The organism is Streptococcus pasteurianus, from assembly GCF_004843545.1.
GTDB classification, from domain to species: Bacteria; Bacillota; Bacilli; order Lactobacillales; family Streptococcaceae; genus Streptococcus; species Streptococcus pasteurianus.
This window is the reverse complement of sequence record NZ_CP039457.1, coordinates 1385245-1500587: the sequence shown is the minus strand read 5'-3', so window position 1 is coordinate 1500587 and position 115343 is coordinate 1385245. Positions and strand designations below refer to the sequence as shown.

General features: G+C 37.6%; 106 protein-coding genes, 1 tRNA gene, 3 pseudogenes and 2 CRISPR repeat arrays (2 of these 112 only partly in view). Of the genes and pseudogenes, 82 read left to right on the top strand and 28 right to left on the bottom strand.

Annotated elements, in window-relative coordinates; translation table 11 throughout:
- From rnc to E8M05_RS07795, 3 genes are all read left to right on the top strand, one after another.
- On the top strand, positions 1-568 hold the 3' portion of the coding sequence (gene rnc, locus E8M05_RS07805; RefSeq protein ID WP_003065764.1) for a ribonuclease III. Its footprint begins 119 nt before the window's first position; the window shows 568 of its 687 coding nt (coding positions 120-687); its start codon lies beyond the left edge, outside the window; its stop codon occupies positions 566-568.
- Positions 569-699: 131 nt separating this feature from the next.
- Positions 700-4239, top strand: a complete 3540-nt coding sequence (gene smc / locus E8M05_RS07800) for a chromosome segregation protein SMC (protein ID WP_003065762.1) — start codon at positions 700-702, stop codon at positions 4237-4239.
- 16 nt (positions 4240-4255) lie between these two features.
- On the top strand, positions 4256-4666 hold the full coding sequence (locus tag E8M05_RS07795; RefSeq protein ID WP_003065760.1) for an NUDIX hydrolase: 411 nt from the start codon (positions 4256-4258) through the stop codon (positions 4664-4666).
- Positions 4667-4731: 65 nt separating this feature from the next.
- On the opposite strand, the gene E8M05_RS07790 is transcribed toward E8M05_RS07795, so the two are convergent.
- Positions 4732-5544, bottom strand: a complete 813-nt coding sequence (locus tag E8M05_RS07790) for a DUF6287 domain-containing protein (RefSeq protein ID WP_136596458.1) — start codon at positions 5542-5544, stop codon at positions 4732-4734.
- Positions 5545-5711: 167 nt separating this feature from the next.
- Between E8M05_RS07790 and E8M05_RS07785 the strand changes: the two genes are divergently transcribed.
- From E8M05_RS07785 to E8M05_RS07770, 4 genes are read left to right on the top strand one after another with little or no spacing between them, the layout of a single operon-like run.
- A complete protein-coding gene (locus E8M05_RS07785; RefSeq protein ID WP_013852107.1) occupies positions 5712-6509 on the top strand; it encodes a Cof-type HAD-IIB family hydrolase in 798 nt (265 codons plus the stop codon).
- The gene (locus E8M05_RS07780) at positions 6509-7327 is read left to right on the top strand and encodes a Cof-type HAD-IIB family hydrolase (RefSeq protein ID WP_003065757.1); all 819 of its coding nucleotides are present in this window, start codon (positions 6509-6511) and stop codon (positions 7325-7327) included. Before E8M05_RS07785 ends, E8M05_RS07780 begins: the two co-directional genes overlap by 1 nt.
- Positions 7328-7375: 48 nt before the next feature.
- A complete protein-coding gene (gene ftsY / locus E8M05_RS07775) occupies positions 7376-8797 on the top strand; it encodes a signal recognition particle-docking protein FtsY (protein WP_041972844.1) in 1422 nt (473 codons plus the stop codon).
- Between the two features lie 6 nt (positions 8798-8803).
- Positions 8804-8974: a hypothetical protein gene (locus E8M05_RS07770; protein WP_003065755.1), complete on the top strand. Its 171-nt coding sequence runs from the start codon at positions 8804-8806 to the stop codon at positions 8972-8974.
- Between the two features lie 37 nt (positions 8975-9011).
- On the opposite strand, the gene E8M05_RS07765 is transcribed toward E8M05_RS07770, so the two are convergent.
- Positions 9012-9392, bottom strand: a complete 381-nt coding sequence (locus tag E8M05_RS07765) for a MerR family transcriptional regulator (RefSeq protein ID WP_013852104.1) — start codon at positions 9390-9392, stop codon at positions 9012-9014.
- Positions 9393-9498: 106 nt separating this feature from the next.
- On the opposite strand from E8M05_RS07765, the gene E8M05_RS07760 reads away from it, so the two are divergent.
- The gene (locus tag E8M05_RS07760; protein WP_231557386.1) at positions 9499-10491 is read left to right on the top strand and encodes a zinc-binding dehydrogenase; all 993 of its coding nucleotides are present in this window, start codon (positions 9499-9501) and stop codon (positions 10489-10491) included.
- A 66-nt stretch (positions 10492-10557) separates the two neighbouring features.
- Here E8M05_RS07760 and E8M05_RS07755 read toward each other — a convergent pair whose 3' ends face one another.
- The 3 genes from E8M05_RS07755 to E8M05_RS07745 are packed head-to-tail and all read right to left on the bottom strand — an operon-like array spanning position 10558 to position 12412.
- Complete coding sequence (locus tag E8M05_RS07755) at positions 10558-11370, bottom strand: TIGR03943 family putative permease subunit (RefSeq protein WP_003065752.1); 813 nt, start codon at positions 11368-11370, stop codon at positions 10558-10560.
- Positions 11370-12272 (bottom strand): permease, encoded by a 903-nt coding sequence (locus tag E8M05_RS07750; RefSeq protein WP_003065751.1) that lies wholly within the window; start codon positions 12270-12272, stop codon positions 11370-11372. The genes E8M05_RS07755 and E8M05_RS07750 overlap by 1 nt, the downstream gene beginning before the upstream one ends.
- Before the next feature lie 5 nt (positions 12273-12277).
- Positions 12278-12412, bottom strand: a complete 135-nt coding sequence (locus E8M05_RS07745; RefSeq protein WP_003065749.1) for an SPJ_0845 family protein — start codon at positions 12410-12412, stop codon at positions 12278-12280.
- A gap of 216 nt (positions 12413-12628) precedes the next feature.
- On the opposite strand from E8M05_RS07745, the gene E8M05_RS07740 reads away from it, so the two are divergent.
- From E8M05_RS07740 to E8M05_RS07710, 7 genes are all read left to right on the top strand, one after another.
- Complete coding sequence (locus tag E8M05_RS07740) at positions 12629-14755, top strand: Tex family protein (protein WP_003065746.1); 2127 nt, start codon at positions 12629-12631, stop codon at positions 14753-14755.
- A complete protein-coding gene (locus tag E8M05_RS07735) occupies positions 14742-15185 on the top strand; it encodes a SprT family protein (protein ID WP_003065744.1) in 444 nt (147 codons plus the stop codon). The genes E8M05_RS07740 and E8M05_RS07735 overlap by 14 nt, the downstream gene beginning before the upstream one ends.
- 116 nt (positions 15186-15301) lie before the next feature.
- Complete coding sequence (locus tag E8M05_RS07730) at positions 15302-15580, top strand: PspC domain-containing protein (RefSeq protein ID WP_003065742.1); 279 nt, start codon at positions 15302-15304, stop codon at positions 15578-15580.
- 348 nt (positions 15581-15928) lie between these two features.
- Positions 15929-16858, top strand: coding sequence for an HPr(Ser) kinase/phosphatase (gene hprK / locus E8M05_RS07725; protein ID WP_280521830.1), 930 nt, complete (start codon positions 15929-15931; stop codon positions 16856-16858).
- A complete protein-coding gene (gene lgt / locus E8M05_RS07720; RefSeq protein WP_136596457.1) occupies positions 16858-17640 on the top strand; it encodes a prolipoprotein diacylglyceryl transferase in 783 nt (260 codons plus the stop codon). The genes hprK and lgt overlap by 1 nt, the downstream gene beginning before the upstream one ends.
- A 23-nt stretch (positions 17641-17663) precedes the next feature.
- Positions 17664-18083 (top strand): DUF948 domain-containing protein, encoded by a 420-nt coding sequence (locus E8M05_RS07715; protein ID WP_013852098.1) that lies wholly within the window; start codon positions 17664-17666, stop codon positions 18081-18083.
- Positions 18080-18553 carry a YtxH domain-containing protein gene (locus E8M05_RS07710; protein WP_003065733.1) on the top strand — a complete coding sequence of 158 codons (474 nt, stop codon included), beginning with the start codon at positions 18080-18082 and terminating at the stop codon, positions 18551-18553. Before E8M05_RS07715 ends, E8M05_RS07710 begins: the two co-directional genes overlap by 4 nt.
- A 465-nt stretch (positions 18554-19018) precedes the next feature.
- Here E8M05_RS07710 and E8M05_RS07705 read toward each other — a convergent pair whose 3' ends face one another.
- On the bottom strand, positions 19019-19303 hold the full coding sequence (locus E8M05_RS07705) for a DUF3270 domain-containing protein (protein WP_003065730.1): 285 nt from the start codon (positions 19301-19303) through the stop codon (positions 19019-19021).
- Positions 19304-19572: 269 nt separating this feature from the next.
- On the opposite strand from E8M05_RS07705, the gene E8M05_RS07700 reads away from it, so the two are divergent.
- Together E8M05_RS07700 and E8M05_RS07695 are read left to right on the top strand one after the other, a co-directional pair.
- Entirely contained in the window at positions 19573-20499 is a 927-nt protein-coding gene (locus tag E8M05_RS07700) for a peptidase U32 family protein (RefSeq protein ID WP_003065727.1), read from the top strand.
- A 131-nt stretch (positions 20500-20630) separates the two neighbouring features.
- Positions 20631-21920, top strand: coding sequence for a peptidase U32 family protein (locus E8M05_RS07695; protein WP_003065724.1), 1290 nt, complete (start codon positions 20631-20633; stop codon positions 21918-21920).
- A gap of 59 nt (positions 21921-21979) precedes the next feature.
- Here E8M05_RS07695 and E8M05_RS07690 read toward each other — a convergent pair whose 3' ends face one another.
- Complete coding sequence (locus E8M05_RS07690) at positions 21980-22303, bottom strand: hypothetical protein (RefSeq protein ID WP_041972853.1); 324 nt, start codon at positions 22301-22303, stop codon at positions 21980-21982.
- Positions 22304-22418: 115 nt separating this feature from the next.
- Here E8M05_RS07690 and E8M05_RS07685 point away from each other — a divergent pair, with 115 nt between their 5' ends.
- On the top strand, positions 22419-22631 hold the full coding sequence (locus E8M05_RS07685) for a YdbC family protein (protein ID WP_003065722.1): 213 nt from the start codon (positions 22419-22421) through the stop codon (positions 22629-22631).
- Positions 22632-22676: 45 nt separating this feature from the next.
- Here the strand turns inward: E8M05_RS07685 and E8M05_RS07680 are convergent.
- Positions 22677-23206 (bottom strand): annotated as a pseudogene (locus E8M05_RS07680) (biotin transporter BioY).
- A 106-nt stretch (positions 23207-23312) separates the two neighbouring features.
- Entirely contained in the window at positions 23313-23456 is a 144-nt protein-coding gene (locus E8M05_RS11220; RefSeq protein ID WP_003065719.1) for a hypothetical protein, read from the bottom strand.
- Between the two features lie 143 nt (positions 23457-23599).
- Between E8M05_RS11220 and E8M05_RS07675 the strand changes: the two genes are divergently transcribed.
- On the top strand, positions 23600-24355 hold the full coding sequence (locus tag E8M05_RS07675) for an HAD family hydrolase (protein ID WP_003065718.1): 756 nt from the start codon (positions 23600-23602) through the stop codon (positions 24353-24355).
- A 40-nt stretch (positions 24356-24395) separates the two neighbouring features.
- On the opposite strand, the gene E8M05_RS07670 is transcribed toward E8M05_RS07675, so the two are convergent.
- Both E8M05_RS07670 and lysS read right to left on the bottom strand, forming a co-directional pair.
- Entirely contained in the window at positions 24396-24806 is a 411-nt protein-coding gene (locus E8M05_RS07670; protein ID WP_003065717.1) for a hypothetical protein, read from the bottom strand.
- A 297-nt stretch (positions 24807-25103) separates the two neighbouring features.
- Complete coding sequence (gene lysS / locus E8M05_RS07665) at positions 25104-26594, bottom strand: lysine--tRNA ligase (protein ID WP_003065715.1); 1491 nt, start codon at positions 26592-26594, stop codon at positions 25104-25106.
- Between the two features lie 329 nt (positions 26595-26923).
- Here lysS and E8M05_RS07655 point away from each other — a divergent pair, with 329 nt between their 5' ends.
- Entirely contained in the window at positions 26924-27832 is a 909-nt protein-coding gene (locus tag E8M05_RS07655; RefSeq protein WP_003065710.1) for an HAD family hydrolase, read from the top strand.
- A gap of 43 nt (positions 27833-27875) precedes the next feature.
- Here the strand turns inward: E8M05_RS07655 and E8M05_RS07650 are convergent, their stop codons facing one another.
- The 6 genes from E8M05_RS07650 to pepF form a co-directional block, all read right to left on the bottom strand.
- Positions 27876-28505: a histidine phosphatase family protein gene (locus E8M05_RS07650; protein WP_003065708.1), complete on the bottom strand. Its 630-nt coding sequence runs from the start codon at positions 28503-28505 to the stop codon at positions 27876-27878.
- A 22-nt stretch (positions 28506-28527) separates the two neighbouring features.
- Positions 28528-29010 (bottom strand): aminoacyl-tRNA deacylase, encoded by a 483-nt coding sequence (locus E8M05_RS07645; RefSeq protein WP_003065706.1) that lies wholly within the window; start codon positions 29008-29010, stop codon positions 28528-28530.
- 76 nt (positions 29011-29086) lie between these two features.
- Complete coding sequence (locus E8M05_RS07640; RefSeq protein WP_003065704.1) at positions 29087-30073, bottom strand: peptidoglycan recognition protein family protein; 987 nt, start codon at positions 30071-30073, stop codon at positions 29087-29089.
- A gap of 458 nt (positions 30074-30531) precedes the next feature.
- On the bottom strand, positions 30532-31395 hold the full coding sequence (locus E8M05_RS07630; RefSeq protein ID WP_003065700.1) for a glycoside hydrolase family 25 protein: 864 nt from the start codon (positions 31393-31395) through the stop codon (positions 30532-30534).
- 141 nt (positions 31396-31536) lie between these two features.
- Entirely contained in the window at positions 31537-32022 is a 486-nt protein-coding gene (locus tag E8M05_RS07625) for a glutathione peroxidase (RefSeq protein ID WP_003065696.1), read from the bottom strand.
- Positions 32015-33814, bottom strand: coding sequence for an oligoendopeptidase F (gene pepF / locus E8M05_RS07620; RefSeq protein ID WP_003065694.1), 1800 nt, complete (start codon positions 33812-33814; stop codon positions 32015-32017). The genes E8M05_RS07625 and pepF overlap by 8 nt, the downstream gene beginning before the upstream one ends.
- Before the next feature lie 335 nt (positions 33815-34149).
- Between pepF and ppc the strand changes: the two genes are divergently transcribed.
- From ppc to tpiA, 4 genes are all read left to right on the top strand, one after another.
- A complete protein-coding gene (ppc, locus tag E8M05_RS07615; protein ID WP_013852088.1) occupies positions 34150-36975 on the top strand; it encodes a phosphoenolpyruvate carboxylase in 2826 nt (941 codons plus the stop codon).
- Between the two features lie 111 nt (positions 36976-37086).
- Positions 37087-38367 (top strand): cell division peptidoglycan polymerase FtsW, encoded by a 1281-nt coding sequence (gene ftsW, locus E8M05_RS07610; protein ID WP_041972840.1) that lies wholly within the window; start codon positions 37087-37089, stop codon positions 38365-38367.
- A gap of 603 nt (positions 38368-38970) precedes the next feature.
- On the top strand, positions 38971-40167 hold the full coding sequence (gene tuf / locus E8M05_RS07600) for an elongation factor Tu (RefSeq protein WP_003065688.1): 1197 nt from the start codon (positions 38971-38973) through the stop codon (positions 40165-40167).
- Positions 40168-40353: 186 nt separating this feature from the next.
- A complete protein-coding gene (tpiA, locus tag E8M05_RS07595) occupies positions 40354-41112 on the top strand; it encodes a triose-phosphate isomerase (RefSeq protein ID WP_003065686.1) in 759 nt (252 codons plus the stop codon).
- Positions 41113-41294: 182 nt separating this feature from the next.
- Here tpiA and E8M05_RS07590 read toward each other — a convergent pair whose 3' ends face one another.
- The 4 genes from E8M05_RS07590 to E8M05_RS07575 all read right to left on the bottom strand — a co-directional run bounded on the left by E8M05_RS07590 (position 41295) and on the right by E8M05_RS07575 (position 45993).
- The gene (locus E8M05_RS07590; RefSeq protein WP_003065684.1) at positions 41295-42533 is read right to left on the bottom strand and encodes an aminoacyltransferase; all 1239 of its coding nucleotides are present in this window, start codon (positions 42531-42533) and stop codon (positions 41295-41297) included.
- Complete coding sequence (locus tag E8M05_RS07585; protein ID WP_003065683.1) at positions 42533-43747, bottom strand: aminoacyltransferase; 1215 nt, start codon at positions 43745-43747, stop codon at positions 42533-42535. Before E8M05_RS07585 ends, E8M05_RS07590 begins: the two co-directional genes overlap by 1 nt.
- On the bottom strand, positions 43747-44556 hold the full coding sequence (gene yidA, locus E8M05_RS07580; protein WP_003065682.1) for a sugar-phosphatase: 810 nt from the start codon (positions 44554-44556) through the stop codon (positions 43747-43749). The genes E8M05_RS07585 and yidA overlap by 1 nt, the downstream gene beginning before the upstream one ends.
- Positions 44557-44691: 135 nt before the next feature.
- Complete coding sequence (locus tag E8M05_RS07575; protein ID WP_003065681.1) at positions 44692-45993, bottom strand: HD domain-containing protein; 1302 nt, start codon at positions 45991-45993, stop codon at positions 44692-44694.
- Between the two features lie 855 nt (positions 45994-46848).
- On the opposite strand from E8M05_RS07575, the gene E8M05_RS07565 reads away from it, so the two are divergent.
- Both E8M05_RS07565 and E8M05_RS07560 read left to right on the top strand, forming a co-directional pair.
- Positions 46849-47235, top strand: a complete 387-nt coding sequence (locus E8M05_RS07565) for a YwiB family protein (RefSeq protein WP_003065678.1) — start codon at positions 46849-46851, stop codon at positions 47233-47235.
- A gap of 360 nt (positions 47236-47595) precedes the next feature.
- Complete coding sequence (locus tag E8M05_RS07560) at positions 47596-50277, top strand: cation-translocating P-type ATPase (protein ID WP_013852084.1); 2682 nt, start codon at positions 47596-47598, stop codon at positions 50275-50277.
- 67 nt (positions 50278-50344) lie between these two features.
- Here the strand turns inward: E8M05_RS07560 and E8M05_RS07555 are convergent, their stop codons facing one another.
- Positions 50345-51202, bottom strand: coding sequence for a metallophosphoesterase (locus E8M05_RS07555; RefSeq protein WP_003065674.1), 858 nt, complete (start codon positions 51200-51202; stop codon positions 50345-50347).
- Between the two features lie 92 nt (positions 51203-51294).
- Here E8M05_RS07555 and E8M05_RS07550 point away from each other — a divergent pair, with 92 nt between their 5' ends.
- The 4 genes from E8M05_RS07550 (at position 51295) to ftsX (ending at position 55123) form a co-directional block, all read left to right on the top strand.
- Complete coding sequence (locus tag E8M05_RS07550; protein ID WP_041972834.1) at positions 51295-51957, top strand: HAD family hydrolase; 663 nt, start codon at positions 51295-51297, stop codon at positions 51955-51957.
- Positions 51958-52365: 408 nt separating this feature from the next.
- Positions 52366-53461 (top strand): peptide chain release factor 2 gene (prfB, locus tag E8M05_RS07545; RefSeq protein ID WP_101774304.1). Its coding sequence is split into 2 segments (ribosomal slippage): positions 52366-52437 and positions 52439-53461, totalling 1095 coding nucleotides; the frame shifts between segments, so codons are not numbered across the junction.
- Positions 53462-53508: 47 nt separating this feature from the next.
- Positions 53509-54201, top strand: coding sequence for a cell division ATP-binding protein FtsE (gene ftsE / locus E8M05_RS07540; protein WP_003065669.1), 693 nt, complete (start codon positions 53509-53511; stop codon positions 54199-54201).
- Positions 54194-55123 (top strand): permease-like cell division protein FtsX, encoded by a 930-nt coding sequence (gene ftsX / locus E8M05_RS07535; RefSeq protein ID WP_003065667.1) that lies wholly within the window; start codon positions 54194-54196, stop codon positions 55121-55123. Before ftsE ends, ftsX begins: the two co-directional genes overlap by 8 nt.
- A gap of 40 nt (positions 55124-55163) precedes the next feature.
- On the opposite strand, the gene E8M05_RS07530 is transcribed toward ftsX, so the two are convergent.
- The gene (locus E8M05_RS07530) at positions 55164-55880 is read right to left on the bottom strand and encodes an alpha/beta hydrolase (RefSeq protein ID WP_003065665.1); all 717 of its coding nucleotides are present in this window, start codon (positions 55878-55880) and stop codon (positions 55164-55166) included.
- A 2-nt stretch (positions 55881-55882) separates the two neighbouring features.
- Positions 55883-56518, bottom strand: coding sequence for an MBL fold metallo-hydrolase (locus tag E8M05_RS07525; RefSeq protein WP_003065664.1), 636 nt, complete (start codon positions 56516-56518; stop codon positions 55883-55885).
- Positions 56519-56640: 122 nt separating this feature from the next.
- On the opposite strand from E8M05_RS07525, the gene E8M05_RS07520 reads away from it, so the two are divergent.
- The 32 genes and pseudogenes from E8M05_RS07520 to E8M05_RS07370 all read left to right on the top strand — a co-directional run.
- Positions 56641-59124, top strand: coding sequence for a bifunctional DnaQ family exonuclease/ATP-dependent helicase (locus tag E8M05_RS07520; protein WP_003065662.1), 2484 nt, complete (start codon positions 56641-56643; stop codon positions 59122-59124).
- A 30-nt stretch (positions 59125-59154) separates the two neighbouring features.
- A complete protein-coding gene (locus E8M05_RS07515) occupies positions 59155-59625 on the top strand; it encodes a cell wall elongation regulator TseB-like domain-containing protein (RefSeq protein WP_003065660.1) in 471 nt (156 codons plus the stop codon).
- Positions 59622-60803: a pyridoxal phosphate-dependent aminotransferase gene (locus tag E8M05_RS07510; protein WP_003065658.1), complete on the top strand. Its 1182-nt coding sequence runs from the start codon at positions 59622-59624 to the stop codon at positions 60801-60803. Before E8M05_RS07515 ends, E8M05_RS07510 begins: the two co-directional genes overlap by 4 nt.
- Positions 60804-60806: 3 nt before the next feature.
- Positions 60807-61250, top strand: a complete 444-nt coding sequence (locus E8M05_RS07505) for a protease inhibitor I42 family protein (RefSeq protein WP_003065657.1) — start codon at positions 60807-60809, stop codon at positions 61248-61250.
- 18 nt (positions 61251-61268) lie between these two features.
- Positions 61269-62615, top strand: a complete 1347-nt coding sequence (gene asnS, locus E8M05_RS07500) for an asparagine--tRNA ligase (RefSeq protein ID WP_003065655.1) — start codon at positions 61269-61271, stop codon at positions 62613-62615.
- Positions 62616-62744: 129 nt separating this feature from the next.
- A complete protein-coding gene (locus tag E8M05_RS07495; protein WP_013852077.1) occupies positions 62745-63026 on the top strand; it encodes a hypothetical protein in 282 nt (93 codons plus the stop codon).
- A 140-nt stretch (positions 63027-63166) separates the two neighbouring features.
- The gene (gene add, locus E8M05_RS07490) at positions 63167-64201 is read left to right on the top strand and encodes an adenosine deaminase (protein ID WP_003065649.1); all 1035 of its coding nucleotides are present in this window, start codon (positions 63167-63169) and stop codon (positions 64199-64201) included.
- Positions 64202-64226: 25 nt separating this feature from the next.
- Positions 64227-64670, top strand: coding sequence for a flavodoxin (locus tag E8M05_RS07485; protein WP_003065648.1), 444 nt, complete (start codon positions 64227-64229; stop codon positions 64668-64670).
- Between the two features lie 258 nt (positions 64671-64928).
- Positions 64929-66314, top strand: a complete 1386-nt coding sequence (gene sufB, locus E8M05_RS07480; protein ID WP_041972829.1) for a Fe-S cluster assembly protein SufB — start codon at positions 64929-64931, stop codon at positions 66312-66314.
- A gap of 98 nt (positions 66315-66412) precedes the next feature.
- Positions 66413-67105: a VTT domain-containing protein gene (locus E8M05_RS07475; protein ID WP_003065646.1), complete on the top strand. Its 693-nt coding sequence runs from the start codon at positions 66413-66415 to the stop codon at positions 67103-67105.
- A 37-nt stretch (positions 67106-67142) separates the two neighbouring features.
- The gene (locus E8M05_RS07470; protein ID WP_013852072.1) at positions 67143-67418 is read left to right on the top strand and encodes a chorismate mutase; all 276 of its coding nucleotides are present in this window, start codon (positions 67143-67145) and stop codon (positions 67416-67418) included.
- 19 nt (positions 67419-67437) lie between these two features.
- Positions 67438-68658: a voltage-gated chloride channel family protein gene (locus tag E8M05_RS07465; RefSeq protein ID WP_041972827.1), complete on the top strand. Its 1221-nt coding sequence runs from the start codon at positions 67438-67440 to the stop codon at positions 68656-68658.
- Positions 68659-68868: 210 nt separating this feature from the next.
- Positions 68869-69216, top strand: coding sequence for a 50S ribosomal protein L19 (gene rplS / locus E8M05_RS07460; protein ID WP_013852070.1), 348 nt, complete (start codon positions 68869-68871; stop codon positions 69214-69216).
- Positions 69217-69273: 57 nt separating this feature from the next.
- A tRNA-Arg gene (locus tag E8M05_RS07455) sits at positions 69274-69345 on the top strand.
- Between the two features lie 242 nt (positions 69346-69587).
- Positions 69588-70799 carry an FtsW/RodA/SpoVE family cell cycle protein gene (locus tag E8M05_RS07450; RefSeq protein WP_003065642.1) on the top strand — a complete coding sequence of 404 codons (1212 nt, stop codon included), beginning with the start codon at positions 69588-69590 and terminating at the stop codon, positions 70797-70799.
- Between the two features lie 101 nt (positions 70800-70900).
- A complete protein-coding gene (locus E8M05_RS07445) occupies positions 70901-71461 on the top strand; it encodes an HAD-IA family hydrolase (RefSeq protein WP_003065640.1) in 561 nt (186 codons plus the stop codon).
- The gene (gene gyrB / locus E8M05_RS07440) at positions 71462-73414 is read left to right on the top strand and encodes a DNA topoisomerase (ATP-hydrolyzing) subunit B (protein ID WP_003065638.1); all 1953 of its coding nucleotides are present in this window, start codon (positions 71462-71464) and stop codon (positions 73412-73414) included.
- A gap of 105 nt (positions 73415-73519) precedes the next feature.
- Positions 73520-75244 (top strand): septation ring formation regulator EzrA, encoded by a 1725-nt coding sequence (gene ezrA, locus E8M05_RS07435; RefSeq protein ID WP_003065636.1) that lies wholly within the window; start codon positions 73520-73522, stop codon positions 75242-75244.
- A 161-nt stretch (positions 75245-75405) separates the two neighbouring features.
- Positions 75406-76002, top strand: a complete 597-nt coding sequence (locus E8M05_RS07430; RefSeq protein WP_260844500.1) for a 5'-methylthioadenosine/S-adenosylhomocysteine nucleosidase — start codon at positions 75406-75408, stop codon at positions 76000-76002.
- Between the two features lie 492 nt (positions 76003-76494).
- The gene (gene hisC, locus E8M05_RS07425; RefSeq protein ID WP_003065629.1) at positions 76495-77553 is read left to right on the top strand and encodes a histidinol-phosphate transaminase; all 1059 of its coding nucleotides are present in this window, start codon (positions 76495-76497) and stop codon (positions 77551-77553) included.
- Positions 77554-77579: 26 nt separating this feature from the next.
- On the top strand, positions 77580-78548 hold the full coding sequence (locus tag E8M05_RS07420; protein ID WP_041972824.1) for an ATP phosphoribosyltransferase regulatory subunit: 969 nt from the start codon (positions 77580-77582) through the stop codon (positions 78546-78548).
- Entirely contained in the window at positions 78548-79195 is a 648-nt protein-coding gene (gene hisG, locus E8M05_RS07415) for an ATP phosphoribosyltransferase (protein ID WP_003065624.1), read from the top strand. Before E8M05_RS07420 ends, hisG begins: the two co-directional genes overlap by 1 nt.
- Positions 79192-80469 (top strand): histidinol dehydrogenase, encoded by a 1278-nt coding sequence (gene hisD / locus E8M05_RS07410; protein WP_003065619.1) that lies wholly within the window; start codon positions 79192-79194, stop codon positions 80467-80469. Before hisG ends, hisD begins: the two co-directional genes overlap by 4 nt.
- Complete coding sequence (gene serB / locus E8M05_RS07405) at positions 80462-81106, top strand: phosphoserine phosphatase SerB (RefSeq protein ID WP_003065617.1); 645 nt, start codon at positions 80462-80464, stop codon at positions 81104-81106. The genes hisD and serB overlap by 8 nt, the downstream gene beginning before the upstream one ends.
- Before the next feature lie 34 nt (positions 81107-81140).
- On the top strand, positions 81141-81725 hold the full coding sequence (hisB, locus tag E8M05_RS07400) for an imidazoleglycerol-phosphate dehydratase HisB (RefSeq protein WP_041972821.1): 585 nt from the start codon (positions 81141-81143) through the stop codon (positions 81723-81725).
- Positions 81726-81795: 70 nt separating this feature from the next.
- Positions 81796-82404, top strand: coding sequence for an imidazole glycerol phosphate synthase subunit HisH (hisH, locus tag E8M05_RS07395; RefSeq protein WP_003065613.1), 609 nt, complete (start codon positions 81796-81798; stop codon positions 82402-82404).
- A gap of 51 nt (positions 82405-82455) precedes the next feature.
- Positions 82456-83175 carry a 1-(5-phosphoribosyl)-5-[(5-phosphoribosylamino)methylideneamino]imidazole-4-carboxamide isomerase gene (gene hisA, locus E8M05_RS07390; protein WP_003065609.1) on the top strand — a complete coding sequence of 240 codons (720 nt, stop codon included), beginning with the start codon at positions 82456-82458 and terminating at the stop codon, positions 83173-83175.
- A gap of 3 nt (positions 83176-83178) precedes the next feature.
- Positions 83179-83937, top strand: coding sequence for an imidazole glycerol phosphate synthase subunit HisF (gene hisF / locus E8M05_RS07385; protein ID WP_003065606.1), 759 nt, complete (start codon positions 83179-83181; stop codon positions 83935-83937).
- Between the two features lie 2 nt (positions 83938-83939).
- Complete coding sequence (gene hisI, locus E8M05_RS07380) at positions 83940-84260, top strand: phosphoribosyl-AMP cyclohydrolase (RefSeq protein WP_041972851.1); 321 nt, start codon at positions 83940-83942, stop codon at positions 84258-84260.
- 19 nt (positions 84261-84279) lie between these two features.
- On the top strand, positions 84280-84594 hold the full coding sequence (hisE, locus tag E8M05_RS07375) for a phosphoribosyl-ATP diphosphatase (protein WP_041972819.1): 315 nt from the start codon (positions 84280-84282) through the stop codon (positions 84592-84594).
- Positions 84595-84898: 304 nt separating this feature from the next.
- A complete protein-coding gene (locus tag E8M05_RS11730) occupies positions 84899-85027 on the top strand; it encodes a hypothetical protein (protein ID WP_003065597.1) in 129 nt (42 codons plus the stop codon).
- Positions 85028-85048: 21 nt separating this feature from the next.
- Positions 85049-88264 (top strand): annotated as a pseudogene (locus E8M05_RS07370) (pullulanase); the annotation flags it as partial.
- 47 nt (positions 88265-88311) lie between these two features.
- Here E8M05_RS07370 and E8M05_RS07365 read toward each other — a convergent pair.
- Positions 88312-88806: an NUDIX hydrolase gene (locus E8M05_RS07365; RefSeq protein ID WP_003065590.1), complete on the bottom strand. Its 495-nt coding sequence runs from the start codon at positions 88804-88806 to the stop codon at positions 88312-88314.
- A 73-nt stretch (positions 88807-88879) separates the two neighbouring features.
- On the opposite strand from E8M05_RS07365, the gene E8M05_RS07360 reads away from it, so the two are divergent.
- Positions 88880-89995, top strand: a complete 1116-nt coding sequence (locus E8M05_RS07360; protein ID WP_003065586.1) for a glycerate kinase — start codon at positions 88880-88882, stop codon at positions 89993-89995.
- Here E8M05_RS07360 and E8M05_RS07355 read toward each other — a convergent pair.
- Positions 89992-90441: a YueI family protein gene (locus E8M05_RS07355; protein ID WP_003065583.1), complete on the bottom strand. Its 450-nt coding sequence runs from the start codon at positions 90439-90441 to the stop codon at positions 89992-89994. The two genes, E8M05_RS07360 and E8M05_RS07355, sit on opposite strands and share 4 nt — an antisense overlap.
- 209 nt (positions 90442-90650) lie before the next feature.
- Between E8M05_RS07355 and eno the strand changes: the two genes are divergently transcribed.
- Positions 90651-91949, top strand: coding sequence for a surface-displayed alpha-enolase (eno, locus tag E8M05_RS07350; protein ID WP_136596456.1), 1299 nt, complete (start codon positions 90651-90653; stop codon positions 91947-91949).
- Positions 91950-92215: 266 nt separating this feature from the next.
- Positions 92216-93564 (top strand): IS3 family transposase gene (locus tag E8M05_RS07345; protein ID WP_111718201.1). Its coding sequence is split into 2 segments (ribosomal slippage): positions 92216-92657 and positions 92657-93564, totalling 1350 coding nucleotides; the frame shifts between segments, so codons are not numbered across the junction.
- Between the two features lie 53 nt (positions 93565-93617).
- Here the strand turns inward: E8M05_RS07345 and gatD are convergent.
- Positions 93618-94406 (bottom strand): lipid II isoglutaminyl synthase subunit GatD, encoded by a 789-nt coding sequence (gene gatD, locus E8M05_RS07340; protein WP_003065575.1) that lies wholly within the window; start codon positions 94404-94406, stop codon positions 93618-93620.
- 1 nt (position 94407) lies between these two features.
- Positions 94408-95751 carry a lipid II isoglutaminyl synthase subunit MurT gene (murT, locus tag E8M05_RS07335; RefSeq protein WP_003065573.1) on the bottom strand — a complete coding sequence of 448 codons (1344 nt, stop codon included), beginning with the start codon at positions 95749-95751 and terminating at the stop codon, positions 94408-94410.
- 105 nt (positions 95752-95856) lie between these two features.
- Here murT and cdaA point away from each other — a divergent pair, with 105 nt between their 5' ends.
- The 17 genes and pseudogenes from cdaA to lepA form a co-directional block, all read left to right on the top strand.
- Positions 95857-96705, top strand: coding sequence for a diadenylate cyclase CdaA (gene cdaA / locus E8M05_RS07330; protein WP_003065571.1), 849 nt, complete (start codon positions 95857-95859; stop codon positions 96703-96705).
- Positions 96702-97658: a CdaR family protein gene (locus E8M05_RS07325; RefSeq protein ID WP_003065568.1), complete on the top strand. Its 957-nt coding sequence runs from the start codon at positions 96702-96704 to the stop codon at positions 97656-97658. The genes cdaA and E8M05_RS07325 overlap by 4 nt, the downstream gene beginning before the upstream one ends.
- 141 nt (positions 97659-97799) lie before the next feature.
- Entirely contained in the window at positions 97800-99152 is a 1353-nt protein-coding gene (glmM, locus tag E8M05_RS07320; protein ID WP_003065567.1) for a phosphoglucosamine mutase, read from the top strand.
- Positions 99153-99257: 105 nt separating this feature from the next.
- Positions 99258-100388: a radical SAM family heme chaperone HemW gene (gene hemW / locus E8M05_RS07315; RefSeq protein WP_003065565.1), complete on the top strand. Its 1131-nt coding sequence runs from the start codon at positions 99258-99260 to the stop codon at positions 100386-100388.
- A 4-nt stretch (positions 100389-100392) separates the two neighbouring features.
- Entirely contained in the window at positions 100393-101121 is a 729-nt protein-coding gene (locus E8M05_RS07310) for an acyl-ACP thioesterase domain-containing protein (RefSeq protein WP_003065563.1), read from the top strand.
- Positions 101121-101744, top strand: a complete 624-nt coding sequence (locus E8M05_RS07305; RefSeq protein WP_013852053.1) for an NUDIX hydrolase N-terminal domain-containing protein — start codon at positions 101121-101123, stop codon at positions 101742-101744. The genes E8M05_RS07310 and E8M05_RS07305 overlap by 1 nt, the downstream gene beginning before the upstream one ends.
- Before the next feature lie 60 nt (positions 101745-101804).
- Complete coding sequence (locus tag E8M05_RS07300; protein WP_013852052.1) at positions 101805-102578, top strand: TIGR01457 family HAD-type hydrolase; 774 nt, start codon at positions 101805-101807, stop codon at positions 102576-102578.
- On the top strand, positions 102568-103248 hold the full coding sequence (locus E8M05_RS07295) for a TIGR01906 family membrane protein (protein ID WP_043881189.1): 681 nt from the start codon (positions 102568-102570) through the stop codon (positions 103246-103248). The genes E8M05_RS07300 and E8M05_RS07295 overlap by 11 nt, the downstream gene beginning before the upstream one ends.
- A gap of 1 nt (position 103249) precedes the next feature.
- Complete coding sequence (locus tag E8M05_RS07290; RefSeq protein ID WP_003065554.1) at positions 103250-103420, top strand: hypothetical protein; 171 nt, start codon at positions 103250-103252, stop codon at positions 103418-103420.
- A 552-nt stretch (positions 103421-103972) separates the two neighbouring features.
- Positions 103973-108094, top strand: a complete 4122-nt coding sequence (gene cas9, locus E8M05_RS07285) for a type II CRISPR RNA-guided endonuclease Cas9 (protein ID WP_136596455.1) — start codon at positions 103973-103975, stop codon at positions 108092-108094.
- Positions 108094-108960 (top strand): type II CRISPR-associated endonuclease Cas1, encoded by an 867-nt coding sequence (gene cas1, locus E8M05_RS07280; RefSeq protein WP_003065550.1) that lies wholly within the window; start codon positions 108094-108096, stop codon positions 108958-108960. The genes cas9 and cas1 overlap by 1 nt, the downstream gene beginning before the upstream one ends.
- Positions 108957-109301: a CRISPR-associated endonuclease Cas2 gene (gene cas2, locus E8M05_RS07275; RefSeq protein ID WP_003065548.1), complete on the top strand. Its 345-nt coding sequence runs from the start codon at positions 108957-108959 to the stop codon at positions 109299-109301. Before cas1 ends, cas2 begins: the two co-directional genes overlap by 4 nt.
- Complete coding sequence (gene csn2 / locus E8M05_RS07270; RefSeq protein WP_003065546.1) at positions 109291-109953, top strand: type II-A CRISPR-associated protein Csn2; 663 nt, start codon at positions 109291-109293, stop codon at positions 109951-109953. Before cas2 ends, csn2 begins: the two co-directional genes overlap by 11 nt.
- Positions 109954-110047: 94 nt before the next feature.
- Positions 110048-110235, top strand: a pseudogene (locus E8M05_RS11540) (type II toxin-antitoxin system HicA family toxin).
- Between the two features lie 11 nt (positions 110236-110246).
- On the top strand, positions 110247-110627 hold the full coding sequence (locus tag E8M05_RS07260) for a type II toxin-antitoxin system HicB family antitoxin (RefSeq protein WP_041973114.1): 381 nt from the start codon (positions 110247-110249) through the stop codon (positions 110625-110627).
- Between the two features lie 132 nt (positions 110628-110759).
- Positions 110760-112644: a CRISPR direct-repeat array (repeat unit 36 nt; unit sequence GTTTTAGAGCTGTGCTGTTTCGAATGGTTCCAAAAC).
- A gap of 141 nt (positions 112645-112785) precedes the next feature.
- A complete protein-coding gene (ndk, locus tag E8M05_RS07255; protein ID WP_003065538.1) occupies positions 112786-113202 on the top strand; it encodes a nucleoside-diphosphate kinase in 417 nt (138 codons plus the stop codon).
- 82 nt (positions 113203-113284) lie between these two features.
- Positions 113285-114246: a CRISPR direct-repeat array (repeat unit 36 nt).
- Positions 114247-114410: 164 nt separating this feature from the next.
- Positions 114411-115343 carry the 5' portion of a translation elongation factor 4 gene (gene lepA / locus E8M05_RS07250; protein WP_003065532.1) on the top strand. The gene runs 903 nt beyond the window's last position, so the window shows 933 of its 1836 coding nt (coding positions 1-933); the start codon lies at positions 114411-114413; its stop codon lies off the right edge, out of view.

Genomic DNA, 115343 nt, shown 5'->3' with positions numbered 1-115343 from the left:
TTCACACAATGAACGCTTGGAATTTTTAGGAGACGCGGTTCTTCAACTTTTGATTTCGCAATATTTGTTTAAAAAGTATCCGAAAAAACCAGAGGGAGACTTGTCAAAAATGCGTTCCGTCATTGTACGTGAAGAGTCTCTAGCAGGTTTTTCACGTTACTGTGGATTTGATGAATTTATCAAATTAGGAAATGGTGAAGAAAAATCTGGTGGTCGTAATCGTGATACAATTTTAGGTGACTTATTTGAGGCATTTCTTGGAGCTTTGTTGATGGATCAAGGTGTTGAAGCGGTCAATAAATTCTTAAACCAAGTGATGATTCCACAAGTTGAAAAAGGTAATTTTGAGCGCGTGAAAGATTACAAAACAACACTTCAAGAGTTGTTACAAGGTCATGGTGATGTGACGATTGATTATCGTGTTTCAAACGAATCAGGACCTGCACATGCTAAAGTCTTTGAAGTGACTGTGTACGTTAATGATAAAGCCAAAAGTCAAGGAATCGGAAAATCTAAGAAATTGGCTGAGCAAGATGCTGCTAAAAATGCTCTAGTCTTGCTTCAATAAGACATTTGAAAGGAAATTGATGAGGCAAATGTCCAACCTGTCCTAGGTGATATGTGATAAACCTAGGAAAAAGAATGCTAGTTAGATAGCTTCTTTTCGGGAAGGTGATTTGCCTTTTTATCTCTTATTTTATGTATTTAAAAGAAATCGAGATGCAGGGCTTTAAGTCCTTTGCAGACAAGACAACCATTGAATTTGACAAGGGAGTTACAGCTGTTGTAGGTCCTAATGGCTCTGGTAAGTCCAATATTACAGAAAGTTTGCGTTGGGCGCTTGGGGAATCTTCTGCCAAGAATTTGCGTGGTGGCAAGATGCCAGATGTCATTTTTGCAGGAACTGAGAATCGTAAACCATTAAATTATGCTCAGGTTATTGTGACCTTGGATAATTTTGATGGCTTCATTAAAGATGCCAAAGAAACGATTCGTGTAGAACGCCATATTTATCGTAATGGCGACAGCGAGTATTTGATTGACGGACGTAAGGTGCGCTTGCGTGATATTCATGATTTATTTATGGATACAGGCTTGGGACGTGATTCGTTTTCTGTAATTTCACAAGGACGTGTCGAAGAAATTTTCAACAGTAAACCGGAGGAACGTCGTGCTATTTTTGAAGAAGCTGCAGGTGTTTTAAAATACAAGACACGTAAGAAAGAAACCCAAACCAAGCTTAATCAAACACAGGATAATTTGGACCGTCTGGACGATATTATCTATGAACTGGAAACACAAGTGAAGCCATTGGAGCGTCAAGCACAAGTGGCTAAAGAATTCCTTGGCTTGGAAGATGAGCGTAAGCAACTTCATTTGAATATTCTGGTTGAAGATATTCAGGCTGATAAGGAGCGTTTAGCAGAATTAAATCAGTCTTTAACAGCTATTACAGCTGATTTGGCAGCTTATTATGAACAGCGCCAGCAATTTGAAAGACAAAATCAAAACTTGAAAGAAAAACGTCATCAATTGTCTGAAGAAATATCAAGAAGACAAGAAGGATTGCTTGATATTACCAGAGCAATTTCTGACCTCGAGCGCCAAATGGATTTGATTGCCTTAGAATCAAGTCAAAAAGAAGAGAAAAAACAAGCTGCAAGCTCGCAATTGGCTGATTTGAAGGAAAATCAAGCGAGATTAACAGAAGAATTGACACAAAAAGAGCAGCAACTCTCACAATTAGATGCCAAATTAGCCCAGACAACAGCTGATATTCAAGCGTTGCAGGCTGAATTAGACCGTTTTTCAACCGACCCAGACCAAGTTATCGAAAAACTTCGCGAAGAGTTTGTTGGGTTAATGCAAAAAGAAGCTGATTTATCGAATAAATTGACAGCAACGATTGCTGATATTGACAATCAAAAGCAATTGTTAGAATCAAAATCAGAAGAATTGGCACAAACACAAGAGACGCTAGCAGAAGTAAAATTAACGGCAAAAGAAGCTTTAGAAAACTTTGAAGTAGCTCGTGAAAAAGTCAAAGTCTTGCTTGATGACTACCAAGCATTACACGTGCAAATTGTTCAAGCCGAAAAAGATTACCAACTAGAGCAAACTAAAATGTTTGACAAACTGGATGTTATCAAATCAAAAGAGGCTCGCAAGGCTAGTTTGGAATCTATTCTTAAAAATCACAGCAATTTCTATGCTGGGGTTAAGTCGGTTCTACAGGCGTCAAGTCAGCTAGGTGGTATTATTGGTGCGGTTAGTGAGCATTTGACATTTGAGCGAGATTATCAGACTGCTCTTGAGATTGCACTTGGTGGGTCAAGCCAGCACGTTATTGTCGAAGATGAGGGAGCGGCTAAACGTTCGATTGCCTTTCTAAAGAAAAATCGTCAAGGACGTGCGACATTCTTGCCTTTAACGACTATAAAACCACGTCACTTATCGCAACAAAATCATTCGATTTTGGCTTCAAGTCAAGGTTTTCTTGGTGTTGCAAGTGATTTAGTTTCATTTGATAATCGTTTGGAAAATATCTTCCAAAATCTTCTTGGGGTAACTGCGGTTTTTGACACGGTTGACAATGCTAATAAAGCTGCGCGTGCGCTTCGTTATCAAGTGCGTATTGTAACACTTGATGGTACAGAAATTCGCCCTGGTGGTTCTTTCTCAGGTGGAGCAAATCGTCAAAATAATACCACATTTATAAAACCTGAACTAGATAATCTTATGGTTGAATTACAAGACTTGCAAGCTCAGCAAATCAAACAAGAAAAGCGTGTGCAAGAACTCCAAGATGCTTTGAGAGCTAATAAGGAAACTTTAGCTAGTTTCAAAGCACAAGGAGAGGAAGCGCGTTTTGCTGAACAAAAAGCAGAGCTTGAATACCAACAATTGGCTGAACGCTTGAACGACATTAACCAGCTTTGCGAACGCCTGCAAGAATCAGAAACAGATGGTGGTTCACATGATTTGGAATCACAAAAAACAACACTTGAAGCAGAATTAGCAGAAATAGCTGCGCGTAAACAAACTTTAACAGTTGAAATTGAGCAAATTAAAGAAAACAAAAATACCATTACGCAAAAAGTTGAAGCTTTGCGTCAACAAGTGTCACAAGCAAAATTAACTGAACGTGAGTTGTTGAGTGAGCGTAAATTTGAATCGGCTAACAAAACACGCTTAGAAGTTAGTTTAGCTGAAAATAAAGCTGAAATTGCAAAATGCGAGGATTTGTTAGCTTACCATGCTAGCGATAATCAGACTGAAAGTCTGCCAACCTTGCAAAAACAATATGATGTGGGTGTTACTAGAAAAGCTAGTGAAGAAGAGTGCTTAGTTAGCCTCCGTTTTGAATTGGAAGATTGCGAAGCTAATTTAGAAGAGCTTGAAGAACAAGTTGCAAAAGAAAATCAGAAAAACGAAGAATTAATTCGTCAGCAAGCGCAATTAGAAGCTCAAATCAATCAAGTTTCTGACCGCTTGCGTGCCTTCTCACATGATTTGACAGAAGATTATCACTTGACCTTGGACGAAGCCAAGGAAGCTAGTGAACCAATTGATAATATGGAAAGTGCATGTCAACGTTTGCAAGAATTGCGCCGTCGTATCAAGGCATTGGGTCCAATTAACTTAGACGCCATTTCACAATACGATGAAGTGAACGAGCGTTTGACATTCCTTAACGCCCAAAAAGAGGACTTGGTTCATTCTAAGAATCTTTTGCTTGATACGATTAATAATATGGATGATGAAGTGAAAACACGTTTCCAAGTGACTTTCAATGCTATTCGTGATTCATTTAAGCAAACCTTTACTCAAATGTTTGGTGGTGGTTCAGCTGATTTATCACTAACAGAAGGAGACTTGTTAACAGCTGGGGTTGAGATTTCCGTGCAACCGCCAGGGAAGAAAATCCAATCACTTAACCTCATGTCCGGTGGGGAAAAAGCCCTCTCGGCTTTAGCTCTGCTATTTGCTATTATCCGCATCAAAACCATTCCATTCGTCATTTTGGACGAAGTGGAAGCTGCGCTTGACGAAGCTAATGTGAAACGTTTTGGAGACTACCTCAATCGCTTTGATAAATCAAGTCAGTTCATCGTCGTTACTCACCGTAAGGGAACAATGGCTGCCGCTGATAGCATTTACGGAGTAACCATGCAAGAATCAGGTATTTCTCGTATCGTTTCTGTTAAATTAAAAGAAGCCGAAAATCTAGTGGAATGACATTAAAGGGTAAAAAATGGTAAATAAACTAATTGTGCACAGTTTAATAAAATATCACGAAAAATACTTAGTGATAAAACGCGTTGCCACAAGCAATGGTAGAAGTAATGTTTATCCGTTTTATTGGGATATTCCTGGTGGTAGTGTTGATAGTGAGGAGTTGCCGAAAGCTACTGCTATCAGAGAGTGTCTTGAAGAAGTAGGACTTCAGATCAAAATAGATGATATTATTCATGAAGATAGTAATTTAGATAATGGTATTGTATACACTAGATTAGTTTATGATGCTCATCTTCCTAAGAATAAGGAAATAATTGTTACATTAAATCCCGAAGAACATACTGACTATCGTTGGATAAGTGATTTGAATGATTTGGATGGAGAAAAAATTGTTCCTTATCTGGTAGAAATTTTGGGAAGTAAATAGTTTTTGTGATATTAAACAACCTCCCAACTAGAATCAGTTGGGAGGTTTTGTTGTATTCAAAAGTTTTAGTTTGTTACCGCAGTTTCTGTTTGTGATTCTGTTGTTTCGTCAGCTTGGTTGTCTAATGAAGAAGTTGTGAGTGTGTCATCACTTTCTTCTTGACTATCTGAGAGTTCTACTGTGTCAGATTCGGTTTGTGTGTTCTGGCTGTATTGGTCTGAAACTTTGTAAAAGACATTGCTGACAAATTGGTTAGTTGATTCATAATCAAAACGGCTACCTTGTGTTGCAAATAGGCGGTCACGACCGTAATCAGACGGGTCAGTCTCTGTTATGCCAAAATGCCAGCTAGGAATTTGGCTACCAGCAGCGTAATAATGTAAAATGAAACCACCTCCACTTTCAGTATAAACGTTAGAAATAGCTTCACCGTTTTCATTATAAACAAGAGCAGACAAGATTAATTTGTCGTCAATAATACCTTGTGGTGAAAATTCAAAAGTGTAACCATTAGCGTCCATCCATGTGCCAGCAAGACTTGAGAAATCTGATTGCGCTAGCGCATTGAAATCAAATTGACTAGTCTGTTGACTGACTTGACGGGTGCTAATAAGATTTTCTCCATCTTTTATCAGTTGCTCTGTGACTTGTTTTTCAGTAGGTGCTTTCAGTAAATCCGCGCGTTTGCTAGCAACGTGGTTCTGTGTTTTTGTTGAAGAACTTGTTGATTTTGAAAGTTTTTTCTGAGCGTGATGATGTTGGCTAGAAACCGTAGAAGCGTGGTTGTGATTTGAATGGTATTTTAGAGTAATGACACCGCCACCAACCGCAAGCAGTACCAAACCAGACACTAGGAAGTATGATGTTCCTTTTTTCATTGTAATCCCCTTTATTTTTAACTTCACTATATATATTCGAAAAAGAATTTTAAAAACTGGAAAAAATTTCAGCTTTATTTAGAAGATTGAAAAGAATGTGTTATTAGCAAGAAAATTGCTGTGTTTTTTGCTAAAATAGAGTTATGTAATTCTTTAGGAGTATAATAATGGTAAAATTAGTTGCAGCAGATATGGATGGTACATTTTTAACAAGTAATGGCTATTTTGATAGTAAGCGCCTCCATGATGTTCTAGAAAAATTTAAAAAAAACAATATACTATTTGTCGCAGCGAGCGGACGTTCACTTATGGCTTTGGAAAAAATGTTTGCTGAGCATGCTGATAAAATGGCATTTATTGCTGAAAATGGGACTTTGGTAAAAGTTGGTAAAGATATTGTTTTTGAATCTGGTTTGAGTAAAAAACAATATTTGGAGGTCATTGATACCCTTCTTGAAAGTCCATATATGTTAGGTTATGATTTCCTGTTATCAGGTGAAAGTGGGGCTTATTTACATCCAAAAGCTAGTGATGATTACCTAAATTTTATTAGCAATTATTATGAAAATGTTCAACGTGTGGCTGATTTGGCGCAGGTTGAAGATAATATTTTAAAAGTCACTGCAAACTTTTCAGAAGATACTGTACGTCAAGGCGAAGCATGGTTTAATGAACGCATTAGCTACGCACAAGCGGTGACGACAGGCTTTAAATCTGTCGATATTGTTATCCGTGACGTCAATAAACGAACAGGACTAGAAGCACTTTGCCAAACCTTTAATATGGATAAATCAGAAATTGTAGCGTTTGGCGATAATCTCAATGATTTTGAAATGCTTGATTTTGCTGGGAATGCAGTTGCGACAGAAAATGCTCGACAAGAAATCAAAGACATCTCAAATGAAATCATTGGGCATTGTGATGAGGAGTCTGTCATGGCTTATATGGAAGGATTGGTAGAATAATGGAAGATATTAAATTATTAGCTTTGGATTTAGATGGCACACTTTTTAACAGTCAAAAGGTTGTTTCACCAGAAAATAAAAAAGCTTTGCGAGCAGCACGTGATAAGGGAATTAAAGTTGTTATCACGACTGGACGTCCTTTAAAGGCGATTAGCGGTTTGCTTGAAGAGCTAGATTTGATTTCTGATGAGGACTATATCATCACTTTCAATGGTGGTTTGGTTCAAAAGACAAATGGCGATATTTTAGATAAAAGTGAGCTAACACGTGCGCAGCTCAAGCGTTTACACAGCACGCTTGATCCACTTGCTCTTCCATTTGATGTGCTTAGTGATGGAATTGTTTATAGTCTTGCCAGTCAAGGCAATCAGTCCCTTTACCCACAAGCCAACCCCAAACTTAAATTTGTAGAATTAACTTCTTTTGATGATATTCCTGAAAATATTATTTATAACAAAGTCGTTAGCGTGACAAATCCTGAATTTTTGGACAAGCAGATTTTGCAATTTCCGAAAGAATTATACAATGAGTTTGAAATTTTCAAATCACGTGATATTATATTGGAAATGATGCCTAAAGGCGTCCATAAAGCAGCAGGGTTAAACCAGTTGATTCAGCATTTGAACTTACTCCCTGAAAATGTTATGGCTATGGGAGATGAAGAAAACGACCTCTCAATGCTTAAATGGGCTGGTTTAGGTGTTGCAATGGCAAATGGTGTTGCTATTGCGAAAGAAACAGCTGATGCGGTAACAACACGTACCAATGACGAATCAGGTGTTGCAGAAGCTGTTGAAAAATACATTTTAAATGCGTAATAGAAAGGAAAAGTGGATAAGGTAACCTTATCGATTTTGGTACTTAGTATGGGATTATTTGACCGTTTATTTGGAAATAAGAAAAAAGAAGTTGGGGAGACGGTTGACAGCCAAAGCCAAGAAGAAACACTTCAAGAGGTTGTCGAAACATCAGAACAAACTGAAGCCTCTTCTGATACAGTAAAAGAAAGTGTTGAGGTTTCAGAACAAGCAGAAATCGTCAACGATACTGTGGAAGAAGTTCAAGACGTTGTTAATGTCGATAGCGAAGCTGAATCTGTTGAAACAGAAACGTTTGTTCAGTCTAAAAACAGCGAAACTGTGGTTAAAAATACGGCTAATCAAGCTGAAGAAATTTCAGAAGCAACCGCAGTAGCTAATGAGGTTGAGCCAGACCAACATTTTTCAGATATCATAGCGGATTATTATGCGAAAAAAGCAGCCGCTCAAGAGGCTATTGAACGTGGTGAAGCAGTTACTTTTGAAGCTGTCAAAACACGTCAAAAAACTGAACCAGAAGAAGTAGTTGTGCAAGAAGCAACCGAAACCGAAGAAGAAAAATACAATCGCAGTCTGAAAAAGACCCGTACTGGTTTCAGTGCACGTTTGAACGCCTTCTTGGCTAATTTCCGTCGTGTTGATGAAGAATTCTTCGAAGAACTAGAAGAAATGCTCATTCTTTCAGACGTTGGGGTGAATGTCGCAACACAATTAACAGAAGATTTACGTTATGAAGCCAAACTTGAAAATGCTAAGAGAGCTGACGATTTAAAACGTGTTATCATTGAAAAATTAGTTGACATTTACGAAAAAGACGGTGTTTTCAACGAAAAAATTAATTTCCAAGATGATTTAACCGTTATGCTTTTTGTTGGGGTTAATGGTGTCGGAAAAACGACATCAATCGGCAAATTAGCCTACAAATATAAAAACGAAGGTAAGAAAGTCATGCTTGTTGCTGCTGATACATTCCGCGCTGGTGCGGTTGCGCAGCTTGTTGAATGGGGACGTCGTGTCGGTGTGCCAGTTGTAACAGGACCAGAAAAAGCTGACCCAGCTTCTGTTGTTTTTGACGGTATGGAAAAAGCTGTCGCTGAAAATGTTGATATTCTTCTCATTGATACAGCAGGACGTCTGCAAAATAAAGATAATTTGATGGCAGAGCTTGAAAAAATTGGTCGTATCATTAAGCGTGTCGTACCAGATGCACCGCATGAAACACTCCTTGCGCTCGATGCTTCAACAGGTCAAAATGCGCTTAGCCAAGCTAAAGAATTCTCAAAAATTACACCGTTAACTGGGCTTATCCTAACTAAAATTGACGGAACGGCTAAAGGTGGTGTTGTTCTTGCCATTCGCCAAGAACTTGATATTCCTGTCAAATTTATTGGGTTTGGTGAAAAAATTGATGACATCGGTAAATTTGATTCTGAAGACTTTATGCGTGGTCTCCTAGAAGGGATTGTTTAAAAGCTAATGTTAGAATTTGTCAAAGAGCATTTATCAACAATTCTCTTAACGTCGTCTACTCTTATTTTAACAGCCATTTATGCCTTTGAGGCAAACTGGGTTATCATGCTTATTTGGGCATTCGTGTCACTCATAAACATTGGACGGCTAGTTTATGCTTATAAACATACTAGCTAACTATTTCATAGTCAAGAATAGAAATCTGAGCTTTGCCTCAGATTTCTTTATTTTTTTCACAATCAACATTGTCAAGGTAAGTTTTCAACTCATGTTTTAATTGGTCATGTTCTTGAATGGCTTGTTGTAATTTTTTATCAGAAACTTGAATGGCTTTTTGTAACAACTTTTTACGGTCGCTAGACTTGGTTGGGTCATATTGGTATTTTTCAAAAAATTGGCGAATTTCTTTGAGAGACATTTGACTTTGTCTAAGAAATTTTATGGCGTACAACCAATGAATAGAAGCTTCATCAAAAATACGGTTGTTATTCTCATCACGTTGTAAACTTGGGATTAAGTCAAGGTCACAGTAGTGGCGAATAGTGTGTAAGGTTAGCCCAGTTCGTTTGCTAGTTTCTTTAATTGTATATGACATAATGAAATCCTCTAAAAAATAATAGTAAATAGTTGACTTCGGGTTACCCGAGGGGTCTATAATCATGGTATCAAAAAAAGATTACAAAAGTAAAGGAGAAACTTTTATGGCAACATTAGTTCGTGTTCACGGTCAAGGGATTGACCAGTTACAGTTGGATGAGGTTGAACTTCGTGAATTAGCCTCAAATGAAGTGAGAATGACTGTCAAAGCGAGTCGAATTACTGGCGATCAGCTAAACTACATCAAGGGATTACGTTTGCCAGGAGAAGCTATTCATGAAATTAGCTCTCTTGGGTATGAGGCTGCTGGAATTGTGACTGCTATTGGAAAAGCGGTTGATGAAAAATGGCTTGGTAAGCGAGTTATGCCTGTTGGACCATATGATTTTGAACGTTATCCAAGTTTGGGAGATGATATTATTATTCCAGCCAGTCGTCTGGTTGAGATTCCAGATAATATAGATTTTGCAGCAGCTGCTAGTACCTGGGTACCATACCTAACAGCTTACCCTGTTTATAGTCAGAGTAATCTAAAATCTGGTGATTACGTGTTGATTATTGCAGGGACTTCTGCTGTTGGTCAAGCGGCGATTGATTTGGCACGTGAATTAGGAGCAATTCCAATTGTGACAACCCGCTCACGCCGTAAAGCAGCGCAACTGCGGCAGCTAAAACAATTGAACCATGTCATTATTAGTAATGAAGAAGATTTGGTTACTAGAATTTCTGAAATTACTGTTGGAAAAGGTGTTCAATTCATTTTTGATCCTATTGGTGGTAATGCATTGCCTGATTTGCTTCAAGTGGCTAGCGTAGGGGCAAAAATTTATGAATATGGCATTCTTGGTGGCAGTGAGTGCCAATTTTCGGCAGGACTTTTGCTTGGTAAAGGTTTAATGCTTAAGGGATGGACAGTAAGTGAACTTGTTGAGGATGACTTGGCAAGAAGCCAAGCGGTGACTCACATTTGTGAAAAATTATCACTTGGTGATTTTAATCCTACTATTGCTAAAACTTACCCTTTAAGTCAGATTTGGGAAGCTTATCGTAAACTTGAAAAGAATGACTTTTTAGGAACGATTATTATTGAACCATGACATAGTAGCATAAGATTCTAATCACCAAGCAAAACCCCCCTTCCAGTTTTGGAGGGGGGCTTGTGTTTAAAAGACACGATAAACATAAGGATTATCAGGTTCACTAGTCTCTTTCATTTCTGTAATATGAAGAACTGGGAGTGTTTGTTCAAGGGTTTGGTTGTATTCGAGGCTGATTGTGCCTGTTGCGGTAATCCAAGTGTTATCAGCGTAGTTTGTATTGTTTCCAGTTGTCAATAAGCCATAAACACCAGAATCCGCAATACAGTGAATGATACCAAAACGGAAAAGGAATTGATAGCCTTCGTGGCCAGGCTCGTTATAAACAAATCCAGTATAAGTAATCTCACGTCCCATAAATTCGTCAGGATAGAGATAGATGAGTTCCATGACTTCCATATAATTTTCGGTTGTGATTTTAAGTTCGCCTGAACCTTTATATTTTTTGAGTTCTTTCTGCATTTCTTTTTCGTAAGCAGAAGATGTAAAATACAAACTTGTGTCAGGTTTCAGGTATTGGACTGTTGTTCCATCATCACTAACCGTACCAGCAGAACCAGCAGCAAGTGGGAAATTATAGCCTTTGGCAGCCACTGTCGTTGAATCCAGCGTTACCGTAGGAACTAAGAGTCCTACCAAAACTGGAATGACCAAAATCATCGGACTAGTCAGCTTCGCTATTTTTCCATGTAAATGGCTGTGCAATTTCAGGTTTTTCATCCAAATAACCAGTTGAATAACTGCTAAAAGGAATGATAAAACCATGGAAATGTAGGCTAAATAAGCATAGTGAGTATTGATGTATTGATCCAATTTCCCAGAGATTTGAAGATACATGGTTAATTCAAAGTAACCCGCTAAAATTAAAAATCGAATCATCAAATCACCCCCACAAGTAAACAGTAAATAATAATCATCCCAACAGATACTGTGATAAATTGAACGATAAAGCGAGGTTTAAAGGAATTTACCATCATCATTAGGTTTTTAATATCTACCATTGGTCCAATCAAAAGAAAGGCTAGAACAGGTGCTGTACCAAAACTTGATAGCAAGGAAGCTCCGATAAAGGCATCTGCTTCACTACAAAGAGAAAGAATGAATGCCAGTAACATCATGACTAAAATGGCTGTAAGGGCATTACCACCAATTCTGGTCAAAATGCGTGTTGGCAGGTAAATCTGCATTCCTGAAGCTACCAGGGTACCAAAAACCAAATAACGTCCAGTATCAAAAAATTCATCAATTGCGTGCGCAAGAGCTAAGAAAATTTTGCGATACCATGTTTCACCAGAATAATCATGAAAATGTGTTGGTTTAGCATTTTCTTTGAGGATATTTTCATCAACCACAAATCCCAGCATGATACCCAACGTAATAGCAACAATGATGGCACCAAGCAGTCGTAAGCCTAAGAAGCGCCAGCTATTTCCAAAAGCTGAATAGGTGGCAAAAAGGACGATTGGGTTGATAATCGGAGCTGTTGCCAAGAAAGGAACAGCGGTGTAACTAGGAACTTTTTTCTCCAAAAAGCGCGTGATAATGGGAACAATACCACATTCGCAGGACGGAAAGACAAAACCGATAAAAGTTCCAAAAAGGATTCGTAAAAAACGATTTCGAGGTAGAAAACGTTGTACCAAATCAGGCGTAACATAAACCTCAATGAAGCCAGAAAGAATAGTTCCTAGCAAAACAAAAGGCAGTGCCTCGATAATGATTGAAATAAAAATCGCAAACCATTGTAAGACACTAGCAGGTAAATTATTAAAAATTTCCATAAAAATTAATCAGTCGCTTTCTCAGCTTTTTTGTCCTTAACTTTCTTTTCTTTTTCAGGGTCGCTAGAGATTTTAGGAATACTTGCAAAGCTTGCAAACATTGACTCTAAATCATCTTGACGTTTATGTGTGATAGCCATAAGGCACCTCTTTTCTATATGTAATCACCTCTTATTATACTATCAATCCTCAAATAGTACAAAAACTAAGCAGACAAGTTAGCTATTTTAATGCGAAATAGTGTGTCATTTAGATATTTATCTGCCTAAGAAATTGGCGTGAATTTCTCATTATTGCATTTAAAAATCTAAGAGAAAACCTTAGATTCAGCTGATTTATGATATAATAGAAGCACTATGGAAAATGTAACAAAAATTGCTCAAGATTTAAACCTCAAAGAGAGCCAAATTGCCAAAGTTCTAGACTTGACTTCACAAGGAAATACCATTCCTTTCATTGCTCGTTACCGTAAGGAAATGACAGATAATTTGGATGAAGTACAAATTAAGGCTATCATTGACTTGGATAAAAGCATGACAGCTTTAACTGACCGTAAGGCGACTGTTCTTGCTAAAATTGAAGAACAAGGTAAGCTTACTGCGGAACTCAAAAAAGCTATTGAGAACGCTGAAAAGTTGGCCGACGTTGAGGAACTTTATCTTCCTTACAAGGAAAAACGTCGTACCAAAGCCACTATCGCCAGAGAAGCAGGGCTATTTCCACTAGCTCGTTTAATTTTGCAAAATAAACCTTCGCTTGAAGTAGAAGCAGCGAATTTTATAACAGAAGGATTTGAAACAGCTGACAAGACACTTGCTGGCGCTTGTGAAATTCTCATTGAAGCTTTTTCAGAGGACAACCAGCTCCGCTCATGGGTTTACAATGAAATCTGGTCTTACAGCTCAATCATATCAACAGTTAAAGACGAAGCTGCCGATGATAATAAAACCTTCCAAATTTACTACGATTTTTCAGAGAAAGTTTCTAAAATTCAAGGTTATCGTATTTTGGCGCTTAATCGTGGTGAAAAACTCGGCATTTTAAAAGTTGGTTTCGAGCATAACATTGATAAAATGGTGCGCTTCATGGGAGCTCGTTTTAAAAATAAAAATGCTTATATTGATGATGTCATCGCCAAAACGATTAAGAAAAAAATCGTTCCTGCTATGGAACGCCGTGTTCACAGTGAGTTAACAGAAAGTGCAGAGGATGGTGCAATCGAACTGTTCTCCGAAAATCTTCGCAATCTCCTTTTGGTGTCTCCTTTGAAAGGAAAAATGGTGTTAGGATTTGACCCAGCCTTTCGTACAGGAGCTAAGTTAGCTGTTGTTGACCAAACAGGAAAATTGATGACTACCCAAGTTATCTATCCTGTTCCACCAGCTAGTCAGGCTAAAATCGAGCAATCGAAAAAAGATTTAGCAGAGCTCATTCGCACATATGGTGTTGAGATTATTGCTATCGGAAATGGGACTGCTAGCCGTGAAAGTGAAGCCTTTGTGGCACAAGCTTTGAAAGATTTTCCTGATGTTTCTTATGTGATTGTCAATGAAAGCGGAGCTTCTGTCTATTCAGCATCTGAATTGGCACGTCATGAGTTTCCAGATTTGACTGTTGAAAAACGCTCTGCTATTTCCATTGCGCGTCGTTTGCAAGACCCACTTGCAGAATTGGTTAAAATCGATCCAAAATCAATTGGTGTCGGACAATATCAGCACGATGTTAGTCAGAAAAAACTTGCCGAAAACCTTGATTTTGTTGTAGATACTGTTGTTAACCAAGTCGGCGTTAATATTAATACAGCAAGCCCTGCGCTATTAGCCCACGTTTCAGGATTAAATAAAACAATTTCTGAAAATATTGTCAAATACCGTGATGAAAATGGACGAATTGCTTCGCGTGAAGACATCAAAAAAGTTCCACGTCTGGGAGCTAAGGCTTTTGAACAAGCAGCAGGTTTCTTGCGTATTCCAGGGGCAGAAAATATCCTTGACAATACAGGCGTTCACCCAGAGTCGTATAAAGCCGTTGAACATTTATTGAAAGAATTAAATATCACAGATTTAGATGATTCAGCAAAAATAAAACTGCAATCTGTTTCAATTGAAACGATGGCTGAAACCATTAATATAGGGCAAGAAACACTTAAAGATATTATTGCTGACCTCTTAAAACCAGGACGTGATTTGCGTGATGATTTTGAAGCACCTGTGCTCCGCCAAGATGTTTTGGATATTTCAGATCTTGAAATTGGGCAAAAATTAGAAGGAACTGTCCGTAATGTCGTTGATTTTGGTGCCTTTGTTGATATTGGTTTGCATGATGACGGCTTGATTCACATTTCACAAATGAGCAAGTCCTTTGTCAAACACCCAAGTCAAGTGGTTTCTGTCGGAGACGTTGTGACGGTTTGGGTTTCAAAAATCGATAAAGAACGTGGAAAAATCAATCTTTCCTTGGTAGATTTACGTGAACTTAACTAATTTTGTCAAAACAGTTTCACGAGAAGATTTCGGAAAAGAATTTCGCCATACGGCACTTTGGAATCCACGTTTGCGGACAACGGGTGGTCGTTTTTTCCCAGCTGATGGGCATTTGGATTTTAATCCCAAAATTTATGAAACATTTGGTGTTGACGTTTTTCGAAAAATTGTTCGCCATGAGCTTTGCCATTACCATTTGTATTTTGAGGGAAAAGGCTACAAGCACGCTGATGCAGACTTTAAAGCATTATTGCAAGCAGTTGATGGTTTGCGTTATGCGCCAGCCATGCCCCAAAAGACGGAAAAATACTTATACCGTTGCCAAAAATGTGGACAAGACTATCACCGAAAATGCCATGTCAATACTCAAAAATATCGTTGTGGACATTGCCATGGCAAGCTCTTAGAAATCAAAACTCGAGAAACGTAAGGTAAACTTCAAAAAAGATTTTTTCTTCAGTATAAAATCAGTCGTAGGACTGATTTTATTTTAAAGGCGATGAGATATAATAACTATAGTGAGATAAAAAGAAGGAAGGGACTAAAATGAAATCAGCTCTTTATAAACAGCGAAAAAATAAACTGGTTTGTGGTGTCTGTGCCGGAATTGCTGATAAGTTTGGTTGGGACTTGCCTTTGACGCGTGTCCTGACAGCATTGCTGATGTATTTTTATGGCTTTGGCATTGTCATTTATATTCTTTTAGCAATTTTTCTTCCTTACAAAGAAGATATCACTCGCGACCATTACGGAACGGGGCCACGCCGACGTAAGGATGCTGAAGTCGTTGATGAAGATGACGACAACGACGGTTGGTTTTGGTAAGAATTGACAGTTCAACTTCAATGTAGCAAAAACTTGACACTTGTAAGGATAACAGGAACTTATAATGGTCTTTCAAAACAGGAGGAACTCAGAGCAACATAGTTGTTCTGGGTTTTTAATTTAGTGGCTCTTTATCAACATGAAACTGACAATATTTTTGAATAAGTCTGCGTGAGCGCTTACTTTTATAGGTTAATGTGATATAATAATGAAAAAAGAGGAAAAGGATTGAACAAAAATTGATGAGAAACTGAAAATAGTTTGTGGTTTAGACAATCTTATTTTCTAAGATTTTCAATTTATTTACATAGTCACGAGGTGATTGGTAAATGGTTCATGGTACATCAAATGTCGGTTACTGTAAAAATGTTGGTGGACAAGGTCAAGCTAGATGTTATATATGGTGATGATAACTTATTAGCTAAAGAAATTACAACATCAGATATTTCACGGCCTGGGCTTGAGATGACAGGGTATTTTGATTATTATTCGCCAGAACGTCTGCAATTGTTAGGGATGAAAGAGTGGTCTTATCTTACTAAGATGTCATCGCATAATCGTCATCAAGTCTTGGCAGAAATGATTAAGCCAGAGACACCTGCTATTATTGTGGCGCGTAATCTAGCCATCCCAGATGAAATGTTGGCAGCCGCTAAAGAAAAAGGTATTGCTGTTTTACAAAGTCATGTGCCAACAAGTCGTTTATCTGGTGAGATGTCATGGTATCTGGATTCTTGCCTTGCCGAACGTACTAGTGTTCATGGTGTTCTTATGGACATTTACGGTATGGGAGTTTTAATTCAAGGTGATTCAGGAATTGGTAAAAGTGAAACAGGTCTTGAGTTAGTCAAACGTGGTCACCGTTTGGTAGCTGACGACCGTGTCGATGTATTTGCCAAAGACGAAGAAACACTTTGGGGTGAACCCGCAGAAATTCTCCGCCATTTGCTTGAAATTCGAGGTGTTGGTATCATTGACGTGATGAGCTTGTATGGTGCTAGCGCTGTTAAAGACTCATCACAAGTTCAATTGGCAATATACTTAGAGAATTTTGAATCCGATAAAATCTTTGACCGTTTAGGAAATAGCAACGAAGAAATCGAGTTATCTGGTGTAAAAATTCCACGTGTGCGTATCCCAGTAAAAACCGGACGTAACGTGTCAGTCGTTATTGAAGCAGCAGCCATGAACTACCGTGCTAAACAAATGGGATTTGATGCAACTAAGACATTTGAGGACCGCCTCACTCAGCTTATTAGTCAAAACGAGGAGAACTAATGATTGATCCAGTTGCTATCCAGTTAGTTTCTATTAGCATTCGTTGGTATGCGATTTTCATTGTTTCGGGATTACTTCTTGCTGTTTATTTAGCAATGAAAGAAGTACCGCGTCGGAAGATAATTCCTGATGATATTTTAGATTTTATTTTAATTGCATTTCCGCTTGCGATTATTGGTGCTCGTGTTTATTATGTCATTTTTGATTGGTCTTATTATGCTAATCAGCCATTGAGCGAAATAGTTGCCATTTGGAACGGTGGCCTTGCTATTTACGGTGGCTTGATTACAGGAGCAATCGTATTATTTGTTTTTTCTTATTACCGAGCAATCAATCCACTCGATTTTTTGGACATTGCAGCACCTGGTGTCATGATTGCGCAAGCTATTGGACGATGGGGAAATTTCATAAATCAAGAAGCTTATGGTAAAATAGTAGATAATCTGAATTACCTACCAGATTTTATCAAGAACCAGATGTATATTGATGGTTCGTATCGTGTTCCGACATTTTTATATGAATCATTGTGGAATTTATTAGGATTTGTGATTGTCATGAGCCTGAGACACCGAGCACGTTTCTTCAAACGAGGCGAAATTGCCTTCTTTTACCTTATTTGGTATGGCTGTGGACGCTTTGTTATCGAAGGAATGCGGACAGATAGTCTAATGTTACTCGGAATTCGAGTATCACAATGGCTTTCTGCTCTACTCGTTTTGATTGGTGTGGTCTTGGTTATCTGGAGAAGAAAACAGAAAGATGTTCCGTATTATCAGGAATAAAAAATAGGTAGATGGGAGAAAAAATGTTTGAAGTAGCACTATTAATTATTGCCATTGCTTTTGCTGTTTTGGTTGGCGTTTTTATACCACTGGGTGTTAAACTATATAAAACAGTTGATGTTGTAAATGAGACAATTGATGAAACAAAGCAGACCATAAAAGTGTTGACCAGTGATGTTAACGTCACTCTTCATCAGACCAATGAAATCCTGGCTAAAGCTAATGTTTTAGTTGAGGATGTTAATGGTAAGGTGGCAACAATTGATCCACTTTTTGTGGCAGTTGCAGAGTTGTCTGAGACTGTTTCGGACTTGAATACACAAGCTCGTAACATCACTCAAAAAGCTACTCAAGCCTCATCAAATGTTAGCAAAGCTGGTGCAGCATTTGCTGTTGGCAAAGTTGCCTCAAAAATATTTCGTAAAAAAGGAGAAGAAGCATGAGTAAACTATTGAAAAACGTAATTATTGGTGTTGCCTCTGGTGCAGCCGCAGCTTATTTCCTATCTACTGAAAAAGGTAAGGAATTCCAAAAGAAAGCTGCTAAAGCTTATGAGGCCTATAAAGAAAATCCTGCTGAGTATCATCAGAAAGCAAAAGATAAAGCAACAGAATATACAGATTTAGCTGTTGATACTTTTAACGATTACCGCCAAAAATTTGAATCTGGTGAATTAACAACCGATGAATTTTTGGATACTGTAAAAGAAAAAGGGAAAGCCGCAGCCGACTTTGCTTCTGAAAAAGTCTCAGGATTCACTTCTAAAGTATCTGAAGCGGTTAACGAAGCAGAAGAAATTAAAGAAGAGACAAAAGCAGAAGTTGATGACATTATCATTGACTACACACAAGACGAAGAAGCACCAGCAATTAAAATGCCTGAGACTACTACCGAAGAAGCTGATGAAGAATAATAAAAAGGTCCAGTGGACCTTTTTATGTTCGAGCCCTAAAACAGGAAAGCGAGAAGGTCCAGTGGACCTTTTTATGTTCGAGCCTGAAATAGGAAAGCAAATTTGTGTTTAGCGGACTTTTCAGAATGTAGCTAAATCTACTTTTAACCAAAAATAAGTTACAATTCAATTTTAGAATTATTTGCGAGCGAACCAAACATAAAAGCGATAATTACCGCTGTGATAAAAGTGGCTGAAACAGCGATAAAAGCAGCCACACGGAAATTTTGAGGGAGTGGTACTGAACACAAAAAGTTCTGTATTCGTTGTACCATCCCCGCATAGTTGATTAGTTTAAATAGTTCAGTGAGCTATTGAGGTTACAGATAAAGCTGACAAGGTTAGTATCATTTGTAAGAAATTTTTGTGAAGCTAAAATAAGAAAAATATAAAAACAACCCCAAAGTGGAGTTGTAGTGGTTCATTTCAATGTCTTAAAGACCAAATAATACTTGAAACAGCTGACGTAATAGCTAGGCTAATAAGAGAGGCAAATAAGAAAGCCCAGATTGGAGCTAGATTCAAGACCAGCAAAAAGAATGAAATGACGACAGTCGAAATTCCAAATAATGCAATACGAGCAAAAAACATTAACTCTTTTAATTTAGCATTTCTGTGGTCAATTTCTTGAAATTCTTGAAATTTTGGTGCATTATCTTCTTGATAATGCCGTTCTTCAAACTCTTTGTGTTGCTTTAATGGTGTTGGCATAATCCTCTCTCCTCTGATACTTAGATATCATACCATAAATTAACAAATTTGTCACCTTTTAAAAAAATCCCTTGACTGATGTTAAAAAATATGTTTAAAATAGTTGTTCCTCTTTTTTGTTTCAAAATGAGGATTTCTTTTTGAGCCTCTCCTCTCATAAAGTTTTTCTCATTTTGAGATGACACTAAAACTTTTTAGAAAGCTATAACAATAAGATTTTAGAGGATATCTGTGACTAATTGTTATAGGAGTGGTATAATTAAAACGTTATGGAAAAAATAATTATTACTGCGACAGCTGAATCTATTGAGCAGGTCAAAGAGCTTTTAGATGCCGGCGTTGATCGTATTTATGTGGGTGAGGAAAACTATGGTTTACGTTTGCCTCATAATTTTACTTATGATGAACTTTCTGAAATCGCTAAGCTAGTTCATGATGCTGGAAAAGAACTAAGTATTGCTTGTAATGCGTTGTTGCACCAAGATATGATTAATGCAGTTCGCCCGTATCTTGATTTTTTGAAAGACATTAAAGCCGATTATTTAGTAGCAGGAGATGCAGGTGTTTTTCACATCAATAAAAATGAAGGCTACGATTTCAAGATGATTTATGATGTTTCTGTTTTTGTAACATCAAGTCGTCAAGTGAATTTCTGGGGAGACCATGGCGCTAGTGAAGTCGTTCTTGCTCGTGAAATCCCGTCGGTCGAATTGTTCAAAATGTCAGAAAATCTTCGCTACCCAGCTGAAGTGCTTGTTTACGGAGCTACTGTCATTCATCATTCAAAACGTCCATTATTGCAAAATTATTACAATTTTACGCACATTGATGATGAAAAAACACGTGAACGTGGTCTTTTCCTTGCTGAACCAAGCAATAAAGACTCTCATTACTCAATTTTTGAGGATAAACATGGCACACATATTTTTGATACTGATGATCTTGATATGATGCCAAAATTGACAGAGTTAACTGACCATAATTTCACTCATTGGAAATTGGACGGTATTTATTGTCCAGGACATGATTTTGTTGAGATTGTTAAATGCTTTGTCAAAGCTAAAGAATTGATTGAAGCAGCTGAATTTACACAAGACCAAGCTTTCTTATTGGATGAAGAAATTCGTAAATTACATCCAAAAGGTCGCACACTTGGAACTGGATTCTATGAATTTGACCCAGAGGAAGTGAAGTAAAACTACCCCAAAATGAACTCTTGTCATGATTGAGTTACTATTTCAGGGCATGACAAGTTAGCTAATTAACTGAAATTGTTGTAAAGATATTTATCTTTAAATTTTACTATCTTGGAAATAGGAATATAATAATGTCAGAAAAAACTTTAAAACGTCCAGAGGTTTTAGCACCTGCTGGTACTCTTGAGAAATTAAAAGTCGCTGTTGATTATGGAGCTGATGCAGTCTTTGTCGGTGGACAAGCTTACGGTCTTCGTAGCCGTGCTGGTAACTTCACGATGGAAGAATTGCAAGAAGGAATTAATTATGCCCATGCGCATGGTGCTAAGGTCCACGTCGCAGCAAATATGGTTACCCACGAAGGAAACGAAACTGGTGCAGGAGAGTGGTTCCGTGAACTTCGTGATCTGGGCTTGGATGCCATTATCGTATCTGACCCAGCACTTATGGTAATTTGTTTAACAGAAGCACCAGGTTTAGAAGTCCATGTGTCAACACAAGCTTCGACAACCAACTATGAAGCCTTTGCTTTCTGGGAAGAAATCGGTGTGTCTCGTGTTGTTTTGGCGCGTGAAGTCGGAATTGCTGAAATTGAAGAAATTCGTAAACACACCTCACTTGAAATTGAAGCTTTCGTTCACGGCGCAATGTGTATCAGTTATTCAGGGCGTTGTGTCCTTTCTAATCATATGAGTCACCGTGATGCTAACCGTGGCGGTTGTTCACAATCTTGTCGTTGGAAATATGACCTTTACGATATGCCGTTTGGTCAAGAACGTAAAAGTCTTGAAGGTGAAATTCCAGAGCCCTTTTCTATGTCATCAGTTGATATGTGTATGATTGAACACTTGCCTGATTTGATTGAAAATGGTGTCGATAGCTTTAAGATTGAAGGTCGTATGAAATCAATTCACTACGTATCAACGGTCACAAACTGCTACCGTGCAGCCGTCGATGCTTACCTAGAAAGCCCAGCAAAATTCGAAGCTATCAAAGGTGAATTACTTGATGAGCTTTGGAAAGTTGCCCAACGTGAATTAGCAACTGGTTTCTACTATCAAACACCAACAGAAAACGAACAACTCTTTGGCGCTCGTCGTAAAATACCACAATATAAATTTGTCGGTGAAGTTGTTGCCTTTGATGAAGAAACAATGACAGCAACAATCCGTCAACGTAACGTTATTCTCGAAGGAGATGCTGTCGAATTCTATGGACCAGGATTCCGTCATTTTGAAACTTACATCAAAGATTTGCATGATGCTGATGGCAATAAAATTGATCGTGCTCCAAATCCAATGGAATTATTGACAATCACTGTCCCTCAAGCCGTTCAAGCAGGAGATATGATTCGTGCTCGTAAAGAAGGACTTGTGAACCTTTATAAAAGCGACGGTTCTAGCAAAACTGTTAGAGCATAATCAGTAATAATTATTAAAAAATGAACGACTCTTAAACGTAATGGCGTAGGTAGGGTCGTTCATTTTTTGTCTAGTTCTTGAGATTTACGGACAGTTGGTGGTACCAATGTCAAACGATTGATATCACTGATAGCGATGATTGTTGAGATATTCTTTTGGAAGTTTTTGAGGATTAATTTGTTATTTTTGGGGTCGTATTTGACCAAATCACCTGTAAAACTGCCGTCTTTGTAAATAGCATGGAGCGCTAATTGCTTTTCTTGCGCTTCTTTGATGGTTGTGATGATTTTGTGAGTTTTCAGATTAATATCTGCGGCTGGTTGAGCACGAAAGTCAACATAAGCCTGTGCTTGCCTTTTTAAACGTTTGATAAGATTTTTCATAGTCATTTACCTAAAAAATTGATAAAATGATTATACACCTTTTGAAGAAAAAAATAAATAATCAAAAGTTTAGAAAGTTTTTTTACGAATATATATATTAGGAGGAAGATTTATTATGTCAGAATTTAAATTTGAAATTGTCGAACACTTACTTACCCTATCTGAAAGCGATAAAGGTTGGACAAAAGAATTGAACCGTGTTAGTTTTAACGGAGCAGAGCCAAAATTTGATATTCGTTCATGGAGCCCAGACCACAGCAAAATGGGTAAAGGTGTGACACTCACAAATGATGAATTTAAAATCATCTTGGACGCTTTCCGCGGCTAAGTTAGAGATAAAAAGTTGGCAGATTTTTCATCTGTCAACTCTTTTTTATGCAAAATAAGCAGTATTTTTCAGAGAGAGAAATAAAGGTTTACTGATAGCTGTAGTAGCTATAAGTTTTCCAATTTCAGGAATGATGAAGGGGACAACGCCAGCCAAGAAAGTAGCTTGCCAGTTCATATTTGCTAAAAATTGTAAGCCAATCAATGCTTAAACAATTACCGAGTAGATTGCTAACAAAAAATCTTAGCCAAAGAGCTTTCGATATTGGTTAGGTAAGAAGTTAAGGCAGCGTAGAAAAGAAATCCCCAGAGAAAACCAGATGTTGGACCTGATAATGCTGCAATGCCGCCGCTACCGCCTGCGAAAACAGGAAGTCCAATAGCGCCAAGTATCAGATAAAGCGCCACACTGAACGTGGCTTCACGTGAACGGAAGATCGAAGCAATAAGCCCAACAGCAAGCGTTTGAAGTGTAAATGGAATCGTTCCAATAAGAATCACAATCTGTGAAAGTATCGTAATTAAAGCAGCACCAAATGCTGGGAAGATGAGTGTTAAAAGCTTATTTCTAGACATAACATCTCCTTAGTTATTTTAGTTAATCTCAAACTTTATTTTGGTTGACTAAATTTCATTCAAAACTAATCAGAATGTCAAGAAAAAAATCGCTTTTTTAGCGATTTCATTTTCCTTTATGTTTGAGATAGTCTGCTACCCCAATCACTCCAAAAACAATTCCCAGAATGATAAAGATTGTTTTATGTGTTAACAAACCATAAGTTAAAAAAATGATAGCAGAAATGAAATAGATGATATTTTTAGACATAGCAATTCCTTTTCAATATAATACTTATCTACATTGTAGCATAAAGTGGCTTTCTTTGACATTCTAAGGCTAGTCAAATCATGTATTTTTCTTTATAATGAAATTTGGAAACGTAATCATAATCACTAAAAAAGGCGAGAAAAATGGCAGATTTGCAATATAAGAATTACATTTTTGACTTTTATGGAACACTTGTGGATATTTGGACAGACGAGGAAAACGAGAAGCTTTGGGAACAAATGGCTGCGCTTTATGCTGCTTATGGCGCTGATTATTCTGCTGCGGAGCTTAAAGCAAATTATAATGAACATATTAAACGTCAAGAAAATCAATTACGCAAACGTTATCAGTTAGAACATGTTGAGGTTGATTTGGTGGTTGTTTTTATTGAATTGCTGTTAGAAGCACCGCACAAGCATGCCACAGATAGCATTATTTTAGACCTTGAAACATGGGGAAATCTAATTGCCCAAACTTTTAGAATGTTGTCACGCAAGAAATTGCAAACGTACGAAAATACCTTAGCGACTTTGAAAACACTCAAAGAAGTAGGAGCAACAGTTATTTTATTGTCAAATGCACAGCGAGCTTTCACTCAAGCTGAAATTGAAATGACAGGGTGCAGAGAATTTCTTGATAAGATTTATATCTCGTCTGATTACAAAATGAAAAAACCACAAGTTGAACTCATGAATCTGGTCTTGAACGACAATCAACTCAATCCAGAAGAAACCGTTATGGTTGGCAATGATTTTACGAGCGACATGGCAATCGCACAAGCAGCAGGCATCGACGGTATCCTGCTTAACACATTCCCATACAACCAATCAGAAATCGAAACCCTCAATACTATGAACGCCAAAGTAATTGAGGATATCAGTGAGTTGGTGGTGGAGTGAAAAATCATATCTAACTTTATATTAGGGAGATTTTAGGTATTTAATCAGAGACGGTAACAGCTGTATGATTGATATATTCATAAATAGGTGTTCTGATAAGCCTCAGAAATTCTCCCTTAAAATGCTTAGGTGGAGAGGGATTATCTTGAGTAATCCAATTTTTAATAACAACTACAGTAAGTGATGTAACGAGTTGAACCACTTCTTCATTTGAGAGATTGAATTGTCCTTCTTTTGGGACAATATTTGAAGCACCCCGCTTAGTGTAAGTAGAGACAATAAAATCTTCAAAATTAGGATCGATATTTGTAGTATAGAGACACCTTATCCACTGTCTCTCCTTCCAAATTGCTGGTAAAACATTTTCAGCTATGTAATCTAAAGGGTTGATTACTGAAGAGATTGTAATTAAATACTTGGAAAATCTCTTTATTGATGAGATTATGATCATATAATTTCATTGAAATTTTTAAAATATTTTTGATAAAAGGCCTATCTTGAACTGCCTGCTTTGGAAGCAATCTTGGAAATTGTAATATTTGATTTCTCTGGATTTTCTGAAGCCAATGCAAAGAAGGCATCGATAATTTTTTCATGTGTATATTTTGCATAGTGTCAATTCCCAGTAAATTGATAGGTATTTTAGCACAAGCAGAAGAATTTCAGCTGTCAGTTTTCTTTTATTTTAAGCTAAAAAATATCCCTTGAATTATTCAAGGGAAGGTTTTAAATGATTATATAATCTAATTTACTTCATCGTTGGGAACAATAAGACGTCGCGGATTGTTGTTGTGTCTGTGAGGAGCATGACAAGGCGGTCGATACCGATACCAAGTCCACCTGTTGGTGGCATACCGTATTCAAGGGCTTCGACGTAGTCGTAGTCAATTCCAGTTGCTTCGTCATCACCAAGTTCTTTAGCTTTTGCTTGGGCTTCAAAACGTGACAATTGATCGATTGGATCGTTAAGTTCGGTAAAGGCATTACCGTATTCTTTAGTCATGATGAAGAGTTCGAAGCGGTCAGTGAAGCGAGGATCTTCTGCGTTTTTCTTAGCAAGAGGAGAAACTTCAACTGGGTGTCCATAAACGAATGTTGGTTGAATCAATGTTTCTTCGACAAATTCTTCAAAGAAAGCGTTGATGATGTGACCAACTGAAGTGAAGTGTTTTTCAACTGGTACATTTTTCTCTTTGGCAATAGCTTGCGCTTCTTCGAGAGTCATTTCTTTCCAAAAATCAACGCCAGTGACTTCTTTGATAGCATCAACCATGTGAACACGCTTAAATGGTTTGTCAATGGCAATTTCAGTTCCTTGGTATGAAATAGGACCGTCACCTTTAACAGCTTTTGAAGCGTGTTGGATAATGCCTTCTGTCAAATCCATGATATCTTTGAAGTCAGCATAGGCTTGGTAAACTTCAATAGATGTGAATTCAGGATTGTGTGTGGCATCCATACCTTCGTTACGGAAGATACGTCCGATTTCGTACACTCGTTCCATACCACCAACGATAAGACGTTTCAAGTGAAGTTCAGTTGCGATACGAAGAACCATGTCCATATCTTGTGCGTTGTGGTGAGTGATAAATGGGCGAGCAGCAGCACCACCAGCTTCGTTGTGAAGGACTGGAGTTTCAACTTCTAAGAAACCAAGTCCGTCAAGGTAACGACGGATTTCTGAGATGATTTTTGAACGAGTAACGAAGCGTTCAAAGCTTTCACGGTTTGAAACCAAGTCAAGGTAACGTTTACGATATTTAGTTTCAACGTCTGTAAGTCCATGGAATTTTTCTGGGAGTGGACGAAGTGCTTTAGACAAGTGAGTAAGGTGAGTGGCTTTGATTGTCAATTCCCCCATATCTGTACGCATGATTTCACCTTCGATACCGAGGAAGTCACCGAGGTCTGCTTTTTTGAAAATTTGATAGTTTTCGTCACCGACAGCATCTTTGCGGACATAGACTTGGATTTGACCGTCGCGGTCTTGAATGTGTGCAAAACCAACTTTACCTTTACCACGCTTAGTCATTAGACGACCAGCGATAGTAGCTGTTTTGTTAATTTCATGCAATTCTTCTTTAGTTTTGTCAGCGTATTTTTCTTTTAATTGACCAGAAGTAGCTGTGCGTTCAAATCGAGTTCCGAAAGGATCGATGCCTTGTTCAGCCAAAGCTGCCATTTTTTCACGACGCACGATTTGTTGGTCGTTTAATTCTTCAATGTGTTCGTTTGACATGTTTTCCTCCAATAAGTATTCTTTCCTATTGTATCATAAAAGAAGTTAGAATACACCTTATTTTTGCGTGCTTTGCTTGAGAGTGAGACAAAAATTGGTAATTTCAAAAGAAATTCGATTTTTCAGCAAGTTTTTTCTTGTTGCTGACTTGAAACGGGGCTATTTTCAGATTGTCAAAGTTCAAAACACCATGTCTTGTAAATATAACGACACGGACAAGGAGATTAATCACTTTTGTATTAGCTTTGTTTTCTTGTCTTTGATTGAAAAGAAGGGTAAAAAATAGTATAATATGTGACGGTAAAATTTATTAGAGAGAAAAGAGATTCATGATTACTTCAATTGTTTTTGATGTTGATGATACGATTTATGACCAACAAGCACCTTATCGTATTGCCGTTGAGAAATGTTTCCCTGATTTTGATATGAGTAAAATCAATCAGGCTTATATTCGTTTCCGTCATTATTCAGATGTCGGATTTCCGCGTGTAATGGCAGGTGAGTGGACAACTGAGTATTTCCGTTTTTGGCGTTGCAAGGAAACTTTATTAGAATTTGGTTACCGTGAAATTGATGAAGCAACTGGCGTGCATTTCCAAGAAATTTATGAAGAGGAATTGGAAAATATCACAATGCTTGATGAGATGCGCATGACGCTTGATTTTCTTAAAGAAAAAGGCGTTCCAATGGGGATTATAACGAATGGACCAACGGAACACCAACTGAAAAAAGTTAAAAAACTTGGTCTTTATGATTATATTGACCCAAAATGTGTCCTTGTCAGCCAAGCGACTGGTTTCCAAAAACCAGAAAAAGAGATTTTCAATCTTGCTGCGGAGCAATTTGACATGAACCCTGCAACAACACTTTACGTTGGTGATTCATATGACAATGACGTTGTTGGTGCTTTCAATGGTGGCTGGCATTCAATGTGGTTTAACCACCGTGGCCGTAGCTTGAAGCCTGGTATTAAACCAGTTTATGATGTTGCTATTGATAACTTTGAACAGCTGTTCGGAGCTGTGAAAGTTCTCTTTGACCTTCCTGATAATAAATTTATCTTTGATGTTAATGACAAGAACAATCCAATTCTTGAAATGGGTATCAACAACGGATTGATGATGGCAGCAGAACGTCTGCTTGAAAGTAACATGAGTATTGATAAGGTTGTTATCCTGCTTCGTTTGGATAAACAACAAGAAAAAGTTTTGCGTCTAAAATACGCAAGAAATAACTAATAAATGAACCCTCCTAAGCGCTATTTAGGAGGGTTTTTCGTCTTTAAGATTTCTTTTGTTTATAAGATGTGTCATTCCATTTTAGACAAGTAAAAGTTTTAAAATCCTTGGTCTCTAAAACCGTCACACTACCGTTATCAAGTCCGCCTTGGGCACGGAGAACGGCTGGTTCATATCCTAATAAAGTACGGATAGAGGCGGTAAAATTAGCACCATGCCCAACTAACAAGACATTCTGATAAGGTTGATTTTTCATTGATTTAATGAATGACTCAACGCGTTTAGTGGTTTGATAAACAGATTCAGCGTCAAATACATCATTATCGAATTTAGCTAAATTATGTCGAAAAGCTTGCATTTGTTGAGGATAAATAGATGTTATCGTTGCAATTTTGCTGCCTTCCAATCTTCCAAGATGCCATTCACGCAGCGAGGGTTGAAAGCTGATTGGCTTTGGATAGTGGCTGCGTGACATGATAATCTTGCAAGTATCGCTGGCACGTTTTAAATCGCTTGAAAAAACGGCATCAAATTTAACATCTTGGAGATAATCACCTAATTTTTCCAAATCATGAACGGATTCCTCCAAGAGAGGTGAGTCACCATTTGCTCCTTGGAAACGTCCTTCTAAGTTCCATTGTGTTTTACCATGACGTACAAAATAAAATTTCATCAGTTACTTTCCAATCTAAAAATTAATGTGAATCGTCAATCAAGTCAGCAAAGCTGGCACCAACAAAATCTGCCAAGGTTTGACTGTCAATGCGGATAGAACGTCCGATTTCACCGGCAGAAACAATCATCGTTCCCATTTCTAAAGCACGGTTATCAATGAAAATCGGAAAATTGTGTTTCTGATGAATACCGACAGGATTATTTGCTCCGTGAATGTAGCCAGTCGTTTTTTGAAGATTTTTTTGTGGAATCATGCTGACTTTTTTGTTGCCAGAAACTTTGGCTAATTTTTTCTCAGAAAGATGTTCGGTGATTTGAACAATTCCGATTAGAGGACCTGTTTTGTCACCTGTTAAAGCAAGGGTTTTGAAAATATCAGATTTTTCAATCTCATCTGGTAAGTCTCCCTCAAGTGCATTGATTGCTAAACTGTCGTGTTCGACTTTTGCTTTGTCCAGAATTTGATCAACAAGTGTCTTTTTTAATTTAGCTTTTTTTGCCATTTTCTTTCTCAATCTTTCTATTCGTTAGTCAATTACTATTTTACTAAAAAAATAAAAAGGTACAAGTTTGCACCTTTTAGAGAGCATTATAATAAGCTTGGACAAGTTCGACAAAATCTTCGATATCATAGTCCGTACCGAAATAATCATTAGCGGTTTCTGTCCAGTAATCAGTTGGATCAACGTGGTCAGTACCACCAAGGTAAAGGCTGACCATTTCATGTGTCCAAATGGTTCCTTCGCCATCTTCTTGACCAAGTGTTACAGGAAGGTCATATTTTTTGAGCATGTAGGCAGTATAATAAGCTGCATTTGCTAGTTGCTCGGCGAAGCCTTTTTGCGAATCCTCATGTGTTAATTCAAATTGAATGTAATAAGGATTGGCATTGGCACCTGCGCCTTGAGCTTTGTAACCTTCATCAGCAATACGAAGAATGGTATCACTATCAATGAAAGAATGGACAAAGACACCTTCTTTATCATAATTTTGCACCATATAATTCACTTCGCTTTCAATCGTTGAATTGTCAACGCCAGTATCATGAATAATTACCCCAAGAGGCTTGCCATCATCTGTCTTATAAGCGGCTTGTTCAAAACTACTTTTAATGTCATCAGTAATATCAGCATGCGAATAACCGAGTGTTTCAGCGATATAAGCATTAATTGTATTATCCTGCTCAAGCGAAATATCATTCGTGTCGATATAGTAAGTATCGCCGTTCATGCTAAATTGGGCTAATGTGGTATCTTCGTCATTGAGCATAGCATCATAGTAATAGGCACTAATTGTGATTGCAGTATTTTCACTAATTTTGCTGCTAGAACCATCGTCGGTGTATATAATAGCGTCAGAAGTAGATACCGTAGCTGTTTCAGAAACGTCATAAGAATTGGCATCTGATAAATCCAAGCTTCCGTCTGAAGCTAAAGTTGTGACTCCTGAAAAAATCAGTTTAGCGAGAATTAGGACAAGTGCGACTGCTGCCGTGACAAGCCCAGTTAGTGCTATTATCTGAGATTTTTGTTGTCGTTTTCTACGTGAATAATTTCTTGTTGGCATAGTTTTACTATAAGTTTTAACCCTTAAATTAATATTAATTTGAGGGTTAAAATTGTTGATTTTGACATTAAAAATCACAGGATTTTTCAGAACTTTTTTATAAAAATTGAGTTAGCAAAAAAGGGAGTGGGACAAATAAAATCTCCAGTGGAGATTTTATTCATGAGCCTAGAAATTAAAAAGCGAATCAGTAATTTCGGAGAAATTCGATTTCTCAGCAAGTCTTAATTTCTTGTTGCTGACCTAAAACAGTTCAGTGAACTGTTTTACTCCCACCCCCGCATGGCTCGAAAGGTTTGGGGAATCTTTCGAGGTGGGAAATAGAGTCAAGTGAAGCTTGATGTCAAAAAGGGTTGTAAAAGCTGATTTATCAGCGTATTAGAACCCAGTCAGCTACTGCGTCTTGCAAATAATAACTATAGAAACAAAGAAGCTGGGTACTTTTGTCCCAGCCTCTTTTATTTGCTACTACTTGATGTACTTGTTGTACCGAAAAGTTTTTCGTACGTTGTTTTCGTATCTTTCGTGACGGCGATTTGGTTTAAGTCGAGCGGTGAACTAAAACCATTGATGTAACCTTGTGAGGTGTATTGATGAAGGTCATAGTCCAAATCAGTTTGTGGCGCAGCATCGTAATAACCAGTGTCAGAACCATAAGCAGGAATCCACACTGCATCGAAACCATCCACGGAAATTTCTTGTTCATCCATGAAATAAGTTCCAATGTAGATACCGACATTTTCCGCACCGAGTTTTTTGAGCTCTTTTAAGAAAGCCTGTACACCTTTATTCATGTCAGACATAGTCGCCTCTTCAACGTCAATCCAATAGAAAGTTGGACTGTAAGGTGAAGCATTCTCATAGAAAGTTTTTGCTTCCTCCTTCATCTCCTTGACGGTTGTACCGAGAGCGTAGCTATAAACGGCTACAGGAACATTTCGTTTCTGTAATTCTTTGATATGTGTCTTAAATGATTTATCAATACCAGTTGTATAAGCGGCATTGCTATCTTTACTGATTTGTGACCCTCCATAAACACGAACGATAGCACCAGAAATATTTTGAGATAAAGTATCATAGTCAATTTCGCTTGGAAGTTGCCAACCTGAGATATCAATAATCGGCTTAAGAACAAAATTTTCATCAGTTTCAGAAGTTGATGTAGTGGTAGTACTCGTGCTACTCACAGTTGGAATAGAATCCTTAGCTGAGGCTAGTTGTTGCTTTTGTAAACTGTCTGAGTGAGCTTTACCAATCACGAGAAATAGCCCACAGAGGGCAAAGAAAACTACAACAACGATGGGTTTTATTCGTCTTCTCATTAGTCATATTTTAGCGTAAAAAGGCTTAAAAATCAAAGCAATGCTCATTTTGTAATCATTTTGTCATATTTTTTAATATTTTATCTATGGACTGTTACAAAAGAAGTAATGCTAGTAAAGGCGCTGCAAATAGTCTGACAGCTATTTGTCATTGATAAGGCTTTCAATTTCTGTAACAATTGTTTCAGGTTCTGTTTTTGATGAAAAACGTTTGATGACATTGCCATTTTGGTCGATAAGAAATTTTGCAAAGTTCCATTCAATACGTTTGCCAAGCGGTCCCTTTTGTTCACTTTTTAGCCAATCATAGAGTGGGGCGGCTTCTTTACCGTTGACTTTAATTTTCGCAAAGCGAGGAAAAGTTGTCTGGTAATTCAAGGTGCAAAAGGTATTGATTTCGTCGGTGTTTCCTGGCGCTTGATTTAAAAATTGATTACAAGGAAAATCTAAAATTTCAAATCCTTTGTCATGGTAAGTGTCGTAAAGCTTTTGTAGTCCTTCGTATTGTGGGGTTAAGCCACAACCTGTTGCCGTATTGACAATGAGTAGGATTTTGCCTTGGTATTTTGACAATTGGACATCGGAGCTGTCTTGGGCTTTGACAGTAAAGTCATAAAGATTAGTCATGATTAAGCTCCTTTGTATAAGCAATAATTTGGTCAACGGTATCACTTAAAAATTGAATGGTATCACGGAGTGGTTGCGCGGTGGAAATATCGGCACCAATTAATTTAGCAGTGTCAAGTGGCGTACGTGAACCACCTGATTTTAAGAAATTCAACCAGTCGTTAGCACCATTTGGATTATTTTTTAGATTAAGATACCCAGCAGTTGAAATAACCATACCTGCAGAATAAGTGTAGCTATACAACCCAGCATAATAATGACTTTGGCGCATCCAAGTTAAAGCAGCATCGTCGTCAATATCAATGGCATCACCCCAAAATTGGCTAAGAACATCTTTCATTATCTTGTTAAGTTGTGTAGCACCGAAGGTTTTTCCGTCTTCAATGAGATTGTAAACCTGGCGTTGAAAAGCAGCTTCGAGTAAGTGAGTGATAAAATTATGGAAATAAGTATCTGTCAAACGATGAGCGAGTGCAAAGCGTTTCTGACGTGGATTGTCAAATTGTTTTTCGAGGTAATCACTGAGCAGAAGTTCGTTGAAAGTAGAAGGAGCTTCGACGTAATAAGTTGACATATGGGTATTAAAGTAACTTTGATTGTTGTCTGAAAAGATAAATTGTCCAGAGTGACCAATTTCATGAATAAGTGTGTAAACATCAGACATACGACCAGTCCAACTCATTAAAACGTAGGGATGAACTTTGTAAGGGTCAGTAGCGTAGCCACCAGAATCTTTATTGGCATTAGCAGCAAAGTCAACCCAACGTTCTTCTTGATAACGTGAGACTTCTTGAGCATATTCGTTACCAAGTGGGGCAACGGATTTCATCACCAAATCATAAGCATCATCAATCGTAACCTCTGGATTAAGCTCGCTATCCAAGTCAAGCTTCCAGTCTGCAAAAGTCATTTTTTTAAGACCATTAACTTGAGCAACGTGTTTGAGGTATTTTTGCGCAACAGGAGCAAATTCTGTCATGATAAGGTCAATTTGACGGTCAAACATGTCACGGTTAACTTCTTGTTCGGCTAAGAGGTAATCAAAAACAGAGTCGTAACCTCGCATGTCAGCAATGATTTTTTCTGATTTAACTTGTGCTAGATAAGCACTTGCTGCGGCATTTTGATGTTTACGCAGTCCTGCAGAGAAAGAACGAAAGGCTTTTTCACGGACTTGAGCATTTTCATGATTTTGATAAAAATTTTCATAGGTGACAAAAGAGTTTTGATAGACCTTGCCATCAACTTCAAAATCTTCCATTTCAAAGTCACCTGCACGCATTTTGGTGTAGATATCTTCTGGCGCTTTAAAAACTTCACCAAGGTTCGTCAACGCTTTTTCAACTTCTGGGGATATAAAATGACTTTTTTGAATTTTCGCTTGGCGAATAGCTGCGCTAAAATGCGGATTTTCTTCTAAAGTATCAAGGATTTCTAAGTCGGCAGTCGCTAGCGCAGTATCAAAGAAGCTTAACGCAACATTGGCTCTCGTGAAAAAATCAGCACCAGCTTGTGCAATCTGAGCAAATTCTTCATTGCTAAAGTCGCTGGTTTGCGGCATGAAAGAATAATTATCGATATGGCTCATCTCGATATAAATTTGTTCAATTTCATAAAGCGCTCTGGTAAAATCTTCCAAAGTAGCCAATTTCCCCTCGTAATTTCGTTTAAAAAGATTAATATCTTCTAGCGTTTTTTCGATACTTCGCAAAAAATCCTCAGGATCTTGATAAAGGGCACTTAAATCCCATAACTCATTTTCAGGAAATTCCGAACGTTTTTTTAATTCCATCTAGTATTACTCCTTTGCAAAACTTTTGTCATGGACCAGTATATCAGAAAATAACACCTAAACCAAAAAGAAAGTGTCCATTTTCTCAGAAAATCCTTGATGAATCGTTCAACATTTCTTTCAAAATTAAAAACGCTAACATCCTAATTGTTAATGTGTTTTGTTAGTTTTGTAGACATTTTGTCTCAAGATAAACGTCATTTAAAAAATCAGAAAATTTATAAAATAATGGACAATTTGACATAAATTGGGTTACTTTTGATGTAAAAAGTGGTATGATAGAGTAGTACGATTGTAATAAAGGATTAAAATCCGAACAAAAAGGAGTGAAGAGTGTGACAATCAAAAAACTGGAGAACAATAGCACCCAGTCGATTATTACCGAGGAAGTCAAAGTATTAAAAGACTTGCTTGATGAGGCAACTCATCAAATGGTTGGTGATGAGGTGTTTGCCAAAATTCAAAACATTGTTGAATTGTCGGCAAGTGATGAATACGTCAAACTTGAAAAATTAGTAGCTCAATTAACCAATGATGAAATGGTTGTAGTGTCTCGCTATTTTTCAATTTTGCCACTTTTAATCAACATTTCAGAAGACGTTGATTTTGCTTATGAAATCAATTACCAAAATAATACTAATCAAGATTATCTTGGAAAACTTTCTCTAACCGTAGATATGGTTTCAGAAAGCGAAAACTCTAAAGAAATCCTTGAGAATGTCAATGTTGTGCCTGTATTAACAGCTCACCCTACACAAGTTCAACGTAAGACAGTCCTCGAATTGACAAACCACATTCATGACCTTTTACGTAAATACCGCGATGTCAGAGCGGGTGTTGTGAACCGTGACAAATGGTACACTGATTTGCGCCGTTATATTGAAATCATCATGCAAACGGACATTATTCGTGAGAAAAAACTGAAGGTAAAGAATGAAATTACCAACGTTATGGAGTATTACAATACATCCTTAATTCAAGCGATTACCAAGTTGACTTCAGAGTACAAACGCTTAGCAGCTGAAAAAGGCATCGACTTAGAAGATCCAAAACCTATTACGATGGGAATGTGGATTGGTGGTGACCGTGACGGCAACCCATACGTAACAGCTGAAACACTTCGTTTATCAGCAACGGTTCAAAGTGAAGTCATCATTAATTACTACATTGAAAAATTAACAGGTCTTTATCGCACATTCTCACTTTCAACAACCTTGACTAATATTAGCCCAGAAGTTGAAAAATTAGCAGAGTTATCAAGCGATAAATCTATCTACCGTGAAAATGAACCTTATCGTAAGGCATTTAACTATATTCAATCAAAATTAATTCAAACCTTAATCGAATTAAAAGCTAGTCCAGCTATTTCTCAACGTGTTTTGGAAAGTAGCAACAGCATTAGTTCAGATGTTTACACAAGCACTAACAACGCTAGTGTCATTACAAAATACTTGCAAACAAAATTCTCTAAAGTTTCATCAGAACTTCAAGAAGAAATTCCAAGCTATAAAACAGCCAAAGAATTTAAAGATGATTTGCTTATCATCAAGCAGTCATTGCTTGACAATGGTGATGATGCGCTCTTGATAGGTGATTTCAGCGAATTGCTTCAAGCAGTTGAAGTCTTTGGTTTCTATCTTGCAATGATTGATATGCGTCAAGATTCAAGTGTTAACGAAGCCTGTGTCGCAGAATTGTTGAAATCAGCAAATATCGTTGAGGATTACAGCGCACTTTCAGAAGAAGAAAAAGTGAAAGTTCTTCTCAAAGAATTGCAAGAAGACCCACGTACATTGTCATCAACAAATGCTGAAAAGTCAGAACAACTTCAAAAAGAATTAGCAATCTTCCAAACAGCTCGTTACCTCAAAGATAAATTAGGTGATGAAGTCATTAAACAACACATCATTTCACATACTGAAAGTGTTTCTGATATGTTTGAGTTGGCTATCATGCTTAAAGAAGTCGGACTTCTTGATAATCAAAAAGCACGTGTTCAAATTGTACCACTCTTTGAAACAATCGAGGACCTTGAAAATTCACGTGCTATCATGGAAGAATATCTTGATTATGATATTGTTCGTCGTTGGGTTTCAGCAAACAAAGGTTACCAAGAAATCATGCTTGGTTATTCAGACAGTAACAAAGACGGTGGTTACTTATCATCTGTTTGGACACTTTATAAAGCTCAAAATGAATTGACTCGTATTGGTTCAGAACGCGGTATTAAAGTGACATTCATTCACGGTCGTGGTGGTACTGTTGGTCGTGGTGGTGGTCCATCATATGAAGCTATCACATCACAGCCATTCGGTTCAATCAAAGATCGTATTCGTCTCACTGAGCAAGGTGAAATCATTGAAAATAAATACGGCAATAAAGACGTTGCTTATTACAACCTTGAAATGTTGGTTTCAGCAACTATCGATCGTATCGTGACACGTATGATTACAAATCCAGATGAAATTGATGATTTCCGTGCTACAATGGACGGTATTGTTACTTACTCAAATAGCGTTTATCGTGATTTAGTATTTGGTAATCCACATTTCTACGATTACTTCTTCGAAGCAACACCAATCAAGGAAGTGTCAAGTTTGAACATTGGTTCACGTCCAGCTGCTCGTAAAACAATCACAGAAATTTCGGGTCTCCGTGCAATTCCTTGGGTATTCTCATGGTCACAAAGCCGTATCATGTTCCCAGGTTGGTATGGTGTTGGTTCAGCATTCAAAAACTTTATTGACGCTGAAGAAGGAAACTTGGCAAAACTTCAACATATGTATGAAAAATGGCCATTCTTCCACTCACTTCTTTCAAACGTTGACATGGTCTTGTCTAAATCAAATATGAACATTGCTTTCCAATATGCTCAGTTGGCAGAAAGCGAAGAAGTACGCGATGTCTTTAACACTATCCTTGACGAATGGCAATTGACTAAAAATGTTATTTTGGCAATCGAGAAACACGAAGATTTGTTGGAAGAAAATCCTTCGCTTCAAGCAAGCTTAGATTACCGTTTGCCATACTTCAACGTTTTGAACTACATTCAAATTGAATTGATTAAACGTTTACGTCATGAAGAATTGGATGAGGATTACGAAAAACTTATTCACACAACTATCAACGGTATTGCTACAGGATTGCGTAATTCTGGCTGATATCAAAACATTCTGAAAGTCTGAGATTAACTTCTCAGACTTTTACTTTTTTTTAGAATCGAAAGATGATATAATGGCATATGATAAACTCGAATGTATGTAGGGGAATCTATGAAAATCGATAAAAGGCATTTATTAAATTATTCTATCCTTGTGCCATATTTAATTCTGTCTGTTATTGGGTTGATTGTTGTCTATTCAACAACGAGTGCGACACTTGTCCAATACGGTCTTAATCCATTTGCGTCAGTATTAAACCAAGGTTTTTTTTGGATAGTCAGTTTAATTGCCATTCTTTTTATTTATAAACTAAAATTAAACTTCTTAAAAAATTCACGAACGCTGACTATGACAATGATGGTCGAAATCATTTTGTTGCTCATTGCGCGTTTCTTCACTAAAACCGTTAATGGTGCTCATGGTTGGATTGTCATTGGACCACTTAGTTTCCAACCAGCCGAATATTTGAAAATTATCATTGTTTGGTTTTTGGCATTTACCTTTGCAAGGCGTCAAGAATTGATTGAAACCTATGATTACCAAGCACTTACCAAGCGGAAATGGCTTCCTAGAAAATGGGGCGATTTGAAAGATTGGCGTGTTTATTCGTTAGTCATGATATTGCTAGTTGCTGCCCAACCTGACCTTGGAAATGCGGCAATTATCGTTTTGACAGCTTTAATCATGTATTCTGTTAGTGGGGTTGGTTATCGTTGGTTTTCAGCCATTTTAGCTATCGTAACAGCTTTGTCAGCTGCTTTCTTAGGTTTGATTGCGGTTGTCGGGGTTAAAACCATGGAAAAAGTACCAGTATTTGGTTATGTTGCCAAACGTTTCAGTGCCTTTTTCAATCCATTTGATGATTTGACGGACTCAGGACACCAGTTAGCACATTCATATTATGCTATGAGTAATGGTGGCTGGTTTGGGCGTGGTTTGGGAAATTCGATTGAAAAAGCTGGTTACTTACCCGAAGCAACGACAGACTTTGTCTTTTCAATTGTCATTGAAGAACTTGGTTTAATTGGTGCGGGTCTTATTTTAGCATTGCTATTCTTTTTGATTTTACGTATTATGCACGTGGGGATTAAAGCTAAAAATCCTTTCAACTCTATGATTGCTCTTGGCATCGGCGGAATGATGCTCATGCAAACTTTTGTGAACATCGGAGGCATTTCAGGGCTTATTCCGTCAACTGGTGTTACCTTCCCATTCTTATCCCAAGGGGGGAATAGCTTGCTGGTTTTATCAGTTGCTATCGGCTTTGTGCTAAATATTGATGCTAATGAAAAAAGAGAAGAAATTATCCGCGAAGCAGAAGAAGAGTTAAAAAACAAAGAAATAACACAAGAATACAACGATAACGTTATCGACTTAGACAGTTTTTATTAGAAAACCTCCCCTTTGCGGGAGTTTTTTTGTAACCAATTATTCACACCGTTTTAAAAATATTGATGGTATCAGTTCCCTTTTGAAGAGTATTAGGGAAATTATTCAATAATTCGTCCCATGTCAGTTAGTCAAATTGAAAGATTAGAAGAAAGAGATATTCTGATAGCTCCAATTATACACATGAATCTCTATAAAGTCCCAACCTTTTTACTGCTTCAGCTAAGACAGTAAGTATGAAAGTAACATAAGAGATTAGTAAGATTACAGAAATGACTGGACAAGCTGTAGAAGTAGCTATTACATTTGATAAACCGTACGTTTATTAAAGAATTACAGAAATGGTACTTGATAACTTTTTCTGGAGTTATTTTGACTGGGTGTGCATTTTATCCAACTTGAAGATAAGGATTAGATGTACCCTTCGAATATCGGATAGAGCATCACAATTCAGCCATATCACACACTTACGAAATAAAGAAATCATAAATAAAATAGTAAAATACTTGCAATTCCCGCATAATTTGTTAAAATAGTAGGGTAAAGTTAGACTGTATTGCCTACTGTCTATCTATAAAATATATTTTATTGGAGGCTTTTACCCAAATGGCAAAAGAAAAATACGATCGTAGTAAACCACACGTTAACATTGGTACAATTGGACACGTTGACCATGGTAAAACTACTTTGACAGCTGCAATTACAACAGTTCTTGCTCGTCGTCTTCCAAGCGCAGTTAACCAACCAAAAGACTACGCTTCTATCGATGCTGCTCCTGAAGAACGCGAACGCGGTATCACAATCAACACTGCACACGTTGAATACGAAACTGCTAAACGTCACTATGCTCACATCGACGCTCCAGGACACGCGGACTACGTTAAAAACATGATCACTGGTGCTGCCCAAATGGATGGTGCTATCCTTGTAGTAGCTTCAACAGATGGTCCAATGCCACAAACTCGTGAACACATCCTTCTTTCACGTCAAGTTGGTGTTAAATACCTTATCGTCTTCATGAACAAAATTGACCTTGTTGATGACGAAGAATTGCTTGAATTGGTTGAAATGGAAATCCGTGACCTTCTTTCAGAATACGATTTCCCAGGTGATGATCTTCCAGTTATCCAAGGTTCAGCTCTTAAAGCTCTTGAAGGTGACACTCAGTACGAAGATATCATCATGGAATTGATGGACACTGTAGATGAGTACATTCCAGAACCAGAACGTGATACTGATAAACCATTGCTTCTTCCAGTCGAAGATGTATTCTCAATCACTGGACGTGGTACTGTAGCATCAGGACGTATCGACCGTGGTACTGTTAAGGTCAACGACGAAGTTGAAATCGTTGGTATCCGTGAAGACATCCAAAAAGCTGTTGTTACTGGTGTTGAAATGTTCCGTAAACAACTTGATGAAGGTCTTGCAGGGGATAACGTTGGTGTTCTTCTTCGTGGTATCCAACGTGATGAAATCGAACGTGGTCAAGTTCTTGCTAAACCAGGTTCAATTCACCCACACACTAAATTCAAAGGTGAAGTTTACATCCTTACTAAAGATGAAGGTGGACGTCATACTCCATTCTTCAACAACTACCGTCCACAATTCTACTTCCGTACAACTGACGTTACAGGTTCAATCGAACTTCCAGCAGGTACTGAAATGGTAATGCCTGGTGATAACGTAACTATCGACGTTGAATTGATTCACCCAATCGCCGTTGAACAAGGTACTACATTCTCAATCCGTGAAGGTGGACGTACTGTTGGTTCAGGTATCGTTTCAGAAATCGAAGCTTAATTTTAGTTAATTAATTAAGTTCCCAGATAACAATTATTAGTCAGATAGTAATTGTGGAAGAGTCCCGTAAGGGGCTCTTTTTGTGATTTCTTTGAGGTTTGTCGCTAAAAATCCCGTCGAACCTTTAAAACCTGCTAAAAATATGATAAAATAGGGGAGTAAATAAAAAAAGAAGAGGTATGTGAAATGTCACGTAAACCATTTATCGCTGGTAACTGGAAAATGAACAAAAATCCAGAAGAAGCTAAAGCATTCGTTGAAGCAGTAGCTTCTAAATTGCCTTCATCAGAACTTGTTGAAGCTGGTATTGCAGCTCCTGCACTTGACCTTTCAACAGTTCTTGCTGCAGCTAAAGGTTCAAACCTTAAAGTTGCTGCTGAAAACTGTTACTTTGAAAACGCTGGTGCTTTTACTGGTGAAAACAGTCCTCAAGTATTGTCTGAAATGGGAACTGACTACGTTGTAATCGGTCACTCAGAACGTCGTGAATACTTCCACGAAACTGACGAAGATATCAACAAAAAAGCTAAAGCAATCTTTGCTAACGGTATGCTTCCAATCATCTGTTGTGGTGAAACTCTTGAAACTTACGAAGCTGGTAAAGCTGCTGAATTCGTAGGTGGACAAGTTTCAGCTGCTCTTGCTGGATTGTCAGAAGAACAAGTTTCTTCACTTGTTATCGCGTACGAACCAATCTGGGCTATTGGTACTGGTAAATCAGCTAGTCAAGATGATGCACAAAAAATGTGTAAAGTTGTTCGTGACACAGTTGCAGCAGACTTCGGTCAAGTAGTAGCTGATAAAGTTCGCGTTCAATACGGTGGTTCAGTTAAACCTGAAAATGTTGCAGCTTATATGGCTTGCCCAGACGTTGATGGTGCCCTTGTTGGTGGTGCATCACTTCAACCAGAAAGCTTCCTTGCTCTTCTTGACTTTGTAAAATAATCAAGAAACATTGAAGTCATTTAAACCTACTTGCCTTAGGACAGGTAGGTTTTTTTGTGCTTTCTTTCTTGGTTATAGGTTTGAGTGATAAAAAATATAGTTTGTAAAGTAAAGAACAACAAATTTGGAAGTTTAGTTCCAAATAAAAAACCTTGAAACGTTTGGGTTCCAAGGTGTCATTTTTAATGACGTCTCAATATTTTTTTGAGATTATGAATTAATTTGTATTTGAGTGGATGAGGATAGTAACGGAAAGTTCCCATTTTTCGGGTAATGTAGCCATTGTAGTTTTGTTTAAAGCGTAGAACGCCGTCTGAACCGTCAAATTCTCCTGTGATGCCAAGAAGATTATAAGTTGTAATGCCACGTTTTATGGCTTCTAACATGACGTATTCTTGAAGCAGGGCAGGTGCGTAGAATTTACTGAACTCAGGGTAAGAACCTGAGAAGAGATAGACAGCTTCCTGTTTGGTATAAACAAATAGGCTTCCTGCAAGGACAACGTTTTGTGAACCGTACTTGCCAATGAATTCTTTAGCTTCTGCCATGCGTGTGTCAAATGTCGCAGATTGACTGGATAATTCGCGAAGCTGATTTTGTTTCTTTTCAGAAACATTGTTATTTTCAATGGCAGTTCGGAGTTTTTCGATTCGTTGGTCAAGTTTGGCTTTATCAGTTTCAAGGTGTGCTAAATAATCTTGAAAATTCAAACTTGCAACCATGAATTCACAAGAATCTCCAAAGCTATCATAGAAATCTTGGTAATAATCAAGAGATTTATCATCGTAATCTCTGCGATCTGATGTAGCAGAAGTGATTTCCTTGAAAAGCGGCAATTCATCACGGTTAAGTTTTCGTAAGGTGATGCCGAAGGTCTTAGCTTTTTTGACCAATGGACGCCCTTTTTTGCTAAATGATTTTAGTAACGTTTTTTCATCTAAGTCAGTCAAATCTTTGACATAATGCCAGTCAGGCTCACCACCTGGGTAACCAGTCAAAAGCCCATCGTGTTGATAACCGAGTGATAGAAAATCGTCTAATAGTGCCGTGTTTTCTTGGTCGGTTGGCTGACCAGTAGTGTCAAAATGCTGATAGGTATCATAAGGTTTGACCAGTAATTCAAGAGCTCCATTTTCTTTAGCATAGCTTTGAAGTTCTTGGTAGAATTGTTTCAGATAGTGTTTATCGCGTGAAACAGGGCCAGAATTGATTTCCATGTGGAGCCCACCTGTCATTGGCAAGCTAAAGAGAACAGCAGCAACTTGTAGTGTCTCTTCAGCTTTTAGTCCAAGATAGTCTACTTGGTACCCACGTTTTTTTAATAAATCCGCCATCTCTACAGATTGCATAAACGATTTGTAAGAGACGGTGTTACAAAAAGTCTCAAAAACTTTTTTTTCGATAATCTCAAGAGAGGTCATTAATGGCTATTTCTCCTTTGTTTGCGAATATTGTAAGCCAAGTTTGAAAGTTTGTAAAGGAATGGATTGACTGGGATGTTAAATTCTCCAATAAATTCTTCAATAGTTGGGTTGAAGTTTGATTTAAATTTAGTTAAACCGTCATCAAGTGTTCCTTCAACACCACCCATATTTGCCCAAATAATATCGTCAGCGTAAGCATCTTCAAATACTTTTGGATAAAGGGAATATTGTGGGTAGAATTTCTTGAATTCATCATTCATACCAGCATAAAGCATTTCCATGACATTACCAAATGATACAGATAAAATACCTGCAATGATGAGTTCATCTGGATATTTTTCAACAAATTCTTCAAACTCAGTAATGTATTTTGTAACAGAATTTTTTTGTTGTGTTAACTTAGTCAAACGTTTTTTCTGATGTTCAGCAGTTTCAGACAAATCTTTTTCGATTTGAGCGAGTTGTTCTTTGTATTCAGCTAGACGTTTTGGCAAGTTAACTTTGGCAAGGTGTAGATAAGCATCATCACCATATGTTTCCATCATTTTATGGAAATAATCTTCATTACGAAGGGCAACGCCTTTGCGATTTTCAGTAAGAGCGACGACATCAGCGAAAGCTTTAACATCATCGATTGTACCACGGCTAGTGATGACACCACGGTGAATAGCATCTTTCATTAAACGTTTTGTGTGTTTAGGAAAAGTTGCTGTCATGTCTTCTTGGGTATAGACATTTGCTTGGAAACGAGGTTGGATACTTTCAGCAATTGTTGTTGTGCGTCCAGTCCATTCGCAACCCGCTGCTTTCAAGTTGTCAATAGCAGTAAGTGTGTCTTTGTTTTCATCAACTTCTTCACCGATTTTGTATTGTTTAAGCAGTAAAGCAGGGTCCATTTTGATGAAGAGGGAGCGTTTTGTTTTACCATACTTTTTAAGTGAGCTTATGACAAAAGCAACGAGCTCTTTGTCACTGTAATCCATGATTGGTCCACGAGGGATATAAAGCATGGTAAAGCCAAGTGGCAAAGCTTTGATAAGGATAGAAGCAGAAGCAACTAAGGCATCATCTTTGTAGAAACCAATGCGTTCGTTATCCCAATTATCTTTAATTTTTGCCCAATTTGATGATTGTAAAAGGTTTGTTTGGTTACTTGATTTTGCAAAATTATCGTGTTCTTCCGCAGAAATACCGATTTTATAGCTATACATTATTTTAAGACCCACTCTCTAAGGGCGTATGCAACGCCACTTTCTTCATTTGATTTTGTAATATATTTAGCGATTTCTTTGAGTTCTGGTGTACCATTTTCCATGACAACAGGGTTACCAACGGCTTCAAGCATGGCACGGTCGTTTTCAGCATCGCCAATAGCCATGGTTTGGTCTTTGCTAAGTCCCATTTTTTCGGCAAGGTGTGTAATGGCATTGCCTTTGCTAGCAGTTTTGTTCATGAATTCTAGGTAGAATGGGGTTGATTTGACAATGGTGTATTTGTCATAAAATTCTTGTGGAATTTTAGCGATTGCAGCATCAAGAATTTCAGGTTCATCGATAAACATCATTTTAATAATTTCTTTATCGCCCATTTCTTCTGGAGTACGGTAAAAAATTGGCATGTTAACCAAGGTTGATTCGTGAACAGTGTATTTACCAATGTTGCGGTTTGCAGTGAAGATACCTTCTTTGGTAATAGCGTGCATATGAACATCTAACTTACGGCTAAGGAATTCAATATCAAGATAATCATCGTAAGTCATGGTTTCAGTGATAATGTTCTCACCAGTAGCGGTATCTTGGACTAAACCACCATTGAAAGTGATGACATAATCGCCTGATTCTTTCAGGTTTAATTCATCGAGAAGTGTTTGAACGCCTGGAATTGGACGTCCAGTAGCAATGATGACTTTAACACCTTGTTTTTTAGCATCTTGAACGGCTTCAAAAACTTCAGGTGTGACTTTGCGGTCATTGGTCAAAAGTGTGCCGTCGATATCGACAGCGACTAATTTAATAGACATAAGGTTATTTTACCCTTCCTAAAGAATCTCTACCTATCTATCTTACTAAAAAGTGGCTTATTTGTCATGGGGAACACAAGGAAATCTGAAGTGGAACGTTTTCAATGCTAAATAAGTCATGATACGCTCTTAAACTTAATTATGATAAACAAAATGTTCGTTTGAAATATAGCTCATAAAGGCTTTCTTATCAATGGCAAATAGGTCGTTATCAACTAGCATTTCTTTTGGAAAATAGAATCGTTGGTCGCCATAAATAGTACCAGTTAAGGCTTTGACGATTGGTGAAATTGTTGATAATTCTACAACAGAACCGTCTTTTTGAATCATGTTAATCTCGGTTCTGGGTTCTTCTTTTTCAGGACGGTAAATGTCATAAGGCAAGTCAAAATTGACATGGATACCTGTGTAATAATCAGGATCAAAACCAACAGATTGGACAAGGTCAACAAGGTGACTGAGTTCTTTGCGTGACGATTCTTCGAAAGTCACCGATTTAAAGACTTTACGATTAACAAAACGGCTTGCCAAATCAGCCAAAATCTCATCTTCAGCAGTCATCCAAGTTTGAAAATAGGTATTCATCACCCCATCATCTAAAGCAAGATAATCAGCTAAGTTAGCATGATTTTCTAAAAATGGAATCAGATTTGGTGATGTTCTTTCAAAGAAATCGGTATCAGTCTGGTAAAGGTATTTTGCACGTTTTAAAAGATTTTGTAACAATACTTCCATTCCGCGACTAGCAGGGTGAAAATACACTTGCATATACATTTGGAAACGACTGACAATATAGTCCTCAACGGCGTGCATGCCATTGTATTCAAAAACAATACCGTCTTCAGTTGGGCGAATCACACGTAAAATGCGATTCAAGTCAAATTGACCATAATTAGCGCCGCTATAGTAAGAATCGCGCAAAAGGTAGTCCATGCGGTCACAGTCAATTTGGCTAGAAATGAGTTGGACAACTTGTTTATTATGATAAGTGTGGTTGATAACACTAGCGACTTTTTCTGGAAAATCAGGAGAGACGCGACGCAAGATAGTATTGACTTCAGTATCTGGACTGGTGATAATCTTTTGTGTAACGGCTTCGTGGTCGGTATCAAAGAGTTTTTCGAAAGTGTGTGAATACGCACCATGCCCGACATCATGTAAAAGCCCAGCCACCATCGTTAAGAGATTGTCATCAGAATTCCAAATATCAGGAAATTTGTCATCAAAAATTTCAGTCACACGTCTTGCAATCTCGTAAACACCTAAACAGTGTGAGAAGCGGCTGTGTTCTGCACCATGAAAGGTAAAAACAGTTGTCGAAACTTGTTTGACTCGTCGTAGGCGCTGAAACTCTTTACTATTGATAAGGTCGTAAATAATCTGATGATTGACAGTTATATAGTTGTGAACAGGGTCACGAAATACTTTTTCATTCATACTTTCATTATAACAAAAAACTGTGTAAAGCTGATTTTGGAAGGTCTGGGATATTTACGAATACTTGGATTTGATTTATAATGTTGACTATGACGAATGAACTTATTCTTCGTGTGATTTAACTTTTTTGATTTTTCTCATCTTCTGGACAATGGGAAATATTTTGGTAAATGTTAAAAAGCATGGCTTTAATTTAGAGGAAGAATTATGGATTGGGCTATGGGTTGGTTACGTGACAGAGTTATTAGATACGCCATGGAGTGGATGCTTTGCAACGAGTACAGCATTTTTTAAAACGAAAAACTGGTTGAAGATAATAAAAAATCTCTGCAACGTTATCGACAGCGCATATTATTCCTATTTTGATTGAGGCGCTTTGCTTTATTACCGTTGTTGAGGTTGACTTGACCACTTTTGCTATGGGAATGGCACCCTTTTAGGAGCAGTTGTAGGAACACAAAGAACTAAAAGGTTGGAGCACACGCTCAGTCCAACGTGTCTTGGGAATTTTGTTAATTTGTTGCCATATTCATTATGGTTTACCGACTGATTGCCAATCCTTTGGGGAGTATTTCTGAAAGTGCTCATGGTTTACATGGGATTTGAATTCTTGTCGAAGTGATGTTTAATTTGACGGTTAGCATTTTGAGGACAACGGGCTAGGAAATTATGCGCCAGAGTTAATCTTTTTCTCAATGTTGGGTATTAATCCGTTAAAATTTTAATTATCTTTATTGCTCTTTTCACAGGAACAAGTTTACTTCGCTCATCTGCTATTAAATGTTAGACTTATAGTGGCTTTAACACGTCAGAATTGTTATAATTTTAGGGAAAGGAAAGACATTTTAACATTACATGAAACTTCACATTAAGAATAAAATTGATTTGGATGGACAGGTTGAGCTGGTTGAACAATCTTATCCTGTCAAATTAACGGAAAAAAATGGGCATATTTACCTTGCTTATACCAATGAGGAAGAAGAAACCGTGATGCTCAAATGCAACGAGCAAGAGTTGGTCATGACACGTTATTCAACGCCGAAATCAATTATGCGTTTTCACCGTGACAATCCTGCTCTGGTTGCTATTCCGACGCCAGTAGGCTTACAGCATTTACAAACGCAAACAAGTATTTATGAGTTGGATGTTGAACAACAACATCTTAAAATTCATTATCAACTCAAACAAGTTGATGGAGAGAGTGTTTTTGCAAATTATCAGCTAGAAATTCATTGGGTATAAGCATAATATAAATACGATATTATCGGTGTTCGAGTGGGGATGTGTTCAGTTGACAAAAAAGATAAAAGTTGATATGATTACTTTGTATTCAAGGGAGTAGCAGGCGATTTTTGTCTTTATTTTTGCATCCTCTTTCGGTACCTTGCTTTGCTGGATTCAATTCTAATCTGTAGCTATGGTGCCTAGGATGAACACAAAACTAAATGATAAACCTTCAGTACGCAATTTGCGACTGAAAAATCGCGTTTATGTCGTCATTACGAAATCGTTGATTTCCGGCATAATCTTAAACAGCGAGACTTGTTTTTTTAAAAAAACAGGTCTCTTTTTCTATTTTTGAGACCAGAGGAGGAAGCTATTTTGTTTAAAGAACAAAGTAAAGCCTTGTTTTACACACAAGGAAAAGATGAAACGTTAGATGAGTTACAATCATCACGTGAAGGTTTATCTACTGCGGAAGCACAAAAGCGCTTGGATGAATATGGTCATAATGAACTTGAAGAAAGTCAAAAACGAAGTTTACTAGCAAAATTTCTTGACCAATTCAAGGATTTAATGATTATTATTTTGCTAGTTGCAGCAGCGCTTTCGGTAGTTACAGAGGGAAGCGAAGGGCTAACAGATGCGCTTATTATTTTGGCAGTTGTTATTCTTAACGCAGCGTTTGGTGTTTACCAAGAGGGGCAGGCAGAGGCTGCAATTGAAGCGCTGAAAGATATGTCGAGTCAGATTGCACGTGTGCGTCGTAATGGTCATATTGTTGAAATTGATTCAAGAGAATTGGTTCCTGGTGACATTGTTATGCTTGAAGCTGGTGATGTCGTACCTGCTGATATGCGCTTGTTGGAAGCTGCGTCATTAAAAATTGAAGAAGCAGCATTGACTGGTGAATCTGTTCCTGTTGAAAAAGATTTATCGGTAGAAGTTGCAGCTGATGCTGGTATCGGTGACCGTGTTAACATGGCTTACCAAAACTCAAATGTCACTTATGGACGTGGTTCTGGTGTTGTTGTTAATACTGGAATGTATACAGAAGTTGGTAAAATTGCTGATATGTTAGCTAATGCTGATGAAACAGATACTCCACTTAAACAAAACCTTAACCAATTATCTAAAGTTTTGACTTATTTGGTTGTAGCTATTGCCATTGTTACTTTTATTGTAGGGGTCTTTGTTCGTGGAGAATCTCCAATTGAAGGCTTAATGACATCTGTTGCATTAGCTGTAGCTGCTATACCTGAAGGTTTACCTGCTATTGTTACGATTGTATTATCAATGGGAACAACAACATTAGCAAAACGCAACTCAATCGTACGTAAACTTCCTGCCGTTGAAACACTTGGTTCAACTGAAATTATTGCCTCTGATAAAACTGGAACGTTGACCATGAACCAGATGACTGTTGAAAAAGTCTATACAAACGGTGAGCTACAAAGTGCTGCTAGTGACATTGCCTCTGATAATAATACTCTTCGTATTATGAATTTTGCTAATGACACGAAGATTGATCCAAATGGAAAACTCATTGGCGATCCTACAGAAACAGCTCTTGTTCAATTTGGACTGGATCACAGTTTTGATATACGTGAAGCTCTTGTTGAAGAGCCACGTGTTGCAGAATTACCATTTGATTCTGAACGTAAGCTGATGTCAACCATTCATAAGGAAGCAGATGGCAAATATTTTGTTGCGGTAAAAGGTGCTCCAGACCAATTGCTTAAGCGTGTTACTCGTATCGAAGAAAATGGTCAAGTACGTGATATTACCGCTGAAGAAAAAGAAGGCATTCTTGCTGTTAATAAAGATTTGGCCCGAAAAGCGCTACGTGTCTTGATGATGGCTTACAAATATGTCTCTGAGGTCCCAGCCCTTGAATCAGATATTATTGAGTCTGATTTGATTTTCTCTGGATTGGTCGGAATGATTGACCCTGAACGTCCAGAAGCTGCAAAAGCTGTTGCTGTTGCTAAAGAAGCTGGTATTCGTCCAATCATGATTACTGGAGACCACCAAGATACAGCGGAAGCTATTGCCAAACGCCTTGGTATCATTGAAGATGATGGTCAAGACCACGTCTTTACTGGTGCTGAACTTAATGAACTTTCTGATGAAGAATTCCAAAAAGTTTTCAAACAATACTCCGTTTATGCACGTGTGTCTCCAGAACACAAGGTGCGTATCGTAAAAGCTTGGCAAAATGAAGGTAAGGTTGTTGCCATGACTGGTGATGGTGTCAATGATGCGCCTTCACTCAAGACAGCTGACATTGGTATTGGTATGGGGATTACAGGTACAGAAGTATCTAAAGGCGCTTCTGATATGGTTCTTGCTGATGATAACTTTGCTACAATTATCGTTGCAGTTGAAGAAGGACGTAAAGTTTTCTCAAACATTCAAAAATCTATTCAATACCTTCTCTCAGCTAACATGGCAGAAGTCTTTACGATTTTCTTTGCAACATTATTTGGTTGGGATGTGCTTCAACCTGTTCATCTTCTTTGGATTAACTTGGTAACCGATACACTACCAGCTATTGCGCTTGGTGTTGAACCTGCCGAACCTGGTGTTATGAGCCACAAACCTCGTGGTCGTAAGTCTAATTTCTTTGACGGTGGTGTCATGGGAGCGATTATTTACCAAGGAATTTTCCAAACTGTTCTTGTTCTTGGTGTCTATGGTTGGGCGTTGATGTTCCCAGAACATGCTACTAATCGTATGGTACACGAAGATGCTTTGACAATGGCATTTGCGACACTTGGTTTGATTCAATTGGTTCATGCTTTCAATGTTAAATCTGTTTATCAATCTATCTTTACTGTTGGAGCTTTTAAAAACAGAACCTTTAACTGGGCTATCCCAATCGCCTTTCTTCTCTTGATGATAACGATCGTAGTACCTGGATTTAATGATTTGTTCCATGTTTCGCATCTAAGCGCTACACAATGGCTTGCTGTTATTATCGGAAGCTCACTTATGGTTGTTCTAACTGAAATCGTTAAAGCTATTCAACGTGTCCTTGGACAAGATGAAAAAGCAATTTAAAAATATAAAAAATGAATCAGATTGATTCAGCAAAAAAGCAAATCTCATGTGTGAGATTTGCTTTTTATTATAATTCAAAAATAGTCATGGATTTTCGGAATTCTTGTGCCAAATTTTGATGTTTGTAATCAGTAAAGTCATCAATTTTTTTGACAATGTTGTAGCGTTTGCTAAGATTCCAGGTCTGATTTGGGTTGAGTTCAGGGTGTTGATTGACATAATCAATAGTCAAATCCCACTCACGGATATAACCAAGCGGTTTAGCATGGTAAGTAATATTGTCAATTTGCTGCGAAGCGATACTATGATGAGTATGCCCAAAAATCACGTCGTTAACCTGATGTTTTTTGAAAATATCATGAAAAACTTGACTACCTAAAAAAGCATTAAATGGTTTAAAACGCTCGTGTTGCAAGGTAAATTGGTGATGTGGCACAAAATGCAGACTGACAATCACGTCATTGGTAATTGTTGATAAGGCTTTATCGAGTTTTTGTGTTGTTTGGCGCGTGAGTTCTTTGTCAGAAAAGTTGCGATTTAAACGTCGGTCAAACCAGAAAGTATTTTTAAATTTGATTGTTTCAGCTTCAGATTTTTCTGGGAAAAAGGAATAATCATACCAACCATGAAAAGCCAAGAGTGTCTTTTTCCCCAACGGAATAATTTGAAAATCCAAAGCATCAATCACCTTGTCATCTAAATCAAGCATATCGTGATTGCCGAGATTATAAGTAACGTCAAAATGCTTGCTCATTGTTTCTAAAAATGAGTAAGAGATGTCATAAAAATGGTTAGAAATATCTCCAGCGAAATGCAGATGAGAAATTTTTTCTGCGCTTAATGTGTCAATGAGTGTCTGGATTTCAAAATCATCAAAATGATTTAAATCAATATGTAAATCACTCATAATAGCTAGTTTTGTCATGGCATTATTGTAACAAAAAATCTTCTAAAAAGCCTTTGATGTGTATTTTTATCTCTTCTAAAAATATGATAGAATACTTTCAGGAGGCTTTCATGATAAAGGCAATAATATTTGATATGGATGGTGTCTTATTTGACACTGAGAATTTTTATTTTAAACGACGTGAGACATTTTTAGGCAGTAAAGGCATTTCGGTCAAACACTTGCCGCCAAAATATTTCATTGGCGGGCGCATGGATCAATTTTGGGAAAATATCTTAGGTGATAAGATTGCAAATTATGATACTAAAGCACTAGAAGCCGAATACACAGCTTATAAAAATACTCATCGACCAGCTTACGATGAGCTAGTTTTTGCTGATGCTCGTAGGGTTTTGGCAACATTAACAGCCAAGGGAATCATCCTAGCATTGGCTTCTAATAGTGCGCGTGAAGATATCGAAGATGCTTTGGAAAAATCAGGCTTAAAGCAGTACTTTAGTCATATTCTATCGGGAAGCGAATTTGCAGAAGGTAAACCTAATCCTGCTATTTATAATGCCGCTTGTGAGAAATTAGGCTTTGCAAAAAAAGATATTGTGATTATTGAAGATAGCCCAAAAGGGATTCAAGCAGGTGTGGCAGCTGGTGTGCGTGTTCTAGCCATTCGTGATAAAGTCTTTGGTGCTGACCAATCAAAAGCAGATATTTTGATTGATAATTTGACAGAAGTGCTGCAATTTGTCGAAAATGAAAAACATAACAGCTCTATCTAACCTCATCTTTTGTTACCGTTTTGTAATTGTCCTGCCTTATTTGAATTATATTTTTAGCTTAAAATAGAAACTACTGAGTGTTAATTTTCTATAGAAATATTTTTGGTGGTGAGAAAGCCACTTATCATGTGGTTTTGATGCAAATGAAGTATGGCGTATAATGGTAATTTTGCGGGCTTTATGGTAGAATAAGAAAACAGTAGTGATATAGGATAAGTTCTAAAGGTAGCGTAAAAATTCAATGTTTACTTTGCTTTCTTAACGGACTTAGTATCTTAATTAATTGAACTCGTCCTAAAAGCGTCGCGAAAAAGATAATTTTTCCTGTGTCCTAGGACACAGTGTCAAATTCCTATTTTCATCTCGCTTTCTTAACGGACTTAGTATCTTAGTAAAAGGAGTTATTTCATGGAAGTAGCTGAAATTCGTCAAAAAATAGTAGAAAATCAAGAGAAGTTGACTAGCTTCAGGAGGTCTCTTTGACTTAGATCGTTTAGAAGAGGACATTGCGCTTCTTGAAAATAAAATGACTGAGCCAGATTTTTGGAATGATAACATTGCAGCTCAGAAAACGTCTCAAGAGTTAAATGGTTTGAAACAAACCTATGAAACCTTTAATGAAATGCAAGAGTTGTCTGACGAAACTGAACTTTATTTGGAAATGTTGGACGAAGATGATTCTGTTCAAGCTGAATTAGAGGAAAGTCTTGAAAAGCTTGATAAAATCATGACAAGTTATGAAATGACCTTGCTTTTATCAGAGCCTTATGACCGCAACAACGCTATTTTGGAAATTCATCCAGGGTCAGGTGGTACCGAAGCTCAAGACTGGGCTGATATGCTTTTTCGTATGTACACACGCTACGGCAACGCCAAAGGTTTTAAAGTTGAAACCCTTGATTATCAAGCAGGGGACGAAGCTGGTATCAAATCTGTTACTCTTTCATTTGAAGGTCCAAATGCTTATGGGCTTTTGAAATCTGAAATGGGAGTTCATCGTCTAGTGCGTATCTCACCGTTTGATTCAGCCAAACGTCGTCATACATCGTTTTCTTCTGTCGAAGTTATGCCAGAATTAGATGATACAATTGAAGTTGACATTCGTGATGATGATATTAAAATGGATACTTTCCGTTCAGGTGGTGCTGGGGGACAAAACGTCAATAAGGTATCAACTGGTGTTCGTTTGACCCACATTCCAACAGGAATTGTTGTAGCATCAACGGTTGATCGTACTCAGTACGGAAACCGTGACCGTGCGATGAAAATGTTACAAGCCAAACTCTATCAATTAGAGCAAGAGAAAAAAGCGCAAGAAGTGGATGCCCTTAAAGGTGATAAAAAAGAAATCACATGGGGAAGTCAAATTCGATCTTACGTCTTTACGCCCTATACAATGGTTAAAGACCATCGTACAGGCTATGAAATTGCTCAAGTTGATAAAGTTATGGATGGTGACATTGATGGCTTCATCGACGCTTATCTAAAATGGCGTATTGATTAATTCGAAAGTAAAATTTTAGGATAACAAAATCGTAAAGGAAAATACAAATGGCATTAATTGAAATGAATGGTGTAACCAAGAAGTATCACCGCTCAACGACTGCTTTGAGAGATATTAACGTATCTGTCAATTCAGGTGAATTTGTTTATATTGTTGGTCCTTCTGGTGCCGGTAAATCTAGCTTTATTAAACTATTGTACCGTGAGGAAAAAGTATCTGCTGGAACTCTTAAAGTTGGGGAATTTAACCTAACAAAATTGAAAAAACGGGATGTTCCAATCTTGCGTCGTAGCATTGGAGTTGTTTTCCAAGACTATAAACTTCTTCCTAAAAAAACTGTTTTTGAAAATGTTGCTTATGCAATGCAAGTTATCGGTGAAAAACCACGTGAAATTAAAAAACGTGTGCCAGAAGTTCTTGATTTGGTTGGGCTTAAGCATAAAATGCGTTCATTCCCAGAGCAATTATCTGGTGGTGAACAACAACGTGTTGCAATTGCACGTGCGATTGTTAATAATCCTAAAGTTTTGATTGCTGACGAACCAACAGGTAACCTTGACCCAGAAATTTCATGGGAAATCATGCAATTATTAGAACGCATCAATCTTCAAGGAACAACTGTTTTGATGGCAACACACAACAAACAAATTGTCGATAATCTTCGTCATCGGGTTATCGCTATTGAAGACGGTCGCATTGTACGTGACGAGGAGGAAGGAGAATACGGATATAATGATTAGAAATTTTTTCCGCCATTTATGGGAATCCATTAAAAGTTTGAAACGTAATGTTTGGATGACCGTCGCTTCAGTCAGTTCTGTTACCATTACATTGACACTTGTTGGTGTGTTTGCTGCTGTTCTATTGAACGTTGAGCGTATCGCAACAGGTATTGAAAATAACATTCAAATTAATGTTTATTTGGATGTTGACTCAACAGATAGCTCTGAAACAACAACTAACGAAGTTGGTGAAACAGTCACTAATGATTCGTATCACCAAGTTTATGACCAAATTTCAAAAGTTTCAGGTGTTGAATCAGTTACTTATTCAAGTAAAGATGAACAACTTGAAAAATTACAAGAAGCCTACGGAGATGATTGGACGCTTTTTGATGGTGACTCAAATCCATTGCAAGACGTTTACATTGTTGAGGCAGACTCACCATCAGATGTGAAGAAAGTGGCTAATAAAATTACTAAAATTGAAGGTGTTGAGTCAGTGGATTATGGTGGCTCAAATTCAGACCAACTTTTCAGTATTGCTAAATTTATTCGTACATGGGGATTTGCAGGAACAGTGCTTTTGATTTTTGTAGCGATTTTCTTAATTTCCAATACGATTCGCATGACAATCATGTCTCGTCAACGTGACATTGAAATCATGCGTTTGGTAGGTGCTAAAAATTCTTATATCCGTGGACCATTCTTCTTTGAAGGTGCTTGGGTAGGGCTTCTTGGAGCGATTGTTCCATCAATTATCATTTACTTTGCGTACAAGACTGTTTACTCATCGGTTAACCCACAATTTGAAGTCCAAGGCTTGTCATTATATCCAGTCGACACATTTCTGCCACTTGTCATTGGAGGTATGTTCTTAGTCGGAATTATTATCGGAGCACTTGGTTCAGTTATCTCAATGAGACGTTATCTTAAAATTTAATCTAAAAAATGACCTTCTGATATTTCAGAAAGTCATTTTTTTAATCAATAAAATCAGTAATGCCTAAAGTAATTTGGCTTTCTTGTTCTGTTTGGGAAATGGTTGCTTTACCGTCTTTGGTTTGTTTGCCGTAATCGCCAAAACCACTATGATTACCACCGACGATAGTCAAGTATTCGGTATCGTCAGGGAGGCGCTTTTTAGCTTTTTCGTAATTGTCCCATTGCAGTACCTTATCATTGCTAGCAGTGATTGATAGAACTTTTAAATTACTATCAGATAAGTTAGTTTTTTCAGATGGATAGCTCGCAAGTAGAATAAGCCCAGAAATGGCTTGAGAGTCAGAATCAGCGGCATTTAAGCAGGCAACAACGCCACCTAGTGAATGTCCAGCTAGGTAAACATTGGAGAGATTGTTTTTCGCAGTCACTTTTAAGGCTTTGTTGCTTGATAAAACTGGCAGATTCAAAGGTGTTTTTAAGAGATAAACGTCAAAACCTTCTTGCGCTAAGTTTTTTGCCAAACTTGCGTAGGCTGTTTCCTCGACGAGAGCACCTTGGTAAAAAACAATACTAGCTTTAGCGGTGCCAGAACTTTGAAAAAACAGATAATCTTTTGTGCTTTCGGCAGTTTTAGCAGCTGTCTGTGCTTCTGAACTTGCTTGGTAAGTTTTTTGATGAAGTACCACTCCACTAATGGTAATTAGAATAGCAATAATCAGAAGGAAACTTAAAGTAAATTTTTTGATTTTTTTCATGGCTAATTGAAATATGGGTTAAAATTCTTCTCGTGGGCAATAGTCGTTTCACGAGCGTGACCAGGGTAAACCATGAAATGATTTGGCAAGCTGAAAAGTTCAGCTTTTATACTATTTAGTAATTGTTCAGAATTTCCCGTTGGTAAATCTGTGCGTCCGATTGTTTCACGAAAAAGAGCATCGCCAGTTAAAACCAATTCATCATCTGGAAATACTAAGGAAACACTACCGCAAGAATGTCCAGGCGTTTGACGAACATGAAAACGAAAACCAGCGATTTGATAATCATCATCATACTGATAATGATGTTCGGCAGGCGCTAAGACAACATCTGGCAAATCCGCATGGCGCTCCAAACCTGAAAAATTATCTTTCGGCGAATAAAGCCAAGACGCTTCTTTATCAGAAATGTAAACAGGTGGGTGTCCAAAAGCGTCACGAATGACATCAAGTCCCATAATATGGTCATAATGAGCATGTGTGATTAAAATTGCCACAACTGGTTTATCAAATGAGGCAATCTTTTCTTGAATATGGTCAACATCACTACCTGGATCAACAACAATAATGCCTTGGTCATTGACCAATAAATAAGTATTTTCACGTGCAACGTGATTTAATAATCTAAAAATCTTCATAAAAAAAGTGTATCAAAAATTTGGCTAAAAGTCATATTTGTGAGATTTGGAGATATGTGAGATTAAAAATAATGTTGAGATTAGATGAATGTACCTAGCAAAAATGGTATAATCTATGTGTTATGATGCAAGTGAATTCTCAAAAATATGCTATTGTGGATTTGGAGGCAACGGGTGCCCATGCAATGGCAGAAATTATTCAAGTTGGGATTGTGATTATTGAAAATGATGAAATCGTCAAGACCTATCAAACGGATGTCAATCCCCACGAGGCTTTGTCTGAACATATTATTAATTTGACTGGTATTACAGATGAGCAATTGGCAAAAGCGCCAGATTTTTCACAAGTTGCGCAGGAGATTTTTAACCTAATTGAGGATTGTGTTTTTGTGGCTCACAATGTCAAATTTGATGCCAATCTGTTAGCAGAACAATTATTCATGGAAGGCTATGAATTACGAACACCTCGCGTTGATACGGTTGAATTGGCGCAGGTTTTTTATCCAACTTTTGAGAAATACAGTTTGGGAAATTTAGCTGATGTTTTAGCTTTAGATTTGGCAGATGCTCACACGGCAATTTCAGATGCCTATGCGACTGCGCAGCTATTTTTAAAATTGAAAGCAAAAATGAAAAGCCTGCCCAAGGAAGTCTTGGAAAGCCTTTTGCCTTTAGCTGATAACCTTTTGTTTGAAACAGGGATGTTAATTGAGGAAAGCTTCAAACAGGCTAAGGTTTTATCGCCAAAAGATTTTCAAGAAGTTGGTGGCTTAGTGCTACGACAACCAAAAACGATTGGTGAAGCGCGTCAATTATCAGAAGCATTTGATGTCAATTTGGCGCTTCTGGGCTTGGATGCGCGTGAAAAGCAAAGTCAGTTTGCACAGTTGGTTAAAGATGATTTTCAATCGTCACAGGTCTCATTTTTAGAAGCGCAAGCAGGACTTGGAAAAACCTATGGTTATCTTTTACCTTTGCTCCAGTTAGCTCAAGATGAGCAGGTCATTGTTTCCGTACCAACTAAGGTTCTTCAAGACCAAATCATGGCAAATGAAGTCAGAAAGATTCAAGACGTTTTTCACATACCGTGTCAATCAATTAAAGGTCCTGGTAACTATATTAAATTAGATGCCTTCGCGGATAGTTTGCGACGTGAAGGGGATAATCGTTTGGTAAATCGTTATAAAATGCAGCTTTTGGTTTGGCTGACTGAAACGGAGACTGGCGATTTAGATGAAATCAAACAAAAACAGCGATTTGAAGCTTATTTTGACCAGATTAAACATGATGGAAATTTAAGCGAAAAATCCCTTTATAAGGATGTTGATTTTTGGAATCGTACTTATGAAAATGCGAAACATAGCAAACTATTGATTATTAATCATGCTTATTTTTTAGAACGTGTGCAAGATGATAAGGCGTTTGCGGCTAAGAAAGTGCTTGTTTTTGATGAAGCCCAAAAATTGATTTTAAATTTGGAGCAATTTTCACGTCGTCGTGTTAACGTAACGCAATTGGTGCAAAAACTTGAAAAGCACTTAGATGCAGCTTTATCGACATTGGAAAAACGATTGATAGAAAGCCTTTCTTTCCAATTGAGCCATTTGGCAACACGCTTTTACCAAAATCAAGAGGTCTATGTGACAACAGAGGACGCTCGTCGTTTAGAACAAGCAACCAATGAATTGCTGGCTTTCAATCCTGATTGGCGATATATTTGTTTGGAGGATTTGTTAGCCTTATTTGCGCAGCCTTTTACTGATTTTTGGTTTGAGACAATTGTTGAAAATGAAAAACGTCAAACTTACCTAAATGCTAGTAGTGAAGAATTGTTGAATTTTCAAGAATTTCTACCCGAAACACGCAAGACTTATATGATTTCGGCAACCTTGCATATCAGTCCGCAGGTTAGTTTAGCTGATTTGCTAGGCTTTGAACACTATCATTTCATGAGCATTGCGCATGATAAGCAGAATGCCCAACATATTTGGATTGATGAGGAAATGCCAAATGTCGCTGATATTTCTGAGGAAGAATATGCTTCAGCCATTGCAGAGCGTATTTATCAGTTAAAACAATTGGATGAGCCGATTTTGGTGTTATTTAATGCCAAGAAAACAATGCTTGATGTTTCTGATTTGCTAGATGATATGGCACTTCATCATTTGACGCAGGAGAAAAATGGTACGGCTTATAATGTCAAACGTCGTTTTGAACGTGGTGAAAGTCGTATTCTTCTTGGAACAGGCGCTTTCTGGGAAGGTGTGGATTTTGTTCAAGCAGATAAAATAATTGAGGTCATCACACGATTGCCGTTTGAAAATCCTAAGGATTTATTTGTGCAAAAAATCAGCAATTATTTGCTAGCGCAAGCCAAATCACCGTTTTATGATTATTCATTACCATTAGCAATCTTGAAATTAAAACAAGCGATTGGACGTACGATGAGACGTGACAATCAACGCTCAGCTGTGCTCATTTTAGACAATCGGATATTGACAAAATCATACGGAAAAATGATAAATGATGCTTTGACAGAAGAATTTTACCTTTCTTCTCAAAAATTTTCAAAGAGTCTAACAGAAATAAAGAATTTTTTGCTATAATAAAGGGGATAAACTAAAAGGGAGAAGTAAATGAAAAAATTAACACCAGTAAAACAGTATTTACTTGGTTTTAGCTTGATTTTCTTAGTTCTCTTGATTTCTGTGGTGACGGTTTTGTATCTATCAGTGAAACCGAGACTGGACGCAGAAAAATTGGCTACCCAAGTTGCCGTTGAAAAAGCTGATTTGACAGAAACATCTTCAGTTGACCTTTATAATGGTTCAGAGACTTATTATAGCGTTTATGGGACAACATCATCTGGAGAGCAAAAGATTGTGTCTGTTGGCGAGGACAATGGTGAAGTTTATGTCTACTCTGTAAATGATGGTATTAGTCGTAAAGAAGCTAAGCAAGTTGCGACAGCAAATGGAGCGACTGGTATTTCTAAGGTTGTTTATGGTATTTATGACGAAACGCCTATTTGGGAAGTAACAGCTACTAATGGTTATTATCTTGTGAATTTTGAAACAAGTGAGCTCGTGAAGAAGGAGGGCATATGACAAACTTATCAAATCGCGTGTTGAACATGGAAGAAAGTGTGACATTAGCAGCAAGTGCGCGTGCTAAAGCCTTAAAAGCAGAAGGTCGTGATATTTCATCACTTACTTTGGGAGAACCTGATTTTGTAACTCCTAAAAATATCCAAGATGCAGCTATTGAGGCAATTCAAAATGGTAAAGCAAGCTTTTACACAGTTGCTTCAGGACTACCTGAATTAAAAGATGCTATTAATAGCTACATGGAAAAATTCTATGGCTATTCAATCAATCGTAATCAAGTGGTTGTGGCAACAGGTGCAAAATTTATCCTTTATACTTTCTTTACAACTGTTCTTAATCCAGGCGATGAAGTCATTATCCCAACACCATGCTGGGTGTCTTATGTTGACCAAGTCAAAATGGTTGATGGTGTGCCAGTAACTGTTGCGACAACTGAAAGCAATCATTTCAAAGCGACCGTTGAACAACTTGAAGCAGCTCGTACAGAAAAAACAAAAGTTCTCTTGTTAAATTCGCCGTCTAACCCAACAGGTATGATTTACACACGTGATGAATTGGAAGCTATCGGAAATTGGGCAGTAGAACACAACATTATAATTCTTGCTGACGATATTTATGGACGGTTGGTTTATAATGGTAATGAGTTTACACCAATCTCAAGTATTTCAGAAGCTATCAGAAAACAAACTGTTGTGGTTAACGGTGTTTCAAAAACTTATGCCATGACAGGTTGGCGTGTCGGTTTTGCGGTTGCTGAAGAAGAAATTATTTCAGGAATGGCAAAAGTTATTAGCCAAACAACCTCAAATTTGACAGCCGTTTCTCAATATGCAGCCATTGAAGCTCTTACTGGTCCACAAGATTCTATTGAGACAATGCGTCAAGCTTTCGAAGAACGCCTTAATACTATCTATCCATTGCTTAATGCAGTTCCTGGATTTGAAGTGATTAAACCACAAGGGGCATTCTACCTTTTCCCTAACGTGAAAAAAGCGATGGAAATGAAAGGCTATACAGATGTCACAGCATTTACAACAGCTATTCTCGAAGAAGCTGGTGTTGCTCTTGTCACTGGTGCAGGTTTTGGTGCTCCTGAAAATGTTCGTTTGAGCTATGCCACTGACTTGGACACTTTGAAAGACGCTGTTAATCGTTTGAAAGCCTTTATGGAAAAATAAGCTATGTCTAAAAGACGAAAAATCATTATTGTATTAGTCGCCTTTTTAGGAATTGTATTAGTCGGATTGGGAATTCATTTCAAACCGAGCTCTCCCAAGCTAACAGAACTTGGAGATTATCGTGTTAGTACAGATGAAAAGACCTTTGAAATTGATTTGGCTAGTAACAGCAGCACGGGATATTCTTGGGTAGCTAGTGATGTTAATAGCGAAGCTATTACTTTAGAGGGTGTAACTTATCACACTTATCCAAGTAAATCAGATACCGTAGGTTCTGGCGGTTATAGTCAATTGACAGGAAAGGTGACAAAATCTGGAAAGCAATCTTTCAAGTTAACCTATTGTCAAGACTGGGACGGCGGCGAAAAAGAAATGACCTACCAAGTCACAATCAATAGCACAAAAAATAAAATAAGTAAGATTAAACTGACAGAAGTGTCAGAGTAATAGTTGAAAAGAGGAAATATGTCTAAAGATTACGTATCTATTATTGATGTTAAAGACCATGTTGGTGAAGAAGTCACAATCGGTGCTTGGGTTGCCAACAAATCAGGAAAAGGAAAAATTGCCTTCCTACAACTTCGTGACGGAACAGCATTCTTCCAAGCTGTTGCTTTCAAACCAAACTTCATCGAAAAATTTGGTGAAGAAGAAGGAACTGAAAAATTCAATACTATCAAACACCTTAACCAAGAAACTTCTATCCTTATCACAGGTATTGTCAAAGAAGATTCTCGTTCAAAATTTGGTTATGAGCTTGATGTGACAGACCTTGAAATTGTTGGTCACTCAGAAGATTACCCAATCACTCCAAAAGAACATGGTACAGATTTCCTAATGGATCACCGTCACTTGTGGTTGCGTTCACGCAAACAAATGGCTATCATGCAAGTTCGTAATGCAATTATCTATGCAACTTATGAATTCTTTGATAAAAATGGCTTCATCAAATTTGATAGCCCAATCTTATCAGGAAATGCGGCTGAAGATTCAACAGAATTGTTTGAAACAGACTATTTTGGTACACCTGCTTACTTGAGCCAATCAGGTCAATTGTACCTTGAAGCTGGTGCTATGGCGCTTGGTCGTGTCTTTGACTTCGGTCCTGTTTTCCGTGCTGAAAAATCAAAAACTCGCCGTCACTTGACTGAGTTCTGGATGATGGATGCTGAATATTCATTCCTTTCACACGAAGAATCTCTTGATCTTCAAGAAGCTTATGTTAAAGCTCTTATCCAAGGTGTTCTTGACCGTGCTCCACAAGCCCTTGAAATCTTGGAACGTGACGTTGATTTGCTTAAAAAATACATTGCAGAACCATTCAAACGTGTTTCTTACGATGATGCTATCTCGCTTCTTCAAGAACATGAAAATGACGAAGATGCTGATTACGAACATCTAGAACACGGTGATGACTTCGGTTCACCACATGAAACTTGGATTTCAAACTATTTTGGTGTTCCAACATTCGTTATCAATTATCCTGCAAGCTTCAAAGCTTTCTATATGAAGCCAGTTCCTGATAATCCGGAACGCGTTTTGTGTGCTGACCTTCTTGCACCAGAAGGTTACGGAGAAATCATCGGTGGTTCAGTCCGTGAAGATGATTACGATGCTCTTGTGGCTAAAATGGATGCCCTTGAAATGGATAAATCGGAATACGAATTCTACCTTGACCTTCGTAAATACGGTTCAGTACCACACGCTGGATTTGGTATCGGTATCGAACGTATGGTAACATTCGTGGCTGGAACAAAACACATCCGTGAAGCCATTCCATTCCCACGTATGCTACATCGTATTAAACCTTAGTATATACAAAAAAGACGCTAATAGGCGTCTTTTTTGTATGCAGGATAACGAGTACGACTATTTGAAGCGCTTTTAAAATTTGGTTTCTTTTAAGTTTTCTTTGTTATGTTTTTAGTGGAGGTGATAAACATGATAACTTATATCACGGAGATTACCTTTTTTGATTCAATTTTTCGTGTTGCTCTAAAACTTCAACGAGTACCAGAAAAACTTTTACTGGAAATAAAACGACAACTCAATCAAGTCGAATACGACTTGAAATCTTGGGAAGAAAAATTTTCCCAAAGCGATAACTTTTTTTCTGACTTAGAACGATTTTATAGGGCATTTTTTATGTGGATTCTACAAAATAATTTCTCAAAACTTGGGCAACACGAAGCAATTGTTTCAATCACTTGTAAGAAACTTTAATAAGGGGTTAGATTACAAAAGCCAGCTGATTTCAGCTGGTATTTTTTGTGCATAGTAATCAAAAAAATCCTCAAAACATCTTTGCAAAAATGCAATAATGTGTTTAGATAGTAGCTAAAAAATTTATTAAGGAGGCTAACTTGGATAAAACAACATTAAAGGATTTAGCAAAAGCAGAATTACATTGTCATTTGGAGGTTTCTATCTCACTGGGGGTCATTCATCAATTGGCAGAAATGGCAAATATAACAGTGTCAGATAAAGAGCTGAAACAATTGGTGGTTGCGCCAGAAAATGCAGAATCTTTAATGGATTATTTCAAAACTTTTGATTTTGTTCGTCTACTTTTACAGACCAAAGAAGCGCTACATTTGGCAGCTTATGACGTTGCAAGACAAGCAGCACAAGAAAACGTGATTTATACTGAAATTCGTTTTGCGCCTGAAGTGTCAATGGATGAGGGCTTGAGTGCTTCTGAGACGGTAGAAGTAGTGCTTGCTGGGCTCAAGCAAGCTGAAGAAGACTTTGGCATTGTCGCTAAAGTGCTCGTCTGTGGCATGAAGCAGTCGCCAAAAGAAGTGACGCGAGATATTTTTGAACATGTTGTTGAGTTAGCTGAAAAAGGTTTGTTTGGTTTTGATTTCGCGGGAAATGAATTGGACTTTCCACCTGCTCAATTGGCCGATTTGATTAAAGAAACACAAGCGCTAGGACTTCCAATGACTTTTCATGCTGGAGAATGTGGCTGTGCGCATTATATTGCAGACTCTATCACCCATGATATTAAGCGCATCGGGCATAGTACAGCTATTTACAATCAGCCTGAATTAATTCAAGAGTTCATCGAAAAAGGTGTTACAGCAGAGCTAGAGCTATGTTTAACAAGTAATTTACAGACAAAAGCCGCTAAATCATTGGATGAATTTCCATTTCTAGCTTTAAAAAATGCTGGTGCTAAAATTACGATTAATACGGATACCCGAACAGTTTCTGATACCAATTTAACCAAAGAATATACTCTTTTTGTCAAACACTTTGGGGTAAGTGTAGCTGATTTTCTAGCCTTTAATAAAAATGCTATCCAAGCTTCTTTCACAAATGAAGCCCAAAAAGCTGAATTATTATCAAAAATTGATAATTATATGAAACATTTCTGTAAAAATATGCTACAATAGTGGTAGTTTATGTTTGGAGGAAACTATGGCTTTAGTTAAGATTGTCTATGCCAGCATGACAGGAAACACTGAAGAAATTGCTGACATTGTAGGAAATAAATTTGAAGAACTTGGACACATTGTCGAAGTTGACGAATGCACAACTGTTGATGCAGCTGATTTTGAAGATGCTGATGTTGCTATCGTAGCATCATACACTTATGGCGATGGTGAATTGCCAGACGAAATCGTTGATTTCTACGAAGATCTTGCCGACGTTGATTTGTCAGATAAAATCTTTGGTGTTGTTGGTTCTGGTGATACTTTCTACGATTATTTCTGTAAAGCAGTTGATGAATTTGAAGCTCAATTTGCATTAACTGGTGCTACAAAAGGTGCTGATTCTATCAAGGTTGATTTGTCAGCTGATGATGAAGATATTCAAAAATTGGAAGCTTTTGCAGAAACAATTTCTGAAAAAGTAAATTAATCAAAAAAAGAGGTTGAACCTCTTTTTTTGTTGCCTAAATGCTGATAAAAGTTATTTTTATGTTAAAAAGCTGTATTTTAATACTTTTTATGTGAAAATCTTTGTCAAAGAAGGTATAATAATTAAATTAGCAGGGCTTTGATATTACTGAATTTTGAAGCTATTTAAGTAATTTTCTCTCTTTGCGGAGCCTGACTGATAAAGAAAGTTTTAGCTGGTCATATAAGGATGAAGTCTTGTTTAGAAATGAGGTTTTATATGGCAAAAAATAGAGAATACGATTATGGTTTTCACGATGATGTCAATCCGACCTATTCCACAGGTAAGGGGATGACAGAGGAAATTGTACGCAATATATCAAAGGTGAAAAATGAGCCTGATTGGATGCTTGAGTATCGCCTAAAAAGTTTGGAGTTGTTCCATAAACTCCCAATGCCTGATTGGGGGCCGGACCTTTCTGGAATTGATTTTGACGATGTTATTTATTTTCAAAAGTTATCCGACCGTCGTGCCAATAACTGGGATGATGTTCCTGACAAAATCAAGCAAACCTTTGAACGTCTTGGGATTCCAGAAGCGGAACGCCAATTTTTGTCAGGTGCAGTGGCACAGTATGAGTCTGAAGTGGTTTACCACAATATGAAAGATGAATTCAAGAAGCAAGGCATTATCTTTACAGATACAGACACAGCCTTGCAAGAATACCCTGACCTTTTCAAAAAATATTTTGGAAAAATCGTTTCTAATAGCGAGCATAAATTCGCTGCTTTAAACGGTGCTGTTTGGTCAGGTGGAACCTTTATTTACGTTCCTAAGGGCGTGCAATGTGACATTCCTGTTCAAACCTATTTCCGCATTAATGGTGAAAACGCTGGGCAATTCGAACGTAGTTTGATTATCGTAGATGAAGGTGCTTCCATTCAATACATCGAAGGCTGTACTGCGCCAAATTACACAACCAATAGTCTGCATGCGGCAACGGTTGAAATTATCGTTAAACGTGATGCAAGTTTCCGCTACACAACCATCCAAAACTGGTCTGACAATGTCTATAATCTTGTTACCGAACGTGGAACAGTTGAGGAAAACGGTATGTTAGAATGGATTGACGGTAACCTCGGAAGTAAGGTAAACATGAAATACCCATGTTCCATCTTAAACGGACCACACGCCCGAACATCAGTTCTATCTATGGCATTTGCAAATTATGGACAACATCTGGATGCGGGTTGTAAGGTATATCACAATGCTCCACACACTTCTTCAACCTTGATTTCTAAATCAGTTGCCAAAGACGGTGGTAAGACAGACTATCGTGGTTCTGTTTATTTTGGCAAAAATAGCGGTGGCTCAAAATCCCACATTGAATGTGATACGATTCTCATGGATGATTTATCAAGTTCAGATACAATTCCATTCAATGAAATTCACAATTCAAACGTGGCTTTGGAACATGAAGCTAAAGTTTCCAAAGTATCTGAGGATCAGTTGTACTACATGATGAGCCGAGGTATTTCAGAAGAAGAAGCAACAGCAATGATTGTCAACGGCTTTATGGAGCCAATTACGAAAGAATTACGAATGGAATACGCTGTTGAATTAAACAGTCTGATTACCATGAGCATGGAAGGTTCAGTTGGTTAATCAAATAAGATGCCTTAATCATTTTAGCTAACATGTTCAAAAAGCCTTCTACACATCATCTTGTCAAGTGAAAAAGTTTTCTTTATAATGGTAGCGGTATGAAAAAATTTAAGTACGGGTACGATGACCTACGCAAGATTTTAATAACGATTGGTGTTATTGCGGTAGTTAGCTATTTTGTGATTTACGTGATTGGGCATTGGGACATTATTGTCACTTTTTTGCAATCACGTTCTCAAGCTGAAATGAAAGCTATTCTGTCGCAATTGCGCTCAAAAACAATCCTCAATTTTGTTATTTTAATTTTGTTAACGGCGGTTACGGCTGCTATTCCATTTATGTCTAATGCTATCTTTGCGATATTTAACGGTGTTGTTTATGGTCCTGGTATCGGATTTTTGATGAACGTTTTTAGCAATATTGTGGGAAATTTTGTTTTTATCAAGATTCTTAAAATGATTGACATCACAGATAGTGAGAAAAAATTGAAAAATCGATTTGCTGGCATTGACGTACTTGAAAATACAGATTTTGGAATTATTTTAGGCTATATGATACCGATTATGCCAACGATTCTTGTCAATTATCATGTCGCTGAAACCAAGCTTTCTTGGCGTAAATGGCTTCTCTATATAACCATTGGAGTGGCTCCGAGCAGTTTCGTTTACGCGCTTGGTGGTGATGCGGTTGTTGCAGGTAATCTTAAACGTATCGTAGTGCTTTTGGTTATTGTTGCTGTTGTTTATTTAGTCGTTACTTATTTGAAGCGAAGAGGTAAAAAGAAAGCATAATATAAAAATGAGCTATTAGTTTAGAAAGGGCATCTTATTGATGAATTTAGATACTATCCGTCAGGAAATTGATCACGTTGATCAGGAGTTGGTCGCTTTATTGGAAAAACGCATGCAGTTGGTTAATCAAGTTGTTGCTTACAAGAAGTCTACAGGAAGACCTATTTTAGATACTAGCCGTGAAGACGCAGTGCTTCAAAAAGCAGCAAGTTGTGTCGAAGATAAAGCGTTTGAACAAACGATTGTTAACACATTTGCAGATATCATGAAAAATTCACGTGACTACCAAGCAAAACAACTTGACAATGATTGAGCTTGAGAGGTGTGAGAAGATGATAAAGAAACTGAAAGACAATGAAGATTATTCTTATCTGCTCTTGCTAAAATTAATGCTAGTTAGCATTGTTATCGGGCTTTTGGTTGGTTTTGTTGATACCGTATTTGGTCGCGTGTTACTTTTTCTTAGCGATTTTCGAACAGAACATTTCAACTATCTTATCCCATTTTTAGGAATTATTGGGCTTTTAATTGTTTTTCTTTATCAAAAGGCAGATGAGCGAGTAAGTAAAGGAATGGGCTTAGTTTTTGCGATTGGTCAAAGCCAAGAAAAGGAAATTCCGCTTATTTTGGTTCCTCTAGTCACTTTGGCAACATGGTTGACACACCTTTTTGGAGGTAGTGCTGGACGAGAAGGCGTAGCGGTTCAACTAGGGGCGGCGATTGCTCATGGTTTTAGCCGTTTCTTTGATTTTGAAAATAACTCGCGCCTTTTTCTGGTTACAGGTATGGCAGCTGGTTTTGCAGGGCTTTTCCAAACGCCCATAGCAGCCGTGTTCTTTGCATTAGAGATTTTGGTGCTTGGCAAGTTGCAATTACAAGCTTTACTTCCAATGACTGTCGCTTCTTTTGTAGCAAGTGCGACTTCACATTCATTAGGATTGGAAAAATTTTCTCATCTAGTGAGTGCAGATTTGACACTTGATGTGATGACTTTTTGCAAATTAGCTGTACTAGGCATTATCTTTGGCTTGGTTGGAAATCTTTTCGCAAAATTGTTGGCTATTGCTAAAGAAAAGGCTAAAGATGTCATGGATAATCCTTATTACCGTATCCTATTTGGGGGTATCTTATTAAGTCTGATTTTTTTGATATGCTATCATGGACGTTATTCAGGTTTGGGAACAAATTTGATTGAAGCAAGCTTTGCAGGTAAAGAAATTTATTTCTACGATTGGTTGCTCAAATTGCTTTTAACGGTAGCGACTTTGGCTATCGGTTTTCAAGGTGGCGAAGTGACACCACTCTTTGCGATTGGTGCATCTCTTGGAGTTGTTTTGGCAAATCTTTTTGGCTTACCTATTGAATTTGTCGCCGCAGCTGGTTATATCAGCGTATTTGGTAGTGCAACCAATACACTTATAGCCCCTATTTTTATTGGTGGTGAAGTATTTGGCTTTGCTAATTTACCATATTTTGTTGTGGTTATGATTTTTGCTTACAGCGTTAATCGAAAACATTCTATCTACGGCGGACAAGAAGTTCTGACATTTTAAATGATTTATCAACAGCGTTTAGGTAATGACTAAACTATGCTTTTAAAATTAAGTGTTTTTTATTAAAAATTCATCAAAAAAGTTGCGAGATATGGCTTTACACCACCAATGTTTTTTGTTAAAATATAAAAAGTGTGTAATGGACACACAAAAATACGGCTAATCCGCTGGGACAAGCACCTAATGATTAGTAAGATAGGAGAAAAAATAATGAATCCATTAATCCAAAGTTTGACTGAAAGTCAATTACGTACTGACATCCCTACATTCCACCCTGGTGATACTGTTCGTGTTCACGCGAAAGTTGTTGAAGGAAGCCGCGAACGTGTCCAAATTTTCGAAGGTGTGGTTATTTCACGTAAAGGTCAAGGGATCTCAGAAATGTACACAGTTCGTAAAATTTCAAGTGGTATCGGTGTTGAACGTACATTCCCACTTCACACTCCACGTGTAGAAAAAATCGAAGTTGTTCGTCATGGTAAAGTACGTCGTGCTAAACTTTACTACTTGCGTGCATTACAAGGTAAAGCTGCTCGTATTAAAGAAATCCGTCGTTAATTTTGACGATAACTATTCGTCGATAAAAATCTGTCCTTGTGACAGATTTTTTCATAGCTCCCCTTAGTTCAATGGATATAACAACTCCCTCCTAAGGAGTAGTTGCTGGTTCGATTCCGGCAGGGGAGATAGAAACTAGCTAAAAAGCTCTTGATTTCAGGGACTTTTTTGGTTTACAGATCAGATAACCCCTGAATTATTTCGTCTTTTTTTCAAATCTTTTTTACAAAAATCAGTTGCTAATTTATTGAAAATAGGAAGTATAGCTTTTTAGTTTTTGCTGAAAATTTATTTTATTTTCACAAGCTTTTTTCCTCAATTTTGATTAAAAAATGATATAATTATTTTTGATCAGAAACGAAGGAAGTACAATGGCGAGAAAAAAATATTCTATTGATAGTCGGATTGATTATTCTGTAATTTTACCTGTCTTTTTCCTTTTGTTAATTGGCTTGGTGGCAATCTATATCGCAACCATAAATGATTACCCAAGCACGATTGCAAAAGTGATGACACAACAAGTGATTTGGATACTTTTAGGGTGCGGTGTGGCGTTCGTTGTCATGCTGTTTAGCACCGAATTTTTATGGAAAATAACGCCGTTCTTATACGGTCTTGGATTGATATTAATGGTGCTGCCGCTCATCTTTTATAGTCCAGAGTTGGTTGAGTCAACAGGGGCGAAAAACTGGGTTACAATCGGTTCGGTAACGTTATTTCAGCCCTCCGAATTTATGAAAGTGTCCTATATTTTGATGCTTGCCAGATGTTCCATTTGGTTTCGCCAAAAGTTCAAGGAAGATTCTTTGAAAAATGACTGGAAACTCCTTGGAATTTTTGCACTTATTACCTTACCTGTGATGGTGCTACTAGGGCTTCAAAAAGACTTAGGAACAGCAATGGTTTTCTCAGCGATTTTAGCTGGTTTGATTTTATTATCAGGGATTTCGTGGTGGATTATCCTTCCAGTTGTTATTATCGTTGCTCTTGCATTTGGGGGGTTCATTTTAATTTTCCTTTTGCCAAATGGGAAAGAATTCCTTTATGGTTTGGGAATGGATACTTACCAAATTAATCGTATTTCAGCTTGGCTAGACCCGTTTTCATATGCTAAAACGATTGCCTACCAACAAACACAAGGAATGGTTTCTATTGGTAGTGGTGGTCTTACTGGTAAAGGGTTCAATGTTGTTGATTTATCAGTGCCAGTTCGTGAGAGTGATATGATTTTCACCGTTATTGCTGAAGATTTTGGTTTTATTGGTAGTGCTGTTGTCATGGGATTGTATCTTTTGCTGATTTATCGTATGATTCGTGTAACTTTTGAATCAAATAACCGTTTCTATACTTACATTTCAACTGGTTTCATCATGATGATTTTGTTCCATATTTTTGAAAATATCGGAGCAGCAATTGGTATTTTGCCGTTAACAGGTATTCCTTTACCATTTATCTCACAAGGTGGCTCATCATTGATTACCAATTTGATTTGTGTCGGTCTGATTTTATCAATGAGTTATCAAAACAACCTACACCGTGAACAAGAAATTACAGAACATTTTAAAAGAAGTGACCGTTATTAATAAAAGTTGAGCGTTAGCTCGACTTTTTTCTTATATACTAACCTGTAAATTGATGCAGTATAGACTATAAAAAAACTTAAAAATATGATATAATAGAGCGTATGAATTACCATGATTATATGTGGGATTTGGGTGGAACGTTGCTTGATAATTATGAAATGTCTGCTCAAGCTTTCGTGAAAACTTTAGCGGAATTTGGACAATCTGCCTCGCATGATGAGGTTTATAACAAGCTAAAAGAGTCCACGGATGCTGCTATTGCACAATTTATCCCAAACGAACCTCAATTTTTAAAGGCGTACAAAAAATTGGAAGCCGAATATTTAAAAACGCCAGTTTTATTTGCAGGAGCACATGACGTTTTGCAGGCAATTGTTGCAAGTGGTGGACGAAATTTTTTAGTATCGCATCGTAACAAACAAGTCCTTGATATTTTAGAAAAAACTAATTTATTGTCTTATTTTACGGAAGTAGTCACTTCAGAAAATGGCTTTTCTCGTAAACCGAGTCCAGAATCGATGTTGTATTTGAAAGAAAAATATGATATTAAAGAAGCACTGGTAATTGGAGATCGTGAGATTGATAGGAAGGCAGGTCAAGCTGCTGGCTTTGATACGTTATTAGTTGATGGAAAAAAATCCTTAATGGAGATAGTGAAGTAAATGACGGAAGAAAATAAAAATTTAGCAGAATTAGCGAAAGAGTATGACGCCAGTCAAATTCAAGTCTTAGAAGGGCTTGAAGCTGTTCGAATGCGTCCAGGTATGTACATTGGTTCAACGTCAAAAGAAGGCTTACACCATTTGGTATGGGAAATTGTCGATAACTCTATTGACGAAGCATTAGCTGGTTTTGCAACTCATATTGAAGTTTTTATTGAAAAAGATGATTCGATTACAGTTGTTGATGATGGGCGTGGTATTCCTGTTGATATTCAAGAAAAAACAGGTCGTCCCGCCGTTGAAACAGTCTTTACGATTTTGCACGCTGGAGGTAAATTCGGCGGTGGCGGCTACAAGGTTTCAGGTGGTTTACATGGTGTAGGGTCGTCTGTTGTTAACGCACTTTCAACACAATTAGATGTCTCTGTTCATCGTAACGGTAAAATTCATTATCAAGAATACCGTCGTGGACACGTTGTTAGTGATTTAGCTGTAATTGGTGATACCGACCGTCATGGAACGACTGTTCACTTTACTCCAGACCCAGAAATTTTCACTGAAACAACGGTTTTTGATTTTGATAAATTAGCCAAACGTATCCAAGAATTAGCCTTTTTGAACCGTGGCTTACGTATTTCAATTACTGATAAACGTGAAGGAATTGAGCAAGAAAAACATTACCATTACGAAGGTGGTATTTCAAGCTACGTTGAATTTATCAACGAAAATAAAGAAGCTATTTTTGAAAATCCAATCTATACTGATGGTGAATTAGACGGTGTTTCTGTTGAAGTAGCCATGCAATATACAACTAGTTATCATGAAACAGTGATGAGTTTCGCAAATAATATTCACACGCATGAAGGTGGTACGCATGAACAAGGTTTCCGTACAGCTCTAACACGTGTGATTAATGACTATGCTCGTCAGAATAAATTGCTAAAAGAAAAAGATGACAATTTAACTGGTGAGGATGTTCGTGAAGGGTTGACGGCAGTTATTTCTGTTAAACATCCAAATCCTCAATTTGAAGGACAAACGAAGACGAAACTTGGAAATTCCGAAGTTGTTAAAATTACAAATCGTTTATTTAGCGAAGCTTTCAGCCGTTTCTTATTAGAAAATCCACAGATTGCTAAGAAAATCGTTGAAAAAGGTATTCTGGCATCTAAAGCTCGTATCGCTGCTAAACGTGCACGCGAGGTAACACGTAAAAAATCAGGACTTGAAATTTCAAATCTTCCTGGTAAATTAGCTGACTGTTCTTCAAATGATGCAACTATGAATGAATTGTTCATCGTCGAAGGGGACTCTGCGGGTGGTTCTGCTAAATCAGGACGTGATCGTGAGCACCAAGCAATCTTACCAATTCGTGGTAAAATCTTGAACGTTGAAAAAGCTAGCATGGATAAAATTCTTGCTAACGAAGAAATTCGTAGTTTATTTACAGCTATGGGAACAGGTTTTGGTGCTGAATTTGATGTCTCAAAAGCGCGTTATCATAAGCTTGTTATCATGACTGATGCCGATGTTGACGGAGCCCATATTCGTACCTTGTTGTTAACGCTGATTTACCGTTTCATGCGTCCTGTTTTGGAAGCAGGGTATGTTTACATTGCTCAACCACCGATTTACGGTGTCAAAGTTGGTAGTGAAATTAAAGAGTACATTCAACCAGGTGCCAATCAAGAAATTGAATTGCAAGAAGCTATGGCACGTCATAGTGTTGGACGTTCAAAACCAACGGTTCAACGTTACAAAGGTCTTGGAGAAATGGACGATCACCAACTTTGGGAAACAACAATGGATCCAGAGAATCGCTTAATGGCGAGAGTTTCTGTTGATGATGCCGCTGAAGCAGATAAGATTTTTGATATGCTTATGGGAGATAGGGTAGAGCCGCGTCGTGAGTTCATCGAAGAAAATGCGGTTTACAGTACGCTTGATATTTAATAAGAATATTGACGAAAAATTACTGCATACAATCTCTAAGTATGTTATAATCGTAATGTTATAGCTATTTTTTACGATAAAAAGACAATTTATAAGGAGTTTTAAATGTCGAGCGGAATTATATTACTGCTTGTAGCAATAGTTTTATTAGTAATTGTTGCTTACCTAGTTGGCGTTATTGTACGCAAGCGAAACGATTCATTGATTGCAAGTTTAGAAGAAAGAAAACAATCATTATTTGGCTTACCTGTGAATGAAGAAGTTGAGGCTGTTAAAAATCTTCATCTTATTGGACAAAGTCAGACAACATTTCGTGAATGGAATCAAAAATGGGTTGACCTTTCTTTAAATTCTTTTTCGGATATTGAAAATCATATTTTTGAAGCTGAAAATCTAAATGATAGTTTTAAATTCATTAGAGCAAAACACGAAATTGATAATGTCGAAAGCCAATTAAATTTAGTTGAAGAGGACATTAATTCGATTCGTGAAGCACTTGCTGTCTTGAAAGAACAAGAAGAAAAAAATAGTGCTCGTGTTAAACACGCTTTAGATTTGTACGAAACATTGCAAGCTTCTATTTCAGAAAAAGAGGATAATTTTGGCTCTACAATGTCTGAGATTGAAAAACAATTAAAAAACATTGAAGCTGAGTTTTCTCAATTTGTAACGCTTAATTCAACTGGTGACCCTGTTGAAGCGTCTGAAGTGCTTGATCGTGCAGAAGAACACACTATCGCACTTGGTCAGATTTCAGAACAAATTCCAGCGATTGTTGCAAAATTAGAGGATGATTTCCCAGACCAACTTGATGATTTAGAGCAAGGTTATCGTCGTCTGCTTGAGCAGAATTATCATTTTGCTGAAAAGAATATTGAAACACGTTTCCAAGAAGTTCGCGACTCTATTCGTGCCAATTCTTCTGAACTTGTTACGTTGGATTTAGACCGTGCCCGTGATGAAAATGAGCACATTCAAGAGAAAATCGATTCATTGTATGAATTGTTTGAACGCGAAATTGCTGCTCATAAGGCTGCGCTTAAAGATAGCAAGATTATTCCTGACTATTTGGTTCATGCTAAGGCAAATAATGAACAACTTGCTCATGAAATTAAACGTCTATCTCACAAGTACATTTTAAATGACAGTGAAAGTCTTAGCCTTCGTTCATTTACTAAAAATTTGGAAGAGATTGAAACGGAAGTGTTGCCAATCGTTGTTGCTTTTGAGACACAAGACAAGCCATTCTCTGAATTGCAAGTGACTTTTGACAGAACTTTAAAAACATTGGCTGCTGTCGAAGAAGGGCAAATGGAAGTCTTTGAACAAGTTAAGAATATTGAAGAAATCGAGACGATTGCTCGTCAAAGTTTGGAACAATATATTAATCGTTTACATATGATTAAACGTTATATGGAAAAACGTAATTTACCAGGTATTCCACAAGATTTTTTGAGCGCCTTCTTCACAACAAGTTCACAATTGGAAGTGTTAGTTGATGAACTTAGTCGCGGTCGTATCGATATTGAAGCTGTATCTCGTTTAACAGATGTTGCGACATCAGCTATTGCAAATCTTGAAAATGCTACTTATCAAGTGGTTCAAAATGCGACATTGACAGAACAATTATTGCAATACTCAAATCGTTACCGTAGTTTTGAACCAAGTGTGCAAAGTAGTTTTGAACACGCTTTGAAATTATTTGAAGTTGATAATGACTATCAAGCATCATTTGATGAAATTTCATACGCACTTGAAACGGTTGAACCAGGTGTCACAGATCGTTTCGTATCATCGTACGAAAAAACACGTGAACAAATTCGTTTTTAAGGCGACTGTGTTGACTGATACAATATAAAGGTTTGGAAAAATTGCCAAACCTTTTTTGATAACTAAAATGAGGCGTGACAATGAAAAAGATTGGTATGGTGGTGGCTGTTGAAATACAGTCAGTCGTGAGAAAATAGGCTGATAAGCTCAAAAGAGAAGATATCAGAGGGGCTAAAGTTTATTCGGTTACATTTGATGATAAAATTTTATATATTACACAGTCAGGTGCAGGAGAAATCAGAGCTGCTGCCTGTACGCAATTATTAATTAGCCTTTTTGATGTCGATTTAATTGTTAATTATGGTGTGGTCGGTGCTCTTACGGAAGAATTAAAGGTAACCAATATTTGTTTAGTTGAAAAGGTGATCCATTATGATATGGATACCTCAGCCGCTGACCATTGCGAAGTTGGGCGTTATTTGGAATATCAAGATATCTATTTGCCAACAACGAAGAAGTATGTGCAGTTGGTAAAAAATCATTACCCTTTTATTCGTCCAGTTATCTGCGCTTCTGGTGATAAATTTATTGCTGATGAGACAAAGAAACGTGTCTTAAATCATGACTTTAAGGCTGATATTTGTGATATGGAAAGTGCAGCAATTGTCTTGATTTGTGACCAGAATAACATTCTAAATCTTATCCTTAAAACGGTTTCGGACAGTATAACGGGTGGTGCGGCAGAATTTCGTTCATCTATTGAAAAAGCTGCAGATATTTGTCTAGAAATTTTAGACGATATTCTGAAAGAACTATAATTAATCAGAGATTCTTTGAAATTAGCCGGCGGCATAAAGCAAGTTTGAACTTAAAAATGCAAATTGAGGAACTTAAAAGAAGCATCAAAAAAGACTTTTTCAAACTAAACCAGCTAAAGTTGGCAGATTTTTTTGTATAAATATAAAAATCTTGATTTTAAGCTTGCTATTTTCAGAATTTTCTTGTAGAATATTTTTAAATATAAAAGTGTTGATAGAAAAAGCCTGAGACAACAGACAGAGAGTGCTTGGTGGTGAGAAAGGCGTGCAATCCTTGGGCGACACATTCTTGAGCGCGTGTGCGAACTCAGCTGATAGAGCTGACAGTAGTGCACGACGGGTGGTCCCACGTTACGGAGCAGAAGTCATGTACTTCATGAGAACAGTCTAGGCGACTGGCTGTTGAATCAGAGGTGGAACCACGTTTTTAACGTCCTTGCATTTTTTTTGCGAGGGCGTTTTTTGAATATCAGAAATAGAAAGGGCGTTATTATGACAACTATTAAAGGATTGAGAGATATTGAACCTTATGTAGCTGGTAGCCAGCCAAGCGGTGAAAATTTAATAAAATTGAATACAAATGAAAATGCTTATGGACCAAGTCCAAAAGTAGCAGAAGTGTTTTCACATTTTAACGTTCATCAATTGCGGAAATATTCAACTTTGGATCAAGAATCACTACGTGTTGTGCTTGCTAAGCAACATGGTCTTGATCCAAGTCAAATCATTGTTGGTAATGGATCAGATGATGTTTTGTCTATGGCATTTCTTGCATTTTTTAATAGTGATGAGCCTGTTCTATTTCCTGATTTGACTTATGGTTTTTACAAAGTTTGGGCTGATTTGTACCGCATTAATTACCATGAAGTGCCGTTAACTAGCGATTTTGAGATTAATGGTAATGATTATATTGCTGATAATGGTGGTGTTGTTCTGACGAATCCAAATGCACCGACTGGCATTTACAAATCTTTAGAGGCTATTGAGGCGATTATAAAGACTAATCAAGATGTGGTGGTTATTATTGACGAAGCTTATATTAACTTTGGTGGTGAAACAGCTCTGCCATTGCTCAAAAAATATGATAATGTCTTTATTACACGAACATTTTCAAAAGATGCTTCGCTTGCTGGTTTGCGAGTTGGCTATGGTATGGGAAGTCCAAAATTAATGTCGGTTATTAATGCCGTTAAAAATTCGGTCAATCCTTACAATGTTGATTTAATTGCTGAGAAATTAGCTGTGGCGGCTGTTGAATCATGGGATTATTACGAAGATACGTGTCAAAAAATTATAGCGACAAGAGATTGGTTTACTAAGGAATTACGAGACCTTGACTTCCCAGTTTTAGAATCAAAGACCAACTTTGTCTTAGCGGAATGTCCTCAAAATGATGCAGCGAATTTATTTGATTATTTGCAAGCTAAGAATATCTATGTTCGTTATTTTCCGAAAGTTGAACGTATCAAAAATCATTTGCGAATTTCAATCGGAACGCAGGCTGAAATGGAACGAGTGATTGAAGCGATTAAAGACTATCAGAAAGCCTAATTTTAATGATGTTAGGAGTTGACAAGATGAAAAAAACAACATTACCTGTGGGAATGCATGATAAGTTATTTAAACGTGCGCGTGTTACCTACAAAATAGAACGTGATATCAGTGATTTCTTGATGAGTCAGGGATTCAATCGAATTGAAACACCGACCTTGGAACATTTTGAAGTCTTTAGTGATACGATTACGAAAAATAATTACAATTTCTTTGATAAAAGTGGTGAATTGCTGACGCTTCGTCCTGATATTACCAGTCAGATTGGACGTGTCATTGCTTCGACGCAAGTTGAAACGCCGATTAAATTCTCCTATTCGGGCAAGGTTTTCAAATACAACGAAGAAATGCGTGGTTTGATGAATGAGCACACGCAAGCTGGTGTTGAGATTGTTGGTTTTCCAGCTAAGGAAGCTGTTTTTGAGGCAATCCAATCAGCCAAGGAAGCTCTTGATAGAGCGGATATTCCGTCTTATCAATTTGAATTTTCACATGCTGCGATTTTACAAACCATTTTTGAAACTTTGGCTTTGCCACAAGCAGTTGAAGAAACTTTGGCACAAGCGATTAAAGATAAAAATATCACTCAGTTAAATGAATTTACCCAAAAATATCCAAGTGAATTTGATGAGTTTTTGAAAAATTTGCCTTATCTTTTTGGAGAAAGTCATCAAGTTTTAGAAAGTGCGCGTGTACTTGTCAAGAATCAAGCGATTTTGGCTGCTTTAACAGATTTGGAAAACTTGCTCAATCAAGTATCTGAAATTTTACCAAAGAGCAACATTGATTTGGCACAAATTCCGACAATGCCGTATTATACTGGCGTGATGTTCAAAGTCTTTGGAGATAAGGTGCCAGACGCTTTTGCCTCAGGTGGGCGTTACGATAAACTTTTTGAACGTTTTGGGGCTAAAAAATTGACTGCGGTCGGTTGGGCAGTAGATATTGATGCCGTTTACCAAGCTGTACATGATAATTTAGAAGGAGGTGCCTAATGGAAAATCAAATTACGATTGCTTTAACCAAGGGACGTATTGAAAAAGATACGGTAAAACTTCTGGAAAAAGCGGGTTTTGACATGACGTTTATGGAAAATAAGGGACGTAATCTTATTTTTGAAAGCCCAGATAAAAAATTCCGTTTTTTGCTTGTCAAGGCACCTGATGTGACAACGTATGTGCGCCATGGTGTGGCTGACCTTGGTGTGGTCGGAAAGGACTTGTTGATTGAGCACCCAACAGGTTATCTTGAAATGCTTGATTTGAATTTTGGTTTATGTAAATTCTCAGTAGCTTCAACGGATTCTTATGACCCACATGACCATAAACGAAAACGAATTGCCACAAAATACCCAACCATTGCGACCGATTATTTCAATAAAAAAGGAGAAGATGTCGAAATCATTTCAATTCAAGGAAGTGTTGAGATTGCTCCTGTTATTGGTTTAGCGGACGCTATTGTTGATATTGTTGAGACTGGAAATACGCTAGTTGCTAACGGTCTTAAAGTTTATGAAGATATTTGCCGCATTTCAGCACGATTGATTGTGAACAAAGCGGCTTTGAAAAATAATCCTGAAATCATGCCATTTATCCAAAAATTAGAAAGTATCGTTGGAAATGAGGAGGTAGCTTTTAAATGAAACGTTTAACAGGAACGACAGAAGAAATTTCAAAAATTCTCTACCAAGAACAATTAGAATTAAGCAAAGAAAATCTTGATGTTGATGATGCGGTTCGTCAAATTTTAGAAGATGTCAAAGAAAATGGTGATAACGCACTTAAAGCCTATTCCGAAAAATTTGACAAGATTACGCTTGATAATTTTGAAGTTGGTAAGGAGTTGGTTGACCAAGCGTTTGAGGAAATTGATGCCGAGGTTTTGGAAGCTCTCAAAAATGCCAAAGCGAATATTGAAAGTTATCACAAGCAACAGTTGGAAAAAGGATTTGAGGACCAACCAACTGAAGGCGTTGTTCGTGGGCAATTGATTCGTCCGATTGAGCGTGTTGGGGTTTATGTCCCAGGTGGAACTGCTGCTTATCCGTCATCTGTTTTGATGAATGTCATTCCAGCTAAGATTGCTGGTGTTAAAGAAATTATCATGATTACACCGCCACAAGTGCATTTCGAACCTGCGATTTTGGTGGCTGCTTCGTTAGCTGGTGTTGATAAGATTTATCAAATTGGTGGGGCTCAGGGTGTTGCTGCTTTGGCATATGGTACAGAAACAATTCCTCGTGTTGATAAGATTACTGGACCAGGAAATATTTTTGTTGCGACAGCTAAAAAACTCGTTTACGGTATTGTTGGTATTGACATGATTGCAGGTCCGTCTGAAATTGGTGTGATCGCAGATGACACAGCCAATCCAAAATACGTTGCAGCAGATTTGCTCTCACAAGCTGAGCATGATGTGCGTGCGCGTGCGATTTTGGTGACAAATTCAGCAGCGTTAGCGGATGCGGTTGAAAAGGAAATCGAAGAACAACTTAAAACCTTGCCACGTGAAGAAATTGCACGTGCTTCTGTTGAAAATAATGGTCGTATCATCATTGCAGATTCTGTTGAGGCAATGTTTGAATTGATGAACCAAGTGGCGCCAGAACATTTGGAAATTGCTATGGATAATGCTTATGATTATCTTGATGCGATTGAAAATGCGGGTTCTGTTTTCCTTGGGCATTTCACGAGTGAACCAATCGGTGATTATTACGCAGGGGCAAATCATATTTTGCCAACAACTAGCACAAGCCGTTTCTCATCAGCGCTAGGTGTGCATGATTTTGTCAAACGTATCCAGTATATGCAATATTCAAAAATTGCTGTGAATGCAGCTAGTCACGATATTACAACACTTGCTTATGCTGAAGGATTACAAGCTCATGCTAGAGCTATTGAGGTGCGTCATGACTAAGGTAAATGGATTATTGGTAATGGATGTTGACTCTACCCTCATTCAAGAAGAAGGAATTGATTTATTGGGTGAAGAAGCGGGTGTTGGTGAGAAGATTGCTGACATTACTGCGCGTGCCATGAATGGTGAACTTGATTTTAAACAAGCGTTAGATGAACGTGTCGGTTTATTGAAGGGCTTGCCAGAAAGCATTTTTGATAAGGTGCTTGCGCGCATGCATTTTACAAATGGTGCTGAAAAATTAGTGGCAGAATTGCATCGTCGTGGTTATAAAGTGGCTGTCGTGTCAGGCGGTTTCCATGAAACGGTTGATGTGTTGGCAAAACGTATCGGACTTGATTATGTCAAGGCTAACCGCTTAGAAGTTAAAGACGGTGTTTTGACAGGCAAGGTTCTTGGCGAGGTCGTCACTAAAGATGTCAAGAAAGCTAGCTTGATTGAGTGGGCAGCTGAAAATGGCTTAGAATTAAGTCAAACCATTGCTATGGGAGATGGTGCTAATGATTTGCCAATGATTAAAACAGCTGGTATTGGTATCGCTTTTTGTGCTAAGCCAGTTGTACGAAAAGAAGCGCCTTACCAAATCAACGAAGCAGATTTGTACAAAGTCATTGATATTTTAGATGGTAAAAACTAGTGACGTTACTTGCACAGAAAGAAAAGGATATTTTATGAGACAAGCAGAGATTGAACGTAATACCTTTGAAACAAAGATTAAGTTGAGCCTTAATTTAGATGCTCAAGAACCAGTAGAGATTGATACTGGTGTTGGTTTTTTTGACCATATGTTGACCCTTTTTGCAAGACATAGCCGTATTTCCCTTGTAGTAAAAGCAGATGGTGATTTGCATGTTGATAGTCACCATACGGTTGAAGATGTGGGAATTGTTTTAGGACAAGCTTTGAAAGAAGCCCTTGATGATAAGGCTGGCATCAATCGTTATGGTACAGCTTTCGTTCCTATGGATGAAACGCTTGGTATGGCAAGTCTTGATTTATCAGGGCGTAGCTACCTTGTTTTTGATTGTGAGTTTGATAATCCAAAACTTGGCAATTTTGATACAGAATTGGTTGAAGAATTTTTTCAAGCCTTGGCATTTAATGTTCAGATGAATTTGCATTTGAAGATTTTACACGGAAAAAATAATCACCATAAATCAGAAAGTCTTTTTAAGGCAACTGGTCGTGCTCTTCGCGAAGCAATTACCATTAACCCTGAAATCCATGGTGTTAATTCAACAAAAGGATTGCTTTAAAATACAGAGAAAGGAAATCAGCCATGACACGTCTCATTTAGTAGTGTGTGGAAGGCTTGAGAGCTGAGATATGATAATTGTGATTGATTATGATGCAGGTAATACTGCTAATGTGTTAAGAGCTTTACAGAAAATCGGTGTTCAGGCTGAATTGTCTAGTAATCGAGACAAGATTTTAGCTGCGGACGGTCTGATTTTGCCAGGGGTTGGTGCTTATCCTGCTGCCATGGCTGAGTTACAACAGCGTGGCCTGGTTTCTGCTATCAAGGAAGCAGTAGCTAAGGGAACGCCGTTACTGGGCATTTGTTTAGGAATGCAGGTCTTGACAGAGATTGGCTTGGAACACCAAGAAACACAAGGACTTGGCTTTATCCCAGGTGTTTGTCGTGAAATTCAAGCAACTAAGACTATGCCTGTTCCGCATATGGGATGGAATGATTTGACAGTGAAACAAGATAGTCCGTTAACAGCAGGGCTTGCTGGCAAATCCGTTTATTTTGTGCATAGCTATTTTACAGATGTTCCGAAAGAATACATTGATGTGACTGCTGATTATGGTATTGAAGTACCAGCCATGATTCACAAGGATAATGTTTACGGAGCGCAATTCCACCCTGAAAAATCAGGTGACGTCGGTTTAGGAATTCTTGAAAAATTTATTGCCCTTTGTGGTGACTAAGAATGATTTTAAGTTGCTTAGAGTAGCGTTTTATAAAGAAAAGGAGTTTATATGCAGATTCTTCCAGCGATTGATATTAAAGAAGAACAGGCAGTTCGTCTTTTTAAAGGTGATTTCAACCAAAAAACGGTTGTTAATCCAGATGTGCTTGGACAAGCAAAAATCTTTGCGCAAGCTGGTATTGAATTTATTCATGTTGTTGATTTGGACGGAGCGCTTGATGGGCGAGCAACGAATCGCGATTTAATTGCCAAGTTGAAGCAAGAATCAGGGCTTGGTGTCGAAGTTGGTGGTGGTATTCGTACCCTTGAGCAAATTGAAGATTACCTAGCGGTTGGCATTGACCGTGTGATTATCGGGTCTATGGCGGTGAAAAATCCAGATTTTGTCAAGGCAGCTTTAGATAAATTTGGCAGTGATAAAATTGTGGTTGGTATTGATGCTAAAAATGGTTTTGTGGCAACTGAAGGTTGGCTAGAAACGAGTAATGTTGACTACATCAGCTTAGCTAAAGCCATGGAGAAAATGGGGGTGACCCTATTTGTCTATACAGATGTTGACCGTGATGGTACGCTAACAGGACCAAATTTTGAACATTATGAACGTTTAGTGGCTGAGTTAACGACGGCTAAAGTTATTGCTTCTGGCGGCATTGCTGAGAAGAATGATTTGGTGAAATTGCAAGAAATTGGTGTTGCTGGGACAATCGTTGGTAAAGCTTATTATAACGGCAATATTAGCCTTGACGAATTGAAAGCTTTTGGAGGATAGCTTATGCTGAAAAAACGCATTATTCCTTGTCTTGATGTTAAAGATGGGCGCGTGGTTAAGGGGGTTAATTTTGTTAATTTAACAGATGTTGGTGATCCTGTTGATGCGGCGCGTGCTTATTATGAAGCTGGGTGTGATGAATTGGTGTTCTTGGACATTACCGCAACACATGAAAAACGTGATACAACTGTGGAAATGGTGAAGCGTGTGGCTGACCAAGTATTCATTCCTTTTACAGTTGGCGGTGGCATTCGCTCGGTTGAGGACATGAATAAAATGCTTAAAGCTGGTGCGGACAAGGTCGCGGTTAATTCTTCTGCGGTAGCCAATCCTCAACTCATCAAAGATTGTGCTGAAAAATTTGGCAATCAATGTGTGGTATCGGCTATTGATGCTCGTAAAGAAGCTGACGGCACTTGGCATGTTTATGTGGCAGGTGGGCGCAAGGATACTGGCATTGATTTGATTGAATGGGCAAAGGCTGTTGTCAGCCTTGGTGCAGGTGAGATTTTACTAACTAGCATGGATAAAGACGGCACGAAGTCAGGATTTGATTTGGATATGCTAAATGCTGTCGCTGATGTGGTTAATGTCCCAATCATTGCGTCTGGTGGTGCAGGAAATATTGACCATATGGTTGACGTTTTTGAAAAAACAACTGCAACAGGTGTGCTTGCCGCTTCCATTTTCCACTTTGGCGAAGTTTCAATTGCTGATACCAAAGCTGCCATGGCTACTGCAGGAATTGAGGTGAGACAATGAGTATGAGTGAAATAAAACTTGATTTTGCGAAACAAGATAGTCTTGTTCCTGTGATTGTGACGGATTACCAAACAGGACAAGTACTGATGTTAGCCTACATGAACGAAGAAGCGTATCACTTAACATTGGAAACCAAGCAAATGCACTACTGGAGCCGCTCACGTCAAGAGATCTGGCATAAAGGGGCAACTAGCGGTCATTATCAATACGTCAAATCAATCAAAACGGATTGCGACTGTGATACCTTATTGGTCGCTGTTAAGCAAGAGGGCGCTGCTTGTCATACGGGCGCTTACAGCTGTTTTTTCAATGACATTTTGTGATGATAGAAAGGATAAAGACATGCTAGAAACATTATATAAAGAAGCAATAGACCGTAAAGAAAATCCAAAGGAAGGCTCTTATACCAATTACCTTTTTGATAAAGGATTGGATAAAATTCTTAAAAAGGTTGGGGAAGAAGCGACAGAAGTTGTTATTGCAGCCAAAAATGCAGACAAAGATGAAATCGCCAATGAAACAGCAGATGTTCTGTACCATTTGGCAGTAATGTTGGTCGAAACTGGCGTTAGTGTTGAAGATGTTGATGCTGTTTTAAAAGCACGCCAAGGTAAGAAAAGTAATGTCCACGACCGACCAGAAATTACTAATTATTAAGCACTGCATTTGCATGTTTAACGATACAACCAAAGAAGCTGAGCCATGCTCGGTTTTTTTGTATTTTTCGAAGCAATCGATTGCATTTAAATTAAAACAACTTATATAATGTTTATTTTGAAGTCATGAATAATGCTAAAAAATATTTACGAAAACGATTGCGCAAATTAAAAATATTTTGTATACTGAAATCGTAAAAAATCATTATGTTGAAAGATACGGAGGTTCTGTATGGAAAGGGGAAGTCGGCTCTTTTTTGGAGTGCTAGTTTAGCAAATATGTCTCCACTGAAACGGCAACAGAATTGGTAACAAATCAATGGGAAATAGCAGAGCAAGCCAATGAAGTTGCACAAAGTAAGACTGATACCTTAGCTGACATGCAAGCTGAGGTTGAAAATACTGAATTAACCATTAGTGAAGATGATACCTAAACTGTTGTGACTGAAACTGATATGGATATTACTCTATCAGATTTCAATGAACTTGGATTTCTCTTACTAGATGAGTCTAAGGAGGGCGATGATGCCAAAATTCAGCCAGACAATTATAGCTTTAAAGATTTAGCTAATCACACACAAATTTTTTTGAAAGACGAGGATAAGACAATTTACACGAATCCATATTTTGTAAGCACTATTCGTTTGATATCAGTTCAGCAAACAAGTCCGACAGAGATTGTTGCTATCGTTAGCAATTTAGCTGACGCTGATAAGGATGAGTTATTTGAAAATGTTAAGGTAACTGATAAAGATGGTAATCTGATGACTATTTCTGACCTTGTATTGAATCCTGAAACTAATCAGTCAACGATTATTGGTGATTTTTCACAACTTTTAGCACCATACACGGTTAGTTATGCTGGTGATGACTATCAAGCTAAGACCAATTGGCAATATACAGATTCTCTTTATGCCTATGATGGTGAGTTAGGCGCGCGTGTGTCAGAAGAAGGAGTGCGTGTTGATTTGACTGTTTGGTCACCAAGTGCAGATAGTGTTTCGGTGGTTCTTTATGATAAAGATGACCAAACTAAGGTTGTTGGAAAGATTGCTATGGTTAAAGGTGATAAGGGCCAATGGTCAGCAGCTTTGACGCAAGAATCGGGTCTTGGTGTTTCTGATTATCGTGGTTATTATTATCATTATGAAATCACACGTGGAGATGAAACGGTTCTCGCACTTGACCCTTATGCCAAATCATTAGCGGAATGGAATAGTGATTTGATTGGAACTGACCCGTCATACAAGGTAGCAAAAGCTGCGATTGTGGATACTAGTACAATTGGCAATCAAGAATTGACCTACGCTGATATTAGCGGATACACGGATCGTGAAGATGCTATTATTTACGAAGCACACGTTCGTGATTTCACATCAGATATCGCTATTTCAGATGAACTTCAACATCAATTTGGGACTTTTGCAGCCTTTGTTGAAAAAATAGATTACCTTCAAGAGCTTGACGTGACGCATATTCAACTTTTGCCAGTGATGAGCTATTATTATGTCAATGAATTGGCGAATGCTGAGCGTTTGACGGACTATGCTTCTAGCAATACGAATTATAACTGGGGATATGACCCACAGAGCTACTTTGCTTTGACAGGAATGTATTCAGAAGACCCAACTAACCCAGCAAAACGCATTGAGGAATTCAAGAATTTGATTGCTGAAATCCATAAACGTGGGATGGGTGTTATTCTTGATGTGGTTTACAATCACACAGCTGACCTTGCTATTCTTGAAGCTTTGGAGCCAAATTATTATCATTTTATGGAAGCTGATGGAACAGTTAAAACAAGCTTTGGTGGCGGTCGCCCAGGAACAACGCATTATATGACAAGACGTTTGGTGCTTGATTCAATTGCTTATTGGGTTGATGAGTTCAAAGTTGACGGTTTCCGTTTTGATATGATGGGAGATTTGGATGCCGAAACGGTGCACATGGCATATGATACGGCTAAAGCACTGAATCCGAATATTATCATGCTTGGCGAGGGATGGATTTCTTATGCTGGAGATGCTAATGATAGCCGACAACCAGCAGACCAGACTTGGATGTCACAAACTGATAGCGTCGCTTCTTTCTCTGATGACATTCGTAACCTCCTCAAATCAGGTTATCCAAGTGAAGGAGCGGCAGCATTTATTACAGGTGGCGCAAAAGATTTGCAAACACTCTTTAATAATATTAAAGCTCAGCCAAGTAATTTCACCGCAGATGACCCAGGTGATGTGATTCAATACATTGCTGCTCATGACAATTTAACGCTTCATGATGTGATTGCAAAATCCATTCAAAAAGACCCAACTGTTGCTGAAAATGAAGCAGAAATCCAACGTCGTTTGCGTTTAGGAAACCTTATTGTCTTAACATCACAAGGAACTGCCTTTATTCATTCTGGGCAAGAGTACGGTCGTACGAAACAATTCCTTGACGAGGATTACAAGACACCAGTTTCAGCAGATAAAGTGCCAGCAAAATCTGATTTGTTGACTAATGCTGACGGCACACCGTTTGAATACCCATATTTCATCAGTGATTCTTATGATTCGACAGATGCGATTAATCATTTTGATTGGGCTAAAGCCACAGATAGCGAAGCTTACCCAGAAAATACGCAAAGCCAGACTTATACAAAAGGTTTGATTGCCATTCGCCGCTCAACAGATGCTTTTACGCTTAAAACCAAAGAAGAAGTTGACCGCAATGTGAGCTTGATAACCATTCCAAATGAAAATGGTGTTGGGCAAGAAGATTTGATTATTGCTTATCAAACAATTGCTAGCAATGGCGATATTTACGCTGTTTTTATCAATGCAGATACCGTGGCGCGTGATTTTGTATTGACAGATGATTACCGAAATCTCCTATCAGCTGAAATCATTGCAGATGGTAAGCAAGCAGGAGTAGAAGCGATAGAAAATCCAAGCGGTGTCACAATGACTGAAACAGGATTAACCCTCGAGCCACTAACAGCTACCATTTTACGTTTGAAAAAAGCTGGCGCTGAAACGGAACGCACGCTTTATGATGAAGCAAGTGGTGTTAGCGTTATTTTAGGAGCAGGTGAACGTGATGACATCAAGAAAATCAAGGTAAGTCACCAAGAAACAAATGATGTCAAAACACCAGAAGTTCTAAAAGGAACAGATTACGATTTGTTTGATATTCAGCCAACTGACGATTTTGGAAATGTCTTAGCCATTACAAAAACAGTGCGAGTTATTTTACCAATTGATGCTGGCAAGACTGTTGCTCAAGTCTTTTATCTCCCAGAAAATGGACAACCACAGTCACTAGTATTTGAAGAAATCAGCCGTACTGTGGCAGGGCAAACATTGAAATTTGTCATCTTTGATACGGAACATTTTAGTCAATACGGCATTATTTATGCTAAAGAAGCTGCTCAATCATCAGATATGGTAACACAAACCTCAGCTGAAACTGGCGTGACATCTGATGATCAAGCAAAAGCTTCTGTCGTGGAAACGACAACTACACCTATCACAGTAGATGCCAATCTTGAAACACTATCAACTACTGATACTGCTGAAACTTTACCAGCGACAGGTGAAAAAGATGGCACACTTCTTACCTTTGCAGGCGTTTTAAGCCTAGCAAGCATAGCTTTGCTCGAACTCAAACGCCACAAAAAATCAGAATAACTTACAGTAGGCACAAAAAGAGAGGTTAGGGATAAAATCCTAGCCTCTTAATCATCTAAAAATAATGTTTCTATCAGTAAGCGGTGTAGTGGAACGACTGGGTGTGTTTCTAAAAATGCTTTTAACTTTTCTTTTGCCACCCATTGGTACGAAATGGTTTCGCTATTTTGGAGAGTTATGGTATCTTTGGGAGAATTTACCAGAGCAAGGTAGCTATCCATGATACAATTGTCATCTTTGTAAACAGTCCTTTTTGAAAATGTTAATTCAACTGGTAGAAGCCCAGTTTCTTCCAGCAACTCACGTCGAACAGCTTGTTTAGAATCCTCACCATAAAGAGCAGAGCCACCTGCACTAGCTTCAAAAAATCCTGGAAAAGCCTCTTTTTCTAAATGTCTTTGCACAAACAAAATATCATTGTCAACATGTTGCACCAAACAATCTACTGCCAAGTGGTACAAATCATCAGGAATTGACTGACCACGCGTTAAGATACGACCTGTTTTTTGCCCATTTGCTAAATAAGCATCCCATTTTTCCATGTTTTTCTAACCTCTTTCGTTCAAAAAATTATATAATAGTATATATAGTAACATATGAAGGGGAGTTGGTACCATGCACATATTGATAGCACCCGATTCATTTAAGGAAAGTTTATCTGCCCTCGATGCGGCAAAAGCCATTCAAAGGGGATTAAAAAAAGCACTGCCAAATGCGACTTTTGACTTAATGCCGATTGGCGATGGTGGCGAAGGAACCTTGGAGACCTTAACTGATGGCTTGCACCTAAGGCGTGATAGCCATATTGTTACGGGAGCATTAGGTCAGCCTGTGGAAGCTCACTATGCGACCAATGGTCAATTAGCTGTTTTTGAAATGGCTGACATATGTGGCTTGGAAAAAGTTCCACTTGATAAGCGCAATCCGCTAACATTAACGACAAAAGGTGTCGGTGAAATGATTGGACATCTTGTTGACCTTGGTACCAAAGAAATCATGATTGGTGTTGGCGGCAGTTCCACTAATGATGGTGGTATTGGAATGGCAGCAGGATTAGGCTATCGTTTCTTTGACGAGTCTGGTCAAGAAGTTGCTGCAGTTGGTGATAATCTTGGAAACATCACAACGATTTCCTATGAAGATTACCATTGGGATTTATCACAAGTTGAGCTAACAATTATTACTGACGTTACCAATCCACTATGCGGTCCTAATGGCGCAACCTATGTTTTTGGTGGTCAAAAAGGACTTGCGAACGAAAAATTCGCAAGTGTTGATAAGGATATGGAGCAATTTTACCAAAGCTTCTTCCCAGTAATCCTCGATTTAGCGGGAGCAGGAGCAGGCGGCGGAATGGCAGCAGGGCTAGCTGCATTTACCGGTGGACGAATTATCTCTGGTATCGACGCAGTTCTTGATATGCTCAACTTTGACCGTCGAGTCCAAGTTGCGGATGTCGTCATTGTTGGTGAGGGACGCATGGATAAACAAAGTTTGTCTGGGAAAGCCCCTGTTGGCGTTGCTAGTCGTACGCCAAGAGGCAAATTAGTCATTGCCATTTGCGGTAGCTTAAAAGATGATTTGCCAGACTTTCCAGTTGCTAATATTCAAGCAGCTTTTCCGATTATATCAGACGTCGATTCTTTGGAAAATACGCTAGCGCAGGCTCCTCAAAATCTAGAACGCACCGCCCAAAATATTGGCAATCTACTAGCCTTTACCAAACGTTAATCTTTATTGAATAATTTTGACCAGAAGCCCTTTTTAGGGACTTCTTTTGGTTTGTCATGTGTTTGTGGAAAACGCACTGCTAACAGTGGATTGTCAACATTTTCAGCTTGATTCGAATGAACGATAATCCCATAAGGTGAATGCGCATTTTTTTCATCAACGATTGTTGCTTGAATTTCAAGATTTTGCGCTATTTTCATATAGTAACATTGGTCGGCGACCGCCAATTTTGGTGAAATTTTGACAAATAACATGTCATAATCACTCGCTAAATGTTTTAAAATGTCCTCGAAACGTGCTTTAGTATCTTCCAAACGACTGTCATCAAGCAGTATTGACAAGACCACGCGTTCAGCAAATGTTCCAAAATAGCGTCGTTGTTCATCAGGATTAAGTCGATTCTCCCCTGCAGCAGCATGTAAAACTTTACTTTCTAAATCACTCATACTATTTAACCTCGATTATTTCTTAACTTCATTATAAGTTAAATTTACTAAACTGTCATTTCTCAGCCGTAAGCGCATAAAGTATTTTGAAAAAAGGCATGAAAGTTAAATTGGTTTTTCAAAATTTCTCGTTTTTATTTGCCTAAGTGGCGATATTATGGTATTATTTTAGTGTAAAAATATTAAAAACTCATAAGGAGAGTAACATAATGTCAATTATTACTGATGTTTACGCTCGCGAAGTCCTTGACTCACGCGGTAACCCAACACTTGAAGTAGAAGTTTACACTGAATCAGGTGCATTCGGACGTGGTATGGTTCCTTCTGGAGCTTCTACTGGTGAACACGAAGCAGTTGAACTTCGTGACGGAGACAAATCTCGTTACAACGGTCTTGGTACTCAAAAAGCTGTTGACAACGTTAACAACATCATCGCTGAAGCAATCATCGGTTTCGATGTTCGTGACCAACAAGCTATTGACCGTGTAATGATCGCTCTTGATGGTACTCCAAACAAAGGTAAACTCGGTGCAAATGCTATCCTTGGTGTTTCTATTGCCGTAGCTCGTGCAGCAGCAGACTACCTTGAAGTTCCACTTTACAACTACCTTGGTGGTTTCAACACTAAAGTTCTTCCAACTCCAATGATGAACATCATCAATGGTGGTTCTCACTCAGACGCTCCAATCGCTTTCCAAGAATTCATGATCTTACCTGCTGGTGCACCTACATTCAAAGAAGCTCTTCGTTGGGGTGCTGAAATCTTCCACACTCTTAAGAAAATCCTTAAAGAACGTGGTCTTGAAACAGCTGTTGGTGACGAAGGTGGATTTGCTCCTAAATTTGACGGAACTGAAGATGCCGTAGAAACAATCATCAAAGCTATCGAAACTGCTGGTTACAAACCAGGTGAAGATGTATTCCTTGGATTTGACTGTGCTTCATCAGAATTCTACGATAACGGAATCTATGACTACACTAAATTCGAAGGTGAAGGCGCAGCTAAACGTACTGCTTCAGAACAAATCGATTACATTGAAGAATTGGTTAACAAATACCCAATCATCACAATCGAAGATGCAATGGACGAAAACGACTGGGACGGATGGAAAGAACTTACTAAACGTCTTGGTAAACGTGTTCAATTGGTCGGTGATGACTTCTTCGTAACTAACACTTCATACCTTGAACGTGGTATCAAAGAAGAAGCTGCTAACTCAATCCTTATCAAAGTTAACCAAATCGGTACTTTGACTGAAACATTCGAAGCTATCGAAATGGCTAAAGAAGCTGGTTACACTGCCGTTGTATCACACCGTTCAGGTGAAACTGAAGATTCAACAATCGCTGACATCGCAGTTGCAACTAACGCTGGTCAAATTAAAACTGGTTCACTTTCACGTACTGACCGTATCGCTAAATACAACCAATTGCTTCGTATCGAAGACCAACTTGGTGAAGTAGCTGAATACCGTGGATTGAAATCATTCTACAACTTGAAAAAATAATCGTTGATATATCAACGTTTTGAGAGCCTATCTATTTCAAATAGGCTCTTTTTTTGTGTTTAAGGGGCAAAAAAGGGGCAGTTAAGTCTTGTGCTAATTTTTAATATGGCTAGAAATGCTTAATAATCTCTATTTTAAAGTGCTTAATTTTTGATTAAAGTGACTTTGTTATGGTAATTAGGAAGCTTGGCTACAAAGAAAAAGGACTGCGATTGACCTGCACCCCAAAAGTTAGACAACAAATCTAACTTTTGGGGTGTTTTTCTATGAAATTAAGTTATGAAGATAAAATTGAAATCTATCGCTTACGACAATCTGGTTGGACATGGCCTAAAATCAGTCAAACATTTAATATTAGTAAGTATAACCTTCAATACATGGTCCGCCTCATTGATATACACGGATTGGAAAGTGTTTGTAAAAGGAAAAATAGGTATTATTCTCCTGAACTAAAGCAGGAAATCATAAACGAAGTTCTGATGAAAGGTAGGTCTCAGCTAGAGGTTTCTCTAGATTATGGATTACCAAATAAGGGAATGCTTCCTAATTGGATAGCGCAATACAAGAAAAACGGGTATACTATTCTTGAGAAATCAAGAGGGAGACCTGTAAAGATGGGACGCAAACCAAAGAAAAAACTTGAAGAAATGACTGAATTAGAGCGTCTTCAATATGAAAATGAGTACCTTAGAGCGGAGAATGCCGTACTAAAAAAGTTGAGAGAACTCCGATTGAGGGACGAAGCAAGGCTCAAAGAGCAACAGAAATCATTCAAGGACTAATCAATGTATTTGATTTAAGAATCCTACTTAATATTTTGAAGCTGTCTCGATCAACCTACTATTATCAGGTTAAACGTCTAACCCAGGTAGATAAAAACAAAGAATTAAAAGAAGCTATTCAAGATATTTATTCTGAGAACAAAGGGAGATATGGTTACCGTAGAATTCACCTCGAACTTAAAAATCGAGGCTATAAAGTTAACCATAAGAAAGTTCAACGTCTGATGACAGAACTTGGTTTGAAAGCTAGAATCCGTGCGAAACGTCGCTATAACTCTTATAAAGGTGAGGTGGGCAAGAAAGCTGATAATCTCATTAAGCGTCAATTTAAAGCTGCCCAACCACTTAAGAAGTGTTATACCGATGTAACAGAGTTTTCAATCCCTGCTAGTAATCAAAAATTGTATCTATCACCAGTTCTTGATGGCTTTAACAGTGAGATTATTGCATATAATTTATCTACCTCGCCAAACTTACAACAACTTAAAACGATGCTTTCCGAGGCTTTTCCTGAACAAACTTATCAGGGCACTATTTTACATAGTGACCAAGGATGGCAATATCAACACACTTACTACCATCATTTTCTTGAGGAGCATGGAATGAGACCGTCCATGTCGCGTAAAGGAAATAGCTTAGACAACGGCATGATGGAATCTTTCTTTGGAACATTGAAGACAGAAATGTTTTATGGGTTTGAGAAGGAATTTACTTCCCTCGAAACATTGAAAACAGCTATTTCAGAATATATCAACTACTACAACACTAAACGAATCAAACTTACATTAAAAGGACTAAGTCCTGTGCAATACAGAACTCAATCCTTAACTTAAATATTTAGTCTAACATTTGGGGGTCACTTCAATAAACTGCAATCCTTTTAAGGTTATTTTTCAAATTCAGCTTTACTTTTAGTATCGGCATACTCTTCGGTGACTTCTTTTGAAAGAATGTCATCGTAACTTGGTAGTGTAATACTAGAACCGTATTTATTTTTTAGAGCTGTTGTCACTAGGCGGTAAGCAAGGTTGGCATTACGTGAGAGGATAGGTCCGTGGAAGTAGCTGCCATAGACATTTTTATAATGAACACCTTCAGTGCCGTCCTCTTTGTTGTTACCATTTCCGTAAACGCAGATACCAAGTGGTTTTTCGTCATCAGACAAGAATGTTCGACCTTGGTGATTTTCAAAACCATAGTAAGTTTCGTTAAATTCATCGTTATGGATTTTTATATCTCCGATGAAACGATTATTTTCTTGGTTGAGGGTGTAATGTCCCATAACACCAATACCATTGATTTTTTCACCATTGGCTTGAACATAGTATTGACCAAGGAGTTGGAAACCACCACAGATAGCTAGAATGACTTTGTCTTTGTTGATGAAATCAGCAATGGCTTCTTTCTTACGTGGAAGGTCTTTGGCGACAATAGTTTGTTCATAGTCTTGACCACCACCAAAGAAAACCATATCGTAGTAGTCAGCATCAAAGGTATCTCCTAATGAAACAATGTCAAAGGTCATTTTAGCTCCAAGCTTTTCACCGACATATTTCATCATGAGGATATTACCATTGTCACCGTAGGTATTCATCAGATTGCCGTAAAGGTGGGCAACGTTTAACTCATAGTTGTAATCTTTTGTGTTAGGAGATTGTAGCGAAGTGTAAGTCATTTTAATTCATCTCCTTTCCAACGGCATGGCGACTAGCTAGAATTTCTCGGAATTGTAACATGGCGGTATAAGTTGCAAGGATATAGGCGTGCTCAGTTGTTTGTGATTCAATTAATGCCATAATATCCTCGAGACTTTCGGCTTCGGTGATGTTGTTTTCATCGTAGCCTGTCACACGCAAACGACGAGCAATTTCAGAATGACGAACACCGCCTGCAAATGCTTGAGGAATATCCATATCTAAAACAGCCTCGAAGTTAGCATCCCAAATCCAACTGGTATCAATTCCGTCAGCGTAATTGGCATTGAGTAGGACAGAAAGTGTAAATGGATAAGGGGCTAATTTAATCATATCAAGTGCTTGACTAGCGCCAACTGGGTTTTTAATGAGAACCAAAGTACAAGATTTATCACCGATTTTAAAGGTTTCTTGGCGTCCAAAGACGGCGCGACTCTTATCAAAACCAGCTTTAATTTTTTCAGGAGCAACTCCGAAAAATTCAGCAACAGACACCGCAGCAAGAGCGTTATAAATGTTATAGAGACCACCGACGTTGATTTTGTAATCTTGACCGTCAATGACAAATTCAGAAGTTGTATTGGTGATTTTCGTCAATTCTGTCAAGGCATAATCGAGTTTTGGACGGTGGAAACCACAATTGTCACAGACATAATCACCAAGGTTTGCATAGGTGTTCAATTTGTATTTTAGAATTTGCTGACATTGTGGACACAAAATTCCTTCGGTATTATAGTGTGCGAGTTCTGGAGTGTGTTTTTCAGTGTCAAAGCCATAATATTTAACAGGATTTACCACGTTTGTAGAATTGAAAAGTGGGCTGTCTCCGTTGGCTAAGATTGTTGCTGTTGGAGCTTTGGCAGCACCGTCTAAAATCATTTGGTAAGTGGTGTAAATTTCACCGTAACGGTCCATTTGGTCACGGAAAATATTGGTGAATACAAAGAGACTTGGTGTGATGTATTCTGTGATTTTTGGCAGACTAGCTTCGTCGATTTCAAGCACGGCAATTTTTTTACCAGATTTGGCTTTTTTGGCTGTCAAGAAAGTTGAAGTAATCCCAGTAATCATATTGGCACCGCTTGGATTTGTGACGATTTCACCAAAAGCTTCACGTAAAATCCCAACTGTAAGAGCAGTGGTCAAAGTTTTACCGTTTGTTCCTGTTACCACAACGATTTCATAATCTTTAGCGATAGTGTCTAAAATATCTTTGTCGAATTTGAGGGCGATTTTTCCAGGCAAGGTTGAGCCACGTCCCATTTTTGAAAGGACAAAGTGAGCTGACTTCCCAGCCGTGATTCCCATAAGTGTGTTTACTTTCATAGAAATATTGTACCACAAAAAGATATATTCTAATAAAGAAAATCTGTTTTAAACGTGGTATAATAGAAAGGTAGTTTTAATTAGTTAGAGAAAAGAGATGCATGTATGAGTAATTTTACGGCTATTGATGCTAAATTTTGGGCAACTTTAGTTGAAAACCCATGGACAATTGTCGTTCACATTTTGGATATTTTAATTGTTGCGTATTTTATTTATCGTTTAATCAAAGCCCTTGCGGGTACGAAAATCATGTCCTTGATTCAAGGGGTCGTGTTCTTCATTTTACTAAAGTTTGTAGCTGAATGGATTGGCTTTACGACGATTACTTACTTGATGAATCAAGTCATCACTTATGGTGTTATTGCGGGTGTGGTTATCTTTGCTCCTGAAATTCGTTCTGGTCTTGAGAAATTTGGCCGTTCAACACAAGTTTTCCTACAAACACAGCAAGTGAGTGACGAGGAAAAGTTGGTTGAAGCACTGGTGAAATCGGTGGCTTACATGAGTCCGCGTAAGATTGGGGCTTTAATCTCAATTGAACGCACGCAAACTTTGCAGGAATATATTTCAACAGGGATTCCTTTGGACGCGGATATTTCAAGTCAGTTATTGATTAATATTTTCATTCCAAATACGCCTTTGCATGACGGTGCTGTCATTATCAGAGGCAATAAAATTGCGACGGCTTGTTCTTATCTTCCTTTGTCAGAATCAATGGCGATTTCAAAAGAATTTGGGACACGTCACCGCGCAGCGATTGGTCTGTCAGAGAATTCTGATGCCTTAACGATTGTTGTTTCAGAAGAAACAGGTGGTATTTCAATTACGTCAAAAGGTGAATTCTTACACGATTTGACCAAAGAAAACTTTGAAGCTATTCTTCGAACACAATTAATCACAGAAGTAGAGGAAGAAGAACACTGGTATCATAAGATTTGGAGGAAGAAACAATGAAGAAATTTTTCAATAGTCAATTTTGGTTGGTTATTGTATCTATTGTCTTTTCCATTCTCTTATTTTTAACAGCCACATCAAGTAATTACACACGGACAGGCTCGCAAGTATCGGGGGCAACAGAAACTTATACCCATACTTTGGAGAATGTTCCCATTGATATTAAATATGATACTGATAAGTATTTTATTAGTGGTTATTCTTATGAAACAGAGGTTTATCTGACATCGATTAATCGTGTCAAACTGGATTCTGAGATTAATAATGATACAAGAAGTTTTAAGGTAGTAGCTGATTTGACAAACTTGGGTGAGGGGACACAGACGGTTCCTTTGCAAGTGACGGATTTGCCATCAGGAGTTACGGCGACAACCTCACCAAGTAGTATTTCAGTAACAATCGGTAAAAAGAAAACAAAGACATTTGAAGTTCAAGGTGAAGTAGATTCCAGTCAATTGGCTACTGGCTATGAGTTGAAAAAAGTTTCAACAAATATTTCTGAAGTTGAAGTCACGAGTTCGGAATCAATTATTGACCAAATTGACCATGTGGTTGCTAAATTGCCAGAAACAGAAGTGTTGGACAGTAATTACAGTGGACGCGTAGCCTTGCAGGCTGTGGCAGCAGACGGCACAATCTTAGCTAGTGCTATTAACCCTTCGAAAGCCAAATTAGAAGTGACCGTGAAAAAATTGACAAAAACAGTTCCAGTAACTGTGAAAACAACAGGAGAGATGAGTGATAAAATCTCTGACATTTCATACAAATTAAGCCAAAGCCAAGTAACGATTTCTGGTAGTCAGGATGCTTTGGATGCGGTGGATGAAGTTGTTGCTAATGTTGATATTGCTAATGTTACAAAAGACACAAGTGTCAGCGTGAATTTATCAGCAAATAATGTGACTGTTGACCCTTCTGTTGTGACTGTTCAGTTGACAGTAACGAAAAAATAATAGATAATAGCAAAGACTATATATTAATGAATTAATGATAATTTAAGATGAAAATGTGGTTTTTATAATGCAACTATTATTTTAGATTATCTTAGGAAATGAATTTAGTAATGGAGGAAGCGATTTTTCGCTAGTAGAATAATGGGAAAATATTTTGGTACAGATGGTGTTCGTGGAGAAGCAAATGTCGAATTGACACCTGAATTGGCGTTTAAATTGGGACGTTTTGGTGGCTATGTTCTTAGTCAGCATGAAACAGGACGTCCAAAAGTATTTGTGGCACGTGACACACGTATTTCAGGAGAATTGTTAGAATCTGCCTTGGTTGCTGGGCTTCTTTCTGTTGGGATTGAAGTTTACAAACTTGGTGTTTTAGCAACTCCAGGGGTATCTTACCTAGTTCGTACAGAAAAAGCGAGCGCCGGTGTCATGATTTCAGCTAGTCACAATCCTGCATTGGATAATGGGATTAAATTCTTCGGTGGCGATGGTTTTAAATTGGCTGATGACCAAGAAGACGAAATCGAAGCATTACTTGACGCTCCAGAAGATACGCTTCCACGTCCTTCAGCTGAAGGTTTAGGAACATTAGTTGACTATCCAGAAGGACTTCGTAAATACGAAAAATTTCTTGTTTCAACAGGTGTTAGCTTGGAAGGGATGAAAGTTGCCCTTGATACCGCTAACGGAGCTGCTTCTGTATCAGCGCGTGATGTTTTCTTGGATTTGGATGCTGATATTACTGTTATCGGTGAAAAGCCAGACGGTCTTAACATCAATGATGGCGTTGGGTCAACTCATCCAGAACAATTGCAAGAATTGGTTAAAGAATCTGGCGCAGCAGTTGGTTTGGCATTCGACGGTGATAGCGACCGTTTGATTGCTGTTGATGAAAATGGCGACATTGTTGACGGTGATAAAGTCATGTACATTATCGGCAAATATTTATCAGAACGTGGACAATTAGCTCACAACACTATCGTTACAACGGTTATGTCAAACCTTGGTTTCCACAAGGCGCTTGACCGTGAAGGGATTAACAAAGCGATTACAGCAGTTGGTGACCGTTACGTTGTTGAAGAAATGCGTAAATCTGGTTACAACCTTGGTGGTGAACAATCAGGTCATGTTATCATCATGGACTATAACACAACAGGTGATGGTCAGTTAACGGCTATTCAATTGGCAAAAGTGATGAAAGAAACTGGCAAATCACTTTCTGAATTAGCTTCCGAAGTTACTATTTACCCACAAAAATTAGTGAATATTCGTGTTGAAAATAGCATGAAGAGCAAAGCCATGGAAGTACCAGCTATCGCTGATATTATCAGCAAAATGGAAGCTGAAATGAATGGCAATGGTCGTATTTTAGTGCGTCCAAGTGGTACTGAACCGCTTCTTCGTGTCATGGCAGAAGCACCAACGGATGAAGAAGTAAGCTATTACGTGGATACCATTGCTGACGTTGTTCGTAAAGAAATCGGTATTGACTAAAATCATTTTCATAAAAAGAGGAGTATGGGAAATGCGTTTTGCCTGCTCCTTTTCTTTCGTAATAAAGTCATTGGTTATCCTTCGTAAAAATGTTATAATAGCGTCATGTTAACAAAACCAACATCAGCTTATGTTCATATACCATTTTGTACGCAGATTTGTTATTATTGTGATTTTTCAAAAGTATTTATCAAAAATCAGCCTGTTGACGATTATTTGCAGGCTCTTATTCGTGAATTTGAGAGTTATGATATTGAACAATTGCGGACCTTATATATCGGAGGTGGAACGCCAACCTCAATTACCGCGCAGCAATTGGATTATTTGCTGACGGATTTGACAAAGCATTTAGATTTGAGCGTATTAGAAGAATTTACCATTGAAGCAAATCCTGGGGATTTGACGGATGACAAGATTGAAGTGTTGAAAAAATCTGCTGTTAATCGTGTGTCGCTTGGTGTTCAGACTTTTAATGATAAGCAATTAAAGAGAATTGGGCGTAGCCACAATGAATCGCAAATTTATTCGACGATTGACCATTTGAAAACAGCAGGCTTTGACAATATTTCGATTGATTTAATTTATGCGCTTCCTGGTCAGACAATGGAAGATGTTAAGGAAAATGTTGCTAAGGCGATAGCGCTGGATATTCCTCATTTGAGTTTGTATAGTTTGATTTTAGAACATCACACGGTTTTCATGAATAAAATGCGTCGTGGAAAATTGAATTTGCCCCAAGAAGACCTTGAGGCGGAAATGTTTGAGTACATTATTGCTGAATTGGAAGCTAATGGCTTTGAGCATTATGAAATTTCTAATTTTACCAAGCCAGGTTTTGAAAGTCGTCATAATTTGATGTACTGGGATAATGCAGAATATTATGGTGTCGGTGCTGGGGCGTCTGGGTATTTAAACGGTGTTCGTTATCGTAACCGTGGGCCGATTCAACATTATTTAAAGGCTGTTTCTGAAGGAAATGCTAGGTTGTCAGAGGAGGTCTTGACTAAGGACGAAATGATGGAAGAAGAACTTTTCTTGGGCTTGCGTAAGAAATCTGGCGTTTCCATTGCAAAATTTGAAGAAAAGTTTGGCGTGTCTTTTGAAGAACGTTATGGTCAGATCGTGACAGAACTTTGTCAGCATGGGCTTTTGGTGCCAGATGATGAGGTGGTTCGAATGACTAAAAAAGGTCTCTTTTTAGGAGACACGGTAGCAGAGAGATTTATATTGGAGTAATGACATGGGATTAAGTTATCAAGAAAATTATCAAGTACCTTTTTACGAAAGTGACATTAATCACAACATGAAATTGCCGCAACTTTTATCGTTAGTGTTGCAAGTTTCAGGGAAACAGTCACTTAGTCTGGGGATGAGTGATGATTATATTTATCAAACGTACAATCTTGTTTGGATTATCACAGAGTATGCGATTGAAATCGAGCGTTTGCCAAAATATACTGAAAATATCGTGATTGAAACGGTACCTACGGCTTATAATAAGCTCTTTTGTTACCGTGATTTCAATGTTTATGGTGAATCTGGTGATAAAATCATGACGATTCATTCGACTTTTGTCCTCATGGATTATGATAGCAGAAAGGTTCACCCTGTTATTGATGAAATTGTTGACGTTTATGACGTTGAAAAGATTAAAAAAATCGATCGTGGTCCTCGTTACGAAAGCTTGGAAATTCCAGAAGAAACAACCTATCACGTTCGCTTTTTTGACCTTGATTTGAATGGTCATGTTAACAATAGCAAATACCTTGAATGGATGTATGATGTGTTGGACGTGGCGTTTTTAGAGGAACACATTCCGCACTGCATTAATCTCAAATACGTGAAAGAAGTCCATTATGGGCATGATATTAAATCACGTGTTGAAACAGATGGTTTGATAACAAAACATGAAATTGTTACCCAAGGTGTTGTTCATGCACAAGCTCGCATCGAGTGGAAGGAAAAATAATGACTGTTGATGATAAGAAATGGGTTGATTGGCTTGTTCGCTTGCAATCCTTAGCACAAGCAGGGCTAGCTTATGGTCGCGATAAGTATGATATTGAACGTTTTGAGGAAATTCGAGAGATTTCAGTTGCAATGATGGCTGAATTATCGCAGTTACCAGCTCAGAAAGTAGCTGATTTGTTTGCTAACGAAACGGGCTATCAAACACCAAAAATTGATACACGCGCAGCTATTTTTCAAGATGACAAGATTTTACTAGTGCAAGAAGCTAATGGAAAGTGGGCGCTGCCAGGTGGTTGGTGTGATGTTGACCAATCTGTGGCGGAAAACACGCTTAAAGAGGTGAAAGAAGAAGCTGGACTTGATGTGCAATTGGAGCGCGTGATTGCTATTCAAGACCGTGAAAAACACAATCAACCAGTTTCTGCTCACAAGATTTGTAAGATTTTTTCATTATGCCATGCCAAAGGTGGGCAGTTTACAAAAAATTTAGAAACGATAGCAAGTGGGTATTTTGCGTGTGACAACCTGCCTGATCTTGCTGAATCTAAGACAACGAAAGAGCAGATTGCGATGTGCTTTACTGCTTATCACGATGAGAATTGGAAAACACTAATTGACTAAGGATAGTCAGAGAATTTTTAGCTAGAAAGTCTTTTTGGTGTTGTAAAAATGGAGGAAAGAATGACTTATAAAGGCTATTTGATTGATTTAGATGGAACAATTTACAAAGGGAAAAATCGTATTCCTGCTGGGGAACGTTTTATTCAACGTCTGCAAGAACGCAATATTCCTTATGTTTTGGTGACGAATAATACGACACGCACACCAGAAAAAGTTCAAGAAATGCTTGCGACACAATTCAATGTGCATACACCGCTTGAAACGATTTATACAGCAACAATGGCGACGATTGATTACATGAATGACATGAATCGTGGAAAAACAGTTTATGTGATTGGTGAAACGGGTTTGAAAACAGCTATTGCTGAGGCTGGCTATGTTGAAGATACTGAAAATCCAGCATATGTGGTTGTCGGACTAGATACGCAACTAACTTATGAAATGCTTGCCATTGCAACGCTTGCCATTCAAAAAGGAGCAGTCTTTATTGGAACGAATCCTGATTTGAATATCCCAACGGAGCGTGGGTTAATGCCAGGGGCTGGTTCGATTAATAAACTCTTGGAGACTGCAACACGTGTGCAGCCAGTCTTTATTGGCAAACCAAATGCGATTATCATGAATAAAGCTTTGGATGTTCTGGGAGTTAAACGTGAAGAAGCTATCATGGTTGGTGATAATTATTTAACAGATATTATGGCAGGAATTCAAAATGATATTGCTACTTTGCTTGTGACGACTGGTTTCACCAAACCAGAAGAAGTGCCTACCCTTCCAGTGAAACCTGACCATGTCCTTGCTAGCTTAGATGAATGGAATTTTGATGAAAAATAAACTTTGGACGTTTAGTACTTGGCTCTGGCTCCTTGCTCTAGCTGTCTTGGTAGCTATTTATGGTGCTTGGCTGATTTACCCTTTGGAAGTTGATTGGCTCAAACTAACCCTTCAGGTCACGATTACCAAAGACGACCTCTTGAAAAACTTTAATATTCTGATGACCTATCTGACCAATCCACTTTCGAACACCCTTTCTATGCCAGATTTCCCGTCATCAACAGACGGGCTCAAGCATTTTCGTGACGTTAAGCATTTATTTCACTTAGCGCAAGCTGTTTTTGTGGTGCTGCTGTATCCGTCTTGGCGTTTTTGGAAAATTAGCAGAGCTGAAAAATCACTTTTTCTACATCGAAGAGCGTTTACTTTGGCAGCTATTTTGCCTGTGCTAATTGCAGTAGCAGGATTGCTGATTGGCTTTGACCAATTTTTTACGCTATTTCATGAAGTGCTTTTCCCTGGTGATTCAACATGGCTGTTCAACCCAGCCACAGACCCAATTATCTGGGTTTTACCAGAGGAATTTTTCTTGCATTGTTTTATCATTTTCTTTGTCACTTACGAAGTTAGTATGATTGGCTTGCTTGTCATTGCTCGCCGTCAATTGGCTAAACGTCTGCACGACCAACAGAAACATCCGAAAACCATTAAGGTAGAAAGGAACGATTAAGATGTCCCTTGCATGGTATTATTGGCTATTATTTGCAGTTTCGTGGCTGTTTGCCATTCTTCTTTGGATTAAATCAACGACTATCCCTCAAAAATGGTTGGAAGCCCTCTTTGTGATTTGTGGCTTAATTGCCTTTGCCCTCCCATTTTTCTGGGGTTGGTTGGTGAGCTAAATGAAATATAAAAACAGAAAAACAAGCGCCTTGAAAACGCTTGTTTTTTCATATTTTAAAGAGTAAAATAAAATTACTTAGTTTTGTTGAAATTATCTGTAAGGGCACAAAAAAACGCACCCGAATCGGGTGCCAAAATGTGTACGGACAAAGCCTTATTTTAACTTGCTGTGTTGTTTCGAATAGTTCCAACAAACATATTATATAATAATTACTTATTATTTACAAGTGATATTATATAGAAATTGTTAAAGCTATAAAACGCACAACTCTAAAACTAAAAACATAACCACTCTATATTCTAACAAATTTTAGTTAGTAATTATATTAATTTTTGCAATATCAAAATTAAAAATATATGCTATAATTTAAATATAAAAATATTATGTTTTTAAGGAGTTGCTTTTTTGGGGAAGTTTAAATTTGATAAAGAAAAATTGGTGATTTTAACGGAGTTATTGAAACTACTGAAAAGTTTTATTGATTTAATTAAAGCGTTGATTTTATAGTATTTTTCGTAAATTTAAACTTTATTATAAGAGGAGGAAAATTATGACTAAGAAAAATTACTCAATCGGGCTCGATATTGGTACGAACAGTGTAGGCTGGGCTGTGATTACTGATGATTACAAAGTTCCAGCTAAAAAGATGAAAGTTTTAGGAAATACTGATAAAAAGTACATAAAGAAAAATTTACTAGGTGCATTGTTATTTGACAGTGGCGAAACAGCTGAAGCGACTCGTTTGAAACGTACAGCTCGACGTCGTTATACGCGTCGTAAAAATCGTTTGCGTTACCTACAAGAAATTTTTGCGGAAGAAATGACTAAAGTTGATGAAAGTTTCTTTCAACGTTTGGATGAATCTTTCTTGAGATGGGATGATGATAATAAAAAATTGGGGCGTTATCCAATTTTTGGGAACAAAGCAGATGTGGTTAAGTATCATCAAGAGTTTCCTACAATCTATCATTTGCGAAAACATCTTGCAGATTCATCTGAAAAAGCAGATTTACGCTTGGTTTATCTTGCTTTAGCTCATATGATTAAATTCCGTGGACATTTCTTAATTGAGGGTGAATTGAACGCTGAAAATACAGATGTTCAAAAAATATTTGCTGATTTCGTAGGAGTGTATGATAGAACATTTGATGATAGTCACTTATCAGAAATTACGGTTGACGCTGCAAGTATTTTGACAGAAAAAATTAGCAAATCACGTCGTTTAGAGAATCTTATTAAATACTACCCAACAGAAAAGAAAAATACTTTATTTGGAAATCTTATTGCTTTGGCTTTAGGATTACAGCCTAATTTTAAAATGAATTTCAAATTATCTGAAGATGCTAAGTTGCAATTTTCTAAAGATTCCTATGAAGAAGATTTAGGAGAGTTACTTGGGAAAATTGGAGACGATTATGCAGATTTATTTACTTCAGCTAAAAATCTTTATGATGCAATCTTACTTTCAGGTATCTTAATTGTCGATGATAATTCAACTAAAGCTCCTTTATCAGCTTCGATGATTAAACGTTATGTTGAACACCAGGAAGATTTAGAAAAACTAAAAGAATTCATTAAGGCAAATAAATCTGAGTTGTATCACGATATTTTTAAAGATAAAAACAAAAATGGTTATGCGGGCTATATTGAAAATGGTGTTAAACAAGATGAATTCTATAAATATTTAAAAAATACTCTCTCTAAAATTGCTGGAAGTGATTATTTCCTAGATAAAATTGAACGTGAAGATTTCTTAAGAAAACAAAGAACATTTGATAATGGTTCGATTCCGCACCAAATTCATTTACAAGAAATGCATGCAATTTTGCGCCGTCAAGGTGATTATTACCCATTTCTAAAAGAGAACCAAGATAGAATTGAAAAAATCTTGACTTTTAGAATCCCTTACTATGTCGGTCCGTTAGCACGAAAAGATAGCCGATTTTCATGGGCAGAATATCATTCAGATGAGAAGATTACACCGTGGAATTTCGATAAGGTAATTGATAAAGAAAAGTCAGCTGAAAAATTTATTACACGCATGACTTTAAATGATTTGTATTTACCAGAGGAGAAAGTTCTACCAAAACACAGTCATGTATATGAAACATATGCGGTTTATAATGAATTAACCAAAATTAAGTATGTCAATGAGCAAGGAAAAGATTCTTTCTTTGATTCAAATATGAAACAAGAAATCTTTGACCATGTTTTTAAAGAAAATCGCAAAGTTACCAAGGAAAAACTTTTAAATTACCTTAATAAAGAATTTCCTGAATATCGTATTAAAGATTTAATTGGACTTGATAAAGAAAATAAATCTTTCAATGCTAGTCTTGGAACTTACCATGATTTGAAAAAGATTTTGGATAAAGCTTTCTTGGATGATAAAGTAAATGAAGAAGTCATTGAAGATATTATTAAAACGTTAACTTTGTTTGAAGATAAAGATATGATTCATGAACGTCTTCAAAAATATAGTGATATTTTTACAGCTGATCAATTGAAAAAACTTGAACGACGTCATTATACTGGTTGGGGACGTTTGTCATATAAATTAATTAACGGTATTCGTAATAAAGAAAATAATAAGACCATTCTTGATTATCTGATTGATGATGGTTCTGCTAATCGTAACTTTATGCAGTTAATTAACGATGATACATTACCATTTAAACAAATCATCCAAAAATCGCAAGTTGTTGGTGATGTCGATGATATTGAAGCTGTTGTTCATGATTTACCTGGAAGTCCTGCTATTAAAAAAGGTATTCTACAAAGTGTCAAAATCGTTGATGAGCTAGTTAAAGTGATGGGAGATAATCCTGATAATATTGTTATTGAAATGGCGCGTGAAAATCAAACAACTAATAGAGGAAGAAGCCAATCCCAACAACGTTTGAAAAAACTTCAGAACTCATTAAAAGAGTTAGGAAGTAATATTCTTAATGAGGAAAAACCATCATATATTGAAGATAAGGTTGAAAATAGTCATCTTCAAAATGATCAACTCTTCCTTTACTACATTCAAAATGGTAAAGATATGTACACTGGTGATGAGTTGGATATTGACCATCTAAGCGATTATGATATTGACCACATTATTCCTCAAGCCTTTATTAAGGATGACTCTATTGATAATCGAGTACTAACAAGTTCTGCTAAAAATCGAGGTAAATCAGATGATGTACCAAGTCTTGATATTGTTCGTGCTAGAAAGGCAGAATGGGTTCGATTGTATAAATCAGGACTAATCTCTAAACGTAAATTTGATAATTTAACGAAAGCCGAACGTGGTGGATTGACTGAAGCAGATAAGGCTGGCTTTATTAAACGTCAATTGGTTGAAACACGTCAAATCACAAAACATGTGGCACAAATTTTAGATGCTCGTTTCAATACAGAAAGTGATGAAAATGACAAGGTGATTCGTGATGTGAAAGTCATTACTTTAAAATCAAATCTGGTTTCACAATTCCGAAAAGATTTTGAATTTTACAAAGTTCGCGAGATCAATGATTATCATCATGCTCATGATGCTTATCTTAATGCAGTTGTTGGAACAGCATTATTGAAAAAATATCCTAAATTAGCTTCTGAATTTGTTTATGGTGAGTACAAGAAATATGATATTCGTAAATTTATCACTAATTCAAGCGATAAAGCAACAGCGAAATATTTCTTCTATTCAAATTTGATGAACTTCTTTAAACGTGTTATAAGATATTCAAATGGTAAAGTAATAGTTCGGCCAGTTGTTGAGTATAGTAAGGATACTGAAGACATCGCTTGGGATAAGAAGAGCAATTTCAGGACGATATGTAAAGTTCTTTCCTACCCACAAGTCAATATTGTTAAAAAGGTTGAGACTCAGACGGGAGGATTCTCAAAAGAATCAATTTTACCTAAAGGTGACTCTGATAAATTAATTCCACGAAAGACAAAAAAAGCTTATTGGGATACTAAAAAATATGGTGGTTTTGATAGTCCAACAGTAGCTTATTCTGTTTTTGTTGTAGCTGACGTCGAAAAAGGTAAAGCTAAGAAATTGAAAACTGTAAAAGAGCTAGTTGGTATTTCTATCATGGAACGTTCTTTCTTTGAAGAAAATCCAGTTGAATTCTTAGAAAATAAAGGATATCACAATATTCGAGAAGATAAATTAATAAAACTTCCAAAATACAGTCTTTTTGAATTTGAAGGTGGAAAAAGACGTTTATTAGCTAGCGCTTCCGAACTTCAAAAAGGAAATGAAATGGTGATTCCAGGATACTTAGTAAAATTGCTTTATCATGCTCAGCGAATCAATAGTTTTAATAGCACTAAATATTTAGATTATGTTAGTGCGCATAAGAAAGAATTTGAAAAAGTTTTATCTTGTGTGGAAGATTTTGCTAACTTATATGTTGATGTTGAAAAAAATTTAAGTAAAATTAGAGCAGTTGCAGATAGTATGGATAACTTCTCAATTGAGGAAATTTCAAATTCATTTATTAATTTATTAACATTGACTGCATTAGGTGCGCCAGCTGATTTCAATTTCCTTGGTGAAAAAATTCCACGTAAACGCTATACTTCGACTAAAGAATGTCTTAATGCCACCCTTATCCACCAATCTATCACTGGTCTTTATGAAACACGTATTGATTTGAGTAAAATAGGAGAAGAGTAATGGGATGGCGTACGGTTATTGTTAATGAGCATTCTAAATTGTCGTATAAGAATAATCATTTGATTTTTAAAGATGCTTATCATACTGAAATGATTCATCTGGAAGAGATTGATATTCTGTTGCTTGAAACGACGAATATTGTGTTGACGACGATGTTGATTGAACGCTTAGTCGAGAGAAATATTTTAATTATTTTTTGTGATGAAAAACGTTTGCCAACTGCAATGCTGACGCCTTACTATGGACGCCACGATTCTAGTTTACAGCTGACAAATCAAATTGCTTGGGACGATGATGTCAAATGTGATGTTTGGACAACAATTATTGCCCAGAAAATATTAAATCAAAGCATATATCTTGGTGAGTGTTCTTTCTTTGAAAAATCTCAATCTATTATGGAGTTATATCGCGGCTTAGAGTCTTTTGATCCCAGTAATCGTGAGGGACATTCTGCAAGAATTTATTTTAATACCTTGTTTGGAAATGATTTCTCGCGTGAACAGGATAATGACATTAATGCTGGATTAGACTATGGATATACTTTGTTGTTGAGCATGTTTGCGCGTGAATTAGTTGTTTGTGGTTGTATGACGCAATTTGGCTTAAAACATGCTAACCAATTCAACCAGTTTAATCTGGCTAGTGATATCATGGAGCCATTTCGTCCAATTGTTGATAGAATTGTGTATGAAAATCGTAACGCTTCTTTTGTTAAAATTAAACGCGAATTGTTTACGATGTTTGATGAAACCTATTCTTATAACCATAAAGAAATGTTCCTAAACAATATCGTTAGTGATTATACAAAGAAAGTGGTTAAAGCTCTAAATCATGGTGGGAAAGGGGTTCCTGAATTTAGGATATGAGTTATCGATATATGCGAATGATTTTAATGTTTGATATGCCAATCGAAACAGCAGAAGAACGAAAAGCCTATCGTAAATTTCGAAAGTTTTTATTGAGTGAAGGCTTTATCATGCACCAATTTTCGGTTTATAGCAAATTGTTATTAAATAATTCTGCCAATAAAGCCATGATTGATAGGTTGCAAGCCAATAATCCTAAAAAAGGAAGCATCACACTTTTGACAGTGACTGAAAAACAGTTTGCTCGTATGATTTATTTGAATGGTGAGAGAAATACCAGCGTCGCCAATTCTGATAGACGTCTTGTATTTCTTGGAGAGGATTATAGCGATGAAGATTAATTTTCCCATACTTGACGAACCAATTGAAATTCTTGATGCAACTATTTTAACGGTTGAAGATGTTACTGTATTTTCAAATCTTGTTAGGGAATTCTATTCTTACTCTGAAGAATGCGACTTGAAGTTGTTTGATGAGAAATTACGGTCTTTAAAAGTCTCAGAATTACTTTTGGTGACAGATATTTTCGGATTTGATATTAATTCACAGTCAATGCTAAAACTCATTCATGCTGATTTGGAGAGTCAATTAAATGACAAACCAGAAGTGAAATCAATGATTGAGCAGTTGGCAAACACCATTACAGAGTTGCTCTCGTATGAGTGTTTGGAAAATGAGTTGGACTTGGAATATGATAAAATTACCATTTTAGAACTTATTAAAGCTCTTGGTGTGAAATTTGAAACACAGAGTGATACTATTTTCGAAAAATGCTTTGAAATTCTTCAAGTTTATAATTATCTTAGTAAGAAGAAATTGTTAATTTTTGTTAATAGTGGGGCTTATTTAACCAAAAATGAAATGGAAAAACTAATAGAGTATATCAAGCTTTCAAATCAAAAAGTACTTTTTCTAGAGCCGCGAATACTTTATGATTTTCCGCAATATGTGTTGGATAGTGATTATTTTTTGATAGCAGAAAATATAAATTAAATGTGAATAATAAGGCATCTACTAAAAAAGTAGGTGCCTTTTCTTATAATTTGATAAATGCGCATAATGTTTATATAACAAGGGATTGGAGAGAGTGTCGTTAACAAGCAGAGAGTTAGCAAAACTTGTTGTGTTAAAAGGTTGGAAAGAAGTTCGTGTAAAGGGGAGTTATCATCAGTTCAAAAAGAATAGAGTACTGTATTTTTTACGATTCCAATTCATGGAAACAAGGTGTTAGGAGCAGGTTTGAAAAAGAAAATGTTAAAAGACATAGGGCTATAAAAGAGTTTTTTCTGTTAAAATCATATCCAGCAATTTTTCACAAAGAAGATGATGGAAGTTTTTGGGTAGAATTTCCAGGATATAGTGGTGGTACCGAAGGTGATGACGTCGAAGAAGCGATGAAAAATGCTCGAGAAATGTTAGAAAGCTCATTGGCTGCTTATTTAGATGAAGGGTTAGAGCTTCCAAAAGTTGTTGATATGAGTGAATTATCAGTTGAAGTTGGTTTTATTACTTTAATTCAAGCAGCCCCTTCCCCATATTTAAAAAGTACCAAAGCCATTCGAAAAAATGTTACGGTTCCAGAATGGTTAGTCAGATTCGCTGATCGAGAATATGTTAATTATTCAGAATGTTTGGCACAAGTTTTAGAGAAAAAATTAAAGCTTTAAATTGCTATAAACGTTGTAAAATCAAGGTTTTTTAGGTATAATATAGTTAAAAATAATGAACTATTCGAGGCTGAAGTCTAGCTGAGACGAATGGCGCGATTACGAAATTTTGTGAGAAAAATGGTCCACGAGGTTTTAGAGCTGTGCTGTTTCGAATGGTTCCAAAACAGATATGATTTTTCATATGAACTATGCCAAGTTTTAGAGCTGTGCTGTTTCGAATGGTTCCAAAACTGGTCATAGTATACTTGTTAAAGATATGTAGTTTTAGAGCTGTGCTGTTTCGAATGGTTCCAAAACGGTTCAGTCATTAATATTGACGGTGAGAAAGTTTTAGAGCTGTGCTGTTTCGAATGGTTCCAAAACTTTAACAAGCACAGTATGACCCAATCCATGGTTTTAGAGCTGTGCTGTTTCGAATGGTTCCAAAACTGTTTCTGATTCAATAAGCATTGCAACGTGGTTTTAGAGCTGTGCTGTTTCGAATGGTTCCAAAACTGGGCAATATCTACGAAAATCCAGAGCTTTGTTTTAGAGCTGTGCTGTTTCGAATGGTTCCAAAACGAATGTTCCAACGAGCATGACACCAAGCCTGGTTTTAGAGCTGTGCTGTTTCGAATGGTTCCAAAACATTTCAAACGCAGGCTATAACAAGATTGATGTTTTAGAGCTGTGCTGTTTCGAATGGTTCCAAAACAATAAAACTTTCTACAAAATAAAAAAAGCAGTTTTAGAGCTGTGCTGTTTCGAATGGTTCCAAAACCCCATACAGTTTGATGATTGATTCTAGTGCGTTTTAGAGCTGTGCTGTTTCGAATGGTTCCAAAACAAAAGAAAAAATAATAAAACCGTTGGACGAGTTTTAGAGCTGTGCTGTTTCGAATGGTTCCAAAACCGAAAGCAGAACAGAAAGACGTCCAGAAGGGTTTTAGAGCTGTGCTGTTTCGAATGGTTCCAAAACTTGAGAAAAAACATGGTATGCACGGAACAAGTTTTAGAGCTGTGCTGTTTCGAATGGTTCCAAAACGACGGAATAAGTGAACCAACTTACTATGTTGTTTTAGAGCTGTGCTGTTTCGAATGGTTCCAAAACACCACCATCGTCGCTTGTAGTTGTCGAACTGTTTTAGAGCTGTGCTGTTTCGAATGGTTCCAAAACAAGCTTTAAAGTGGGTTCTTGAAAACGAGGGTTTTAGAGCTGTGCTGTTTCGAATGGTTCCAAAACAACAATTGTGCCACTGCACAATAAAGACCTGTTTTAGAGCTGTGCTGTTTCGAATGGTTCCAAAACAGGCGTTAACGCTAGCTTATTTAGCGGTCTGTTTTAGAGCTGTGCTGCTTCGAATGGTTCCAAAACCACAACCGGATAAGTGCCAGCTGGAATTGCGTTTTAGAGCTGTGCTGTTTCGAATGGTTCCAAAACTTGTTCTGTCATATTCTCACCCCCTTTCTAGTTTTAGAGCTGTGCTGTTTCGAATGGTTCCAAAACTATCGTAAACGAAAACATGACTGTCATTGAGTTTTAGAGCTGTGCTGTTTCGAATGGTTCCAAAACGTTGACTGGTGGCGAGATTACGAACGCACTGTTTTAGAGCTGTGCTGTTTCGAATGGTTCCAAAACGGCAGAGGGATATTAAAATGACTAATTTATGTTTTAGAGCTGTGCTGTTTCGAATGGTTCCAAAACTTGAAAATCAAATTTAAAAGCTTCTGGACAGTTTTAGAGCTGTGCTGTTTCGAATGGTTCCAAAACCTGCAATGTCGCCGAATTTTGTAATGGCGCGTTTTAGAGCTGTGCTGTTTCGAATGGTTCCAAAACCTCACGGCTCGAAGAGAAATTCGACGATAAGTTTTAGAGCTGTGCTGTTTCGAATGGTTCCAAAACTGTCCACAAATACATACCTTTAACTAAAACGTTTTAGAGCTGTGCTGTTTCGAATGGTTCCAAAACAAACATTTCTGGCGTATAGTTCAGCTCCTTGTTTTAGAGCTGTGCTGTTTCGAATGGTTCCAAAACGTCTGGTATTTAGGATTGAGCAGAAATAGTATTCTCAGAAACGTACTAAATTTTAGTGAAAACGCCTTTCAACATTTTTCAAAAGTTTTCTTTTATGGTAAAATAAAAACTGAATTTATTTAGATAGGTTGGATTGTTTACATGGAAAAAACTTTCTTTATGATTAAACCAGATGGTGTGAGACGCGGGCTTGTTGGTGAGGTGCTTCACCGTATTGAACGACGTGGTTTTACAATTGAAAAATTGGAGATGCGCATGGCAACCCCAGAATTATTAGAAAAACATTATGCTGATTTGGTTGACCGCCCATTTTTCCCGCTAATCGTTGATTTTATGACAAGTGGTCCAGTAATTACTGGCGTTATGTCTGGAAACGAAGTCATCACTTCATGGCGTACAATGATGGGAGCGACAAATCCTAAAGAAGCTCTCCCAGGGACAATCCGCGGAGACTATGCTCAAGCACCAGACGAAAGTGGCGCAACATTTAACATCGTTCACGGTTCAGACTCACCAGAATCAGTTGAACGCGAAATCGCCCTCTGGTTTGGAGAATAAATAAAAGGAATTATTTCGAAGCTGAAGTCTAGCTGAGACAAATGGCGCGATTACGAAATTTCGTGAGAAAAATGGTCCACGAGGTTTTAGAGCTGTGTTGTTTCGAATGGTTCCAAAACTAGCAAGATGACGGACGTTCAAGAACAATTGTTTTAGAGCTGTGTTGTTTCGAATGGTTCCAAAACCGGAGCTTTGGTTGACTTCTCACTAGTTGAGTTTTAGAGCTGTGTTGTTTCGAATGGTTCCAAAACATTGAAACCTATGATTATTCAGAATTACAAGTTTTAGAGCTGTGTTGTTTCGAATGGTTCCAAAACTTAACGTGGTAGGTATTGCTAAATTTATTGGTTTTAGAGCTGTGTTGTTTCGAATGGTTCCAAAACAATATTATTACGACTTTCATGTAATGTGGTGTTTTAGAGCTGTGTTGTTTCGAATGGTTCCAAAACCGGTTGGCTTGTTGGGAAACCCTATTACTTGTTTTAGAGCTGTGTTGTTTCGAATGGTTCCAAAACCCTGGAACATTTCAAGAATACAACCAGTTAAGTTTTAGAGCTGTGTTGTTTCGAATGGTTCCAAAACTGACGTTCCGACAAGTTCTGCTAATACAACGTTTTAGAGCTGTGTTGTTTCGAATGGTTCCAAAACCGAATATTTGAAGCAAGACCTTACAGATAAGTTTTAGAGCTGTGTTGTTTCGAATGGTTCCAAAACTCACGACATGGGGCTCGGGAAAACGTACACGTTTTAGAGCTGTGTTGTTTCGAATGGTTCCAAAACAAATCGGAGTGTATGAAAATTACTACGATTGTTTTAGAGCTGTGTTGTTTCGAATGGTTCCAAAACATGCACGATTACTATCTTTCTATCTATATTGTTTTAGAGCTGTGTTGTTTCGAATGGTTCCAAAACAAGCCATATGTTGAATAAGCATGCGCAACGGTTTTAGAGCTGTGTTGTTTCGAATGGTTCCAAAACCAATTTATCATCTAACGTTAAGAAGCTCAAGTTTTAGAGCTGTGTTGTTTCGAATGGTTCCAAAACTCATTCCTCCTAATTAGAGGTAGACCGTGTAGTTTTATAGCTGTGCTGTTTATTTTACCATCTTATGATGCTTTTTTCTTGAAATGACTTCTAAAACTTTTTATAGCAACGTTTCTGTTTATCTGTTATAATAGAAATAATGATTAATTGTATAGGATTGTAAGATGGATATTCAAGAATTAAAAAAACGACAAGAGAAGATTCGTAATTTCTCTATCATTGCACACATTGACCACGGGAAGTCAACTTTGGCTGACCGTATTTTGGAAAAAACTGAGACGGTTTCTAGTCGTGAAATGCAAGCTCAACTCTTGGATAGCATGGATTTGGAGCGTGAGCGTGGTATCACGATTAAGCTTAATGCGATTGAGTTGAACTACACGGCTAAAGACGGTGAAACCTACATTTTCCACTTGATTGACACCCCAGGACACGTTGACTTTTCATATGAAGTGTCACGTTCTTTGGCGGCTTGTGAGGGGGCAATTTTGGTTGTTGATGCGGCACAAGGTATCGAAGCTCAAACGCTTGCCAATGTTTACCTAGCCCTTGATAATGATTTGGAAATTCTGCCAGTTATCAATAAAATTGATTTGCCAGCAGCAGACCCAGAGCGTGTGCGTCAAGAAATCGAAGATGTGATTGGTCTTGATGCTTCAGAGGCTGTGCTTGCTTCAGCAAAAGCAGGTATCGGGATTGAAGAAATCCTTGAACAAATTGTTGAGTACGTGCCAGCGCCAGCAGGAGATGTTGAAGCACCGCTTCAAGCACTTATCTTTGACTCTGTTTATGATGCTTACCGCGGGGTTATTCTGCAAGTTCGTATCGTTAATGGTATGGTAAAACCTGGTGATAAGATTCAATTGATGTCAAATGGTAAAACGTTTGATGTTACAGAAGTTGGTATCTTCACGCCGAAAGCTGTTGGACGTGATTTCTTAGCAACTGGTGATGTTGGTTATATCGCAGCATCAATCAAGACAGTTGCTGATACCCGTGTGGGTGATACAGTAACTCTTGCTGAAAATCCAGCAGAAGCACCGCTTCATGGTTACAAACAAATGAACCCAATGGTATTTGCTGGTCTTTACCCAATT

Excerpts from the sequence above, each read along its gene's own strand:
- hisA (WP_003065609.1), top strand. The coding sequence starts at position 82,456 with ATGCAGATTCTTCCAGCGATTGATATTAAAGAAGAACAGGCAGTTCGT.
- E8M05_RS07745 (WP_003065749.1), bottom strand. The coding sequence starts at position 12,412 with ATGGCTATCACACATAAACGTCAAGATGATTTAGAGTCAATGTTTGCA.
- E8M05_RS07655 (WP_003065710.1), top strand. The coding sequence starts at position 26,924 with ATGATTACTTCAATTGTTTTTGATGTTGATGATACGATTTATGACCAA.
- csn2 (WP_003065546.1), top strand. The coding sequence starts at position 109,291 with ATGAAGATTAATTTTCCCATACTTGACGAACCAATTGAAATTCTTGAT.
- eno (WP_136596456.1), top strand. The coding sequence starts at position 90,651 with ATGTCAATTATTACTGATGTTTACGCTCGCGAAGTCCTTGACTCACGC.
- E8M05_RS07790 (WP_136596458.1), bottom strand. The coding sequence starts at position 5,544 with ATGAAAAAAGGAACATCATACTTCCTAGTGTCTGGTTTGGTACTGCTT.
- tpiA (WP_003065686.1), top strand. The coding sequence starts at position 40,354 with ATGTCACGTAAACCATTTATCGCTGGTAACTGGAAAATGAACAAAAAT.
- hemW (WP_003065565.1), top strand. The coding sequence starts at position 99,258 with ATGTTAACAAAACCAACATCAGCTTATGTTCATATACCATTTTGTACG.
- E8M05_RS07700 (WP_003065727.1), top strand. The coding sequence starts at position 19,573 with ATGGAAAAAATAATTATTACTGCGACAGCTGAATCTATTGAGCAGGTC.
- ftsX (WP_003065667.1), top strand. The coding sequence starts at position 54,194 with ATGATTAGAAATTTTTTCCGCCATTTATGGGAATCCATTAAAAGTTTG.
- serB (WP_003065617.1), top strand. The coding sequence starts at position 80,462 with ATGACTAAGGTAAATGGATTATTGGTAATGGATGTTGACTCTACCCTC.
- ftsW (WP_041972840.1), top strand. The coding sequence starts at position 37,087 with ATGAAAATCGATAAAAGGCATTTATTAAATTATTCTATCCTTGTGCCA.
- yidA (WP_003065682.1), bottom strand. The coding sequence starts at position 44,556 with ATGTCTATTAAATTAGTCGCTGTCGATATCGACGGCACACTTTTGACC.
- E8M05_RS07710 (WP_003065733.1), top strand. The coding sequence starts at position 18,080 with ATGAGTAAACTATTGAAAAACGTAATTATTGGTGTTGCCTCTGGTGCA.
- lgt (WP_136596457.1), top strand. The coding sequence starts at position 16,858 with ATGATTGATCCAGTTGCTATCCAGTTAGTTTCTATTAGCATTCGTTGG.
- E8M05_RS11220 (WP_003065719.1), bottom strand. The coding sequence starts at position 23,456 with ATGTCTAAAAATATCATCTATTTCATTTCTGCTATCATTTTTTTAACT.
- hisC (WP_003065629.1), top strand. The coding sequence starts at position 76,495 with ATGACAACTATTAAAGGATTGAGAGATATTGAACCTTATGTAGCTGGT.
- E8M05_RS07520 (WP_003065662.1), top strand. The coding sequence starts at position 56,641 with ATGATGCAAGTGAATTCTCAAAAATATGCTATTGTGGATTTGGAGGCA.
- E8M05_RS07575 (WP_003065681.1), bottom strand. The coding sequence starts at position 45,993 with ATGAATGAAAAAGTATTTCGTGACCCTGTTCACAACTATATAACTGTC.
- E8M05_RS07565 (WP_003065678.1), top strand. The coding sequence starts at position 46,849 with ATGAAACTTCACATTAAGAATAAAATTGATTTGGATGGACAGGTTGAG.
- E8M05_RS07780 (WP_003065757.1), top strand. The coding sequence starts at position 6,509 with ATGGAAGATATTAAATTATTAGCTTTGGATTTAGATGGCACACTTTTT.
- E8M05_RS07770 (WP_003065755.1), top strand. The coding sequence starts at position 8,804 with ATGTTAGAATTTGTCAAAGAGCATTTATCAACAATTCTCTTAACGTCG.
- glmM (WP_003065567.1), top strand. The coding sequence starts at position 97,800 with ATGGGAAAATATTTTGGTACAGATGGTGTTCGTGGAGAAGCAAATGTC.
- lysS (WP_003065715.1), bottom strand. The coding sequence starts at position 26,594 with ATGTCAAACGAACACATTGAAGAATTAAACGACCAACAAATCGTGCGT.
- cas9 (WP_136596455.1), top strand. The coding sequence starts at position 103,973 with ATGACTAAGAAAAATTACTCAATCGGGCTCGATATTGGTACGAACAGT.
- E8M05_RS07695 (WP_003065724.1), top strand. The coding sequence starts at position 20,631 with ATGTCAGAAAAAACTTTAAAACGTCCAGAGGTTTTAGCACCTGCTGGT.
- E8M05_RS07530 (WP_003065665.1), bottom strand. The coding sequence starts at position 55,880 with ATGAAAAAAATCAAAAAATTTACTTTAAGTTTCCTTCTGATTATTGCT.
- rplS (WP_013852070.1), top strand. The coding sequence starts at position 68,869 with ATGAATCCATTAATCCAAAGTTTGACTGAAAGTCAATTACGTACTGAC.
- sufB (WP_041972829.1), top strand. The coding sequence starts at position 64,929 with ATGGCAAAAAATAGAGAATACGATTATGGTTTTCACGATGATGTCAAT.
- E8M05_RS07505 (WP_003065657.1), top strand. The coding sequence starts at position 60,807 with ATGTCTAAAAGACGAAAAATCATTATTGTATTAGTCGCCTTTTTAGGA.
- gyrB (WP_003065638.1), top strand. The coding sequence starts at position 71,462 with ATGACGGAAGAAAATAAAAATTTAGCAGAATTAGCGAAAGAGTATGAC.
- E8M05_RS07585 (WP_003065683.1), bottom strand. The coding sequence starts at position 43,747 with ATGTATAGCTATAAAATCGGTATTTCTGCGGAAGAACACGATAATTTT.
- hprK (WP_280521830.1), top strand. The coding sequence starts at position 15,929 with ATGTCGGTTACTGTAAAAATGTTGGTGGACAAGGTCAAGCTAGATGTT.
- E8M05_RS07355 (WP_003065583.1), bottom strand. The coding sequence starts at position 90,441 with ATGAGTGATTTAGAAAGTAAAGTTTTACATGCTGCTGCAGGGGAGAAT.
- ndk (WP_003065538.1), top strand. The coding sequence starts at position 112,786 with ATGGAAAAAACTTTCTTTATGATTAAACCAGATGGTGTGAGACGCGGG.
- pepF (WP_003065694.1), bottom strand. The coding sequence starts at position 33,814 with ATGGAATTAAAAAAACGTTCGGAATTTCCTGAAAATGAGTTATGGGAT.
- ftsY (WP_041972844.1), top strand. The coding sequence starts at position 7,376 with ATGGGATTATTTGACCGTTTATTTGGAAATAAGAAAAAAGAAGTTGGG.
- asnS (WP_003065655.1), top strand. The coding sequence starts at position 61,269 with ATGTCTAAAGATTACGTATCTATTATTGATGTTAAAGACCATGTTGGT.
- E8M05_RS07630 (WP_003065700.1), bottom strand. The coding sequence starts at position 31,395 with ATGAGAAGACGAATAAAACCCATCGTTGTTGTAGTTTTCTTTGCCCTC.
- E8M05_RS07590 (WP_003065684.1), bottom strand. The coding sequence starts at position 42,533 with ATGACCTCTCTTGAGATTATCGAAAAAAAAGTTTTTGAGACTTTTTGT.
- E8M05_RS07475 (WP_003065646.1), top strand. The coding sequence starts at position 66,413 with ATGAAAAAATTTAAGTACGGGTACGATGACCTACGCAAGATTTTAATA.
- E8M05_RS07670 (WP_003065717.1), bottom strand. The coding sequence starts at position 24,806 with ATGATCATAATCTCATCAATAAAGAGATTTTCCAAGTATTTAATTACA.
- ftsE (WP_003065669.1), top strand. The coding sequence starts at position 53,509 with ATGGCATTAATTGAAATGAATGGTGTAACCAAGAAGTATCACCGCTCA.
- ezrA (WP_003065636.1), top strand. The coding sequence starts at position 73,520 with ATGTCGAGCGGAATTATATTACTGCTTGTAGCAATAGTTTTATTAGTA.
- E8M05_RS07645 (WP_003065706.1), bottom strand. The coding sequence starts at position 29,010 with ATGGCAAAAAAAGCTAAATTAAAAAAGACACTTGTTGATCAAATTCTG.
- E8M05_RS07785 (WP_013852107.1), top strand. The coding sequence starts at position 5,712 with ATGGTAAAATTAGTTGCAGCAGATATGGATGGTACATTTTTAACAAGT.
- cas2 (WP_003065548.1), top strand. The coding sequence starts at position 108,957 with ATGAGTTATCGATATATGCGAATGATTTTAATGTTTGATATGCCAATC.
- E8M05_RS07715 (WP_013852098.1), top strand. The coding sequence starts at position 17,664 with ATGTTTGAAGTAGCACTATTAATTATTGCCATTGCTTTTGCTGTTTTG.
- E8M05_RS07755 (WP_003065752.1), bottom strand. The coding sequence starts at position 11,370 with ATGATTCGATTTTTAATTTTAGCGGGTTACTTTGAATTAACCATGTAT.
- E8M05_RS07450 (WP_003065642.1), top strand. The coding sequence starts at position 69,588 with ATGGCGAGAAAAAAATATTCTATTGATAGTCGGATTGATTATTCTGTA.
- E8M05_RS07705 (WP_003065730.1), bottom strand. The coding sequence starts at position 19,303 with ATGCCAACACCATTAAAGCAACACAAAGAGTTTGAAGAACGGCATTAT.
- E8M05_RS07420 (WP_041972824.1), top strand. The coding sequence starts at position 77,580 with ATGAAAAAAACAACATTACCTGTGGGAATGCATGATAAGTTATTTAAA.
- E8M05_RS07675 (WP_003065718.1), top strand. The coding sequence starts at position 23,600 with ATGGCAGATTTGCAATATAAGAATTACATTTTTGACTTTTATGGAACA.
- E8M05_RS07295 (WP_043881189.1), top strand. The coding sequence starts at position 102,568 with ATGAAAAATAAACTTTGGACGTTTAGTACTTGGCTCTGGCTCCTTGCT.
- E8M05_RS07550 (WP_041972834.1), top strand. The coding sequence starts at position 51,295 with ATGATAAAGGCAATAATATTTGATATGGATGGTGTCTTATTTGACACT.
- E8M05_RS07445 (WP_003065640.1), top strand. The coding sequence starts at position 70,901 with ATGAATTACCATGATTATATGTGGGATTTGGGTGGAACGTTGCTTGAT.
- cas1 (WP_003065550.1), top strand. The coding sequence starts at position 108,094 with ATGGGATGGCGTACGGTTATTGTTAATGAGCATTCTAAATTGTCGTAT.
- murT (WP_003065573.1), bottom strand. The coding sequence starts at position 95,751 with ATGAAAGTAAACACACTTATGGGAATCACGGCTGGGAAGTCAGCTCAC.
- E8M05_RS07740 (WP_003065746.1), top strand. The coding sequence starts at position 12,629 with ATGGAAAATGTAACAAAAATTGCTCAAGATTTAAACCTCAAAGAGAGC.
- E8M05_RS07515 (WP_003065660.1), top strand. The coding sequence starts at position 59,155 with ATGAAAAAATTAACACCAGTAAAACAGTATTTACTTGGTTTTAGCTTG.
- hisF (WP_003065606.1), top strand. The coding sequence starts at position 83,179 with ATGCTGAAAAAACGCATTATTCCTTGTCTTGATGTTAAAGATGGGCGC.
- E8M05_RS07795 (WP_003065760.1), top strand. The coding sequence starts at position 4,256 with ATGGTAAATAAACTAATTGTGCACAGTTTAATAAAATATCACGAAAAA.
- tuf (WP_003065688.1), top strand. The coding sequence starts at position 38,971 with ATGGCAAAAGAAAAATACGATCGTAGTAAACCACACGTTAACATTGGT.
- E8M05_RS07760 (WP_231557386.1), top strand. The coding sequence starts at position 9,499 with ATGGCAACATTAGTTCGTGTTCACGGTCAAGGGATTGACCAGTTACAG.
- hisH (WP_003065613.1), top strand. The coding sequence starts at position 81,796 with ATGATAATTGTGATTGATTATGATGCAGGTAATACTGCTAATGTGTTA.
- E8M05_RS07625 (WP_003065696.1), bottom strand. The coding sequence starts at position 32,022 with ATGACTAATCTTTATGACTTTACTGTCAAAGCCCAAGACAGCTCCGAT.
- E8M05_RS07290 (WP_003065554.1), top strand. The coding sequence starts at position 103,250 with ATGTCCCTTGCATGGTATTATTGGCTATTATTTGCAGTTTCGTGGCTG.
- E8M05_RS07510 (WP_003065658.1), top strand. The coding sequence starts at position 59,622 with ATGACAAACTTATCAAATCGCGTGTTGAACATGGAAGAAAGTGTGACA.
- E8M05_RS07765 (WP_013852104.1), bottom strand. The coding sequence starts at position 9,392 with ATGTCATATACAATTAAAGAAACTAGCAAACGAACTGGGCTAACCTTA.
- E8M05_RS07525 (WP_003065664.1), bottom strand. The coding sequence starts at position 56,518 with ATGAAGATTTTTAGATTATTAAATCACGTTGCACGTGAAAATACTTAT.
- E8M05_RS07305 (WP_013852053.1), top strand. The coding sequence starts at position 101,121 with ATGACTGTTGATGATAAGAAATGGGTTGATTGGCTTGTTCGCTTGCAA.
- hisG (WP_003065624.1), top strand. The coding sequence starts at position 78,548 with ATGGAAAATCAAATTACGATTGCTTTAACCAAGGGACGTATTGAAAAA.
- E8M05_RS07640 (WP_003065704.1), bottom strand. The coding sequence starts at position 30,073 with ATGCCAACAAGAAATTATTCACGTAGAAAACGACAACAAAAATCTCAG.
- E8M05_RS07750 (WP_003065751.1), bottom strand. The coding sequence starts at position 12,272 with ATGGAAATTTTTAATAATTTACCTGCTAGTGTCTTACAATGGTTTGCG.
- E8M05_RS07365 (WP_003065590.1), bottom strand. The coding sequence starts at position 88,806 with ATGGAAAAATGGGATGCTTATTTAGCAAATGGGCAAAAAACAGGTCGT.
- E8M05_RS07685 (WP_003065722.1), top strand. The coding sequence starts at position 22,419 with ATGTCAGAATTTAAATTTGAAATTGTCGAACACTTACTTACCCTATCT.
- E8M05_RS07650 (WP_003065708.1), bottom strand. The coding sequence starts at position 28,505 with ATGAAATTTTATTTTGTACGTCATGGTAAAACACAATGGAACTTAGAA.
- hisD (WP_003065619.1), top strand. The coding sequence starts at position 79,192 with ATGAAACGTTTAACAGGAACGACAGAAGAAATTTCAAAAATTCTCTAC.
- E8M05_RS07310 (WP_003065563.1), top strand. The coding sequence starts at position 100,393 with ATGGGATTAAGTTATCAAGAAAATTATCAAGTACCTTTTTACGAAAGT.
- E8M05_RS07495 (WP_013852077.1), top strand. The coding sequence starts at position 62,745 with ATGATAACTTATATCACGGAGATTACCTTTTTTGATTCAATTTTTCGT.
- gatD (WP_003065575.1), bottom strand. The coding sequence starts at position 94,406 with ATGACTTACACTTCGCTACAATCTCCTAACACAAAAGATTACAACTAT.
- E8M05_RS07485 (WP_003065648.1), top strand. The coding sequence starts at position 64,227 with ATGGCTTTAGTTAAGATTGTCTATGCCAGCATGACAGGAAACACTGAA.
- E8M05_RS07555 (WP_003065674.1), bottom strand. The coding sequence starts at position 51,202 with ATGACAAAACTAGCTATTATGAGTGATTTACATATTGATTTAAATCAT.
- hisE (WP_041972819.1), top strand. The coding sequence starts at position 84,280 with ATGCTAGAAACATTATATAAAGAAGCAATAGACCGTAAAGAAAATCCA.
- E8M05_RS07360 (WP_003065586.1), top strand. The coding sequence starts at position 88,880 with ATGCACATATTGATAGCACCCGATTCATTTAAGGAAAGTTTATCTGCC.
- E8M05_RS07690 (WP_041972853.1), bottom strand. The coding sequence starts at position 22,303 with ATGAAAAATCTTATCAAACGTTTAAAAAGGCAAGCACAGGCTTATGTT.
- hisB (WP_041972821.1), top strand. The coding sequence starts at position 81,141 with ATGAGACAAGCAGAGATTGAACGTAATACCTTTGAAACAAAGATTAAG.
- E8M05_RS07300 (WP_013852052.1), top strand. The coding sequence starts at position 101,805 with ATGACTTATAAAGGCTATTTGATTGATTTAGATGGAACAATTTACAAA.
- E8M05_RS07730 (WP_003065742.1), top strand. The coding sequence starts at position 15,302 with ATGAAATCAGCTCTTTATAAACAGCGAAAAAATAAACTGGTTTGTGGT.
- E8M05_RS07325 (WP_003065568.1), top strand. The coding sequence starts at position 96,702 with ATGAAGAAATTTTTCAATAGTCAATTTTGGTTGGTTATTGTATCTATT.
- hisI (WP_041972851.1), top strand. The coding sequence starts at position 83,940 with ATGAGTGAAATAAAACTTGATTTTGCGAAACAAGATAGTCTTGTTCCT.
- smc (WP_003065762.1), top strand. The coding sequence starts at position 700 with ATGTATTTAAAAGAAATCGAGATGCAGGGCTTTAAGTCCTTTGCAGAC.
- E8M05_RS07465 (WP_041972827.1), top strand. The coding sequence starts at position 67,438 with ATGATAAAGAAACTGAAAGACAATGAAGATTATTCTTATCTGCTCTTG.
- cdaA (WP_003065571.1), top strand. The coding sequence starts at position 95,857 with ATGAGTAATTTTACGGCTATTGATGCTAAATTTTGGGCAACTTTAGTT.